Source organism: Klebsiella sp. WP8-S18-ESBL-06 (genome assembly GCF_014169755.1).
GTDB lineage: Bacteria > Pseudomonadota > Gammaproteobacteria > Enterobacterales > Enterobacteriaceae > Kluyvera > Kluyvera ascorbata_B.
Genome location: NZ_AP022256.1, coordinates 3,328,062 through 3,440,737, shown reverse-complemented (window position 1 = coordinate 3,440,737; position 112,676 = coordinate 3,328,062). Strand labels below are relative to the sequence as shown.

Annotated in this window: 109 protein-coding genes and 1 pseudogene (2 of these 110 cut by a window edge); 51 read left to right on the top strand and 59 right to left on the bottom strand. The window is 56.6% G+C overall.

The window, feature by feature from the left end; all coding sequences use genetic code 11:
* From moaA to H7R76_RS16430, 7 genes are all read left to right on the top strand, one after another.
* Positions 1 to 135, top strand: the end of a protein-coding gene (moaA, locus tag H7R76_RS16460) for a GTP 3',8-cyclase MoaA (RefSeq protein WP_106924585.1). The gene continues 855 nt to the left of window position 1, outside the view; 135 of the gene's 990 nt are visible here — the last part of the coding sequence; its start codon lies beyond the left edge, outside the window; it ends in the stop codon at positions 133 to 135.
* Between the two features lie 22 nt (positions 136 to 157).
* A complete protein-coding gene (moaB, locus tag H7R76_RS16455; RefSeq protein ID WP_065355567.1) occupies positions 158 to 670 on the top strand; it encodes a molybdenum cofactor biosynthesis protein B in 513 nt (170 codons plus the stop codon).
* A gap of 3 nt (positions 671 to 673) precedes the next feature.
* Positions 674 to 1,159 (top strand): cyclic pyranopterin monophosphate synthase MoaC, encoded by a 486-nt coding sequence (moaC, locus tag H7R76_RS16450; RefSeq protein ID WP_182929253.1) that lies wholly within the window; start codon positions 674 to 676, stop codon positions 1,157 to 1,159.
* Positions 1,152 to 1,397, top strand: coding sequence for a molybdopterin synthase sulfur carrier subunit (gene moaD, locus H7R76_RS16445; protein WP_106924583.1), 246 nt, complete (start codon positions 1,152 to 1,154; stop codon positions 1,395 to 1,397). Before moaC ends, moaD begins: the two co-directional genes overlap by 8 nt.
* Before the next feature lies 1 nt (position 1,398).
* Positions 1,399 to 1,851 (top strand): molybdopterin synthase catalytic subunit MoaE, encoded by a 453-nt coding sequence (gene moaE, locus H7R76_RS16440; protein WP_106924582.1) that lies wholly within the window; start codon positions 1,399 to 1,401, stop codon positions 1,849 to 1,851.
* A 41-nt stretch (positions 1,852 to 1,892) separates the two neighbouring features.
* Complete coding sequence (locus tag H7R76_RS16435) at positions 1,893 to 2,597, top strand: Bax inhibitor-1/YccA family protein (RefSeq protein WP_106924581.1); 705 nt, start codon at positions 1,893 to 1,895, stop codon at positions 2,595 to 2,597.
* A 202-nt stretch (positions 2,598 to 2,799) separates the two neighbouring features.
* Entirely contained in the window at positions 2,800 to 3,210 is a 411-nt protein-coding gene (locus tag H7R76_RS16430) for a YbhQ family protein (protein WP_106924580.1), read from the top strand.
* Here H7R76_RS16430 and H7R76_RS16425 read toward each other — a convergent pair.
* From H7R76_RS16425 to cecR, 5 genes are all read right to left on the bottom strand, one after another.
* On the bottom strand, positions 3,172 to 4,278 hold the full coding sequence (locus H7R76_RS16425; RefSeq protein ID WP_106924579.1) for an ABC transporter permease: 1,107 nt from the start codon (positions 4,276 to 4,278) through the stop codon (positions 3,172 to 3,174). The two genes, H7R76_RS16430 and H7R76_RS16425, sit on opposite strands and share 39 nt — an antisense overlap.
* Positions 4,279 to 4,375: 97 nt before the next feature.
* Positions 4,376 to 5,509, bottom strand: a complete 1,134-nt coding sequence (locus H7R76_RS16420; RefSeq protein ID WP_106924578.1) for an ABC transporter permease — start codon at positions 5,507 to 5,509, stop codon at positions 4,376 to 4,378.
* The gene (locus H7R76_RS16415) at positions 5,499 to 7,238 is read right to left on the bottom strand and encodes an ATP-binding cassette domain-containing protein (protein WP_106924577.1); all 1,740 of its coding nucleotides are present in this window, start codon (positions 7,236 to 7,238) and stop codon (positions 5,499 to 5,501) included. The genes H7R76_RS16420 and H7R76_RS16415 overlap by 11 nt, the downstream gene beginning before the upstream one ends.
* Positions 7,231 to 8,226, bottom strand: a complete 996-nt coding sequence (gene hlyD, locus H7R76_RS16410; RefSeq protein WP_182968015.1) for a secretion protein HlyD — start codon at positions 8,224 to 8,226, stop codon at positions 7,231 to 7,233. The genes H7R76_RS16415 and hlyD overlap by 8 nt, the downstream gene beginning before the upstream one ends.
* On the bottom strand, positions 8,226 to 8,900 hold the full coding sequence (gene cecR, locus H7R76_RS16405; protein WP_182965842.1) for a transcriptional regulator CecR: 675 nt from the start codon (positions 8,898 to 8,900) through the stop codon (positions 8,226 to 8,228). The genes hlyD and cecR overlap by 1 nt, the downstream gene beginning before the upstream one ends.
* Positions 8,901 to 9,129: 229 nt before the next feature.
* Between cecR and rhlE the strand changes: the two genes are divergently transcribed.
* From rhlE to ybiB, 3 genes are all read left to right on the top strand, one after another.
* On the top strand, positions 9,130 to 10,512 hold the full coding sequence (gene rhlE, locus H7R76_RS16400; protein ID WP_106924574.1) for an ATP-dependent RNA helicase RhlE: 1,383 nt from the start codon (positions 9,130 to 9,132) through the stop codon (positions 10,510 to 10,512).
* A gap of 96 nt (positions 10,513 to 10,608) precedes the next feature.
* Positions 10,609 to 12,762 carry an ATP-dependent DNA helicase DinG gene (gene dinG / locus H7R76_RS16395; protein WP_182928308.1) on the top strand — a complete coding sequence of 718 codons (2,154 nt, stop codon included), beginning with the start codon at positions 10,609 to 10,611 and terminating at the stop codon, positions 12,760 to 12,762.
* 100 nt (positions 12,763 to 12,862) lie between these two features.
* Complete coding sequence (gene ybiB, locus H7R76_RS16390) at positions 12,863 to 13,831, top strand: DNA-binding protein YbiB (protein ID WP_182929249.1); 969 nt, start codon at positions 12,863 to 12,865, stop codon at positions 13,829 to 13,831.
* Between the two features lie 189 nt (positions 13,832 to 14,020).
* On the opposite strand, the gene ybiJ is transcribed toward ybiB, so the two are convergent.
* From ybiJ to H7R76_RS16365, 5 genes are all read right to left on the bottom strand, one after another.
* Positions 14,021 to 14,281 carry a DUF1471 family protein YbiJ gene (ybiJ, locus tag H7R76_RS16385; protein WP_106924571.1) on the bottom strand — a complete coding sequence of 87 codons (261 nt, stop codon included), beginning with the start codon at positions 14,279 to 14,281 and terminating at the stop codon, positions 14,021 to 14,023.
* Positions 14,282 to 14,738: 457 nt separating this feature from the next.
* Positions 14,739 to 15,416, bottom strand: coding sequence for a PKHD-type hydroxylase YbiX (ybiX, locus tag H7R76_RS16380; protein WP_106924570.1), 678 nt, complete (start codon positions 15,414 to 15,416; stop codon positions 14,739 to 14,741).
* Between the two features lie 206 nt (positions 15,417 to 15,622).
* A complete protein-coding gene (locus tag H7R76_RS16375; RefSeq protein ID WP_182965840.1) occupies positions 15,623 to 17,905 on the bottom strand; it encodes a catecholate siderophore receptor Fiu in 2,283 nt (760 codons plus the stop codon).
* 272 nt (positions 17,906 to 18,177) lie between these two features.
* The gene (locus tag H7R76_RS16370; RefSeq protein ID WP_106924569.1) at positions 18,178 to 18,426 is read right to left on the bottom strand and encodes a YdgH/BhsA/McbA family protein; all 249 of its coding nucleotides are present in this window, start codon (positions 18,424 to 18,426) and stop codon (positions 18,178 to 18,180) included.
* A gap of 83 nt (positions 18,427 to 18,509) precedes the next feature.
* On the bottom strand, positions 18,510 to 19,133 hold the full coding sequence (locus tag H7R76_RS16365; RefSeq protein WP_182965838.1) for a flavin reductase family protein: 624 nt from the start codon (positions 19,131 to 19,133) through the stop codon (positions 18,510 to 18,512).
* Positions 19,134 to 19,229: 96 nt separating this feature from the next.
* Between H7R76_RS16365 and rlmF the strand changes: the two genes are divergently transcribed.
* Positions 19,230 to 20,156 (top strand): 23S rRNA (adenine(1618)-N(6))-methyltransferase RlmF, encoded by a 927-nt coding sequence (gene rlmF, locus H7R76_RS16360; protein WP_106924567.1) that lies wholly within the window; start codon positions 19,230 to 19,232, stop codon positions 20,154 to 20,156.
* 42 nt (positions 20,157 to 20,198) lie between these two features.
* Here rlmF and glnQ read toward each other — a convergent pair whose 3' ends face one another.
* The 5 genes from glnQ to rhtA form a co-directional block, all read right to left on the bottom strand.
* Complete coding sequence (gene glnQ, locus H7R76_RS16355) at positions 20,199 to 20,921, bottom strand: glutamine ABC transporter ATP-binding protein GlnQ (protein ID WP_106924566.1); 723 nt, start codon at positions 20,919 to 20,921, stop codon at positions 20,199 to 20,201.
* Complete coding sequence (glnP, locus tag H7R76_RS16350; protein WP_106924565.1) at positions 20,918 to 21,577, bottom strand: glutamine ABC transporter permease GlnP; 660 nt, start codon at positions 21,575 to 21,577, stop codon at positions 20,918 to 20,920. The genes glnQ and glnP overlap by 4 nt, the downstream gene beginning before the upstream one ends.
* Before the next feature lie 79 nt (positions 21,578 to 21,656).
* Entirely contained in the window at positions 21,657 to 22,403 is a 747-nt protein-coding gene (glnH, locus tag H7R76_RS16345) for a glutamine ABC transporter substrate-binding protein GlnH (RefSeq protein WP_106924564.1), read from the bottom strand.
* A 362-nt stretch (positions 22,404 to 22,765) separates the two neighbouring features.
* Entirely contained in the window at positions 22,766 to 23,269 is a 504-nt protein-coding gene (gene dps / locus H7R76_RS16340; RefSeq protein WP_106924563.1) for a DNA starvation/stationary phase protection protein Dps, read from the bottom strand.
* A gap of 292 nt (positions 23,270 to 23,561) precedes the next feature.
* Complete coding sequence (gene rhtA, locus H7R76_RS16335) at positions 23,562 to 24,449, bottom strand: threonine/homoserine exporter RhtA (protein ID WP_106924562.1); 888 nt, start codon at positions 24,447 to 24,449, stop codon at positions 23,562 to 23,564.
* Positions 24,450 to 24,803: 354 nt separating this feature from the next.
* Here rhtA and ompX point away from each other — a divergent pair, with 354 nt between their 5' ends.
* Entirely contained in the window at positions 24,804 to 25,313 is a 510-nt protein-coding gene (ompX, locus tag H7R76_RS16330; RefSeq protein WP_052284753.1) for an outer membrane protein OmpX, read from the top strand.
* Between the two features lie 74 nt (positions 25,314 to 25,387).
* Here the strand turns inward: ompX and H7R76_RS16325 are convergent, their stop codons facing one another.
* The 3 genes from H7R76_RS16325 to mntS form a co-directional block, all read right to left on the bottom strand.
* Entirely contained in the window at positions 25,388 to 26,344 is a 957-nt protein-coding gene (locus H7R76_RS16325; RefSeq protein WP_182929245.1) for a nickel/cobalt transporter, read from the bottom strand.
* A 115-nt stretch (positions 26,345 to 26,459) separates the two neighbouring features.
* The gene (locus H7R76_RS16320; protein WP_182965836.1) at positions 26,460 to 28,040 is read right to left on the bottom strand and encodes a phosphoethanolamine transferase; all 1,581 of its coding nucleotides are present in this window, start codon (positions 28,038 to 28,040) and stop codon (positions 26,460 to 26,462) included.
* A 256-nt stretch (positions 28,041 to 28,296) separates the two neighbouring features.
* Complete coding sequence (gene mntS / locus H7R76_RS16315; protein ID WP_106924559.1) at positions 28,297 to 28,422, bottom strand: manganase accumulation protein MntS; 126 nt, start codon at positions 28,420 to 28,422, stop codon at positions 28,297 to 28,299.
* Between the two features lie 181 nt (positions 28,423 to 28,603).
* Between mntS and mntR the strand changes: the two genes are divergently transcribed.
* The 4 genes from mntR (at position 28,604) to H7R76_RS16295 (ending at position 32,502) form a co-directional block, all read left to right on the top strand.
* Complete coding sequence (gene mntR, locus H7R76_RS16310) at positions 28,604 to 29,077, top strand: manganese-binding transcriptional regulator MntR (RefSeq protein WP_106924558.1); 474 nt, start codon at positions 28,604 to 28,606, stop codon at positions 29,075 to 29,077.
* Complete coding sequence (locus H7R76_RS16305; RefSeq protein ID WP_106924557.1) at positions 29,074 to 30,183, top strand: anion transporter; 1,110 nt, start codon at positions 29,074 to 29,076, stop codon at positions 30,181 to 30,183. The genes mntR and H7R76_RS16305 overlap by 4 nt, the downstream gene beginning before the upstream one ends.
* Before the next feature lie 210 nt (positions 30,184 to 30,393).
* Positions 30,394 to 31,770 carry a glycoside hydrolase family 1 protein gene (locus H7R76_RS16300; protein ID WP_106924556.1) on the top strand — a complete coding sequence of 459 codons (1,377 nt, stop codon included), beginning with the start codon at positions 30,394 to 30,396 and terminating at the stop codon, positions 31,768 to 31,770.
* A 15-nt stretch (positions 31,771 to 31,785) separates the two neighbouring features.
* A complete protein-coding gene (locus H7R76_RS16295) occupies positions 31,786 to 32,502 on the top strand; it encodes a GntR family transcriptional regulator (protein WP_106924555.1) in 717 nt (238 codons plus the stop codon).
* An 88-nt stretch (positions 32,503 to 32,590) separates the two neighbouring features.
* On the opposite strand, the gene ldtB is transcribed toward H7R76_RS16295, so the two are convergent.
* Positions 32,591 to 33,511: a L,D-transpeptidase gene (gene ldtB, locus H7R76_RS16290; RefSeq protein WP_146145694.1), complete on the bottom strand. Its 921-nt coding sequence runs from the start codon at positions 33,509 to 33,511 to the stop codon at positions 32,591 to 32,593.
* 219 nt (positions 33,512 to 33,730) lie between these two features.
* Between ldtB and H7R76_RS16285 the strand changes: the two genes are divergently transcribed.
* Complete coding sequence (locus H7R76_RS16285; protein WP_182965834.1) at positions 33,731 to 35,326, top strand: ABC-F family ATPase; 1,596 nt, start codon at positions 33,731 to 33,733, stop codon at positions 35,324 to 35,326.
* 164 nt (positions 35,327 to 35,490) lie between these two features.
* Complete coding sequence (locus H7R76_RS16280) at positions 35,491 to 35,805, top strand: hypothetical protein (protein WP_146145688.1); 315 nt, start codon at positions 35,491 to 35,493, stop codon at positions 35,803 to 35,805.
* A 174-nt stretch (positions 35,806 to 35,979) separates the two neighbouring features.
* Here the strand turns inward: H7R76_RS16280 and H7R76_RS16275 are convergent, their stop codons facing one another.
* Both H7R76_RS16275 and H7R76_RS16270 read right to left on the bottom strand, forming a co-directional pair.
* Entirely contained in the window at positions 35,980 to 38,346 is a 2,367-nt protein-coding gene (locus H7R76_RS16275; protein WP_182965832.1) for a glycoside hydrolase family 31 protein, read from the bottom strand.
* A 14-nt stretch (positions 38,347 to 38,360) separates the two neighbouring features.
* Positions 38,361 to 39,662 carry an MFS transporter gene (locus H7R76_RS16270; protein WP_106924551.1) on the bottom strand — a complete coding sequence of 434 codons (1,302 nt, stop codon included), beginning with the start codon at positions 39,660 to 39,662 and terminating at the stop codon, positions 38,361 to 38,363.
* 298 nt (positions 39,663 to 39,960) lie between these two features.
* Here H7R76_RS16270 and H7R76_RS16265 point away from each other — a divergent pair, with 298 nt between their 5' ends.
* The gene (locus tag H7R76_RS16265) at positions 39,961 to 41,064 is read left to right on the top strand and encodes a LacI family DNA-binding transcriptional regulator (RefSeq protein WP_106924550.1); all 1,104 of its coding nucleotides are present in this window, start codon (positions 39,961 to 39,963) and stop codon (positions 41,062 to 41,064) included.
* Here H7R76_RS16265 and H7R76_RS16260 read toward each other — a convergent pair.
* The 12 genes from H7R76_RS16260 to deoC form a co-directional block, all read right to left on the bottom strand.
* The gene (locus tag H7R76_RS16260; protein WP_182965830.1) at positions 41,031 to 42,296 is read right to left on the bottom strand and encodes a DUF1479 domain-containing protein; all 1,266 of its coding nucleotides are present in this window, start codon (positions 42,294 to 42,296) and stop codon (positions 41,031 to 41,033) included. The genes H7R76_RS16265 and H7R76_RS16260 overlap by 34 nt on opposite strands.
* A 154-nt stretch (positions 42,297 to 42,450) precedes the next feature.
* Complete coding sequence (locus H7R76_RS16255; protein WP_106924548.1) at positions 42,451 to 43,260, bottom strand: Cof-type HAD-IIB family hydrolase; 810 nt, start codon at positions 43,258 to 43,260, stop codon at positions 42,451 to 42,453.
* A gap of 37 nt (positions 43,261 to 43,297) precedes the next feature.
* Positions 43,298 to 43,690 carry an integrase core domain-containing protein gene (locus H7R76_RS16250; RefSeq protein ID WP_106924547.1) on the bottom strand — a complete coding sequence of 131 codons (393 nt, stop codon included), beginning with the start codon at positions 43,688 to 43,690 and terminating at the stop codon, positions 43,298 to 43,300.
* A 118-nt stretch (positions 43,691 to 43,808) separates the two neighbouring features.
* Positions 43,809 to 45,182: a carbohydrate porin gene (locus H7R76_RS16245; protein ID WP_182965828.1), complete on the bottom strand. Its 1,374-nt coding sequence runs from the start codon at positions 45,180 to 45,182 to the stop codon at positions 43,809 to 43,811.
* A gap of 122 nt (positions 45,183 to 45,304) precedes the next feature.
* Entirely contained in the window at positions 45,305 to 46,285 is a 981-nt protein-coding gene (locus H7R76_RS16240) for an IS5-like element ISKpn26 family transposase (protein WP_068815383.1), read from the bottom strand.
* The gene (locus H7R76_RS16235) at positions 46,282 to 46,821 is read right to left on the bottom strand and encodes an amidohydrolase family protein (RefSeq protein ID WP_182965826.1); all 540 of its coding nucleotides are present in this window, start codon (positions 46,819 to 46,821) and stop codon (positions 46,282 to 46,284) included. The genes H7R76_RS16240 and H7R76_RS16235 overlap by 4 nt, the downstream gene beginning before the upstream one ends.
* Entirely contained in the window at positions 46,818 to 47,768 is a 951-nt protein-coding gene (locus H7R76_RS16230) for an aldo/keto reductase (protein WP_182965824.1), read from the bottom strand. The genes H7R76_RS16235 and H7R76_RS16230 overlap by 4 nt, the downstream gene beginning before the upstream one ends.
* Positions 47,765 to 48,943, bottom strand: a complete 1,179-nt coding sequence (locus tag H7R76_RS16225) for a mandelate racemase/muconate lactonizing enzyme family protein (protein ID WP_182965822.1) — start codon at positions 48,941 to 48,943, stop codon at positions 47,765 to 47,767. Before H7R76_RS16225 ends, H7R76_RS16230 begins: the two co-directional genes overlap by 4 nt.
* A complete protein-coding gene (adhP, locus tag H7R76_RS16220; protein WP_106924538.1) occupies positions 48,940 to 50,001 on the bottom strand; it encodes an alcohol dehydrogenase AdhP in 1,062 nt (353 codons plus the stop codon). Before adhP ends, H7R76_RS16225 begins: the two co-directional genes overlap by 4 nt.
* Positions 50,002 to 50,012: 11 nt before the next feature.
* Positions 50,013 to 50,513, bottom strand: a complete 501-nt coding sequence (gene rbsD, locus H7R76_RS16215; protein ID WP_182965820.1) for a D-ribose pyranase — start codon at positions 50,511 to 50,513, stop codon at positions 50,013 to 50,015.
* Entirely contained in the window at positions 50,510 to 51,448 is a 939-nt protein-coding gene (locus H7R76_RS16210; protein ID WP_182929236.1) for a ribokinase, read from the bottom strand. The genes rbsD and H7R76_RS16210 overlap by 4 nt, the downstream gene beginning before the upstream one ends.
* Before the next feature lie 66 nt (positions 51,449 to 51,514).
* Positions 51,515 to 52,216 (bottom strand): deoxyribose-phosphate aldolase, encoded by a 702-nt coding sequence (gene deoC / locus H7R76_RS16205; RefSeq protein ID WP_106924536.1) that lies wholly within the window; start codon positions 52,214 to 52,216, stop codon positions 51,515 to 51,517.
* A gap of 246 nt (positions 52,217 to 52,462) precedes the next feature.
* Here deoC and H7R76_RS16200 point away from each other — a divergent pair, with 246 nt between their 5' ends.
* A complete protein-coding gene (locus H7R76_RS16200) occupies positions 52,463 to 53,359 on the top strand; it encodes a helix-turn-helix transcriptional regulator (RefSeq protein WP_106924535.1) in 897 nt (298 codons plus the stop codon).
* A 193-nt stretch (positions 53,360 to 53,552) separates the two neighbouring features.
* Here the strand turns inward: H7R76_RS16200 and H7R76_RS16195 are convergent, their stop codons facing one another.
* Both H7R76_RS16195 and H7R76_RS16190 read right to left on the bottom strand, forming a co-directional pair.
* On the bottom strand, positions 53,553 to 55,985 hold the full coding sequence (locus H7R76_RS16195; RefSeq protein ID WP_182965818.1) for a formate C-acetyltransferase/glycerol dehydratase family glycyl radical enzyme: 2,433 nt from the start codon (positions 55,983 to 55,985) through the stop codon (positions 53,553 to 53,555).
* Positions 55,986 to 55,990: 5 nt separating this feature from the next.
* On the bottom strand, positions 55,991 to 56,893 hold the full coding sequence (locus tag H7R76_RS16190) for a glycyl-radical enzyme activating protein (protein ID WP_182965816.1): 903 nt from the start codon (positions 56,891 to 56,893) through the stop codon (positions 55,991 to 55,993).
* 133 nt (positions 56,894 to 57,026) lie between these two features.
* Here H7R76_RS16190 and fsa point away from each other — a divergent pair, with 133 nt between their 5' ends.
* Entirely contained in the window at positions 57,027 to 57,689 is a 663-nt protein-coding gene (fsa, locus tag H7R76_RS16185) for a fructose-6-phosphate aldolase (protein ID WP_182965814.1), read from the top strand.
* A 74-nt stretch (positions 57,690 to 57,763) separates the two neighbouring features.
* Here fsa and moeB read toward each other — a convergent pair whose 3' ends face one another.
* Positions 57,764 to 58,525 carry a molybdopterin-synthase adenylyltransferase MoeB gene (gene moeB, locus H7R76_RS16180; protein ID WP_106924531.1) on the bottom strand — a complete coding sequence of 254 codons (762 nt, stop codon included), beginning with the start codon at positions 58,523 to 58,525 and terminating at the stop codon, positions 57,764 to 57,766.
* On the bottom strand, positions 58,525 to 59,760 hold the full coding sequence (moeA, locus tag H7R76_RS16175) for a molybdopterin molybdotransferase MoeA (protein ID WP_182965812.1): 1,236 nt from the start codon (positions 59,758 to 59,760) through the stop codon (positions 58,525 to 58,527). Before moeA ends, moeB begins: the two co-directional genes overlap by 1 nt.
* A gap of 179 nt (positions 59,761 to 59,939) precedes the next feature.
* On the opposite strand from moeA, the gene iaaA reads away from it, so the two are divergent.
* From iaaA to H7R76_RS16125, 10 genes are all read left to right on the top strand, one after another.
* A complete protein-coding gene (gene iaaA / locus H7R76_RS16170; RefSeq protein WP_182965810.1) occupies positions 59,940 to 60,881 on the top strand; it encodes a beta-aspartyl-peptidase in 942 nt (313 codons plus the stop codon).
* Between the two features lie 11 nt (positions 60,882 to 60,892).
* Entirely contained in the window at positions 60,893 to 62,752 is a 1,860-nt protein-coding gene (gsiA, locus tag H7R76_RS16165; RefSeq protein WP_182965808.1) for a glutathione ABC transporter ATP-binding protein GsiA, read from the top strand.
* A 23-nt stretch (positions 62,753 to 62,775) separates the two neighbouring features.
* On the top strand, positions 62,776 to 64,314 hold the full coding sequence (gsiB, locus tag H7R76_RS16160; RefSeq protein WP_182965806.1) for a glutathione ABC transporter substrate-binding protein GsiB: 1,539 nt from the start codon (positions 62,776 to 62,778) through the stop codon (positions 64,312 to 64,314).
* Positions 64,315 to 64,366: 52 nt separating this feature from the next.
* Positions 64,367 to 65,287 carry a glutathione ABC transporter permease GsiC gene (gene gsiC, locus H7R76_RS16155; RefSeq protein ID WP_106924526.1) on the top strand — a complete coding sequence of 307 codons (921 nt, stop codon included), beginning with the start codon at positions 64,367 to 64,369 and terminating at the stop codon, positions 65,285 to 65,287.
* 1 nt (position 65,288) lies between these two features.
* Positions 65,289 to 66,200 (top strand): glutathione ABC transporter permease GsiD, encoded by a 912-nt coding sequence (gene gsiD, locus H7R76_RS16150; protein WP_106924525.1) that lies wholly within the window; start codon positions 65,289 to 65,291, stop codon positions 66,198 to 66,200.
* 238 nt (positions 66,201 to 66,438) lie between these two features.
* Positions 66,439 to 66,900 (top strand): PTS sugar transporter subunit IIA, encoded by a 462-nt coding sequence (locus H7R76_RS16145; RefSeq protein ID WP_106924524.1) that lies wholly within the window; start codon positions 66,439 to 66,441, stop codon positions 66,898 to 66,900.
* A complete protein-coding gene (locus H7R76_RS16140; protein WP_106924523.1) occupies positions 66,897 to 67,220 on the top strand; it encodes a PTS fructose transporter subunit IIB in 324 nt (107 codons plus the stop codon). The genes H7R76_RS16145 and H7R76_RS16140 overlap by 4 nt, the downstream gene beginning before the upstream one ends.
* 30 nt (positions 67,221 to 67,250) lie before the next feature.
* Positions 67,251 to 68,345 (top strand): PTS fructose transporter subunit IIC, encoded by a 1,095-nt coding sequence (locus H7R76_RS16135; RefSeq protein WP_223878901.1) that lies wholly within the window; start codon positions 67,251 to 67,253, stop codon positions 68,343 to 68,345.
* A 29-nt stretch (positions 68,346 to 68,374) separates the two neighbouring features.
* Complete coding sequence (mngB, locus tag H7R76_RS16130; RefSeq protein ID WP_182965804.1) at positions 68,375 to 71,008, top strand: mannosylglycerate hydrolase; 2,634 nt, start codon at positions 68,375 to 68,377, stop codon at positions 71,006 to 71,008.
* 10 nt (positions 71,009 to 71,018) lie between these two features.
* Complete coding sequence (locus tag H7R76_RS16125; RefSeq protein ID WP_182965802.1) at positions 71,019 to 72,929, top strand: BglG family transcription antiterminator; 1,911 nt, start codon at positions 71,019 to 71,021, stop codon at positions 72,927 to 72,929.
* Positions 72,930 to 72,978: 49 nt separating this feature from the next.
* Here the strand turns inward: H7R76_RS16125 and rimO are convergent, their stop codons facing one another.
* Complete coding sequence (gene rimO, locus H7R76_RS16120; RefSeq protein ID WP_106924519.1) at positions 72,979 to 74,310, bottom strand: 30S ribosomal protein S12 methylthiotransferase RimO; 1,332 nt, start codon at positions 74,308 to 74,310, stop codon at positions 72,979 to 72,981.
* Between the two features lie 155 nt (positions 74,311 to 74,465).
* The gene (locus tag H7R76_RS16115; RefSeq protein WP_182965800.1) at positions 74,466 to 75,614 is read right to left on the bottom strand and encodes a lipase family protein; all 1,149 of its coding nucleotides are present in this window, start codon (positions 75,612 to 75,614) and stop codon (positions 74,466 to 74,468) included.
* A gap of 243 nt (positions 75,615 to 75,857) precedes the next feature.
* Here H7R76_RS16115 and H7R76_RS16110 point away from each other — a divergent pair, with 243 nt between their 5' ends.
* Entirely contained in the window at positions 75,858 to 76,241 is a 384-nt protein-coding gene (locus H7R76_RS16110) for a biofilm formation regulator BssR (RefSeq protein ID WP_106924517.1), read from the top strand.
* Between the two features lie 36 nt (positions 76,242 to 76,277).
* Here H7R76_RS16110 and H7R76_RS16105 read toward each other — a convergent pair whose 3' ends face one another.
* The 4 genes from H7R76_RS16105 to H7R76_RS16090 all read right to left on the bottom strand — a co-directional run bounded on the left by H7R76_RS16105 (position 76,278) and on the right by H7R76_RS16090 (position 81,693).
* Positions 76,278 to 77,780, bottom strand: a complete 1,503-nt coding sequence (locus tag H7R76_RS16105) for a sulfatase-like hydrolase/transferase (protein ID WP_182965798.1) — start codon at positions 77,778 to 77,780, stop codon at positions 76,278 to 76,280.
* Positions 77,770 to 79,092, bottom strand: coding sequence for an MFS transporter (locus H7R76_RS16100; RefSeq protein WP_182965797.1), 1,323 nt, complete (start codon positions 79,090 to 79,092; stop codon positions 77,770 to 77,772). Before H7R76_RS16100 ends, H7R76_RS16105 begins: the two co-directional genes overlap by 11 nt.
* A gap of 209 nt (positions 79,093 to 79,301) precedes the next feature.
* Complete coding sequence (locus H7R76_RS16095) at positions 79,302 to 80,588, bottom strand: ABC transporter substrate-binding protein (RefSeq protein WP_106924514.1); 1,287 nt, start codon at positions 80,586 to 80,588, stop codon at positions 79,302 to 79,304.
* A gap of 25 nt (positions 80,589 to 80,613) precedes the next feature.
* The gene (locus H7R76_RS16090; protein ID WP_182965795.1) at positions 80,614 to 81,693 is read right to left on the bottom strand and encodes a cellulase family glycosylhydrolase; all 1,080 of its coding nucleotides are present in this window, start codon (positions 81,691 to 81,693) and stop codon (positions 80,614 to 80,616) included.
* Positions 81,694 to 81,838: 145 nt separating this feature from the next.
* Between H7R76_RS16090 and H7R76_RS16085 the strand changes: the two genes are divergently transcribed.
* Positions 81,839 to 82,849: a LacI family DNA-binding transcriptional regulator gene (locus H7R76_RS16085; RefSeq protein ID WP_106924512.1), complete on the top strand. Its 1,011-nt coding sequence runs from the start codon at positions 81,839 to 81,841 to the stop codon at positions 82,847 to 82,849.
* A gap of 4 nt (positions 82,850 to 82,853) precedes the next feature.
* On the opposite strand, the gene H7R76_RS16080 is transcribed toward H7R76_RS16085, so the two are convergent.
* Positions 82,854 to 83,474, bottom strand: coding sequence for a glutathione S-transferase family protein (locus H7R76_RS16080; protein WP_106924511.1), 621 nt, complete (start codon positions 83,472 to 83,474; stop codon positions 82,854 to 82,856).
* Between the two features lie 232 nt (positions 83,475 to 83,706).
* Between H7R76_RS16080 and dacC the strand changes: the two genes are divergently transcribed.
* On the top strand, positions 83,707 to 84,909 hold the full coding sequence (gene dacC / locus H7R76_RS16075) for a serine-type D-Ala-D-Ala carboxypeptidase (protein WP_106924510.1): 1,203 nt from the start codon (positions 83,707 to 83,709) through the stop codon (positions 84,907 to 84,909).
* Between the two features lie 7 nt (positions 84,910 to 84,916).
* Here dacC and deoR read toward each other — a convergent pair whose 3' ends face one another.
* Both deoR and ybjG read right to left on the bottom strand, forming a co-directional pair.
* Complete coding sequence (gene deoR / locus H7R76_RS16070) at positions 84,917 to 85,675, bottom strand: DNA-binding transcriptional repressor DeoR (RefSeq protein WP_182965793.1); 759 nt, start codon at positions 85,673 to 85,675, stop codon at positions 84,917 to 84,919.
* Between the two features lie 71 nt (positions 85,676 to 85,746).
* On the bottom strand, positions 85,747 to 86,355 hold the full coding sequence (ybjG, locus tag H7R76_RS16065; RefSeq protein WP_182965791.1) for an undecaprenyl-diphosphate phosphatase: 609 nt from the start codon (positions 86,353 to 86,355) through the stop codon (positions 85,747 to 85,749).
* A gap of 273 nt (positions 86,356 to 86,628) precedes the next feature.
* Between ybjG and H7R76_RS16060 the strand changes: the two genes are divergently transcribed.
* Positions 86,629 to 87,864: an MFS transporter gene (locus tag H7R76_RS16060; RefSeq protein ID WP_182965789.1), complete on the top strand. Its 1,236-nt coding sequence runs from the start codon at positions 86,629 to 86,631 to the stop codon at positions 87,862 to 87,864.
* Positions 87,865 to 87,951: 87 nt separating this feature from the next.
* Here the strand turns inward: H7R76_RS16060 and H7R76_RS16055 are convergent, their stop codons facing one another.
* Together H7R76_RS16055 and H7R76_RS16050 are read right to left on the bottom strand one after the other, a co-directional pair.
* Positions 87,952 to 88,764 carry a Cof-type HAD-IIB family hydrolase gene (locus tag H7R76_RS16055; RefSeq protein ID WP_182934691.1) on the bottom strand — a complete coding sequence of 271 codons (813 nt, stop codon included), beginning with the start codon at positions 88,762 to 88,764 and terminating at the stop codon, positions 87,952 to 87,954.
* The gene (locus H7R76_RS16050) at positions 88,764 to 89,966 is read right to left on the bottom strand and encodes an MFS transporter (protein WP_182965786.1); all 1,203 of its coding nucleotides are present in this window, start codon (positions 89,964 to 89,966) and stop codon (positions 88,764 to 88,766) included. The genes H7R76_RS16055 and H7R76_RS16050 overlap by 1 nt, the downstream gene beginning before the upstream one ends.
* An 81-nt stretch (positions 89,967 to 90,047) precedes the next feature.
* Here H7R76_RS16050 and H7R76_RS16045 point away from each other — a divergent pair, with 81 nt between their 5' ends.
* The gene (locus tag H7R76_RS16045; protein WP_106924505.1) at positions 90,048 to 90,593 is read left to right on the top strand and encodes a TetR/AcrR family transcriptional regulator; all 546 of its coding nucleotides are present in this window, start codon (positions 90,048 to 90,050) and stop codon (positions 90,591 to 90,593) included.
* A 342-nt stretch (positions 90,594 to 90,935) separates the two neighbouring features.
* On the opposite strand, the gene H7R76_RS16040 is transcribed toward H7R76_RS16045, so the two are convergent.
* Positions 90,936 to 92,624 (bottom strand): aspartate:alanine antiporter, encoded by a 1,689-nt coding sequence (locus H7R76_RS16040; protein WP_106924504.1) that lies wholly within the window; start codon positions 92,622 to 92,624, stop codon positions 90,936 to 90,938.
* Positions 92,625 to 92,899: 275 nt separating this feature from the next.
* Between H7R76_RS16040 and H7R76_RS16035 the strand changes: the two genes are divergently transcribed.
* Complete coding sequence (locus tag H7R76_RS16035) at positions 92,900 to 93,286, top strand: inner membrane protein YbjM (protein WP_106924503.1); 387 nt, start codon at positions 92,900 to 92,902, stop codon at positions 93,284 to 93,286.
* Positions 93,287 to 93,319: 33 nt separating this feature from the next.
* On the opposite strand, the gene H7R76_RS16030 is transcribed toward H7R76_RS16035, so the two are convergent.
* Positions 93,320 to 93,583 (bottom strand): GrxA family glutaredoxin, encoded by a 264-nt coding sequence (locus H7R76_RS16030; RefSeq protein WP_035894505.1) that lies wholly within the window; start codon positions 93,581 to 93,583, stop codon positions 93,320 to 93,322.
* Between the two features lie 210 nt (positions 93,584 to 93,793).
* Here H7R76_RS16030 and H7R76_RS16025 point away from each other — a divergent pair, with 210 nt between their 5' ends.
* The 10 genes from H7R76_RS16025 (at position 93,794) to rlmC (ending at position 102,778) form a co-directional block, all read left to right on the top strand.
* Entirely contained in the window at positions 93,794 to 94,072 is a 279-nt protein-coding gene (locus H7R76_RS16025; protein WP_106924502.1) for a DUF1418 family protein, read from the top strand.
* Positions 94,056 to 94,778, top strand: coding sequence for an oxygen-insensitive NADPH nitroreductase (gene nfsA / locus H7R76_RS16020; RefSeq protein WP_106924501.1), 723 nt, complete (start codon positions 94,056 to 94,058; stop codon positions 94,776 to 94,778). Before H7R76_RS16025 ends, nfsA begins: the two co-directional genes overlap by 17 nt.
* 176 nt (positions 94,779 to 94,954) lie before the next feature.
* Entirely contained in the window at positions 94,955 to 95,857 is a 903-nt protein-coding gene (gene rimK / locus H7R76_RS16015) for a 30S ribosomal protein S6--L-glutamate ligase (RefSeq protein ID WP_106924500.1), read from the top strand.
* Positions 95,858 to 95,982: 125 nt separating this feature from the next.
* Positions 95,983 to 96,462: a type III secretion system chaperone family protein gene (locus H7R76_RS16010; RefSeq protein ID WP_182929219.1), complete on the top strand. Its 480-nt coding sequence runs from the start codon at positions 95,983 to 95,985 to the stop codon at positions 96,460 to 96,462.
* Positions 96,463 to 96,868: 406 nt separating this feature from the next.
* Positions 96,869 to 97,981 (top strand): spermidine/putrescine ABC transporter substrate-binding protein PotF, encoded by a 1,113-nt coding sequence (gene potF / locus H7R76_RS16005; protein ID WP_106924498.1) that lies wholly within the window; start codon positions 96,869 to 96,871, stop codon positions 97,979 to 97,981.
* Positions 97,982 to 98,121: 140 nt separating this feature from the next.
* Positions 98,122 to 99,255, top strand: coding sequence for a putrescine ABC transporter ATP-binding subunit PotG (gene potG, locus H7R76_RS16000; protein ID WP_106924497.1), 1,134 nt, complete (start codon positions 98,122 to 98,124; stop codon positions 99,253 to 99,255).
* 8 nt (positions 99,256 to 99,263) lie between these two features.
* Positions 99,264 to 100,217 (top strand): putrescine ABC transporter permease PotH, encoded by a 954-nt coding sequence (potH, locus tag H7R76_RS15995; RefSeq protein ID WP_182965784.1) that lies wholly within the window; start codon positions 99,264 to 99,266, stop codon positions 100,215 to 100,217.
* Positions 100,214 to 101,059: a putrescine ABC transporter permease PotI gene (potI, locus tag H7R76_RS15990; RefSeq protein ID WP_106924495.1), complete on the top strand. Its 846-nt coding sequence runs from the start codon at positions 100,214 to 100,216 to the stop codon at positions 101,057 to 101,059. Before potH ends, potI begins: the two co-directional genes overlap by 4 nt.
* Before the next feature lie 60 nt (positions 101,060 to 101,119).
* On the top strand, positions 101,120 to 101,608 hold the full coding sequence (locus H7R76_RS15985; RefSeq protein ID WP_106924494.1) for a YbjO family protein: 489 nt from the start codon (positions 101,120 to 101,122) through the stop codon (positions 101,606 to 101,608).
* Between the two features lie 42 nt (positions 101,609 to 101,650).
* Entirely contained in the window at positions 101,651 to 102,778 is a 1,128-nt protein-coding gene (gene rlmC, locus H7R76_RS15980) for a 23S rRNA (uracil(747)-C(5))-methyltransferase RlmC (RefSeq protein ID WP_106924493.1), read from the top strand.
* A 46-nt stretch (positions 102,779 to 102,824) separates the two neighbouring features.
* Here rlmC and H7R76_RS15975 read toward each other — a convergent pair whose 3' ends face one another.
* Entirely contained in the window at positions 102,825 to 103,061 is a 237-nt protein-coding gene (locus H7R76_RS15975; protein WP_182965782.1) for a pentapeptide MXKDX repeat protein, read from the bottom strand.
* Between the two features lie 141 nt (positions 103,062 to 103,202).
* On the opposite strand from H7R76_RS15975, the gene H7R76_RS15970 reads away from it, so the two are divergent.
* Both H7R76_RS15970 and H7R76_RS15965 read left to right on the top strand, forming a co-directional pair.
* Entirely contained in the window at positions 103,203 to 103,925 is a 723-nt protein-coding gene (locus H7R76_RS15970) for a response regulator (RefSeq protein ID WP_182929215.1), read from the top strand.
* Complete coding sequence (locus tag H7R76_RS15965) at positions 103,922 to 105,394, top strand: sensor histidine kinase (RefSeq protein ID WP_106924490.1); 1,473 nt, start codon at positions 103,922 to 103,924, stop codon at positions 105,392 to 105,394. The genes H7R76_RS15970 and H7R76_RS15965 overlap by 4 nt, the downstream gene beginning before the upstream one ends.
* Before the next feature lie 43 nt (positions 105,395 to 105,437).
* Here H7R76_RS15965 and artJ read toward each other — a convergent pair whose 3' ends face one another.
* The 6 genes and pseudogenes from artJ to H7R76_RS15935 form a co-directional block, all read right to left on the bottom strand.
* Positions 105,438 to 106,169 (bottom strand): arginine ABC transporter substrate-binding protein ArtJ, encoded by a 732-nt coding sequence (gene artJ, locus H7R76_RS15960; protein WP_106924489.1) that lies wholly within the window; start codon positions 106,167 to 106,169, stop codon positions 105,438 to 105,440.
* 173 nt (positions 106,170 to 106,342) lie between these two features.
* Positions 106,343 to 107,011: an arginine ABC transporter permease ArtM gene (gene artM / locus H7R76_RS15955; protein ID WP_106924488.1), complete on the bottom strand. Its 669-nt coding sequence runs from the start codon at positions 107,009 to 107,011 to the stop codon at positions 106,343 to 106,345.
* Entirely contained in the window at positions 107,011 to 107,727 is a 717-nt protein-coding gene (gene artQ / locus H7R76_RS15950; protein ID WP_106924487.1) for an arginine ABC transporter permease ArtQ, read from the bottom strand. Before artQ ends, artM begins: the two co-directional genes overlap by 1 nt.
* Before the next feature lie 6 nt (positions 107,728 to 107,733).
* Positions 107,734 to 108,465, bottom strand: a pseudogene (gene artI / locus H7R76_RS15945) (arginine ABC transporter substrate-binding protein ArtI).
* 16 nt (positions 108,466 to 108,481) lie between these two features.
* The gene (artP, locus tag H7R76_RS15940) at positions 108,482 to 109,210 is read right to left on the bottom strand and encodes an arginine ABC transporter ATP-binding protein ArtP (RefSeq protein ID WP_106924485.1); all 729 of its coding nucleotides are present in this window, start codon (positions 109,208 to 109,210) and stop codon (positions 108,482 to 108,484) included.
* A 311-nt stretch (positions 109,211 to 109,521) separates the two neighbouring features.
* Positions 109,522 to 110,037, bottom strand: coding sequence for a lipoprotein (locus H7R76_RS15935; RefSeq protein WP_106924484.1), 516 nt, complete (start codon positions 110,035 to 110,037; stop codon positions 109,522 to 109,524).
* Positions 110,038 to 110,229: 192 nt separating this feature from the next.
* Here H7R76_RS15935 and H7R76_RS15930 point away from each other — a divergent pair, with 192 nt between their 5' ends.
* Both H7R76_RS15930 and H7R76_RS15925 read left to right on the top strand, forming a co-directional pair.
* Positions 110,230 to 110,553: a heavy metal-binding domain-containing protein gene (locus H7R76_RS15930; protein ID WP_106924483.1), complete on the top strand. Its 324-nt coding sequence runs from the start codon at positions 110,230 to 110,232 to the stop codon at positions 110,551 to 110,553.
* Positions 110,550 to 111,386: an N-acetylmuramoyl-L-alanine amidase gene (locus H7R76_RS15925; RefSeq protein ID WP_106924482.1), complete on the top strand. Its 837-nt coding sequence runs from the start codon at positions 110,550 to 110,552 to the stop codon at positions 111,384 to 111,386. Before H7R76_RS15930 ends, H7R76_RS15925 begins: the two co-directional genes overlap by 4 nt.
* 3 nt (positions 111,387 to 111,389) lie before the next feature.
* Here the strand turns inward: H7R76_RS15925 and H7R76_RS15920 are convergent, their stop codons facing one another.
* On the bottom strand, positions 111,390 to 112,403 hold the full coding sequence (locus H7R76_RS15920) for a 3-beta-hydroxysteroid dehydrogenase (RefSeq protein ID WP_106924797.1): 1,014 nt from the start codon (positions 112,401 to 112,403) through the stop codon (positions 111,390 to 111,392).
* A gap of 87 nt (positions 112,404 to 112,490) precedes the next feature.
* Positions 112,491 to 112,676, bottom strand: the 3' end of a protein-coding gene (locus H7R76_RS15915; RefSeq protein WP_182965780.1) for an SDR family oxidoreductase. It continues 1,257 nt past the right edge of the window; 186 of the gene's 1,443 nt are visible here — the last part of the coding sequence; the start codon falls outside the window, past its right edge — the gene reads right to left on this strand; it ends in the stop codon at positions 112,491 to 112,493.

The following is a 112,676-nucleotide window of genomic DNA, read 5'->3' as shown; positions in this document are numbered from 1 at the left end:
CTGCTGGCCGAAGACGCCCAGCAGCAGGCGCTGGAAGCGCGCATTGCCGAAGCCTTAACGCACAAAAAACAGACCCACTTCCTGCATGAGGGCAATACCGGGATTACCCAGAATTTGTCCTATATTGGTGGATAATTCGTTATCAAGGAGCTATCAAATGAGTCAGGTGAGCGCTGAATTTATCCCGACCCGCATTGCTATTCTTACCGTTTCCAACCGTCGTGGCGAAGAGGATGACACCTCCGGCCATTTCCTGCGTGACGCCGCGCACGAGGCGGGGCATCAAATCGTCGACAAGGCGATTGTTAAAGAAAACCGCTACCAGATCCGCGCTCAGGTTTCCGCCTGGATTGCTCGCGATGATGTACAGGTGGTTCTCATCACCGGCGGTACCGGCCTGACCGACGGCGATCAGGCGCCGGAAGCACTGCTGCCGCTGTTCGATCGCGAAATTGAAGGCTTCGGCGAAGTGTTCCGCATGCTCTCGTTTGAAGAAATCGGCACGGCCACGCTTCAGTCTCGCGCCGTGGCCGGCATGGCCAACCGGACGCTGATTTTTGCGATGCCGGGTTCCACCAAAGCCTGCCGCACCGCGTGGGATAACATCATCGCGCCGCAGCTGGATGCCCGTACGCGTCCGTGTAATTTTCACCCTCATCTGAAGAAATAAACGATGTCGCAACTGACCCATATCAACGCGGCGGGCGAAGCCCATATGGTGGATGTATCCGCCAAGGCGGAAACCGTTCGTGAAGCGCGCGCGGAAGCGTTCGTTACCATGCTGCCGGAAACGCTGGCGATGATCATCGACGGCAGCCACCATAAGGGGGATGTCTTCGCAACCGCGCGTATCGCCGGTATTCAGGCCGCCAAGCGCACCTGGGATCTCATTCCGCTGTGCCACCCGCTGATGCTCAGTAAAGTGGAGGTGAATCTCCAGGCTCAGCCGGAGCATAACCGCGTGCGCATCGAGTCTTTATGCCGACTGACCGGCAAAACCGGCGTGGAGATGGAAGCGCTGACCGCCGCCTCGGTGGCCGCATTGACCATTTACGATATGTGTAAAGCGGTGCAAAAAGATATGGTTATCGGCCCGGTTCGTCTGCTGGCGAAAAGCGGCGGTAAATCAGGTGATTTTAAGGCGGAACATCATGATTAATGTGCTTTTTTTTGCGCAGGTGCGTGAGCTGGTGGGGACCGACTCGCTGGCATTAGCGCCGGAATTCGCCACCGTTGAAGCCATACGTCAGCACCTGGCTGCGCAGGAAGGGCGCTGGTCGTTGGCCCTGGAGGAGGGCAAACTCCTCGCGGCGGTCAACCAGACGCTGGTCAGCTTCGACCATCCGGTGACCGATGGCGATGAAGTGGCGTTTTTCCCGCCGGTAACAGGAGGTTAAAATGAGCGAAACGCGTATTTGCGTTGGGCATGAACCGTTTAGCGTCGGGGAGGAGTATCCCTGGCTTGCCGAGCGCGATGAAGACGGCGCGGTAGTGACGTTTACCGGCAAGGTTCGTAACCACAACCTCGGTGACAGCGTGAAGGCGCTGACGCTCGAACATTATCCGGGCATGACCGAGAAAGCGCTCGCCGAAATCGTAGAGGCGGCGCGTGAACGCTGGCCGCTGGGGCGTGTGACCGTGATTCACCGCATTGGCGAGATGTGGCCCGGTGACGAAATTGTGTTTGTCGGTGTGACCAGCGCGCATCGTAGCAGCGCCTTTGACGCCGGTGAATTTATCATGGACTATCTCAAGACCCGCGCGCCTTTCTGGAAGCGTGAAGCGACGCCGGAAGGCGATCGCTGGGTGGAAGCGCGCGACAGCGATAAACAGGCAGCCGAGCGCTGGTAGAGTACACTTACTGTTGATACCTATTGATTCAGGAGACTGTCATGGAACGATTCCCTCGGTCCGATTCTATCGTCCAGGCCCGTAGCGGCCTGCAAACTTACATGGCACAGGTCTACGGCTGGATGACCTGTGGGCTGCTGTTAACCGCGTTTATTGCGTGGTACGCGGCGAATACCCCTGCGGTGATGATGTTTGTCTTCTCCAGCAAAATCACCTTTTTCGGCCTGATTATCGCCCAGCTGGCGCTGGTGTTTGTGCTCTCCGGTATGGTGCAGCGTCTGAGTGCGGGCATGGCGACGACGCTGTTTATGCTCTATTCGGCGTTAACCGGGCTGACGTTATCCAGCATTTTTATCGTTTATACCTATTCTTCTATTGCCAGCACCTTCGTGGTGACGGGCGGGATGTTCGGCATCATGAGCCTGTATGGTTACACCACCAAGCGTGACCTGAGCGGGCTCGGCAGCATGCTGTTTATGGGGCTGATTGGTATCGTGCTGGCTTCATTGGTTAACTTCTGGCTGAAAAGCGACGCGCTGATGTGGGCGATTACCTATATCGGGGTGATTATCTTCGTCGGGCTGACCGCCTACGACACCCAGAAGCTGAAAAACATCGGCGAGCAGATTGACGTGCGCGACACCTCAAATCTGCGTAAATACGCGATTCTTGGTGCACTGACGCTGTATCTCGACTTTATCAACCTGTTCCTGATGCTGCTGCGGATTTTCGGCAACCGCCGCTAAGCGCAAAGAGAAAAGCACAATCCCGGACGAGTTCCGGGATTTTTTTGCTTACAACCTGGATGGGTAGCCTGAAAAATGCACAAGCTGCTCTCTTCCTGAGCGAAATAGTGACACGGATGTCACAAAAAGAGGCACATTTACGGAATTTTCCGTAGACTCGGGTACTCTGAATAAGCAAATAAAATTCTTCAGGAGAGAAGCCATGAAGTGGCAACAACGAGTTCGTGTCGCAACGGGGCTAAGTTGCTGGCAGATTATGTTGCATTTGCTGGTCATCGCCGTGCTGGTGATGGGCTGGATGAGCGGCGCGCTGGTGCGCGTGGGTTTGGGCCTCTGCGTTGTGTATGCCGTCACCGTTTTACTGATGCTGGCCTTACAGCGTCACCCTGAGCAGCGCTGGCGCGACGTCGCCGATGTGCTCGAAGAATTGACCACGACCTGGTATTTTGGCGCCGCAGTTATTGTCGTCTGGCTGCTGTCGCGCGTGCTGCAAAATAACTACCTGCTGGCGGTGGCCGGGCTGGCTATCCTTGCCGGGCCCGCGGTGTTCTCGCTGCTGGTGAAAGAAAAAGCCTCAGGCGATCTTGCGGCGAAACATCGCGTACGCCACTGATCCCGTCGTGGCCGCTATAAACAGTAGCGGCCACAGGCTCCCCCAGACAATCGACAGACTCGCATCCTTCAAATAAATCTGCTTGGTAATATCGGTAAAATGCCGAATCGGGTTAATCCACGTCAAATGCTGGAGCCATACCGGCATGTTTTCGACCGGTGATACATAGCCCGACAGCAGGATCGCCGGCATCATAAAGACGAACACGCCGATAAACGCCTGCTGCTGGGTCGAGCACAGCGCAGAGATTAGCAGCCCAAACCCGACCAACGACAGCCCATAAATCACCATCGTGAAGTAGAACAGCGCCAGCGAACCGGCGAAGGGAATCTGATAGGCCCAGATACCGACGGCCAGCACGATAGTGGCCTGGAAGGTGGCGACGATCAGCGCAGGCACCGCCTTGCCGACGAAAATTTGCCAGGTGGCCAGCGGCGAAACCAGTAGCTGATCCAGCGTGCCCTGTTCGCGTTCGCGGGCGACCGACAGTGAAGTGACGATCATCACACCGATGGTGGTGATCATGGCGATCAGCGACGGTACCACAAACCACTTGTAGTCGAGGTTCGGGTTGTACCAGTTACGCACCACCAGCTCGCTGTTATTGGGTTTGGCCTTGCCTTCCATGAGCTCCTGCTGGTAGTTCTTCACAATCTGCTGGAGGTAGTTAGCGGCAATCTGCGCGCTGTTAGAGTTGCGTCCGTCGAGCAGCAGCTGCATTGGCGCGGTCTGGAAGGTGTCGAGGTTACGCGAGAAGTCGGCCGGGAAGCGTACCAGCAGCAGGGCCTTTTGGGTGTCGAGGGTCGGCTGAATGTCCTGCGGGCTTTTTAGCACCAGCACATGGGTAAAGGCTTTCGCGCGCGCAAAGCGTTGGGTCAGCTCGATAGCGTGTTGACCGTTGTCTTCGTTATAGACGGCGATGGTGGCGTTAGTGACCTCCAGCGTGGCGGCAAATGGGAACAGCAGCACCTGAATCAGCACCGGCATAATCAATATGGCGCGGGTCTGCGGTTCGCGCAGCAGCGACTGTAGCTCTTTGCGGATAAGCGTCCATAAACGATAAAACATAGTACCGTCCTCATGTCGGGTGGCGCTGCGCTTACCCGACCTATAAGGCCCGTAGGCCCGGTAAGCGCAGCGTCACCGGGCAAAAAACGCGCCAGAGTTAATCCAACCGACGTTTGGTTTTCATCCACGTCAGGCCAATAAACATCACCGCCGAAGCGATTAAAAACAGCGTATTGATAATCAGCACGACCGGAATATTTCCCGCCAGGAACAGGCTTTGCAGCGTGCTGACGAAATAACGCGCCGGGATGATATAGGTCACCACGCGGATCGCGGCCGGCATACTGTCTATCTGGAAAATAAACCCGGACAGCATAATCGACGGCAGAAACGCCGCGTTCAGCGCCACCTGCGCGGCGTTAAACTGATTGCGGGTAATCGTCGAGATCAGCAGGCCCATGCCGAGGGTGCTGAGTAAAAACAGGCTGGTGATAAAAAACAACACCACCAGCGAACCGCGATACGGCACGCCGAGAATAAACACCGACACCAGCATGCACAGCAGCATGGCCAGCATACCGAGGAAATAGTAAGGAATGAGCTTGCACAGCAGCAGCTCGACGCGGGTGACTTCGGTTGAAAGCAGCGCCTCCATGGTGCCGCGTTCCCACTCGCGGGCAATCACCAGCGAGGTCAGAATTGCGCCGATCACCGTCATAATGATGGTAATGGCGCCGGGGATAATAAAGTGCTGGCTGATGGCCGCCGGGTTAAACCAGTAGCGGGTTTGTACATCGATGAGCGGTTCAAATTCCTGGCCGCGGTCTTCGGCGCGCTGTTTCTGCCAGATTTGCCAGATGCCTTCGACGTATCCCTGCACAAAGTTAGCCGTATTGGGCTCGCTGCCGTCGGTGATCACCTGAATGGGGGCGTTGTCACCCGCACGCGCCATGTGCTTATCAAAATCAACCGGAACCACGATCAGGCCGCGGATGCGTCCGGCCTGCATCATCTCAATCAACTGATGACGATTATCGCTCACGGTGGCATCAATATAGGGCGAACCGGTTAAGGTGTGGGTGAAGTCGAGCGCTTCTTTGCTCTGTTGTTCAAGCAGTACGCCGACGCGCAGCTTGCTGGAATCGAGGTTGATGCCGTAACCGAAAATAAACAGCAGCAGCAGCGGGATCACCACGGCAATCAGCCAACTGCTGGGATCGCGGACGATTTGCCGCGTCTCTTTGACGCACAGCGCGCGCACGCGCCGCCACGACAGCCCTCTAGCGCTCATTGGCGTGCTCCTTATCCCAGTCGTTGATAAGCGTAATAAAGGCCTGCTCCATGGTCGGGTCCGGCTGCTGCGCGTCGGCGGCCTGGGCTTTTAAATCGTCCGGCGTGCCGCTGGCGATAAGCTTACCGCGATACACCAGGCCAATGCGGTCACAGTACTCGGCCTCATCCATAAAGTGGGTGGTGACCATCACCGTCACCCCTTTTTCCACCATGCTGTTGATGTGCAGCCAGAACTCACGACGGGTGAGGGGGTCAACCCCTGAGGTTGGCTCATCGAGAAACAGAATGTCCGGTTCGTGCATCAGCGAGCAGGCCAGCGCCAGGCGTTGCTTAAAGCCTAACGGCAGTGAGTCGGTGGTGTGGCGAGCGATCGCTTTGAGGCCAAAGGCGTTGCTCATGCTGTCGATTTTGTCATTCTGCGCGCGGCCGCGCAGGCCGTACACGCCGGAGAAGAAACGGAGGTTTTGTTCGACCGTGAGGTTGCCGTACAGCGAAAACTTCTGCGCCATATAACCCAGATGCTGGCGCGCCTTACCCGAGCTGACCTTCAAATCCATATTCAGCACCAGCGCGTTGCCGGAGGTTGGCACCAGCAGACCGCACATCATTTTGAAGGTGGTGGATTTCCCCGCGCCGTTCGGACCCAGCAGGCCGAAGATTTCCCCGCGCTTGACCGCAAAATTGACGTGGTCCGTTGCGGCAAAGTCGCCGAATTTTTTGGTCAGCTGTTTGGCTTCGATGACCGTTTCGTCCGGCGAACCGTCAACGGTATGCAGAATGGCTCCCAGCGGCGATTCTGAGGTCCCCGCGCCGCCGAGCAGATCGATAAATGCATCTTCAAAGCGCGGCGTGGTCTCTTCTATTTCCAGCGTTGGCATGCCGGGTGCCCGGCGCAAATCATCGGCACTGGCCGATTTTTTGAGGATCACGCGCACCGAACGCCCCTGAATCATCCCGTCGCTGACCGCGCTTTGCTTCAACGCGCGCTGCAGCAGCCTGCGGTTATTTTCCTGCGGGCTGTGCATTAAAAAGCTGCGTCCGGCCATGGTACGGGTGAGGGCAGTAGGTTCGCCCTGATACAGGAGTTCGCCTTCGTTCATCAGCAGCACGTCCTGACACTGCTCGGCTTCATCAAGATAAGAGGTGCTCCAGAGGATCAGCATTCCATCACCCGCCAGCTCGTGCACCATTTCCCACAGCTCGCGGCGCGAAATGGGGTCGACGCCAACGCCGGGTTCATCCAGCAGCAGCACCTTTGGCTCGCCGACTAACGTACAGGCCAGTCCCAGCTTTTGTTTCATCCCTCCGGAGAGTTTACCCGCCAGGCGTTCGGTAAAAGGCCCCAGCGCGGTGAACTCCAGCAGCCGCGCGAAGGTCTTTTCCCGCGTTTCGCCGGTCACGCTTCGCAGGTCGGCATAGAGGTTAAGGTTCTCCATGACCGTTAAATCTTCATACAGGCCGAATTTTTGCGGCATATAGCCGAGCACCGCGTGCAGGGCGCTATCGTTGGCAATCGGGTCCAGCCCCAGCACCGTCGCGCTGCCCTCATCCGGCTTCAGCAGCCCGGCGAGCATGCGCATCAGCGTGGTTTTTCCCGCGCCGTCCGGCCCGACCAGACCGGTCACGTAGCCGGCGTTGATCGTGCAGTCCAGCCGGGCGACCGCTGGCTTATCCATGCCGGCAAACCGTTTGACCAGCCCGCGCAGCTGAATCTGGCTATCACTCATGGCGCGACTCATCGCTAAAGCGCAGCGTGACCGGCATCCCCTGGCGCAGGCTGTCGTCGGCGTCGGTGACGATAATGCGCAGGCGGTAAACCAGATCGGTACGCAGGTCCGGGGTCTCTACCGTTTTGGGCGTAAACTCGGCGGTCGGGGAAACAAAACCGATTTTACCGTGGTACGGTTTGTCCGGGCGGCCGTCGGTATAGAGCAAAATTTCGCGCCCCGGCTGGGCCTGATTGAGGTTCTTCTCGTCCACATAGGCGCGTACCCACACCGGGCGGGTCAGCGACAGCGTCAGCACGGTGCTGCCCGCGCTGAGCATACTGCCTGGCTCAACCGCGCGGGTGAGCAGGGTACCGTCGGACGGTGCGGTGAGCGTCGTGTCATGTAAATCGAGCATTGCCTGCGCCAGCTGGGCTTGGGCCTGTTCGAGGTTGGCTTTTGCCTGAGCGATCTCCTGCGGCCGGTTACCCGCTCGGTATTGGCTGAGCTTGTCCTGTGCCGATTTCAGCGACGCCAGCGCCTGGTCACGGGAAGAACGCGCGTTGGCCAGATCGTTAGCCGACAACAGACGGCTGTTCCACAGCCCCTGCTGACGCTGGAGGAAGCTTTGCGCATAATCGTAGGCAGCCTGCGCCTGTTTTACCGCCGCGGCGGCTTGGGCTATTTCTTCTGCCCGGTAGCCGGCCATCATCAGATCGTATTGCGCTTCGGCGGTAGCGACGTTCGCCTTCGCCTGCTGCAGCGCGTTTTCATACGGCGCTTTATCCAGTTGGCCAAGCGTCTGGCCCTGCTTAATCGCATCGCCCTCGTCGACCGTCAGCGATTGCAGACGCCCGCCAACGCGGAAGCTCATGTTGACGGTACGAATATCGACGTTGCCATACAGGGTCAGGCCGTTATTCTGCCGACTCTGATACCACCACGTCCCACCGCCAATCAGCGCGACGATGAGCGCTATGGCCAGAATAAGGACCACCGGTTTTTTCATCACTTCAGGCTCCTTTGCGTTAATCCTTGCAGAATGAAATCGATATGACAGGTAACGACCGCGAAAATTTGCTCGGCTTTGTCGGCGTCAAATTGTGTCCAGCCGGTGCGCATCAGAATCGTTTCCCGCCCCAGGCGAAACGCCAGCACTTCCCCCAGCAGGGCGTGGGTGTGGAGGATCATTTGCGTGCTGCTGGCATCGCAGCCGGTATAGGCGGCAATCAGTCGGGTCAGATGCGCATGCAGCGGGGCAATCACCTGATCGTGAATCCGCTGGTAGGCGGCGGTCGGCGACAGCTGCTCGCGTGAGATAAATTTGCTCAGGTTCAGCGTGTCATCCTGAGTCAGCAGTAAAATCATGTTGCGGCAGGCGTGGAGGATCAGCGCGCGTATGGCTTCTCGGTCCGGCTGCGGTTGGGCGAATAGCTGTTCAGCGGCTTCGGCGTGAGCCCGGAAGTTTTCGCCGATAAAATCAGCAATCCATTGGGCGCAGGCCTGGTATAAATCTTCTTTTGAGCCAAAATAATAGGTGATGGCGGCAATATTCTGCCCGGCCAGCGCGGCGATATCGCGGGTGGTCGCATGCAGGCCGTACTCGTCAAACTGGGCGAGTCCGGCGGCAATCAGCTGGCTTTTCGCCTGTTCGCCTTTGCTGGTAATCGGAGTGGGATTCATGATGCCACCAGAATTAATCAAACGATTGATTAAGGTTATGCCGGGTTTTCCATCTTGTCCAGCGTGGTGAATAATCTTGTTTTACCGCGTGAAGGGGATAATTTATGCGGTGCATCACAAAAACTGCTACACTCCGCCCCTTCATGACATTGTGGTTTTTGTCATTCCCCTGTTTTTCTCTCCCCTCGAAAACTACACCGCATGCGGTCGGGGTGGGTGTGGAGTACTTATGTCTTTTGATTCTCTCGGGCTGAACCCCGACATTCTGCGTGCCGTTGCTGAGCAAGGTTACCGCGAACCCACCCCCATCCAGCAGCAGGCGATTCCTGCGGTACTGCAGGGCCGCGACCTGATGGCCAGCGCCCAAACCGGCACCGGTAAAACCGCAGGCTTTACCCTGCCGCTGCTGCAGTTGCTGGTTTCCCGTGAGCCGCACGTCAAGGGCCGTCGCCCGGTGCGCGCGCTGATCCTCACGCCAACCCGTGAGCTGGCGGCGCAGATTGGTGAAAACGTGCGTGAATACAGCCGTTACCTGAACATCCGTTCGCTGGTCGTGTTCGGCGGCGTCAGCATCAACCCGCAGATGATGAAGCTGCGCGGCGGCGTTGACGTGCTGGTGGCTACGCCGGGGCGTCTGTTGGATCTCGAACATCAGAACGCCGTGAAGCTCGATCAGATAGAAATCCTGGTGCTGGACGAAGCTGACCGTATGCTCGACATGGGCTTCATCCACGACATCCGTCGTGTGTTGACCAAGCTGCCGGCGAAGCGCCAGAACCTGCTGTTCTCCGCTACCTTCTCCGACGACATTAAAGCCCTGGCAGAAAAACTGCTGACCAACCCGCTCGAGATTGAAGTGGCGCGTCGTAACACGGCTTCTGAGCAGGTAACGCAGCACGTTCACATGGTTGATAAAAAACGTAAGCGCGAGCTGCTGTCGCAGATGATCGGCGAAGGCAACTGGCAGCAGGTGCTGGTATTTACTCGTACCAAGCACGGCGCAAACCACCTGGCGGAACAGCTGAATAAAGACGGTATCCGCAGCGCGGCGATTCACGGTAACAAATCGCAGGGTGCGCGTACGCGCGCGCTGGCCGATTTTAAATCCGGCGATATCCGCGTGCTGGTGGCGACAGATATCGCCGCGCGTGGCCTAGATATTGAAGAGCTGCCGCACGTCGTGAACTACGAGCTGCCGAACGTGCCGGAAGATTACGTGCACCGTATCGGCCGTACCGGCCGCGCGGCCGCGACCGGTGAAGCGCTGTCGCTGGTGTGCGTTGATGAGCACAAACTGCTGCGCGACATCGAACGTCTGCTGAAGAAAGAAATTCCGCGCATTGCGCTGCCGGGCTACGAGCCGGATCCGTCTATCAAAGCGGAGCCGATTCAGAACGGTCGCCAGCAGCGTGGCGGCAATGGCAACGGTAACGGCGGCGGCCGTGGTCGCGGCCAGGGTGGTCAGGGGCAGGGCGCAGGGCGTAGCCAACAGCAGCCGCGTCGTAACGACGGCGGCGCGCCGAAAGCCAAACCGCGCAGCGCGGAGGGTAAACCAGCAGGCGATAAGCCGCGTCCACCTCGCCGCCCGCGTAAACCTGCAGCAGCGCAGTAAACTGCGAGCCCGGCCGAAAGCCGGGCTTTCTTTTTTGCGGCGGCGTACAGAAAGTGCCACAATAGTGGCTGTTTATACAGTATCTCAGGTTTTCTCATGGCTTTGACCGCTGCGCTGAAAGCGCAAATCGCCGCCTGGTACAAGGCGCTTCAGGAACAGATCCCCGACTTTATCCCCCGTGCGCCGCAGCGGCAGATGATTGCGGACGTCGCTAAAACGCTTGCCGGAGAAGACGGGCGACATCTGGCGATTGAAGCGCCTACCGGCGTCGGGAAAACCTTGTCCTACCTGATTCCCGGTATTGCTATCGCCCGCGAAGAACAGAAAACGCTGGTGGTCAGCACCGCCAACGTGGCGTTACAGGATCAAATCTACAGTAAAGATTTACCGCTGCTGCGCAAAATTATCCCCGATTTGCGCTTCACTGCCGCCTTTGGTCGCGGCCGCTACGTATGCCCGCGTAACCTGACGGCGCTCGCCAGCAGCGAGCCAAACCAGCAGGATCTGCTGGCCTTTCTCGACGATGAGCTGACGCCCAATAACCAGGAAGAGCAGAAGCGCTGCGCGAAGCTGAAGGGCGATCTCGACAGCTACAAGTGGGACGGCCTGCGCGACCATACCGACATCGCGATTGACGATGATTTATGGCGTCGCCTGAGCACCGACAAAGCCAGCTGTTTGAACCGTAACTGCCAGTATTATCGCGAGTGCCCGTTCTTCGTCGCGCGCCGCGAGATTCAGGAGGCTGAAGTCGTGGTCGCAAACCATGCGCTGGTCATGGCGGCAATGGAGAGCGAAGCGGTGCTGCCGGAGCCGAAAAACCTGCTGCTGGTGCTGGATGAAGGCCACCATCTGCCGGACGTCGCCCGCGACGCGCTGGAGATGAGCGCCGAGATTACCGCACCGTGGTATCGCCTACAGCTCGACCTGTTCAGTAAGCTGGTGGCCACCTGCATGGAGCAGTTCCGCCCGAAAACCACGCCGCCGCTGGCGCTGCCGGAGCGACTTACCGCGCATTGTGAAGAGCTGTACGAGCTTATCGCGTCGCTGAATAACATTCTTAATCTGTATCTACCCGCAGCCCAGGAAGCCGAGCACCGATTCCCGATGGGCGAGCTGCCCGACGAAGTGATGGAAATTTGCCAGCGTTTGGCCAAGCTCACCGAAATGCTGCGCGGGCTGGCGGAGCTGTTCTTAAACGATCTCAGCGAGAAAACCGGCAGTCACGATATTGTGCGCCTGCATCGGGTGATTTTGCAGATGAACCGCGCGCTGGGGATGTTTGAATCCCAGAGCAAGCTGTGGCGTCTGGCGTCGCTTTCCCAGGCATCGGGGGCGCCGGTCACCAAGTGGGCTACCCGCGATCTGCGCGATGGGCAGATGCACGTCTGGTTCCACTGCGTAGGTATCCGCGTCAGCGAACAGCTTGAGCGCCTGCTGTGGCGCAGCGTGCCGCATATTGTTGTCACCTCGGCAACGCTGCGTTCGCTTAATAGCTTCTCACGCCTGCAGGAGATGAGCGGGCTGAGAGAAAAAGCAGGCGATCGTTTCGTGGCGCTGGATTCGCCGTTTAACCACGTCGAGCAGGGTAAAATCGTCATTCCACAGATGCAGTTTGAGCCGCTGATCGATAACGAAGAGCAGCATATTGCCGAAATGGCGGCCTATTTTCGCCAGCAGGTCGAGAGCAAAAAGCATCACGGTATGCTGGTGCTGTTTGCCAGCGGCCGCGCGATGCAGCGTTTCCTTGAGCACGTGACCGATCTACGTCTGATGCTGCTGGTGCAGGGCGATCAGCCGCGCTATCGGCTGGTAGAACTCCATCGCAAGCGAGTTGAGAGCGGCGAGCGCAGCGTGCTGGTTGGGCTACAATCTTTTGCGGAGGGGCTGGATCTGAAAGGTGAGCTGCTAAGCCAGGTGCATATTCATAAAATCGCCTTCCCGCCGATCGACAGCCCGGTGGTGATCACCGAAGGCGAATGGCTGAAAAGTCTCAATCGCTACCCCTTTGAAGTGCAAAGTCTGCCCAGCGCATCGTTTAATCTGATTCAGCAGGTGGGGCGACTGATTCGTAGCCACGGTTGCTGGGGCGAAGTGATCATCTACGATAAGCGGCTGTTGACCAAAAACTACGGTAAGCGTTTACTGGATGCGTTGCCGGTTTTCCCGATTGAACGTCCGGAAGTGCCGGAAGTTAAACAGAAAGCTATCACGGCTAAGCCAAAATCACCGCGCCGTAAAAAACGCTAGCCCGGTGTGTAGGCCTGAAACGCATAGCGCCATCAGGCGGCCGCCGCACATTGCCGGATGCGCTGCGCTTATCTGGCGACGACGAGCAAAGGAGCAGTAAATGGATTATCGCAAAATCATCAAAGAAATCGGTCGTGGAAAAAATCATGCGCGTGACCTGGACCAGGACATCGCGCGCGGCCTGTACACCCAAATGCTTGATGGTGATGTTCCGGATCTGGAAATGGGCGCGATTTTGCTCTCCATGCGCATTAAGGGGGAGGGCGAAGCGGAGATGCTTGGTTTTTATGAGGCCGTGCAGCAGAAAACCATGCGCCTGACGCCGCCGGCGGGTAAACCGATGCCGATTGTCATTCCCAGCTATAACGGCGCGCGCAAGCAGGCCAACCTGACGCCGCTGCTGGCGATGCTGCTGCATAAGCTCGGTTTTCCGGTCGTGGTGCACGGGGTCAGCGAAGATCCGACGCGGGTCATCAGTGAGACCATCTTTGAGCTGCTGGGCATTGAGCCGACGCGTCATGCCGGGCAGGCGCAGGCAAAGCTGGATGGCCACCAGCCGGTCTATATTCCGGTTGGCGCGCTGTGCCCGCCGCTGGAACGGCAGCTGAATCTGCGCTGGCAGCTTGGCGTGCGCAACAGTGCGCATACGCTGGCCAAGCTGGCGACGCCGTTTGCCGAAGACGCGGCGCTGCGCTTGTCCAGCGTCTCGCATCCGGAGTACGTGGGCAAAGTCGCAAAATTCTTTGCCGATATCGGCGGGCGCAGCCTGCTGATGCATGGCACCGAGGGCGAAGTTTATGCTAATCCGCAGCGCTGCCCGCAAATCACATTGATTGATGCGCAGGGCGCACGGGTCATTAACGCGCGTCAGAGTGAGCAGTGCGAAGAGATTGTGGCGCTGCCAGCGGCGAAAGATCCGCAAACCACGGCGCAGTGGATCGAACGCTGCGTGGCGGGCGTCGAGCCGGTGCCGCAGTCGTTGAAAATTCAGCTGGCCTGTTGCCTGCTGGCGGCCGGAGAGGTCAGTTCGCTTGAAGACGGCCTTGACCGCGTCGCGCTCGCCTATTAAACCCGCTGGCTGTCCTCCCGAGCCGGGCATAGCCCGGCTCGTCTTATACCGCGCAAGCGGCCTTCCTGCGTAAATTCCACGCAAAAAAAAGCCCGGCGTGGCGGCCGGGCAAAAAAGGGTATCAACAAGTCAATGAGGGTTGGAGCACCCGCGAGAGGTCAGCTCACGGGGTATAACAGAGGGTGGCGATTATTTATAGATAACCGCAGTACCGCTAACTTTGTTGTTGGTGTTAGCAGACGTGATGGAGTAGCCGGTTGCGCCAGCAGCGGCAGCTTTCTGCGCCAACTGAGCTTCCATACCATCCAGAGTCGTCGCGCCGTCAACGGACACGGTACCCATTGCGTTCATTTTTTGTGCCTGAGCCTGGGTAACAGGCTGGGCAGCGAAAGCGCCAAAGGACAGGGCAGACAGGGCGATGGCAGCAACAGCATATTTAATGGTTTTCATAATTAATCTCTCGCAGGTTATGTCGTACAGGGGACGATGTTTTCGTCGATGTGATAAGTATCACGTTTTTATTTGGCGGAATAAATCGAAGAGAATTGATTACCATGCTCAAAAAAATTGAATGATTATTAATTTATTGATTATTAATAAAATATTCACATCATGAATGTGTTTGCGTTGAATCCAGCGGAAGCGGGGGGATCGAAGGCACAATTTGCTACTTTTTTTGCCAAAAAGCGTGCTCGTAAAGATAATCGATTGCTCTGTATGTTGCGGTATGGATTTGTAATAAAAGCTGGGTTGTTGGGCCTGTTCTGGAATTATATTCTCATACAGGCGGTGAATGTAAACTTTTATCTGTCGTTTATCAAGTTGTCTGGCGCGGCCTTTTTCATGGCCGCCGGCGGTATTTTTTGCGGCGCGTCTTCTTCATATATTTTGAGAAATACTCGCCTGTTTAGATCTCAGACCACTCGCGCAGCAGGTTGTGATAGAGATTAAGCAGGGAAAGTGCCTCCTCCGACTCACCGTGACGGCTGTTCAGCGATTGAATATTTCGGTCCAGTTCGAACAGCATGGCGCGGCGTTTATCGTCGCGGATCATCGACTGAATCCACATAAACGATGCTACCCTCACGCCGCGCGTGACCGGCGTGACGCAGTGCAGGCTGCTGGAGGGATAAAGTACCAGGTCGCCTGCCGGAAGCTTCACCGAATGCTGCCCGAAGGTGTCGTTGATGATCAGTTCTCCACCGTCATAGCTCTCCGGATCGGATAAAAACAGGGTGGCGGACAGGTCGGTACGCATCCAGCCGCTTTCGGGGTGTTGGCGCACCGCGCCATCGACGTGAAAACCGTAGGTTTCCTGTTGCTGATAGCGGTTGAATAGCGGGCTGGAAAGGGTTTTCGGCAGCGCGGCGGCAAAGAACAGCGAATGGCGGTTTACCGCTTCTTGCACCAGGGCCTGCAGTGCCCGATAGCGCTCGCTGCGGGTATCGACCTGCTGATTATGCTTCACCTGCGCCCCCTGTGCGCCCACGGTCGCCCGGCCATCAATCCACTGTGCCTGGTTAAGTTCGGCAACAAGATGACGAACTTCATCGGTGCTCAATACGCCGGGAATACGGTACATCATGGGAGTCTCTCCTGAAAAAAGTGGGGCCTGTGCCTCAATGCCTGTCAGTTAAGCGAGATTCGTAGGCCGGATAAGCAAAGCGCCATCCGGCACACTGCGCGCTGATTGCCGGATGGCGGCGTAAACGCCTTATCCGGCCTACCGTTCCTGCTCCTGAATTCAACGCCTTAACTGACCAGCATTAGGCCAGCGCCCCACATGATGCCTTAGAAATGAACGTTCGCCGTCAGTACGAAGGTGCGTGGTTCGCCCGGATGGTAGCGATAGCCGCTCTTGTTGATGGAAGCCACATAGTCGGTATCGAACAGGTTATAGACGTTCAGCTGCAGATCGAGATTGCTGTTGACGCGATAGCCCAGTCTGGCGTCGGCCACCCAGTAGCTTTCGGTGAACGACGGCGTGCCCACCGCACCATCGGAGCCGCGGTGCATGCTGCCAATATAGCGAGCGCCTGCGCCCACGGAGAGGGCATCGGTCGCCTGATACTGGTTCCACAGCGTGAAGGCGTGCTCCGGCGTGTACGGCAGAGAAGTGCTGCCATCCTGCGCGACGTTCGCGCCTGCACGTACCGTCGCACGCTGTTGAGTAAAGCCGCCAATCACCTGCCATTCTGGAGTGATATTGCCGGCAACGGACAGCTCGTAGCCTTCTACGCGCTTAGTGCCGTACTGTGAGTAGGTGCCGTCGTCGTTAGCTTCGACATCGTTTTCAATGTCGGTACGGAACAGGGCGGCCGACAGCAGCAGGCGTTTATCCAGCACTTCCCACTTGGTGCCAATTTCGCTGGTTTTCGCCTTCTGCGGTTTAAAGTCGGTGCGGTTGGCGCTGTTGCCCGTACCGCCAGCGGCCAGGGCAAAGTTGCTGCCGCCCGGAGGCTGCTGGGAGATAGCGTAGTTAACGTAAACGTTGCCGTTCTGCGTCAGGTGATAGAGCGCACCGGCCTTCCAGTTCACGAGGTTGCCCGATTTGCTGGCGTCAACGGTGGTGACCGGTGAATTTTTCGCGACGCCCGCGGGGCAAGCTACCGCGCCGCGGGCAGTGCCGCCGCACAGCGATGCGCTGTCGTACTCGGTGCGATAGCTATCCAGACGGATACCGCCGTTCAACTCAAAATCACGGGTAATTTGCAGCGTGTCAAAGGCGTAGATACCGAAGGTATCGGTCTGACCATTCGCATTGGCGCCGCTGCGCTGGAGGCTGCCCAGAGAAATGCTGCTATCAGGGTGATAGAGGTTCACTGCCGGAGCGGTAAACGGATACACACCGTAGTTGGTCTGCTGTTCGCGGGTAAACTCTACCCCGGTACTGATATCGTGGCCGATTGCGCCGGTAGAGAACTTCGAGGTCAGGTTGGTCTGGTTAGTGAGAATTTTGTTGCTCACATCCTTGGTATTGATGTTACGTGTCCAGGTCCAGGTGTCGACGTTATTTGGATTTGGGCGAGTAATGTTCGTGGCCCCCCCCATCATCGCCGTCATCATATAGTCCTGCTTGATCTGCGACCAGCGGGTAGTGTTGCGAAGGGTGGTGGTGTCGTTGAAGTCGTGCTCAAAACGCATCGTCGCCGTATCGGTGGTCGAGTCGTCGTAGTCGGAGCGAGTGCCGTAGAAGTTATGGGTGTCCACTTTACCTGAGTGATTCAGCGCCGAAGTGGCGGCATTGGGTGCGGAGTAGCCCGGCAGCCCAACGGTTGGCACGCCGCCGTCCGGGGTGTTGTTCTGCGTCACGTGCAGGTAGTTGAGGTACAGACGGTTTTGCGTGCCGAGGCCGAACGCAATGGACGGTGCAATACCGTAGCGCTCGTTTTTAACGTTATCGCGCCCGGCATCGTGGGTTTTTTCACCCATCAGATTTAAACGCACCGCGGCGGTTTCGCCGATCGCTTCATTCAGGTCCAGCGTGCCACGACGATACCATGCGCTGCCGACGCTGGCGGAGGCATCGATCCCGGAGTCCAGGCGCGGCTGTTTGCTGATCATGTTGATCGAACCGGTCGGCGCGCTGCGCCCGTAGTCGGACCCTGAGGGGCCTTTGATCACTTCCACCTGCTGGGTGTTAAATGTGTCGCGCGTCACGCTGCCAATATCACGAATACCGTCAATATAGATACTGTTAGACGTATCGGCTCCGCGCATGTAGATGGTGTCGCCCGTTGACGAGCTGCCGTTTTCACCGGCAAAGAAAGCCCCGACGCCCGGTACGTTTTTCAGCGCATCGGTCAGGTTTGTCGCCCCTTGATCCTTCAACACCTGCTCAGAAATCACCGTGACGGTGCGGGTGGTATCCGCAATTGGACGGCTGAATTTCGGGTCGGCCGATTGAGTGGGGGCATACAGGGACGGAGTTTGGGCTTCAACAACCAGCGTATCACCCGCGTTTTTCTCTTTCCCCTCATCGGCCTGGGCGGCGGGGGTCAGGCCGATACAGAGCCCGGTAAAGAAGGTGAGAGAACGAAAGCTGCCAAACGGAGTAGTGCGATTTTTTTCCATATCAATGAGCATCTTATAATTTAAAAAGCCATTAAAAAAATGACAGTAGGGATCGTCTCGTCCCCTTTGCCACTGCAGGTTGCTTAAAATTTATTAAATGAATTTGATAATGATTTTGATAAGCATTATCAAGTCTTGTGACTTTTTATCACTCATTGGCAGAAAAATAAATATATTGATTTACAGTTTCTTCATTTTTTATACATAAAGTTTACACGATTCAGTCGAATGGCCCTGAGGGAGGTGTCAAGCCATCCGCTCACGATGGCCGTTTACCGGTACAACGTCGCAGAACCGAACAGCTTGTTTTTTCCGCCGGCTACGTCAACGACAAAGGCTATCGCGCCAGCTTCGTGCGCCTTTTTGGCCAACTGCTGCTGAAGATCGTCAAGGTTGCTGGCGCCGCTGGCCGTTACGGTACCCACCGGGCGAAACGGAACGCCTGGAGCAGGAGCGGATTGGGCGCAGACGGTGGTTGTAGCGAGGAACGCGGCGGCGAAAAGCAGGTGAAAGGTGTGCATTTGTATCCCCTCCTGAAAGCAACAGGGAATACCTTAATTGTAGGCGGCGGGCAGGAAAAAGCAGCCACCGACGTGGCTGTTTTTTATTTATCGCGACGGGCATCCGGGCGAATTAAATCGAAGCGATGGCGCTCATCGATGGTGTAGTAGGCGGAGGGCCCACCCGCGCGCAGGACCGGCTGTGCGCGGGCGGTCTGATAGATGCCGTCCTCAAGCAGCGATTCATCGATATGAATACCGACCACTTCACCCAGCACCAGCCAGGTATCGACGGCGGTACCGTCGGCGCCCGTTAGCTGAATGCACTGCGAGAGGCGACACTCGAAGTTGACCGGGCTCTGCGCTACGCGCGGCGCGCTGACCAGACGGCTCGGTGCGGCGGTCAGCCCGGCGCGGGCAAATTCATCCTCGCCGTGGGGCAGGGTAGCGGAGGTTTCATTCATCGCCACCGCCAAATCACGGGTCGTCAGATTCCAGACGAACGCTTTGGTTTCCATAATATTCTGCACGCTATCTTTCCAGCCGCTGCTGGCAAAGCCGATAATCGGCGGGCGATAGTTAAAGCAGTTAAAGAAGCTGTAGGGGGCAAGGTTGCGCCGCCCTTCGACGTCAACGGAAGAGATCCAGCCAATAGGCCGTGGCCCGACGATGGCGTTTAGCGGGTCATGAGGCAGCCCGTGGTCGTGAGAAGGCTGATAAAAGTACATGACGTACCCATAATTAAGAAGCGGTAATCCAGACTCCCTTATTTACCGCGCCGCCGTCAACGGGTATCTTACGGCGCATTACGACAGGAGAAAGTCATGAGTAGCCAAAAACCGGGGTTGCACCCGCGCAACCGCCATCACAGCCGCTACGACCTGGACGCGCTGCGTCAGGCCTGCCCCGCGCTGAGCGATTTTATTATCCTCAACCCGGCCGGGGAGCAAACCGTGAATTTTGCCGACCCGCAGGCGGTGAAAACGCTGAATAAAGCGCTGCTGGCCCATTTCTACGGGGTGAAAGAGTGGGATATTCCAGACGGGTTCCTCTGCCCGCCGGTGCCGGGGCGCGCCGACTATATCCATCATCTGGGCGATCTGCTCAGCGATGAGAGCGGCAATGTGGTCAAGGGAGCCAGTATTCTGGATATCGGCGTGGGTGCGAACTGTATTTATCCGCTGATTGGTGCGCACGAGTATGGCTGGCGCTTTACCGGCAGTGAAACCCATCCTCAGGCGTTTGCCAGCGCGCAGGCTATCCTGAGCGCAAACCCGTCGCTGAACCGCATGATTCGCCTGCGTCGTCAGAAAGACGGTGCCGCGATGTTTAACGGTATCATCCACAAAAACGAACAGTACGACGCGACTCTGTGTAATCCGCCGTTCCACGATTCTGCCGCTGCCGCCCGCGCGGGTAGCGAGCGTAAGCGCCGTAATCTGGGGCAGGAGCGTGACGATGCGCTGAACTTTGGCGGCCAGCAGCAGGAACTGTGGTGCGAAGGCGGTGAGGTGGCTTTTATTAAGCAAATGATTGCTGAGAGTAAAGGCTTTGCCCGCCAGGTCATGTGGTTCACATCGCTGGTGTCAAAAGGTGAAAACCTGCCGCCGCTGTACCGGGCGTTAACCGACGTCGGTGCGGTGAAGGTGGTGAAAAAAGAGATGTCGCAGGGGCAGAAGCAGAGCCGCTTTATTGCGTGGTCGTTTATGGATGACGAACAGCGCCGCCGTTTTCTGGCGCGTAAACGCTAAAAGAAAAACGCCGTTTATCCCGGCGGGATAAACGGCGTGCTATCAGGAAACGTGCTGCAGGAACTCTTGCAGACGCTGGCTCGGTGGGTTCTTCACCAGCTCCTGCGGGTTGCCGTCTTCGGCAATCCGGCCTTTATCTATAAAGATCAGGCGCGATGCCACTTTCTCAGCAAAGCCGATTTCGTGGGTAACGATAACCATCGTCATCCCTTCCTCCGCCAGATCCTGCATGACCTTCAGCACTTCATGACGCAGCTCCGGGTCCAGCGCTGAGGTCGGCTCATCAAACAGCATCATTTTCGGCTTCACCGCCAGCGCACGGGCAATAGCCACGCGCTGCTGCTGGCCGCCGGACAGCTCGGAAGGGTAGTGGTGCGCGCGTTCCGCCAGCCCCACTTTCGCCAGCAGATCTTTCGCCAGTTTCTCCGCTTCATCTTTGTTCAGACCGCGTACGCGGGTGGGGCCAAACATCACGTTTTCCAGCGCCGTCAGGTGTGGGAACAGATAGAACTGCTGGAACACCATCCCGGCTTCCTGACGAATCAGGCGCTCGTCAACTTTGGGATCGTTGACTTTCAAACCATCAACGAACAGATCGCCGCTGGTGATTTCTTCGAGTTTGTTAATGCAGCGCAGCAGGGTGGATTTACCGGAACCGGATGGTCCGATAATGACCACCACTTCACCCTGTTTGATGTTCAGGTCAATGTTGTGCAGCACCTGGGTTTGGCCGAAGTGCTTAGAAACGTTTTTAAATTCAATCACAGGATTTTCATCCTTCTTTCAAGAATGCGGAGCACGATGTTGAGTACCTGGGTGATGATCAGGTAGATAACGCCGACGGCGGTCCAGATTTCCAGCGCGCGGAAGTTTCCGGCGATAATTTCCTGGCCGCTGCGGGTCAGCTCGGCTGCACCGATAACGATAAACAGCGACGTATCTTTGATACTGATGATCAGCTGGTTGCCTAATGCAGGCAGCATACGACGAACGGCCAGCGGCATAATCACATGGCGAATGGTTTCGCGACGCGACAGGCCGAGTGCCAGGCCTGCTTCGCTGAAGCCTTTATGGATGGACAGCACCGAGCCGCGAGTAATTTCAGCAATATACGCACCGGAGTTGATCATGATGGTGATCACTGCCGCGGTGAAGGTATCGATACGAATGTCCGGGAAGGCCATCGGCAGCGCGAAGTAGATGTACATGACCTGTACAACGATAGGCGTACCGCGGATCACTTCGATAAATACGAGGGCGATGTGGTTTGAAATCCAGCCGCCGTAAGTGCGGGCTAGACCGGCCACCAGACCGATGATGATACCGCCCGCGAGGCCGAGGATCGAAATCCACAGAGTCATTTTGGCGCCGTCCAGAAGAATTGGAATGGCAGGCCAGATGACGCTCCAGTCAAACTGCATGATGATAATCCTGTTACCGTGGTTCAAAAATAGCAGGGGCGAAAGGCCGCCCCTGAGTTTGCATCAGATTTTGGAATAATTATTTAGGTTCGGTACCGAACCATTTTTTGTAGATTTCGTTGTAGGTGCCGTTCTCTTTGAGCGTTTTCAGCGCGCCGTTCACTTTCTCACGCAGCTCGTCGCTGCCTTTAGGGAAGGCGATACCGTACTGCTGTGCTTCCAGAGACTCGCCGACCGCTTTGAACTGACCGTTACCGGCAGTTTTGATGAAGTACAGGATGTTCGGCGTATCGTGCAGCACGGCGTCAGCACGGTTTGTACCTAACTCCATATAGGCGTTATCGATGTTCGGGAACTGGCGCAGATCTTTGGTTTTGATGTTGGCTTTCGCATAATCAACGGAGCCTGTGCCGCTTTTCACTGCGACCACTTTGCCATCGAGATCTTTCACGCTCTTGATGTCGTTATTATTGCTTTTCACCATCACCAGCAGGCCGCTTTTGTAGTAGCCGTCGGAGAAGTCGATCGCTTTTTTGCGTTCTTCGGTAATGGTGATACCGGCCAGCGCCAGATCGATGTTTTTCGTTTGCAATGCAGGGATGATACCGCTGAAGTCCATCGGCTTCAGGGTGTAATTCAGCTTCAGTTCTTTCGCAATAGCCGCCCACAGGTCAACATCAAAGCCGACATATTGATTACCCTGTTTGAATTCAAACGGGACGAATGCAGTATCGGTTGCGACGACCAGTTGTTTCTCCGCGGCCTGAGATGAAACCGCAAAAGCCAGGGTGAGTGCTGCCAGTGAAACTTTAAACATTGACTTCATAGCATTTCCTTTTATATCCACGGGGCGATCCCCTGCGAGAACAATCGTCTTATGAAAAAATCGTGCCAACTTGGCAATTAGTTGTTTCTTAACAAATAATGCTTTTCGGTCTGCACAAAAGCGGCAGGAAAAAAGTGCATTTGCACCAAAGGTGGGCACCAAAGTGGTGCGCAAAAAGTCTGTTGTTAAGTATGGCGTTTTTTAGCGCAAACGCTGGGGGGAAAACAATCTTTTATTAACGATTGTGTGAGGTGATTATTACAATTTATTTACTTCGGCGGGGATTATGCACGAACGCCTGCACTTTTATGGTGCAAGCCCTTCCGGCGGGGGAGCCGGAAGGTCATAAGATTTTTCTATGGTTATTCGATATTCGCTTCAATGAACCACAGGAATTTATCCAGATCGCGGGACGCGGCGGTAAAGATATCAGCGGTATCTTCATCTTTCGCTTCGCTAATGGCTTTACGCACGTCGTTCGCGACGATGGCATAGCGTTCGGCCAGCGCTTTCAGGTGATCCTGAACGCTGGAGATATCCAGCGGATAGCTTTTCAGCGGCGTCTGCGCATTAATGACCTGGGTTGTGCCGAGCGCCACGCCACCAAGCTGTACGGCGCGCTCTGCCATGGTATCCAGATGATCGGTCAGCGCAGTGCGGAAGCCATCCAGCATTTCGTGCACGGCAATAAAGTTCGCGCCGCGCATGTTCCAGTGGGCCTGTTTGGTAATCAGCGACAGATCGATAAACTGAAGAACCTGACGGTTGAGTAACGCAACGGTCGCCTGTTTTTCGCCGTCCGGAACGTCGTTACGCGTATAGAGCAGTTGGGCGTTTTTTGCTTTAACCAGTTTTGCAGTACTCATAATCATATATCCTCTTGATCCGATACACATATAAAGACGGGTGTATCTGCGTCCTCATGAATTAACGAAAACAAGTATAGCACCGTGAGCGAGACGGTATTTTCTGATTCTGCCTATAGGTATGATAGTGAGCGTGATTGGATTGATTAACTTATTTAAAAACAGTTGGTTAATTGGTGTTACTGGTGCGCTATATATTTAGGAATTTATTTTAATTGATATAAAATAAGAATCCATGCAGTTTCTCTGGGATATTATGCATAGTGGCTTGCACTATGCATAATAAAAGAATTTAGCTGACGTCAACCTGTTTGATTTTACTTTCCTGTCGCATTGTCAGCGTTGATCCCATCGAAGCAATAATGATAGCGCCCAGCGCCATCGACTGGCTTAACGTCAGCGTCTCGCCGAGGAAAATCATCCCCGACAGCGCCGCGAGCGCGGGTTCCATGCTCATCAGGGTGCCAAAGGTTCGCGTCGGCAGGCGGGTCAGCGCAATCATTTCCAGCGAGTAGGGCAGCGCGGTAGACAGGACGGCAATGGCTAACCCCAGCGGCAGCAGCGACCAGTGCCACAGCGCGTCGGCGGCCTGTAGTGCACCTAACGGTACAAAGACCACGGCGGCAATCAGTGACCCCATCGCGACGGTCGCCGGGCCATGTTCTTCACCCGCGCGGCGGCCGGTCAAAATGTAAACCGCCCAGCCAGCGCCTGCGCCCAGCGCCAGCAGCGCGCCGGTCAGGTCGACGTGCGCCACGTCCTGGCCGAGCGGCAGCAGGAACCACAGGCCCATCACCGCCAGGATCACCCAGATAAAGTCTACCGGGCGGCGCGATGAGAATAACGCCACCGCCAGCGGCCCGGTAAACTCCAGCGCCACGGCAATGCCTAGTGGAATGCGCTGCAGCGACAGATAGAAGAGGTAGTTCATCGCGCCAAGCGACAGCCCGTAAAACAACAGCGGCAGGCGCTGTTCGCGGGCAAAACGTAGACGCCAGGGTTTAAACACGACCACCAGAATCAGGGTGCCAAGGGCCAGACGCAGGGCGGTGACGCCCGGTGCGCCAATTAAAGGAAACAATGACTTAGCCAGCGATGCGCCGCTCTGAATAGAGATCATTGAGATCAGGAGAACGAGGATGGGTAACCATGACGGTAGCTTGCGAGGCGTGCTGGACATCTTTTTCCTGTCAGTATTTGTCAAAAGAGGTAAAAGCGGCAGTGTAATTGAAATAGTCGGCTACGGTTGAGGAATTGTTGAAAAAAAAACGCCCCGGAACGAGTAGAATTTGCATAGTCGATGATTATTTCGTCTGTCAAATTAGGAATTGTCTGGAAAAATGAGCGCAGTTTTTACCGAAGTAAACCGAAGATTTAACGTAAAAACGTGTGTTAAATGAAGGTGATAGGCGGTGATGGAAAATTTTTGTTACATCAAAGCTGCCCTTAGACATCATCAGGACCAAAGAGTTTCTTAACAATTTTTGATATATTTAAAACTTACGGACTTATTAGAAGCACATTTGAGGTGGTTATGAAAAAAATTGCATGTCTTTCAGCACTGGCCGCTGTTCTGGCTGTTTCCGCAGGTACTGCCGTAGCTGCAACCTCCACTGTTACCGGTGGTTACGCACAGAGTGATATGCAGGGCGTCGCTAACAAAGCTGGCGGCTTCAACCTGAAATATCGCTACGAAGCTGACAACAGCCCGCTGGGTGTGATCAGCTCCTTCACCTACACTGAAAAAAGTGACACCCAGAACGGCGTGTACACCAAAGGTCAGTACTACGGCATCACTGCGGGTCCTGCTTACCGTCTGAACGACTGGGCAAGCATCTACGGCGTAATCGGCCTGGGCTACGGTAAAGCACAGGGCAACCAGTTCCCGGATAACAACAGCACCAGCGACTACGGTTTCTCCTACGGCGCAGGTCTGCAGTTCAACCCGATCGAAAACGTTGCTCTGGACTTCTCCTACGAGCAGTCTCGCATTCGTAGCGTTGACGTTGGTACCTGGATCGTTGGTGCAGGTTACCGCTTCTAATCACTTCGGTGATACAAAAAGGGGTCTCAGGACCCCTTTTTTAATGCCTTTTTTACACCCCGTTCCCGTCACATTCAACAGCCCGCCGCAATATAGTCTCCGTTTGCGCTAATCGGTATCACCGTCAGAAACAGCACCGTGGCAAACAAAATCAACATGATCCCGCCGGCTATTTTCACCGCAGGAATAACCCATTGCCCGCCGAACGCGCCGCCAAACAGGGCCACCGTGCGCTCTCTGGCATAGCGCACTGCCAGCGATAGGCCGAGAATTGATAGTGCGGTCCCCAGCGCCATCGTCATCACCGCAGCGATTCCCCACGTCACAATCCCCAGCGCGTTGGCAAACATCAAAATCATGATTGCACCGCTACACGGCCGTGCGCCAATCGCCAGAATGACGCCAAGGCGCGTTTTCCAGTCGCTCTGGGTTAGCGCCGAACCCACGCCGTGGTGATGCCCACAGCCGCAGTTTTCATCATGCTGATGCTGTGGCCTGAGCGCCGTAATGGACATTTTACGGGGGCGAAGACCTTTCAGAGACTGATAGATGACGAACAGCCCGAACGCGCCAATCATCAGCGCGCTGATTTTTTCAACGTACCAGCGGCTAGTGCTGAGATCGCCTGACGCAAGGTTGAAACCGACCGCCAGAATAAAGACAAAAAGAATCGCGCTGATGCCCTGCATCAGGCTACCGAGAAACGGCACCACACGCGCGGCGAGCAGGCTCTCTTTGTTGGTGCTGAGGTAGGTTGTGACAATAAACTTACCGTGGCCCGGGCCAACGGCGTGCAGCACGCCGTAAAAAAATGCGCCAAGCAGCAGCCACAGGCCGCCGCTGTATTCATGGTTATTGAGCTGCAGCAGGTACATGACCAGGTAGCGGTGCAGGGTAATTTGCGTGGCGAGACACCACTGGATAAAGGCGTTCCAGTGCGCGTGCAGAGCGAACGTCGCGCTGAGCAACAACAGTATCATTAGCCCGGCAATAGGAAAGCGCCAGTCGCGCGTGAGGCGTTGTGCGATCATGATGAGGCCTGCTTCAGGTGGTCGTAAAGCAAGTATAGTAAGGCGATAGCGGGGGCGTTTGCTACCCGTTTACCGGGATAAAAGGTAAACGGGAAGTCAAAGAAACGTCGTGGAATTAGCTCTTTGGATCAAACAGATCGGTCTTGAGCGTGTCGTAATCCACTTTTTGTAACTGGAAGTTAGTGATGTAGACCTTCCCGGCTTTTTGCGACGAAATAAAACGATACTTCGGCGCGATCTCTTTGGTCTGGATCCCGGTCCACTGCGTGAAGAAGCTCAGAAAATCATTGGCTGAACGTCGCGCTTTGATGAGCTTGTGCGCTTTATCATCGCTGGAAAGTACCATAAACGGCACCTGGAAGTTCTGCTGGTATTTATCGTCGTGGGCCAGGTACTGCACCGCTTTGCCGCGTTCTTTAAAGGCCAGACCGTGGTCAGAGAAATAAACCATCGAGAAGCTGTCCGTCGTGCGGCGCAGCTGATCGTAGAGCTGATTCAGCAGGCTGTCGGTTTGCGTCATGCTGTGAAGGTAGCATGAGGTCTCCTTTGACTGTACGAACTGCGCGTACTTGCCCTGGGTGCGGTCACAGGCCTGCGGATGGGAGCCCATAATATGCAGCACAATCAGCTGCGGCTGACTGCGCGGAGTGGAGAGTACCTGTTCGGTCATCTTCAGCAGATCTTCATCGCGGGTATTTTTATCCGCCTCAAAGTCACCGCTTTTCAGGAAGTGCACTTCATCGGCACGCTTGGCGATACTGGCGATCGCCGTATCGTACTCGCCAATCTGCCCTTGGTTCGAGAACCACCAGGTCTGGAAACCGGCACGGTTGGCGAGGGTGACGAAGTTATCCTGATACTGCGGCTTGCCGTCGACGACGCGGTTCAGCGTCAGGCCCAGCGACTTCTGCGTCGAACCGCTGGCTGCGACGTAGTTGGTAAACAGATAGCCGTTCACCGAACTGGCGAACGGCGTGTTGTCCCAATGGCCGCCAAAGGCACCCAGCGCATCGCGGCGCGCGCTCTCGCCAATGACCACCACGTAGGTGTGATATTTCGGCTTCACCGCCAGCACGTTCCAGGTGTCTTTCATCCCAGACAGCTCGGCCATGCGGCGCTGTTCGTCAAGCACTTCGTTATTGTTGACGATAATGTCTTTCACGAAACGGAAGGCCGGATAGCCGCTGTCTTTTAGCTTGAAGACGCCGCCGTAGGCTTTGTTTTGTATCGGCTGCACAAAAAACACGCCAATACAGAAGATGAGGCACAGGGTGTCCATCAGGTGCCAGCGCGTTTTATCGACCGCTTTACGCCGTACGGCAATGACCCCAAGCGTAAAAATAAACACCGCGACCAGATAGCTGTACCACGGGAAGATGGTAAAAATTTCCGTCGACTCTTCTACGTTAGTGGCGTGCAGCGCCAGCAGGGTGTTGAAGTTCGGCGCACCGTAGGCCTGGCTGAACGGAAAGTAGAGCGCGGCGACGAGTGAATAAAGCCCCAGTATCACCTTTTGCACGTTGGGCGATGTGCGCCACAGGAGATGCAGTACGCCGGTAAACGCGACGGCATACAGCAGGCTAAAGGGATACCCCAGCGCCAGGTTTATCAGGATTGATTGTAAAAAGTACAATCCTGTCCACGGGCTAACGGCGAGCCCACGTGCAGCAAGGGTTTCTTTCAGGGTTAGATTCATAGATTACAACTATCAAAACGCCATGTGCGGCCCCTGGCGTCAAGGGGTCTTTATTGGCCAGGCCATGCGCAAAGAGGGGACGCAAAGGACAGGGCTGCAAGAAGATAAAGCGAGCTTATTATTGGGTCAACTACTGATAACGAATTGTTTTGGGAGGGCGCTTACAAAACCAGAAAATAACCGGGGTTTTTGGGCGCAAACGGGTAGATTGCCAGCCAAATATGACAACGAGATGAAGCGGCGTTTCGCACGCCGCTTAGTGGGACGGCTTGTCTTGCTGCGGCTTGTTGTTAATCAGATCGCACAGCATACCGATCAACATTAACCGTACTTTAAAAGGAGAGTGGCTAAACACGCTGATACACCTCTTGAATTCGTTCATGGTTCCTCCTGCTTTCTGGCCCATCATTCCGTGATGAGCGTTTGCATTACATACAGATATAGCACAGGCTATATTTTATAGCTATGGCTAAAACGTTAAATTTTTGTGCTTGAGTCACAATCCATTACAATGGGCGCACTTTTGATGACGCGTTCCGGCGTCGCACAGATGAGGAAGCTTTATGGGCCGTCGCGCAGGTACGCCAATAACAAAAAAAGTGACGCAGCTGGTGAATGTTGAAGAGCACGTTGAGGGGTTTCGCCAGGTACGCGAAGCGCATCGCCGCGAACTGATTGACGATTACGTTGAGCTGATTTCCGATCTAATTCGCGAAGTGGGCGAGGCGCGACAGGTGGATATGGCAGCGCGTCTGGGCGTCTCGCAGCCCACGGTGGCGAAAATGCTGAAGCGTCTGGCGGGCGTAGGGCTGATTGAGCAGATCCCGTGGCGCGGCGTGTTTTTAACGCCAGAGGGCGAAAAACTGGCTCAGGAGAGCCGTGAGCGCCATCAGGTCGTGGAGACTTTCCTGCTGGCCCTCGGCGTTAGCGCCGATACCGCGCGCCGCGATGCGGAAGGTATTGAACATCATGTCAGCGAGGAAACGCTCGACATGTTCCGTCAGTTCACCCTGAAGCACGGGCAATTCGTGGAATGAACCTCCCTTTTCTTCGGTCGCTGGCGGGCGACCGTTTTCTGCACCTGCTGATTCTCGTCGGCGTCCTGCTGAGTTTTTTTGTTCCCTTCGCCCCCGCGCGCTGGCCGGCGGCCATCGACTGGCACACCATTATTACCCTCAGCGGGCTGATGCTGCTGACCAAAGGCGTAGAGCAAAGCGGCTATTTTGATGTCCTGGGGCGCAAAATGGCGCGCCGTTTTGCCACCGAGCGTCAGCTGGCGGTGTTTATGGTTCTGGCGGCGGCGCTGCTGTCGACCTTTCTGACCAATGACGTGGCGCTGTTTATCGTGGTGCCGTTGACCCTGACGCTAAAAAAATGGTGCGCGCTGCCGATTAACCGGCTGATTATTTTTGAGGCGCTGGCGGTGAACGCCGGTTCGCTGCTGACGCCGATTGGCAACCCGCAGAACATCCTGCTGTGGGGGCGATCGGGTCTCTCTTTCCCGGCCTTTACCCTGCAAATGCTGCCGCTGGCGGTGGCAATGTTAGCCACGCTGCTGGTGCTATGCTGGTGCTGTTTCCCGGCGAAAAAGCTGGCGTTTCAAAGCAGTGAACGCACGCCTGACTGGCAGCCGCTGTTGGTATGGAGCTGCCTGGCCTTCTACCTGATTTTTCTTGCCGCGCTGGAAATGAAGCAGGAACTGTGGGGGCTTATCGTCATCGCCGTGGGTTTCCTGCTGTTGGCTCGGCGAGTGGTGCTGAGCGTGGACTGGACGCTGCTGCTGGTGTTTATGGCGATGTTCATCGATGTTCATCTGCTGACCCAACTACCGGTGCTACAGCAGGCGTTTGGCGGGGCCAGCGCGCTTTCCGGCATGTCGCTGTGGCTGACGGCGATTGGCCTATCGCAGGTGATTAGCAACGTACCGTCGACTATTTTGCTGCTGAACTATGTGCCGCCATCGACGCTGCTGGCGTGGGCGGTCAACGTTGGTGGCTTCGGGCTGCTGCCCGGCTCGCTGGCAAACCTGATAGCGCTGCGTATGGCGGCAGACCGACGCATCTGGTGGCGTTTCCACCTGTACTCTATTCCGATGCTGCTGTGGGCGGCTGTGGTGGGGTACGGCCTGCTTTTGCTTTTCTAACGCAGGCCTGACAAGCGAAGCACCTTCAGGCATTGTACGGCACGCTGCCGGATGGCGGCGTTGCCTTATCCGGCCTGCCTATCTTCTCATCCTGTGGGAAAATTCTCTTCGATCTCACATAAAACGATCTTCCCGGTTGCGTGTTTTTTCGGCTTTACGGTATATGACTAGTCATTAAATTTAAATGACTAGTCATATAGGAGCCGAACCATGAAACCATCACTGCCCGCCCATTTCCTGTGGGGGAACTCCGTTTCCAGTATGCAGACCGAAGGCGCCTGGAATGAGGGCGGAAAAGGGATGTCGGTATACGATATTCGCGAGCCAAAAGAGTTTGCTTCTGACTGGAAGGTGGCAACCGACGCCTACCACCGCTATGAAGAAGATTTCGATCTGATGAAAGATCTGGGCATGAACTGCTACCGTTTCCAGATTGCCTGGAGCCGCGTCTGTCCGAGCGGCGATGGTGAGTTCAATGAAGAGGGCATTGCCTTCTATGAGCGTTTCATCACCGGCCTTATCGAGCGCGGTATTGAGCCGATGATCTGCCTGTACCACTTCGATATGCCGCTGGCGCTGGCCGAAAAATACAACGGTTTTACCGATCGCCGCGTGATGGAAGCGTTTATCCGCTACGGCAAAAAGATGATCGATTGCTTCGGCGATCGGGTGACCTGGTGGCTGACCTTCAACGAGCAGAATCTTTACCATATGCCGGAAACGTTCCTGATCTCCGGCTATATGCGCGGTGACAAAACGCTGCGCGAGCTGTATGAAATCCAGCATCACGTGATGATGGCGCATGCGCACCTGACGCATTACCTGCACGACACCAAACCCGGCAAACTGATGGGGGGCATGCTGGCGCACGCCCAGGTATACCCGGCCACCTGCAAGCCGCGCGACGTATTCTGCGCCCAGCAGCTCGACGAATTCTTCAATCAGAATCTCCTGCGCGCCTTTGCCGGTGAAGGCTATAGCCCGGAAGTGCTGCACTTTGTTAAGCAAGCGGGGTTCAGCGACATCTATCGCGAGGACGATCTGGCGGTGCTGGCGACCATGAAGAACGACTATATGGCGTTCAGCTACTACGCCAGCCGCACGCTGGACAGCGATCCGATCCCGGAAGGTACGCCGGTCAATAACTACATGCTGTTTGGCGACAAGCCGAACCCGCACCTGAAGGCCACCGAGTGGAACTGGCAGATAGATCCGCTCGGTTTTCGCAGTATTATTACCCGCTATTACAATGACTGGCGCCTGCCGGTGTTTCCGATTGAGAACGGCATTGGGGTGATTGAGCAGTGGGACGGCGAAAATCCGATCGCCGATGATTATCGTATCGCCTATCATCGCGACCATATCAACGCCATGAAAGCGGCGATTTTTGAGGATGGCGCCCAGGTTATTGGCTATCTGGGCTGGGGGCTGATTGATATTCTTAGCTCGCAGGGCGATATGCGTAAGCGCTACGGCGTGGTCTACGTCAATCGCGAAAACCACGATTTAAAAGACCTTAAGCGCGTGCCGAAGAAAAGCTACGACTGGCTGAAGCGGGCGATTCATAGCAACGGCGAAGAGATGTAATCACAGGAGCGGGGCATGGCAGCGAAGTACATCGCGATAGCGCGGGAAATTAAAAAACGGATCATCAGTCGGCAGTACGCTGCCGCCGATCCCTTACCTGACCAGTTTGCGCTGGCGGCGGAGTTTGGCACCAGCCGCATGACCATTCAGCAGGCGATGCGCCAGCTGATCGTGGAAGGGCTGGTCTACACCCGTCAGGGGCAGGGGACGTTTATCCGCAAAAATTTCCTCCAGCTTTCTCAGTGGGATATTCACGGCAGCGACTACGCCGGAGCGACCGAAACCTGGGGCCATCTGGGTAAAGTTGAAAGCCAGGTAATCCGCTTTGAGCTGCGTTTTCCTACCGATAAAGAGCAGGCTTCGCTGCTGATTAACGCCGATGCGCCGGTGTACGATTTTGTGCGCCTGCGCTTGCTTAACGGAGAACCGCTGTCGCTGGACACCACGGTGATGCCGGTGTCGCTGGTGCCGGGGCTGAGCAAGGCGCATCTGGAAAGCTCGGTGTTTCGCTACGTGCAGGACAACCTGGGGCTGAAGATGATGGGGTCTTATCGCGTGGTGCGCGCGCTGAAGCCGAGCGAGCTTGACCAGCAGCATCTTCACTGCGAAGCCAGCGATCCGATTCTGGAAGTTGAGCAGGTGATCTACCTGGATGACGGGACGCCGCTGGAGTATGCGCACTGCCACTATCGTTACGATCACGGCGGGATTGTAATTGTGAATAACGGATAAAAAAATGGCGGGTTTATCTCCCGCCATTTTATCTTTGCATTTATCCGGCCTACGGACATGTAGGCCGTCACCGGGCAATCCGGATGGATTAGTTCAGACGAACCGGCATACCGGAACGGTTTTTCACTGCCTGGTCAACGATGCTCTGGTCAACGTCGGACTGGCTGGTTACTGCCTGTACGGCTTTGGTCAGCGTCACAGGTACCGTTTCACCGCCTTCGAACTGTGCTTCGGTGGTGGACAGCGGGTTGTGAACTTCGATGTAGCGGCTGCCATCGGGTTCGGTCGTGGCTTTCACCGGCTCATCAATAAACTCTACGCGAGTGCCAACCGGCACGTTTTCGAACAGGAATTTGATGTCTTCGTTACGCAGACGCACACAGCCGTGGCTTACGCGCAGGCCGATACCGAAGTTGGCATTGGTACCGTGAATCGCATACAGACGGCCGATGTACAGCGCGTACAGGCCCATCGGGTTATCCGGACCGGCCGGAACCACTGCCGGCAGCGGGTTGCCTGCCGCAGCATATTCTGCGTGCATTTTCGCCGTCGGGGTCCAGGTCGGGCCCGCTTTCTTACGTTCAACCTTAGTTGTCCAGTTGATCGGGGTATCTTTACCCAACTGGCCGATACCGATTGGCAGCACGATCACGGTGTTGGTGCCTTTCGGATAGTAGTACAGACGCATTTCCGCGCTGTTAATGACGATACCTTCATGCACGGTATCCGGCAGGATCAGCTGCTGAGGAATATTCAGCACGCTGCCGCCTTTAGGCAGGTAGGTATCCACGCCCGGGTTAGCTTCCAGCATGTTGGACAGACCCATCTGGTACTGGGCGGCGAAGTACTCCAGCGGCTGCTTGTTGTCCTCAGGGATCGTGATGACCTGATTCTGACCGACAATACGGCTGCCATCGGTCGGCAGCGGGTACGTTACCGCTGAAGCCGAATTGCAGAAACCTACGACAGCGAGCGCCGCAGCGAAAAGCGTTGTTAATTTCATGTTCATGTTGTGCGAGGTATCAGTGCCATTACGGCGGTTGTTTGGGAATTCAGACTGTTGGTAGGAGCGCATTATATGTGCATTCGCCGTCACAGGGAATTCGGATGTGTACGAAATCACATTTTTTTCACTTACCTTACAGTTTAGCCTTCTCGCGAAGGCGGGCGCTTTTTATTCGTAACTGTGGCATAATAGGGAGTTTGTCACATTCTTCAGGATACTCCCGTGTTAGTTACCAGCAACGTCACCATGCAGTTTGGCAGTAAGCCGCTGTTCGAAAATATCTCCGTCAAATTTGGCGGCGGCAACCGTTACGGCCTGATTGGCGCCAACGGGAGCGGCAAATCTACCTTCATGAAAATCCTCGGCGGCGACTTAGAGCCGACGCTGGGCAACGTTTCCCTCGATCCGAACGAACGCATCGGTAAGTTGCGTCAGGATCAGTTCGCCTTCGAAGAGTACTCCGTACTCGACACCGTTATTATGGGTCACGGCGAACTGTGGGAAGTAAAACAAGAGCGCGACCGCATCTACGGTCTGGCGGAAATGAGCGAAGAAGACGGCTATAAAGTGGCCGATCTCGAAGTACTCTACGGTGAAATGGACGGCTACTCTGCGGAATCACGCGCGGGCGAACTGCTGCTGGGCGTGGGGATCCCGCTGGAGCAGCACTACGGTCCGATGAGCGAAGTGGCGCCCGGCTGGAAGCTGCGTGTGCTGTTGGCGCAGGCGCTGTTCTCTAACCCGGATATTTTGTTGCTCGACGAACCAACGAACAACCTGGACATCGACACCATTCGCTGGCTGGAGCAGACGCTGAACGAGCGTGACAGCACCATGATCATCATTTCGCACGACCGTCACTTCCTGAACATGGTCTGCACCCACATGGCGGATATGGATTACGGCGAACTGCGCGTTTACCCGGGCAACTACGACGAATACATGACGGCGGCAACCCAGGCGCGTGAACGTCTGCTGGCCGACAACGCCAAGAAGAAAGCGCAGATTGCCGATCTGCAGTCCTTCGTCAGCCGCTTTAGCGCTAACGCATCAAAATCGCGTCAGGCAACCTCCCGCGCGCGTCAGATTGATAAAATCAAGCTGGAAGAAGTCAAAGCCTCCAGCCGTCAGAACCCGTTCATCCGCTTTGAACAGGATAAGAAACTGTTCCGTAACGCGCTGGAAGTGGAAGGTCTCACCAAAGGCTTTGAAGACGGCCCGCTGTTCAAAAACTTCAACCTGCTGCTGGAAGTGGGCGAGAAGATTGCCATTCTGGGCGCCAACGGCGTGGGTAAATCCACCCTGCTGAAGACGCTGGTTGGCGACATGCAGCCGGATAGCGGCACCGTGAAATGGTCCGAGAACGCGAGCATTGGCTACTACGCGCAGGATCACGAGTACGAGTTCGAAAACGATCTGACCGTCTTTGAGTGGATGAGCCAGTGGAAGCAGGAAGGCGACGATGAGCAGGTGGTTCGCAGCTTCCTGGGGCGTCTGCTGTTCAGCCAGGACGACATCAAGAAGCCGGCGAAGGTCCTGTCCGGTGGTGAAAAAGGCCGTATGCTGTTCGGCAAACTGATGATGCAGAAACCCAATATTCTGGTGATGGATGAACCGACTAACCACCTGGATATGGAATCGATTGAATCACTGAACATGGCGCTGGAAATGTATCAGGGCACGCTGATTTTCGTTTCTCACGACCGTGAGTTCGTCAGTTCCCTGGCGACCCGCGTGATCGAGATTACGCCGGAGCGCGTGGTCGACTTCACCGGCAACTACGAAGATTACCTGCGCAGCAAAGGTATCGACGGTTAATGCCAGATCGCTTCCCGATGGCGCTCGCGTCATCGGGAATTGTTACCACATCATTTATCACAAACAATTCATCAACAACGTTCCGAAACCCCCGCCACACCATAATTCCTGCACAATTTTATGAAGAAATGGCTCCTGCACATTCATTGATGGCGGAAGAGACGATGCAAGAATTCATGCTCTACACCAGCACGGACGACAGAACCCTTTATCGTTACCTGATACGGCAGCGCGGCCCCGTTTTCTACATAACAATGAGTCGGATGGAAAACGACGTTGAAGCGGAACAGCTTGGTACCCGGGTCGTCAGCAACATCACCCGCCAGGACGCGATTGAAGAGTGTCTGGCGCACTGTCGACGACGAAGCCATACTGAGGTCTGGAGACGGCGAAAAGCGTTGCTGGCCGGGGTGCGAAACTGGCTAGTGTGCAGCGTGGCGATGCTGACTTTTATTCGTCTGGCCATTGTCAAAAGTTAACCCTACCGCTCAACCTTTGAACGGGGCCGATGCTGATGATCATTATGCTGCTGGTGGTCAATGTCGTTTTGTACGGTGTGCTGATTGGTTTTTTGATTGCGGCGGCGTGAGAGACGCAAAAAAATGCCATGAGCGGTTACACTCATGGCGTGCTTTGTTACCAATGGAAAACAATCAGCGGTTTATCCACTCTGTCGCGGCGACGCCGTTAATCAGTAGCTGACGTTTTTCATTGGCAGGCAGCGTCACCTTCAGCGCCTTCCACGCCGGACGATAATCGCCGCGCGCGTTGACCTTCAGGTCAATGGTACTGCCGGTGCAGACCATTTCCCATTCCAGCCACAGCGCGTTGCCCTGCTGGTATCCCCACGACTCACCGTCATCTTCAAACAGCAGGCCCGTTGAAGAACCCACGCCTTTCACCGGAAATAGCTTCAGCTCGCGCAACGTATCTTCCTCCGCCTTCACGTAGGTAATGCGTTCGCTCAGCGGTAAACCGGCACCGGCGCGAACCAGCAGCGGCAGTTTTTCCAGCGGTGCGTCGAGGGTGAGCCACTGGCCGCCGCTGAACCAGGCACCGGTGTAGAAATCATACCAGCCTGCCTCGTTGTCCGGCAGCCAGACGCGGCGCTCGCGTTCACCGGCTTCCACTACGCTGGCCACCAAAATGTCGCGGCCGAGCAGGAAGTCGTCACACTCTTCAAAGGTCTGCGCGTCGTGCTCGTGGTCGAGGAACGTCGGGCGCAGCATCGGTTCATCGTCGGCGTGCGCCTGCCACATCAGGGTGTAGAAATACGGCAGCAGACGATAGCGCAGCTCAATGGCGCTGCGAATCGCCGGGGTGACGGCTGGGTACATCCACGGCTCGTTAACCGTATGGTCATCGTTCCATGAGTGGATGGTGAAACGCGGATGCATCACGCCGTTCTGCACCCAGCGTACAAACAGCTCCGGGTCCGGTTTATCGCCGGAGAAACCGCCGACATCGTGGCCAAGGTTGTACAGCCCGGACAGGCTCATGCCCAGCCCCATACGGGTGTTGTAGCGCAGGGTGTCCCAGTTGGTGCGGTTATCGCCGCTCCAGGTCTGCACGTAGCGCTGCATCCCGGCGCAGCCGGAACGGGAGATCAGATACGGGCGCTTGTTCGGCGCAAAGCGCTGTTGGGCTTCCATTGAAGCGCGAATCATCAGCAGCGGCATCACCGGGCGAATATGTTTAATGGCAATCTCTTTGCCAAAGCCGTGGCAGCGCGCTTCGCCGTCCCAGACTTCAAACTCGTTGTTATCGTTCCAGGTCGAATCTATACCCATCTCCAGCAGTTGGCTGGTCACGCCGTTCTGCCACCAGGCCACGGTCTGCGGGTTGGTGAAATCGAGGTGTGAGCCTTCGTCGTCCCAGAAGCTGGAGCGTTCCGGACCGTCGCTTTCGGAATCGCGAATAAACAGCGCCTGTTCCGCTACTTCGCCGTAGCGCGGGTGATCCTGTAACAGACACGGCTTAATGTTCGCCGCCAGATGCAGACCGGCATCGTGGAACGCCTGGCTCATCACCTTCGGCTGCGGCACTTTGTCGTCGTTCCAGTTGAACACATAGCGCTTGCCGTTAATCGAGGTATAGCCAGAAGAGAGCTGGAACGAGTCGCACGGAATGGCATGCTCGTCGCACAGGCGAATAAAGTTCATCAGCTGATTCTGCGCGTCCGGCGCATCGGTGTAATGCATGGTGGAACCGCTGTAGCCGAGGCTCCATTTTGGTCCGAACAGCGTTTTACCGGTCAGGCGAACGAAGGCTTTGGTCACGTCGAGCACGCGCTCGCCGGTAAACAGGTAGTAATCGATATCCCCGGCCTCTGCCTGCCAGCGGCGGTAGGCGGTGTGATAGTTATCAATTTCGTTACCGAGATCCAGCCAGCAGCTGCTGAGGTTGTCGTAAAACAGCCCGAAACTCACGTCGTCGCGGCGGGTGATGGTAAACGGAATATGTTTGTACAGCGGGTCGGTGCTGACCGCGTTGTAGCCCATCGCGTCGAGGTTGCGCATTTCGTAGCGCTTGCCGCCACGCTGTAAATCTCCGGCTTTATCGCCGAGGCCATAAAAACGTTCGTCTTTGCGGCGGCTCTGATAGTGCGCCACGCCGTCGCCGTGGGCGTTCACCAGATAGGCGCTGGTGGGACGGTCGTTGACCAGCGGCTGCCACTCGCCCTCGGCGTTGCGGTAATGCCATTCAATCCATAGCGGCTGGTGGACGGTAGCACGTAAGGATTCGGTCGCCACCGTTACGGTGTCGTCCTGCTGGCTCAGCGTCCAGGTCGGCAGGGTAAAGCCGCTGAGATCCTCACGGTCACGCCCTTCCCACGGCACATCCTGCGATGGGGCGATACTCCAGGTGCGATCCAGCGCCAGCTCGCCTTTGCGTTTTAACAGTACGCGGAACAGATTCTCTTCCAGCACGTACAGGCACAGGGTGTGCTGGCCGTCGACCCGCAGCTCGACGTGATGGGTTGACTGTTTTTGCAGGGTCCAGTTTTTCAGCGTTTTCATGTCTACATCCACTCTCAGGCGCGTTTTGCGCGACGTTCAGCAATAAAAGAAACCAGGAAGATGGCGCCAATCAGGTCGAAGAAACCCATGGCGATAAACAGCGGGTTGAAGCCGATTTTGTCGGCGGTCACCCCGATAATCAGGGAAAAGATGAAGCTCGCGATCCACGCGGCGGAGCCACGCATACCGTTCACGGTGGCCATCTGGCCTTTATCGAAAGACTCCACCACCAGCGCGCTCAGCATGCAGGAGATAATCTGGTGGCCGAAACCGCCAATCGACATCAGCACCACGGCGACGATAGGATCTTTAGTGAGCGCGACCACGGCGAGCGAGACCATCAGGAACGCGCCGGTCACGGAGCTTGCCACGGTGGAGTTAACGCGTGAGAAGCCAAACAGACGCACATACAGGCGGGTTAAGTAACCGCTGGCGACGCTACCGAGATCGGCGGCGAGGAAAGGCAGCCAGGCGAACAGGGCGATCTGCTTGAGATCCATGTTGTACTGCTTGGCGAAGTAGAGCGGCATCCAGAAGCTGAATACGGCCCAGGCCGGTTCCGCCATAAAGGCCGGGATCGCGATGCCGTAGAAGCGTTTGTTTTTGCCGACGGTTTTCAGCGCGGTAAGGAACGGCAGCTTGACCGGCGGCGCTTCGTTATCCTGGCGGATATAGTCCAGCTCGGCCTTGCCCAGGTTCGGGTGTTTGTCCGGGTTATGGTAAAACGCCCACCACAGCACGACCCAGGCAAGTGCCAGCAGACCGGTAAACATAAATGCGCCCTGCCAGCCGAAGGAGGCGTGGGCAAAGTAGATGATCGGCGGCGCCAGCATTGCGCCGATAGAAAAGCCTACGCCCGCCCATCCTGCCGCGACCGGGCGCTCGGATTTTGGGAACCACTCGCCAATCGTTTTGGCGTTTGCCGGGGTCGCCGCTGCTTCCGCGCCGCCCATAAAGAAGCGCAGCAGCGCCAGATGTATCCAGTTACCGGCCCCCGCATGCAGCAGACAGGCCAGCGCCCACAGGCTGGCGCAAATCATAAAGCCCAGCTTGAGGCCAATCACATCAATCAGCCAGCCGCACAGCGGCTGGAACAGGGTGTAGGCGATCTGGAAGGCACCGACGATCCAGGAATACTGCTCGGTGGTGATGCCGAGGCTGTCTTTCAGCTCTGGCGCGAGGATCCCCAGCGAGTTACGAGTGATGTAGTTGACGGTAACGCCGAGTAAAAAAAGCACCAGCATCCACCAGCGCAGGTTTTTGACGACGCGGCGGGTTTTACTGGTGGCCATTTCATTATTGATACCCTGACTCATAGGGATCTCCACAGGATGATGTAGGGAACGGTGCGGCAACTATGTGGGAAGCTGTTACACCACTTTTTTAAGGTTTTGATCGTTATTGCTTTTGTTGTTTTTGACTTCCACCGTTCTTGTATGGAAGTTGTTCTACCAATTCACCTTAAGAGACAAAAAAATCCGGGGAAAGCGGGTTTTGTGCACGTTTTTTCATAACAGGCTGATATACATTGCACATACGTATTTCAGCCCATGCAGCATCAGGATTTTCAGTCATGAAAATTCTTTCATTTGCGAATTAGAGGCGGATCACAAAATGGAAAAGAAGCTGAAAATTGCCGAAATCGCCGCGCGAACGGGGCTGTCGGCCAGTACCGTGTCGCGGGTGCTGGCCGGTAAAGCCAACACCAGCGCCCGCGCCCGTGAGCAGGTGCTGGCCTGCGCACGGGATCTGGGGGTAATGGACGGGATGGCGGCAGGCAGAATGCTGCTAAATAGCCTGATTGTGTTCGCGCCGCCGCGTGCGTTTGACGAGCGGTCCGACATCTTTTACTACCGTGTGATCCAGAGCATCAGCAAGGCGCTGTCGCCGCATGAGGTTCGCCTGCGTTACTGTCCGCTGGATGAGAACGATAGCGATCCGGCGCTGTTTCTTTCGCGCATGAACGAACCGGAAACGCAGGCGGCGATCCTGCTTGGTATCGACTCCCCGCATATTCACGATCTGGCCGCCGATCTCGCCAAGCCCTGCGTGCTGATCAACTGTCGCGACGAACGTATGCGCTTGCCCGCCGTCGCCCCGGATCACCGGATGATCGGCGCTTTTGCCGCCCGATACCTGTTTGAGATGGGCCACCGTGAGGTCATGAACGTGATGTGCCTGCGCCGCTACACCATGGAGCAGCGGCTGGCGGGGATTAAAGAGTCGTGGCGGGCGCATAATCTGACGTTTCAGCATGAGCGCGACCTGCTGAATATCAGCAGCTTCAGCGCCAAAGGCGCCGAGGAAAAGGTGGGGGCGTGGCTGGATGCCCGGGGTAACCGTCCGCTACCGACGGCGTTTCTGGTCGGCGGCGATTTTATGGCGGCGGGGACCATCAACGCGCTGCGCCAGCGCGGACTGCGGGTGCCGCAGGATGTTTCGGTCATGAGCATTGACGGTTTTAACCTGGCGGCGATTGAAGATGTCCCGCTGACGGCGGTGCATGTGCCGCGCGATGAGCTGGGCGTTGAAGCGGTGCAGATGCTTCAGCAGCGGCTGATTCGCCCGGACGCGCCGATGGGCTCGTTACTGCTGCACGGCCGTCTGGCGGTGCGCGAGTCGGTACGGCGGGTGCGCCCCGGTAAAGGACACACCGCTGTAGAACGGGAAGGGTTGTACGACAATCAGACGTCGATGCCGAGCGCGCGTTTACCGTAAACATTGAGATCGGCGAGGGTAAAGCGTCCCTGCCACCCGGCCTCGTAGTCTTCGCGCGGGAAGTCGCCCGGCGAGGCACCACGCTCCAGCGCTGCCTTCACCTTGTGGGCGTAGGCGAGGTTTTTCGCGCACATCGGTGCTGCCGGAATATACATCACGTTACCCCAGCCTTGCTGGTTGTCGACCGGTGCCACCGAGTGAATCACGTCGCAGTGCCACCATACTGAATCCCCGGCCTCAATGGCGGGAATGGCGGTCAGCGCGCTGATTAACAGCGGGTGCCACTTCTCCGAGATTGGCAGTACTTTCCCCGGCGCAACGCCGCACAGTTCATCTTCCGGAACGTCATCAAGCAGCGGGCGCAGTAGCACATAAGCCATCGCTTCGGGAATCGGCACCACGTGCAGCAGACCCTGGTCAGGAATCATATCCGACAGCGCCGTCCAGCCCTGGAAGGTGCGGAACACCGAGCATTTGGTGGTGTTATCAACGGTATACTCTTCTACATCGGTACGGTACGCCGCGTTCCACGGATCGTACTGCTCGACGTTGCCGTTAAACACGTTAGCAAACACCTGCTGATAGGCTGGCAGCAGCCAGCGCTCCAGCGCGCCGGAGTCGGTGTGCGCGCCCAAACCTTTCGACGTGGTGCCCGGCGGGCGGCGGCGAATACGGTCCGGGTAGATAACGCTGATATCCGGGTTAAACCACTGCTTACCCTCGCTTTCTACCTGCCACAGGCGGTTAAGGAACGACTGTGCCAGCGCCATCTCTTCGCTCTGGCGCGCCTGCATTTGCGCCTGTGACCAGTAGATCGGGTAGATTTCCGGGCGTGAAGCATCGAGCGAGCCGAAGAAGGTGTCACCAGGCCCTTTGTAGACGTCGTCAAAACGGTTGAGGTCGAGATAGTCGAGCATCGAACGATCCCAGGCCAGCGCCCGTTCGCGCGGGAAATGACCTTTTATCACCGTACAGCCGCGGCGTTTCACCTCGGCGCGCGTGGCTTCGCTGATTTTCCCGGCCGCCAGCGTCTCAAAGGGGATTATTGGCCACACCGGCTGTCCCTGCGCCTTCAATGCGTTAATTTCCGCTACCCGGGCCTCAATTGTGGCACTCAGGCGGTCGAAGACGGCCTGCACGTCGCCAATCTGCGCGCGCAGCGTCTGCTTCATCTGACGAATGGCCGACGTGGGATCGGCAGGGAGCGTTTCGTGGGTAAAGGTAACCGTCATATCAACCTCGCAATCTTTCGTTCGAAAGCAAAATGCATTACAGGTGATACTTTAAGTTAAAAATAAGTTAATGCAAGTTTAAATTTTAGAGGGTGTGACCGGACGAGTAGGCCTGATGGCGGCTTCGCCTTATCAGGCCTACAAAGGGAGAAAATCAGAAGGGGGCATTGCCGTCCAGCACGGCCTGGATCACGTTCAGCGCGCCGTCGTGGTTATTGTCATCGGTACGATAGCCAGCAATCGCTTTTATGCTATCGACGGCGTTATCCATCGCAAAGGCATATTTTACCAGCTTGAGCATTTCCGCATCGTTACCGCTGTCGCCGATGGCCACGCATTGCTGCGGGGAGCACTGCCAGCGCTTCAGCAGGCGGCTGATGCCGTTGGCTTTATGCAGCCCCGGAATAATCAGATCGACGAAGCCAAAGCCGCTGGTAACCGGCTTCATAATACCGTCGAGAGAGACGTGCAGCTTATCGACCAGCTCGGGAATATCGCTGTCCGGTAGATTGAGCGAGAACTTAAAAATTTTGTCGTCAACGGCGTGGAAGTCGGCCACGCGCTGGAGGCGATAGTAGTGTTTTGACATGAGCTCAACCAGCGCTTGCGGCGCACGGTCGCTGATATAGGCGCTTTCCAGGCCGCAGGCGACAAAGTGCATCTGCGGGTCTTTTAACAGTTCGCCAAGCACCGCCTGGTACTCATGACGCGTCAGCTCGCCGTGGAAAAGCTGCTGCCCGTGCTCGTATACCAGCGCGCCGTTTTCGGCGACATAGGAGATGCAGTCGCGAATTTCCGGGAAAAAGGTAATTAATTGATAGTACTGGTTGCCGCTGGCGACAACGAATTCAATGCCACGCTGTTGAAGCTGTTCAAACTGCGCCAGAAACCGCGAACGGTCGTAGGTCTTGGCGTCATTAAGAAAAGTTCCGTCCATATCAGTGACGATAACTTTAACGGTCATGCGGGATGCTCCTGGGGTAACTTCGGCCAGAAACAATTTAATTACAATGTGAGCTAAAGCACAAATTTATTTCATTTGAAAGTGGGGATGGTGCGCGGTGAACTCTGAATCCTGAACCCGTCCATCTCCCTGAAAGGGAATTTCCTAGCGGTATACGGCGTCGATGACGCTCAGCTCCTGATAACACTTCAACCATCTTATTATTCTGATTGGAGTTAAACATTGGTCTAAGGTTACCTCTTATTTTAAGAGAGACGACGTGTCTGGTGATCCATGAGACGAGTCTACGATGATATTCGCTGCGCCACTTGTCGAGATTGTCCTGCACATTTTCCAGTGACAGGAACCAGTGAATGTTCAGGCATGCATCTTGCCAACTGCTGTTACATGACTCAATAAATGACGGCTTTCCGTGGAGTGAGAAGTCCATCGTGACACCGTGCTCATGCCCCCTTTTATCCAGACTTTTTGAGATAAACTTGCCGCCGTTACCCGTCTGGATATGTACCGGCAGACGCTTATCCAGCGCCTGGGCTCCGGTCTCTTAGTTAAAAGAAAGTCTCCATTTGTATCCCAAAGCTCCATTCACCGCCGGCGGTGAAATCTTTCTGGCCTAAGGTGTCGTGCTTGCTGTAGTTATCCAGCGCTTTATCCCAGTCCATCCAGGTGGCAAAAAGGCGTATCTCAGGACGACTGAAGAACGGCGAAATATTATCGGCGCGGAAGGTTGGCGCAAACGTCAGCTTGTAAAAATTGCCGCGAACCTTCTGGTAGTCCTGATAACCATTGGGATCCAGATCCATATACTGCCAGGTGGCTTCATACGCCAGTACGAAGTTGGTGGTGAGGTTCTGCATCAACCGCCCATTAAGTGTCAGCCAGCGATAGTCATCGTTTTTGACGTAACGGTTGCGGCTGGATTGCGCCAGGATTGAGGGCGCAAAGTCCCAGTCAGGCGCCAGATTTACGATGCCATAGCTGGCGAAACGCGCAGTGGTCGCCTCGGCAAGCAACGCCGGATCCGTACCGATATTCTTGACCTCCGCGCCCAGCCCATGTCCCACGGAAAGTGCGCTTCTGGATTCCCCGGCGGCGAGGCCGTAAAAGCTGTCTGTCTTATAACCTAGCAGCCCCATATAGCCTCTGCTGGCCGCATTGAAGACCTTAATGCCATTCAGCGTTTCGCGGTCGTTGTTATCTTTTGCCTCCATACCGCTGAGAAGTATCTGGACCGGGCCAATGTAGTTGTTGGCGGTCAGAATATAGTTCTGGACGTCGTTATTGATGACGTCTACGTCGCCGAAACTACGGCCAATAAAGGAGAAGTTACTCCGCGCATTGTCGCTCCAGCGAATGTCATAAATGCCGCCGCCGGTACCATTGAGTGCCATGATTTTCGAGTCCAGCCAGGGAATTTCGTAGTTATCGCGGTCAACGCGTTTCCCGGCCCAGAGCGTGGTGTCTTTAAACGCGCCGGTAAAGCTCGGCAGCGAGGCGATCTCCGCAAACGCCTGGCTCACGTTGAGCGTGCTGGACTCGGCGGTCCAGTCGTTATAGCTCTTTTGCTGGTCCGCAATCATGGTCATAAAGCGCGTGGTGGCACCGTTATCCAGACGCTGTTTTTTCTCCAGGTAGACTTCAACATAGGTGTCTGGCTCATTGCCCAGGCGTCCGACGGCCCCGCCGGTCTGTCCCGCGGGGGTCAGGTATGGCCCCCCCTGCGCATGGCGGGCGTTTTGCGAGGTCATCAACCCGGAACGGGCGTAGCCGTGCAGCTCAAAATAGCCGTTATCGTCCGGCGTATTTTTCTCAATTTTTTGGGTTCGTTGATCGAGATCTTTGGCTATTTTTTGCGTTTTCTCCATGTCCTGAATATTCTGCCGCAGCTGCTGGCGTAGGGAAGGTGCGAATAAGCAGGTCATTTCTTCCCAAGCTGACTCGCTGATTAAAATTTCGCGGATCTGGGCCGATTTTTTTCCCGCAAACAATCGAATCAGCCTATTTAGGCTATTTTTTCCACCATTTCTGGCGTTATTTCCGGTTTTTACTGAGATCTCTCCCACTGACGTATCATTTGGTCCACCCGAAACAGGTTGGCCAGGGTGAATAACATCGCCAGTTGGTTATCGTTTTTCAGCAGCCCCTTGTATCTGGCTTTCACGAAGCCGAACTGCCGCTTGATGATGCGAAACGGGTGCTCCACCTTGGCACGGATGCTGGCTTTCATGTATTCGATGTTGATGGCCGTTTTGTTCTTGCGCGGATGCTGCTTCAAGGTTTTTACCCTGCCGGGACGCTCGGCGATCAGCCAGTCCACATCCACCTCGGCCAGCTCCTCGCGCTGTGGCGCTCCTTGGTAGCCGGCATCGGCTGAGACAAATTGCTCCTCTCCATGAAGCAGATTACCCAGCTGATTGAGGTCATGCTCGTTGGCCGCGGTGGTGACTAGGCTGTGGGTCAGGCCACTCTTGGCATCGACACCAATGTGGGCCTTCATGCCAAAGTGCCACTGATTGCCTTTCTTGGTCTGATGCATCTCCGGATCGCGTTGCTGCTCTTTGTTCTTGGTAGAGCTGGGTGCCTCAATGATGGTGGCATCCACCAAAGTGCCTTGGGTCATCATGACGCCTGCTTCGGCCAGCCAGCGATTGATGGTCTTGAACAATTGACGGGCCAGTTGATGCTGCTCGAGCAGGTGGCGGAAATTCATGATGGTGGTGCGATCCGGCAGGGCGCTATCCAGGGATAATCGGGCAAACAGGCGCATGGAGGCGATTTCGTACAGGGCATCTTCCATGGCACCGTCGCTCAGGTTGTACCAATGCTGCATGCAGTGAATACGCAGCATGGTCTCCAGCGGATAGGGCCGTCGGCCATTGCCCGCCTTGGGATAAAACGGCTCGATGACAGCGGTCATATTCTGCCATGGCAGAATATGCTCCATGCGGGAGAGGAAAATCTCTTTTCGGGTCTGACGGCGCTTAGTGCTGAATTCACTATCGGCGAAGGTGAGTTGATGGCTCATGATGTCCCTCTGGGATGCGCTCCGGATGAATATGATGATCTCATATCAGGAACTTGTTCGCACCTTCCCCAGTTCAGCAGGTTGTCAGCGGCAAGGAGCTGATCTGCGCGGATACACAGATCGATGACCCATCCCTCCTGCGCGGCGGCCAACAGTCCGGCCCGATAGTCTGCATCGTAAAAGCGCTCAAGCGGCTCATTTTGTAGCGAACGGCGAATGCCAACGACTAATGGCCATTCCCGGAGCTGGCGTAGAAAAGGGCGTACTGCCTCGCCGTGTTCCAGCGGTGCGCAGGCGACAATCCCGGCCAGGACGATAGGGCTGTGTTCCGCTATCCGGTGAAGCCAGATAACCTCTTCGAGAGCCTGGTCGATAAGGCAATCCGCCTGAACAACAATCGCCATGTCCGGCGCGCCGTCAACGTTGGCCAGCTGTTCGGGAAGATACGGCTGGTTTAGCGCCGGCAGATCGTTGAGCCACGGGTAAGATAAACACTGTGGGTTCCACAGATGGAGGTGGCTATCTATCAGCGTCATTTTTGGGCTTTGCCTCCGTTTCCTGGCAGCATGTCCCAGCCAATATTCAGCACTGGTGCCATCAGCGCATCAATTTTGCCCATTAATTCCGGGTCGAGCGGCTGCGTGCTCCAGCGAATATTGTCCAGCATATTTTCTGCACTGGCGGTGCCAATCACGGTGGTGGCAATACCGTTTTGCGCTGCGGTAGTTAAGGCAAACTGCAGGGCTGCCTGGGCAATATTGACGCCATTGCGGTCACACAGTGCCGTGACCGCGCGGCACACTCGCTGCACATCGGTGTGCGCTGGGTGCCACTGCGGCGCGCCGTCACGGGTCAGTAATCCCATTGCCAGCGGGGACGCGTTCAACACCCCGATTCCCGCCTGATTAAGCCGACGAGCGACGTCGCCTAAACGACGATCCTGCAACGTCCAGGTGCAATAGGCCATCACCGTGTCGACCTGCTGCTCAGTGGCGATACGCTCGAGCAAATCCAGCGTATACCCGGTGATCCCAATGTGGCCCACCACGCCGTCTTGTTGCAAAGCACGCAGCGTCGGCAGCGCTTCATCAATCAGCTGTGACAGGTCGCCATATTCAATATCGTGGCATTGGATTACGTCGATATGGTCAGTTCCCAGGCGAGAGAGACTCTCATCAATACTGCGCAGGGTGGCTTCGCGGGAAAAATTCCACTGGCTATCACCGTAGCGGCCCACTTTGGTTGCCAGCGTATAGTGCTTTCTTGGTACACCTTTTAACGCTGCGCCAAGCGCCGTTTCTGCTTTTGTTAGCCCGTAGTAGGGCGCAACATCGAAATAGTTCACCCCGTGGGCCAGCGCGGTTTCGACGGTTTCATTGGCCTGCTGCTGTGAGACCGGGTGATAGATGCTGCCGAGTGACGCTGCCCCCATGGACAGTACCGGAACCTGAATACCGGTTTTGCCTAACATGACTGTTTTCATTTTTTGTCTGCTCCCGAACGTAATGTGTCGTTCTCGGTGGTGCGCAGAGATAGCCGTAATCCGGCCCGCTCTGGGCGGACGTGTGGGCCCTGTGCGACAGTCCAGCTCCCTTCCGCATGCGGTTTTGCCAGCGCTGCTTCATCCAGTGAAATCCCCAGCCCCGGGGCATTGCCCAGCACAATGCCGCCATTTTCAATGCGCTGGTCGACGCTCACCCCGGTGGGGAAAGTGAGATCCTGAACTTCGCAACTCAGATGGTTGGCAATGGCCGCTGCGGCGTGTGCGACCGGGTTGGTGTTGTAACCGACCGGGCTGACGGGCAGGCTAAAGGCCTGCGCCAGATTTGCGACGCGCAGAAAGTGGGTTATTCCCCAGCACATACCGGCCTGTAAAACGTCCACGGCGCGTTCGCGTATCAGCGGTTCAAATTGTTCAATGCCGGTCAGGTTCTCCCCAGTGGCAACCGCGCAGTGAACCTGCTGACGGACGGCGGCGTGGCCTGCGGCATCCCAGCGTCTTACCGGCTCTTCTATCCAGCTCAGATCGAGCGCTCGCTCAAGACGCGAGACGTAGCGCACCGCCTGTTTGGCGCTCATGGATTCGTTGACGTCAATCATCACCGAAGGGGCGGCGGTGTTACGGCGATACACGTCGCGCACCGCCAGTAAACGCTCCAGATCCTGCTCGACGTCCAGGCCGCCTTTCAGTTTGAACGCGGTAAACCCGCGCTCGGCGAAACGTTGGTGTAGCGCGACCAGTTCGTCAAGGGAGAGCGGATAATCGAGCCCGGAAGCATAGCCCGGTACAAAAGCCTGTCTGGCCCCCAGATGCCGCCACAGCGGTTCATTGGCGATCTTTGCTTTTAAATCCCACAGCGCCATATCGACGACGCCGATGGCCCCAAAGACGCTACCTGCATGGCCGCTTTTAAATACCCAGGACAGCATGCGGTCATAGAGCGCGGTAACCGCGCGGGGATCTTCGCCTTCAATGGCCGGGAAGATACGCTCGATATCGGCATGGCCTCCCGGCGCGATACCACAGATGCCTTCGTCAGTTTCCAGCACCAGAAAACGGATTTCGGTGACGCCGGAGATCAGGCTACCGTTGATATCGCCGATCGGCCTACCCCAGTTATGCAGCGCTTTGAGCGTGCGCCAGCCGGTGATTTTCATGCTTCAGACTCCTGGTATTGGGTACTGGCCGTTTTGGCCGTCTGGCGCATATCGATCACCATTCTCCCTTGGATTGCGCCGCGTTCCATCTCGTTAAAAATATCGTTGATTTCATCCAGACGACGGGCCTGAACGACCGGATGTACGCGTCCTGCCAGCGCATGATCGAAAGCTTCCGCCAGATCCTGACGTGTACCGACCAGGCTGCCGACGATTTCGATGCCGTCCAGCACGGTTTTGACAATGTTCAGGTCGAGATCGCCCGCCGGGACGGCAACGCAGACCACGCGGCCTCCGGCTCGTACGCTGTTGACCGCCTGGTTGAAGGCCGAGCGTGCGACGGCCACCACCACTGCGGCATGCGCGCCGCCTGCGGTCAGCTCGTTGATGCGAGCTGGGACGTCTTCCTCCCGCGCATTGATGGTGTACTCCGCACCGGATTCGCGCGCGAGCTGGAGTTTGTCGTCCTGGATATCAATGGCAATCACGCGGGCATTAAAAACGTTGCGTGCAAACTGAATGGCCATGTTGCCGAGCCCGCCAGCGCCCCAGACCGCGACCCATTGCCCAGGACGTACCGTGGAGACTTTTATCGCTTTATAGGTTGTCACCCCGGCGCAGGTAATGCTGCTGGCAATGAGCGAGTCGAGCCCCTCTGGCACCTTCACGGCGTAATCGGCTTTCACGATGCACTGCTCTGCCATCGCGCCATCGACGCTGTAACCAGCATTTTTGACCTTGCGGCAAAACGTTTCACGACCGCTGACGCAGTACTCGCAAACGCCGCATCCTTCATAAAACCACGCGACGCTGACGCGATCGCCAATGCGCAGGCTGGTCACATCGCCAGCGATCGCGCGCACGATGCCAATCCCTTCGTGCCCCGGAATACGACCGGGAACGGGGCCGAAATCGCCCTGCACGACGTGCAAATCGGTGTGACAAACGCCGCAGCATTCCACTTCGACCAGCGCTTCACCGGCTTTGAGATCCCGGAGCGCTATCTTTTTGATCTCGACTTTTCCGGGGTGGCGCTGGCTAACAACGGCTGCTTTCATAATGATTCCTGTTAGTTGAGTTCCGGAACGACGTTGTCCAGAATGCGCTGGCGTCGGGCAACGTAGGCCGGCAGCGGGGCAACACCGGAGGCGTCGGTAAACCAGGCAAACGGATCGGTGCTGGCGACGAGCGCAAAATTAGCCCACGGGTTAAACGAACCCGAGCGAATGATGACTTTGGCCTGCTGCGCTAGCTGCTGGCACAGCGTTTCATGGCTGGCTTCGCGGAATTCGGCGCCGGAGCCGGTATAAACCGCCTGAAGGTCGCGGTAGAGCTGCGGGTTGCAATCACGCACTTCGCTGGCGAAGTGGACTTCTTCGACGAAGATCTCTTCGCGCAGCACCTGCAGGATGGTCATGACGTCGATGTTTCCCGGCCAGAAGCCCAGGTCGATGCGGTGGGCATTCGCCGGGATTGGAAAGCCCGCGTCGGTTACCAGAACAATGTCGGTGTGGCCCAGGGTCGCCAGCGCGCCCGCCAGCTCAGGATGCTGAATTCGTCCGGTTCTCATCGTGCGTGCTCCTCGGTTGTTGCCTGTGTCTGTAGGAAGGCTTCAACGTCGGCACGCGTGTGGTATGACGGCACGGTTTCCCAGGCGGTGCAGCACAATGCGGCGGTGGCGTTGGCAAATAAAACGGCATCGTGAAGCGACTGATTTTCATCAAGAGCGGTCGCCAGCGCCGCATTAAAGCTGTCACCTGCGCCGTTGCTGTCGACCACCTCAACCCGACAAGGGGCAACCTCGAGGGTTTCGTCGCGGGAGTAGACCGCCGACCCTGCATCGCCCAGTGTCATTACGACGTAGCGGCAGCCGGTATCTAACAGCAGATCGGCGATTTCCCGGTTACTACGCGGATCGTCCGGCGGCAGCCCCAGGGCGACGCGGGCTTCGGTTTCATTCGGGGTTAGGTAGTCGATGGCGCTTAAATCAAGCTGACGCAGATCCTGGGCGGGCGCCGGATTCAGGATGGTGGTTTTCCCCAGACTATGGGCGCGACGCAAGCCGTACAGCGCGGTTTCCAGCGGAATTTCCAGTTGGGCCAGGGCAACATTGCACTCAGCTAAGGAGGCAATGGCTTCATCAACGCGAGCTGGGGTAAAGAGTTTGTTGGCCCCCATATCCACCACGATGATATTTCGCGCCTCGCGATCTTTGACGATCAACCCGGCGCCGGTCGGCAACTCTTGGGTGATGCTCAGCGCCTGGATATCAATGCCTTCATCCTGCATTAAACCGACGAACTCATAGCCAAATGCATCATCACCGACAACGCCCGCATAGGCGACATCTGCACCTAAGCGTGCGGCCTGCACCGCCATGTCCGAGCCTTTTCCGCCCCAGGTCTGGCGAAAATCGCGGCCAATCAGCGTTTCGCCTGCCAGTGGGATACGATCGGTGGTCATCACTAACGCTTTTGCATAACTACCGAGAATAAATACACTCATCACATACTCCATTCTCTGTACTGCTTTTGAACGGGACGCCGCGTTGCCACGGTGTCCCGGAATAAATCAATAGCCGTTGATATCGCCTACCAGGCCTTTCACCAGCTCTGGCCCGGAGCTGGTACCCACCAGTTCCGCCCCGGCAATAAACATCTCTTTCATTTTTTCTATCGTGTTGACTTTACCGGAAACTTTCACGCGGCACGGGGCCTGGATATTCGCTTTGAGAAGTTGAACATCTTCTACCGTGGCTGCGCAGCCGCCTTTGCCCCAGCCGCTGGATTGTTTCACCCAGTCAATACCGGCTTCGTATGCATAACGAGTGGCTTTGATTTTCATTGCTTCTTCAGTGATGAAGCCGAACTCCAGCATGGCTTTTACTTTCATACCCAGATCGTGAGCAACGTGGGTGACTTCTTTCAACTCGCGGAAATAGAGCTCGTCCAGACCACCGAGCAAAAAGCCTGGGTTCGGCGGGAAATCAAATTCGTCAGCGCCTTCTTTCGCCAGTTCACGCACCAGGGCGACTTTCATGGCGGTGGTGTCGTTGGCCTGCGGGAAGTTCACGGTGGTGGCAACGCGGATCCCGCTGCCTTTCAGCACATCTTTCGCCAGAGACACCCAGCATGGCGCGATCATCGCAGCATCGAATTGATACTGCTGACAAATTTCCAGGTGCTTTAATAACCCTTCACGCGTCAAATCCGGGTTTACATTGGTGAACTGAATTGCCTTCGCAACCTGACGGGGATCGTTAAAATCAATCATCTACAACTACTCCTGTTTGCTAGGTCACCGCACAACACTATGCGGTTGGGATAACGCTACTTTAGGCAGGTCGGCGATGAGGCGTGATAGGTAGAATTCTCTGCAACATGGACAAAATTTTCATGTCAATGAAGTTGTGAAGTGGTTCAAAATTTTGTCTGGAATTCGGGCGTGTTACGGGCGTTTTGATATTGACCGTGCCACGCTGTACGCCCTTATACAGGGTGTTCAGGTAGGCAGGAGCTAATGGGAAGAGAAACGCAGAAAACCCGCATCGTGGCAAACTGGTATCGTGAGTCGGATGAGTTTTCGACGCTGGTGAACTATCGTATTTTGCGCGCCGGGCATATTCAGACGGCTGAAAACTTTCATGTCAGACGCCAGTCAGTTGTGGGGCATGAGCTGATTTTTTGCCTCAACGGCAGTGGGTTTATCCGGATGGAAAATACCCTTCATCCCGTGAAAAAAGGCGGGCTAGCCTGGCTGCCAGTACGCTGGCCGCATGAACATTTCCCCAATAAAGAGGAACCATGGGAAATTCTGTGGGTGCGAATTGAGGGGGGGAAGCTCAATAACCTGATGCAAATCCTCGAGGTGTCGCGCAACCCGGTTTTTCAGTTTGAACAGCCAGACAAAGTGACTGAAATTTATAACCATATCTTTAGCATGATGCATACACATACGCTGGTGGCGGACGCGCGCTGCGATCTTCTTTGTGCGCAGCTCATTTTTATGCTGCTGGAAAACCGCAGTTTTGAAGCGGAAAGAACGCCTATTATTTTACACCGCGGATTAGGCAAGCTGATTTATCAGATCCACAGTCACTACAGTGATGAATGGGATATTGAAAAATTTATGCATTACTGTCAGGTGAGTAAGCCCCAACTTTTTCGTTTATTTCAGGCCACATTCAATCAAAGCCCGCTAAAGTGGCTAAAAAACTATCGGTTGTCGCAGGCGCGACGGCTTCTGGTTGAAACCAACGATTCAATTAGCCGTATTGCTGCTCTTGTGGGGTATAACGATCCGCTGCATTTTTCCCGTGATTTTCACCGTGTGTCCGGTTTTTCCCCTAGTGAGTTTCGTCGTAAGGAACAGCATCTCGATGTTTTAGTTGAAAATCAGCACCGTACCGGTCCATAGGTCAGTAAACGATAAATGGTCTTCTGATCTTATCCCGCAATAGTGGACACGCAACTAAGTGAGTAAACTGTCAACCATTGGTGACTCACATAACAACACCAGCATCAACCACCAAAAAAGGTGAGAAAAATGGCTCCGTGCGGTTCCCTCTCCCCATTGGGGAGAGGGTTAGGGTGAGGGGGAAAACACCGAACTACAGTGTGTGCTCCGTACGGGCAATAATATCATCCTGCGCATCCGGCGACAGCGCGGTAAAGAACGCCGAATACCCCGCCACGCGCACCACTAAATCACGGTACTGATCCGGATGTTTCTTCGCTTCCAGCAGCGTTTCGCGCGACACGATGTTGTACTGAATGTGCCAGCCTTTGTGTACTTCAAAGAAGGTGCGCAGCAGCGCCATCAGTTTCTGCTTATCGCTCTCGTTTTCCAGCGTTGCCGGGTTCAGCTTCTGGTTAAGCAGCACGCCGCCAAGAATGGATGCCGTCGGTAACTTACCAATAGAGCTGATCACCGCGGTTGGCCCCAGATGGTCGGTACCGGAAGCCGGGCTGGCGCCTTCGGCGAGCGGCGTTTTCGCCTTACGGCCATCCGGTGTAGCCATAGTCTGGGCACCAAACGGCACGTTGGCCGAAATAGACGAGGTGCCGGCGTAGTAGTTTCCGCCAATCGGGCCGCGGCCGTAGCGCGGGTTATGGTACTGCTTCAGTTCGTCGATATAGGTCTGATAGGCGCGCGCCAGCAGGATATCAACGCTGTCATCGTCGTTGCCGTACTTCGGCGCGCCGTTGATCAGGCGCTGACGCAGCTGTTCGTGGGTCAGACCCTCGTAATCGTCCGCCAGCGCTTGTGCCAGCTGCTGCTGACCTATCGCCCCCTGATCGAATACCAGCTTTTTGACCGCCGCCAGGCTGTTGCCGAGGTTGGCGATGCCCACCTGCAGGCCGGAAACCCAGTCATACTTTGCGCCGCCCTGTTTGATGCTTTTCGCCCGCTCGATACAGTCGTCAACCAGCGCCGAGCATAGAATATCGTGCACGTTTTCTTCCAGCATGGTGTCGACCACGTACTCAATCTCAATCGATTTACGCGTGTAGTAGCGGATCTGATTATCCCAGTCGGCCAGCATCTGGTCGAAGTTGGCGAAGTTGCCCTGCGACAGCGCGTGCTCCTGTGGCAGGAACACCTTACCGCTGGTGGCATCGCGGCCGCCCTCCATCGCCGCCAGCATCACGCGGGCAAAGTTGATAAAGCTCATGCCGGTACAGCGATAGCCCCATTTACCGCCGACGGCGGTTTCGATGCAGCCGATTGCCGCGTAGTCGTAGGCATCTTCCGGTTCGACGCCGAGCTTAATAAATTCCGGGATGACGATTTCATCGTTATTGAACGCTGGCATGCCGAAGCCGCAGCGAATCACCTGCACGCAGGCGTCGAGGAAATCGTTGCTCATGCCAGCGTGGTAGCGCACGCTCAGGTTTGGCTGGGTGGAGCGCAGGCGGCCGCAGGATTCGAGAATTGCGTAAGAGAGCGGGTTGACCGCGTCCTGCGCCTCGCCGTTTACCCATTTTTGGCCGCCGATGGTGACGTTCTGATACAGCGGGCTACCGGCAGAGGCTTTGGAGTGCGAGCCAGAGCGAATTTTGTTCACCTCCAGCAGCTTCAGCCAGCAGCTGTGCAGCAGTTCAATGGCGTGCTCGCGATCCAATGACTGTTCCAGCTCAACGTCGCGGCGATAGTAAGGGTACAGATACTGGTCCATACGGGCGAACGACACGGAGTGTCCATTCGACTCAATTTGTAAAATCAGCTGAATGAAATAGCACAGCTGCAGCGCCTGCCAGAAGGTTTTTGGCGGCTGGTGGGCAATCACGTCGCAGTTTTCCGCTATCGCCAGCAGCTCATCGCGGCGGCTGGCCCGCGTTTCTTCGGCGGCCATGTTACGCGCCAGCTCGGCGAAACGGGCAATGTGCAGGCTTACGGCTTCAAGAACGATATCGATAGCTTTGAGGAACTGCTCACCGTGCAGGTCTTCCAGCACGGTCAGGTTAATGCGGGTACGGCGTTCGGCCACTTTCGCGCGCATGCCGTCGAGGCCCTTTTCCAGCAGCAACGGGTAGTTTACCGCCAGGTGAGCGTCGCCCGAGGTCATATTGCCTTCAGCTTTGATGATACCGGTCGCCAGCAGCGCTTTTTGCTCATCGGTGAACATACCGTAGCAGCGGTCTTGTACGGTCTGGCCGCGCCACCATGGGCACACTTCGTGCAGCACGCGTTTGTTCTCTTCGCTGACGGCGAAGCCCGCGCCCGGACGGTCGGCGAGATCGTCGATCTCTTTTTCAATCCAGCTGACGGTATATTCCGGGAAGATCGGCGCGGCGCGCACTTCACTGGCTTGGTTGCCGATGATCAGCTCGTCGTGTTTGATCCAGATAGTCCGCTCTGCCAGGTGGTGGGCCAGCGCCAACGCGCGGCGGACCGGAATCGGCTTGTCCAGGTGCTGCTGGTACGCTTCGGTATAGTGGCGTGCGCGTTCGGTGCACACCGGCGGCTTAACAATATGCACCAGCGCGTTTTTGTGGGCCTGGATGCGGTCGGTCAGTTTATCGAGCGTCAGAGTGGTCATGGTTTTTATCCTCGTAGTGTCGCCGTTAACCCTTTTTCGTGCGCGTACTGTTGGGCAAAGTCCAGCAGCGCTGGGTCATTCAGCGGCTTGTCGGGTGCAAAGTAGGGAAGACCGAGCAGGGAATATTTGTCGATCCCCAGCGTGTGGTACGGCAGAAAATGAATGTCGCGCACGCCGGGCATTTCATCGGCGGCAAAATCGGTAATCGCTTTAATGGAGGCGGTATCAGCGTTGAAGCCCTGAATCAGCGGCACGCGCAGGGTGACTTTTTTGCCGGCTGCCGACAGGCGTTTCAGGTTATCGAGTACGCGCCTGGCCGAGCCGTCGGTCCACTGTTTAAAGCGCGCCTCGTCAACGTGCTTGAGGTCGGCGAGGAACAGGTCGATATACGGCAGCGCCGGTTCGAGATAGCGCCACGGCACATGCAGGCAGGTTTCGACCGCCGTGTGGATGCCTTGTTCATGCGCGCTTTTCAGCAGCGTCAGCGCCAGTTCAGGATTCATAAACGGCTCGCCGCCGGAGAGCGTCATGCCGCCGCCGCTGCGATCGTAAAAGGGCTTATCGCGTAGAACGGTCGCCATGATGTCTTCGGCGCTTTTCGCTTCGCCGCAGACGGTCAGCGCCTGCGTTGGGCAACAGTGTGCCAGCGCGTCGAGATGCGTTTGATTCAGCTTTTCGCGATGAATAACCAGGCCGTTAAGGGCACGGGTAATGACCGCAGGCGCCGCCTGTTGACACAGATCGCAGCCCTCAAGGCACAGGCGCGGGTCAAACAGCAGATCCTGTTCACGGGCGCGGCTTTCCGGGTTTTGACACCAGCGACAGCCGAGCGAGCATCCTTTCAGGAAAACCACGGTGCGGATGCCTGGACCATCGTGGGTGGAATAGCGCTGAATGTTGAAAATCATAGCGTGCCCTCATCTTTCGTATAAAGATTAAAATACTTTCGAATGAAAGTTATCTTGACATGCGTCAACTTAAGAAGAGGTTTTGCTGTGGTAGGGTTATTCCATGCTCAATATCACGCTTTAAGGAATCATCATGGAACTCTATCTCGACACCTCTGACGTTGCGGCAGTTAAAAAGCTGGCGCGCGTATTTCCGCTGGCGGGCATTACCACCAATCCAAGCATCGTGGCGGCGGGCAAAAAGCCGCTGGATGCGCTGCTGCCGGAACTGCTTGACGCCATGGGCGGTAAAGGCCGTCTGTTTGCCCAGGTCATGGCGACTACCGCCGATGGCATGGTTGCAGATGCGCATACGCTGCGGGCGATTATTCCGGATCTGGTGGTCAAAGTGCCGGTAACGGCAGAAGGGCTGGCGGCGATTAAAATGCTGAAAGAAGAGGGGATCCCGACCTTAGGCACCGCCGTATACGGCGCCGCGCAGGGGCTGCTGTCGGCGCTGGCGGGTGCAGAATATGTCGCGCCTTATGTCAACCGCGTGGATGCACAAGGCGGCAACGGGATTCAGACGGTGTGCGAATTACAGGATTTGCTGACTCTGCATGCACCGCAGTCGAAAGTGCTGGCGGCCAGTTTCAAAACGCCACGCCAGGCGCTGGATTGCCTGCTGGCGGGCTGTCAATCGATTACTCTGCCGCTGGACGTGGCGCAGCAGCTGATTAGCTACCCGGCGGTAGACGCGGCGGTGGCGAAGTTTGAGCAGGACTGGCAAACGGCATTCGGACGGACGTCGCTGTAAAAGAAAATACCGGATGGTGGGAAAGCGATTATCGGTTCCCTCTCCCCATTGGGGAGAGGGTTAGGGTGAGGGGGTTATGCCGAAGCCTGCCCGCACACCTCACACGCTGGGTCACGCATTAGCTTCATCTCTCTGAACTGACAGCGCATCGCGTCATACATCACGATTTTCCCCGCCGCTGGCGTACCGTAATGGGCCAGCACCTTAATGGCTTCCATGGCCTGCATTGCACCGATGACCCCGACCAACGGCGACATTACGCCCGCTTCGACGCAGGTGAGGGCATTGTCGCCGAACAGGCGGCTCAGGCAGCGGTAGCATGGCTCGCCTTCCTGATACGTAAATACCGAAATCTGCCCTTCCATCCGAATCGCCGCGCCGGAAACCAGCGGGACCTTATGGCGGAAGCAGCCCGCGTTGAGCTGGTTGCGAATGGTGACGTTGTCGGTACAGTCGAGCACCAGATCGTGTTCGGCAATCAGCGCCCACAGCTCGTCTTCTTCCAGCAGTGCGTTACGGGCCGCCAGCGTGACGTGCGGGTTAATCCGCGCCAGCGCCGCGCGGGCGGAGTCCACTTTCGGCAGGCCAATCGTGGCATCGCTGTGCAGCGTCTGGCGCTGGAGGTTGGAGAGCGCGACGGTATCGAAATCCAGCAGCGTCAGTTGGCCAATGCCCGCGGCGGCCAGATACTGGGCTGCGGCGCAGCCCAGACCGCCGAGGCCAACGACCAATACGCGCGACGCTTTTAGCTGCTCCTGACCGTCAAAATCAAAGTCGCGCAAAATGATTTGCCGGTTGTAGCGCAGCATTTCGGCATCGCTGAGTTCGACGGCCATTACAGGCCTCCCAGCAGATGGTTAAACGGCTCAACCTCGACCCATTCACCCGCTTCAACGGTGCCGCGTTCGCGCTCCAGCACGATGAAACAGTTGCCCTGGCTGAAGGAGCTGAAAATATGCGAACCCTGGTGGCCGGTGGTGGTAACGGTAAGCTCACCGTTGGCGTCGCGGCTTAGCACGCCGCGCTGGAAGTCGAGACGACCTGGCGATTTCTTCAGTCGACCGGCGGCGCGCACGCGCAGGCGGGGAGCCTGGGTGGCGTGCGTGCTGGCGCTCAGCTTCGCCAGCAGCGGTTGGACCAGCTGATAGAAGGTTAACGCGGCGGAGACCGGGTTACCCGGCAGACCGCAAAACCAGCTGTGGCTCAGCTTACCGAAGGCGAACGGTTTACCCGGCTTGATGGCCAGCTTCCAGAAACCAATTTCGCCGAGCTCGTCGAGGATGGTTTTGGTGTAATCCGCTTCACCCACCGATACGCCGCCGGAGCTGATGACGACGTCGGCCTGTCGATCGGCCTGGATAAAGGTTTCGCGAAGCTGTTCCGGGCTGTCACGGATGATGCCCAGGTTAATGACCTCACAGCCGAGCTGTTCGAGCATCAGGTGTACCGCCAGGCGGTTAGTGTCGTAGATTTGCCCGTCACCCAGCGGCTGGCCCGGCAGCTGCAGTTCATCGCCGGTAGAAAACAGCGCGACGCGGACCTTCCGCACCACGTCGACGTCGGCGATGCCGAGCGACGCCAGCACCGGTAATTCGGCAACGGTAAGGCGCGTCCCTGCGGGGAAGACGACCGCGTCGCGGGCAATATCTTCACCGCGGCGGCGAATGTTTTGCCCCGGCTTCACGTTGGCGATGAAGCGAATACCGGCGTCGGTCTGCTCGGTTTCCTCCTGCATCACGACGGCATCGCAGCCGGCGGGAACGGGGGCACCGGTCATAATGCGTACGCAGCTGCCGGCAGGCCATTCGCCGTGGAACGGCTGCCCAGCAAAGGCTTTGCCAGCAACGGTCAGCGGCGCCTGTGCGCTAAGATCGGCCAGGCGGACGGCGTAACCGTCCATTGCCGAGTTATCAAAACCGGGTACGTCCAGCGGGGAGATGATATCGCGTGCGGTAATGCGCCCAAACGCCTGCAACAGCGGTACCGTTTCACTTTCCTGAAGTGGGGTAATCCGATCAAGCATCTGTGTGAGCGCCGCATCAAGCGGTATCAGTCCGGCGGTAAAATCCATGGGTAAACTCCTGCGGGAAACGTTCGAATCCGCACATTATGGCAGAAAACCCCCGCAGACTGTATGCCACCTGCGGTGTAGCTTTACATGACGGAAGGCTATTTCTATATTCAAAATTCATATAGGCGCAATGCCACTATAATGATATTTATAAAGAAAATGACGGAAGGGATGGCGTAATGGGCAAGGCAGTCATTGCAATTCACGGCGGTGCGGGGGCCATCAGCCGCCAGCAGATGTCGGCGGAAAAAGAGCGCGAATATGTGACCGCGCTGTCCAGCATTGTGGAACATGCACAAGGGATGCTTGAGTCCGGTGCCAGCGCCCTTGATACGGTGACGGAAGCGGTACGACAGCTCGAAGAGTGCCCGCTGTTTAACGCGGGAATCGGCTCGGTGTTTACCGCCGAGGAAACCCATGAGCTTGACGCCTGCGTGATGGACGGCAACGCGCTGCAGGCGGGGGCCGTGGCGGGCGTGAAACATCTGCGAAACCCCATTCTGGCTGCCAGACTGGTGCTGGAAAAGAGCCCGCACGTGATGCTGATTGGCGAAGGTGCGGAAGCCTTTGCTCAGGCGCAGGGCATGGAGTGGGTGGAGAATTCGCTGTTCTCTACCGACGCGCGCTTTCAACAGCTTGTCGAAGCGCGCAGCAACGGCGCATTTATTCTCGATCACGACGGTGCGCCGCTCGATGAGCGTCATAAGATGGGGACCGTCGGTGCCGTCGCGCGGGATATCAACGGCAACCTTGCCGCCGCCACCTCGACCGGCGGAATGACCAATAAGCTTCCAGGGCGGGTGGGCGACAGCCCGCTGGTGGGGGCGGGCTGCTATGCCAACAATGCCAGCGTTGCCGTTTCTTGTACCGGCACCGGTGAGGTGTTTATCCGCACGCTGGCGGCGTACGATATTGCGGCATTAATGGAGTACGGCAACCTGAGTCTGCTGGAGGCCTGCGAGCGGGTTGTGATGGAAAAACTGCCGGCGCTCGGCGGCAGCGGCGGGTTGATTGCTATCGACCGCGAAGGCAACGTCGTGCTGCCGTTCAACAGTGAAGGGATGTATCGTGCCTGGGCCTACGCCGGCGATACGCCTACGATTGGTATTTACCGGGAATAAAAGGAGCAACCGTGCCGCATGCCGATGAGCTTGATGTAACCCAGGTGCTGAGCGTTCAGAACCTGAACGTGGCGTTTCGCCAGGATAAGCAGCCCGTGCGTGCCGTACATCAGCTCTCTTTTCATCTCAATCGGGGCGAAACGCTGGCGATTGTCGGCGAGTCCGGCTCGGGGAAATCCGTGACGGCGCTGGCGCTGATGCGGCTGCTGGAGCAATCCAACAGCGACGTCCACTGTGACCAGATGCTGCTGCGTCGGCGTAACCGTGAGGTCATTGCGCTTGCGGAGCAAACGCCCGCGCAGATGCGCCGCGTGCGTGGCGCCGATATGGCGATGATTTTTCAGGAGCCGATGACTTCACTCAATCCGGTATTTACCATCGGTGAGCAGATCGCCGAATCTATTCGGCTGCATCAGGGACTAGGGCGCGAAGAGGCGCTGGCCGAGGCGAAAAAAACGCTCGATAACGTGCGCATCCCCGAAGCGCAGACCATGCTGTCGCGCTACCCGCATCAGCTTTCCGGCGGTATGCGCCAGCGGGTGATGATTGCCATGGCGCTGTCGTGTCGCCCGGCGGTGCTGATTGCCGATGAACCGACCACCGCGCTCGATGTGACCATTCAGGCGCAAATTCTTCAGCTTATCGACGTGCTGCAAAAAGAGATGTCGATGGGGGTTATTTTTATCACCCATGATATGGGGGTGGTGGCTGAAATCGCCGATCGGGTGCTGGTGATGCATCAGGGCGAGGCGGTTGAGACCGGCCGCGTTGAAGATATCTTTAACGCGCCGCAGCATCCCTACACGCGTCGTCTGCTCGCCGCGGTGCCTCGGCTGGGCGCAATGCGCGGCAGCGCGTTGCCGAAAAGCTTTCCGGATCTGAACGCGTCGGCACCTCCGCCGCCGCCGCAAAATACGGTAGTGAGCGGTGACCCGATACTCAAGGTTCGTAACCTGGTCGCACGTTTCCCGCTGCGCGGCGGCCTGCTAAACCGTATTACCCGCGAAGTGCATGCGGTGGAAAACGTCAGTTTTGATTTATGGCCCGGCGAGACGCTGGCGCTGGTCGGCGAGTCCGGTAGCGGCAAGTCGACCACCGGACGGGCGCTGCTGCGGCTGGTGGAATCACAACAGGGCGCTATTACATTTAACGGCGAGCGAATTGACGGCCTTTCCGCCAGCCAGCTTCAGCCGCTGCGGCGCGATATTCAGATTATCTTCCAGGACCCCTATGCTTCTCTGGACCCACGTCATACCGTCGGTTTTTCGATTATGGAGCCGCTGCGGGTGCACGGTGTGCTGCAGGGGGAGGCGTTGCAGCAGCGCGTGGCGTGGCTGCTGGAGCGGGTGGGGCTGCTCCCGGAACATGCCTGGCGCTATCCGCACGAGTTTTCCGGCGGCCAACGTCAGCGTATCTGCATTGCGCGCGCGCTGGCGCTGGAGCCGAAGGTGGTGATTGCCGATGAGTCCGTGTCGGCGCTGGACGTCTCTATCCGCGCGCAGATTATTAATCTGCTGATGTCGCTCCAGCGCGAAATGGGTATCGCCTTCTTGTTTATTTCTCATGACATGGCGGTCGTGGAGCGTATTAGCCATCGCGTGGCGGTGATGTACCGCGGCCGCATTGTGGAAATTGGCCCGCGGCGCGCTATTTTTGAGAATCCGCAGCATCCGTATACCCGTAAGCTGCTGGCCGCCGTGCCGGTCGCTGATCCGGCGCACCGGCGACCGCAGCGCGTACTGCTGTCCGACGAGCTGCCGGGCAATATCTATAAGCGGGGCGAAGAGGTAGAAACGACCGGTTTGCAACAGGTTTCACCTGGGCACTACGTGGCCCGCGAACCGGTAAGCAGTGCGCTGATAAACCGATAATAAAACCATAGGCAGGGGACAATATGACACAACGCATTTCAGGTAAATGGCTGGTTGCTCTGGGGATAGCCTCGGCGCTGGCCGCCGCTCCCGCGTTCGCGGCAAAAGATGTTGTGGTCGCGGTTGGTTCTAATTTCACCACTCTCGACCCGTATGATGCTAACGACACGCTGTCGCAGGCGGTAGCAAAATCCTTCTACCAGGGGCTGTTTGGCCTGGATAAAGAAATGAAGCTGAAAAACGTGCTGGCCGAAAGCTACAGCGTGTCTGATGATGGCAAGGTCTACACCGTGAAGCTGCGTCAGGGGGTGAAGTTCCAGGATGGCACCGATTTCAACGCCGAGGCGGTGAAGGTTAACCTCGATCGCGCCAGCAATCCGCAAAGCCATCTCAAGCGCTACAACCTGTACAAGAATATTGATAAGACCGAAGTCGTCGACCCGCAGACGGTGAAAATCACCCTCAAGCAGCCATTCTCGGCGTTTATCAATATTCTCGCCCACCCGGCGACGGCGATGATTTCGCCTGCGGCGCTGAAAAAATACGGCAACGAGATTGGCTTCCACCCGGTAGGTACCGGGCCGTATCAGCTGGATACCTGGAACCAGACCGATTTTGTGAAGGTCAGCAAATTTGCCCACTACTGGCAAAAAGGGCTGCCGAAGCTGGACTCGATTACCTGGCGTCCGGTTGTCGACAACAATACGCGCGCCGCGATGCTGCAAACCGGCGAAGCGCAGTTCGCCTTCCCGATCCCCTACGAGCAGGCCGCGCTGTTGGCGAAAAACAGCCAGCTTGAGCTGGTGGCCAGCCCGTCAATCATGCAGCGCTACATCAGCATGAACGTGACGCAAAAACCGTTTGATAATCCGAAAGTGCGCGAGGCCATCAACTACGCGATCAACCGCCAGGCGCTGGTGAAGGTCGCTTTTGCGGGATACGCAACGCCGGCGACCGGCGTGGTGCCACCGTCGATTGCCTACTCAACGCAATATCAGCCGTGGCCGTATGACCCGGCGAAAGCGCGCGAGCTGTTAAAAGAGGCGGGTTACCCGAACGGTTTTAGCACCACGCTGTGGTCATCGCATAACCACAGTACCGCGCAGAAGGTGCTGCAGTTCACCCAGCAGCAGCTGGCACAGATTGGTATCAAGGCGCAGGTGACGGCGATGGACGCCGGTCAGCGTGCGGCGGAAGTGGAAGGTAAGGGCCAGAAAGAGAGCGGCGTGCGCATGTTCTACACCGGCTGGTCGGCATCGACCGGCGAAGCTGACTGGTCGCTGTCGCCGCTGTTTGCCTCATCAAACTGGCCGCCAACCCAGTTCAACACTGCATTCTACAACAACCCGCAGGTTGATAAAGACCTGGCCGCTGCGCTGCAAACCACCGACGGCAGCGAAAAAGCGCGGCTGTATAAAGACGCCCAGGATATCATCTGGAAAGAGTCGCCGTGGGTGCCGCTGGTAGTGGAAAAACTGGTTTCAGCGCACAGTAAGTCATTGTCTGGGTTCTATATTATGCCGGATACTGGATTTAGCTTTGACGATGCGGATTTGAAGTAAGCGACCTTACCCTGCGTCATGATGGCGCAGGGGATGCGCGGCAAGGAGAGTCATGCTCAACTATGTGATGAAACGCCTGCTCGGCCTGATCCCCACGCTGTTTATCGTAGCCGTGCTGGTGTTTTTGTTTGTCCATATGCTGCCCGGCGACCCGGCGAGGCTGATTGCCGGGCCCGAGGCGGATGCGCAGGTGATTGCCATGGTGCGCCAGCAGCTGGGGCTGGATCAACCGCTGTATGTGCAGTTCTGGCACTACATTAGCCACGCCGTGCAGGGGGATTTCGGCACGTCGATGGTGTCACGTCGCCCGGTATCAGAAGAGATTGCCAGCCGTTTTCTGCCGACGCTATGGCTCACGCTTGCCAGCATGAGCTGGGCGGTAATATTTGGCATGGGGGCGGGAATTGCCGCCGCCGTCTGGCGTAACCGCTGGCCGGATAGGCTCGGGATGGCGCTGGCGGTGACCGGCATCTCGTTCCCGGCCTTTGCGCTGGGTATGCTGCTGATGCAAATTTTCTCCGTCGAGCTGGGCTGGCTGCCGACGGTGGGGGCTGACAGCTGGCGGCACTACATATTACCGTCGTTGACGCTGGGGGCCGCTGTGGCCTCGGTGATGGCGCGATTTACCCGCGCCTCGTTTGTTGATGTGCTGAATGAAGACTATATGCGCACCGCGCGCGCCAAAGGGGTGAGCGAGAAATCGGTAGTGCTCAAGCACGGGCTGCGTAACGCTATGATCCCGGTGGTGACAATGATGGGCCTCCAGTTTGGCTTTTTGCTCGGTGGCTCGATTGTGGTCGAGAAAGTGTTTAACTGGCCGGGGCTCGGGCGCCTGCTGGTGGACTCCGTCGAGATGCGCGACTACCCGGTGATTCAGGCCGAGGTGCTGCTGTTTTCGCTGGAGTTTATTCTTATTAACTTAGTGGTCGATGTGCTTTACGCCGCCATTAACCCGGCTATCAGGTATAAATAACGTGCGATTATTCAACTGGCGCCGACAAGCCGTTCTTAACGCCATGCCGATCGTGCAAGCAGACGCTCGCCGCACGCCGTGGCGCGAGTTCTGGCGGCGTTTTCGTCAGCAGCCGGTGGCGATGGCTGCGGGCATTTTTGTCCTGCTATTGATCGTTGTGGCGATCATCGCCCCGTGGATTGCACCGTTCGATGCGGAAAACTACTTTGACTATGACAGGCTTAACGACGGACCGTCGTTGATCCACTGGTTCGGCGTCGACTCGCTGGGGCGCGATATTTTCAGCCGCGTCCTGGTCGGGGCGCAAATATCCCTCACCGCAGGCGTATTTGCGGTGCTGATGGGTTCGCTGATAGGCACCGTTCTTGGCCTGCTGGCGGGCTATTATGAAGGCTGGTGGGACCGCATCATCATGCGCATTTGCGACGTGCTGTTTGCCTTTCCCGGCATTCTGCTGGCGATTGCGGTGGTGGCGATTATGGGCAGCGGGATGACCAACGTCATTATTGCCGTGGCCATATTTTCCGTTCCCGCCTTTGCCCGCCTGGTGCGTGGCAATACGCTGGTGCTCAAGCAGCAAACCTTTATTGAATCGGCGCGCAGCATTGGCGCCAGCGACAGCGTGATTATCTTCCAGCATATTCTGCCAGGCACCGTGTCATCCATTGTGGTGTATTTCACGATGCGTATCGGGGTGTCGATTATCTCCGCCGCCAGCCTGTCATTCCTGGGCCTCGGCGCTCAGCCGCCGACGCCGGAGTGGGGCGCAATGCTCAACGAAGCGCGCGCAGATATGGTGATTGCGCCACACGTCGCGATATTCCCGGCACTGGCGATTTTCCTGACGGTGCTGGCGTTTAACCTCCTGGGCGATGGGCTGCGCGACGCGCTCGATCCGAAGCTGAAAGGGTAGTCCCTGCGACAGGTTGCTGGCGTCACGGGCAGCCTGTTCCTTCTCCTTATGTTCTGGAAGAGCGACTTTGTCGCTCATCACAATCCGCTCTCTTTTTTTGACGCTTCTCGCTTTTTTCCCTGCCTCCGGAAGAAGGCATTTCCTCCTGTGGGCGGAAAACGCCGCTCAGACTGCGAGGGCAGGAAGTCTTAGTATCGACCTAACCTAATCGGGACTAAACGCATGGAGAGGTAGGTCAATGCTCATTGCTCGGGACAACATTTTTCTCAACCAGACTTTTACCGATAAGCAGTCGGTCTTTCGCTTTCTCGCTCACCACGCTGTGGCGCAGGGGTGGGCCGACAGCGCGCAGAACATTGAGGCCGATTTGTGGACGCGCGAGAACCAATATTCCACCGGCTTTGAAAGCCAGATTGCTATCCCTCATGCGAAAACCGCCAACGTCTCGCAGGCCGGGGTGATCTTTATTCGCCTGCAGCAGCCGATTGCCTGGGAAAGCCTCGACGATCAGCCTGTACAGATTATTTTCGGCCTGCTGGTGCCTGAAGAGGGGGCACCGCTTTTGCATTTACAGATCATCAATAGCCTTGCCTGCCAAATCGTTGAGGACGATTTCAGAGCGTTTTTATTTTCTGCCAAAGATGAAGACGAATTGTTTCACTTTATGCAGTCACGTATCGAAATAAAGGAGCAGAGATGAACATAGTTGGAGTGACCTCCTGTATCGCTGGTCTGGCCCATACGCCGATGGCCGCAAAATCGCTGGAAAAAGAGGGTGCCCGCCTTGGCCACAAGGTCAGTATTGAGCAGCAGGGCGCAATGGGAATCCTGGATCGCCTGCCGGAACAGGCGATTGCCGAGGCCGATTTTGTGCTGATTGCTGCCGACCGGACCATTGAAGAAGAGGCTCGTTTCGCCGGGAAAACGGTGATTCGGGTAAAAATTGGCCAATGCGTCACTCATGCCGCTGATGTGATTAGCAAATGCGTCGCGGCGGTTGAGGCGCGCCGCAACGCATAAAACTGCCGGGGTAATGTCATGAAAAAGATAATGATAGACATAAAAAACCACGTAATGACCGGCATTTCTTTTGCGCTGCCGGTCATTATTGCCGGTTCGCTGATGGTCGCGGTGGCCAAAATACTCGGCCTGATTGTTGGCGAATCCAATCTTGATGCCTTCGCCAAAAGTGACGGACTCATGAACTGGCTGTATCTGACCCAGGATGTCGGTTTCAAAATCATTGGTCTGATGAACTACGTACTGGGCGCATATGTCGCTTATTCGGTAGCGGGTAAGAAAGGACTGGCGGCCGGTTTTACTGCCGGGCTGATTGCCTCCATAACCGGCTCAGGGTTTCTGGGGGCGGTACTTGGCGGTCTGCTGGCGGGCTATTCGGCGGAGTGGGTAGGACGCAAAATTCGCATTACCGGCTCAGCTTCTAGCTCGGTACCGCTGATTATTTTGCCGTTTATCACCGTTGGCCTGCAGGTTGTGGTGATGCTGCTGTTGCTCGGCGATGCGCTTAGCTGGATTAACGCTGCGCTGATGGGCTGGGTACAGCAGATGACGGAAGACGGTACCAGTACCGTGATGCTGGCGGCGGTGCTGGGCGGGATGATCTGCTTCGATCTCGGCGGCCCGGTCAACAAAGCCGCTTGGGGTACCGCCAACGTGCTGTTTCTGAGCGGCGTTTATCTGCCTGCTATCCTGGTGAATGTGGCGATTATTATTCCACCGCTGGGCTACGCTGTCGCACGTTTCCTGCGGCCCAACAACTTCAACCAGACCCTGAAAGAGGCGGGCAACGGTGCGGTCATTATGGGTATCCTCGGCATTTCTGAAGGCGCAATTCCGTTTACGTTGCGTAACCCCGCGCGGCTCATTCCCGTTAACGTGTTAGCCGGGGCGCTGGGCGCGATGACAGTCGCGTTGTTCAAGGCTTATCCGATCATGCCACCGCTCGGTGGGCTGTACGGTGGTTTCACCGTTGGTCATCCGTGGGCCTATTTTCTCGGCGCGCTGGTTGGCACCCTGGTGATAGCCTTTGGCGCCAATTTACTGGTGAATTTTAACGATGAAGAACGGGTAGAAACCGGCGATATATCGACGGTCAGCGATGAAATAGACATTAAATTTGATTGATTTGGGCCTGTGACGGAAGGGAGAGCGGGATGAAAGAGAAAGTGGTACATATTTACAGCCATACGCACTGGGATCAGGAGTGGTATTTCACTTCATCGCGCTCGCGGATTTACCTCTTGCATCACGTGAAGAATGTACTGCGCGTGCTGGAGGAGAATCCCGATTTTTCATGTTATCTACTGGATGCGCAAAGTGCTCTTATCGAAAGTTATCTGCAGTGGGCGCCGGAAGATAAAGCGCGACTGAGCGCCTTGGTAGCGGCAAAACGCCTGCTGACCGGACCCTGGTATACGCAAACCGATCAATTGGTGGTTCACCAGGAATCGGTGGTACGCAACCTGTGGTATGGAATGCGCGTAGCCGATGAATCCGGCGGGAGCATGAAGCTAGGCTACGTACCGGACTGCTTCGGTCAGGGCGGTAATATGCCGCAAATTTACCGGCAGTTCGGTATTCGCCACGCCTTGTTCTGGCGGGGCATCGCCGACAACACACTTCATGAGACCGAATTTTGCTGGCAGGGGGATAACGGCGATACGGTATTTGCCGTGCAGATGCCGTGGGGGTATCACTATGGCGGTTTGCTGGATGAAACACCGGATACCATGGCGGCGTTCCTGCAGGCAAAGATGGCACCGATAGAAGCGCGCAGCGCCCGGACGAATCTGCTGTATCCGCACGGTTTCGATCAAGCGCCGATTCGTGAGAATCTGCCGGATCTGGTGCGTCAGTTCAACGCCTGCGACGACGAGCGCCGTTATCAAATTAGTAGCCCGCTCGATTTTATCACCGTGTTGGAGAAAGAGGCCGCTGGTGATGTCCGTACGCTTCATGGGGAACTGACGGAAGGTAAACACTCCAGGGTACATAAGACGATCTTTTCCTGCCGGGCCGACCTGAAGCGGCTTAACAACGACATTGAGGCTCTGCTGGTCAATACTCTGGAGCCGGTTTTGGCCATCAGCCGTAGCCTGGGACACGACTACCCCGCCCGCGCGGTAGCGGATATCTGGAAGCTGATGTTTTTCAATGCTGCCCACGACAGTATTGGTGGCTGCAACAGCGACGAAACGAACCGTGATATTGCCGCTCGCTATAAGCAGGCGCACGATCTCGCCAGTAATCTGCTCGAGCTGCATACCCGGCAAATCGCCATTCGTACCCCGCGTGAGCACGATTATACTTTTAGCGTATTTAACCCATTGACCGCACCCGCTGCGCCACAGATTACCTTTGAAGCGTGGCTACCGGGCACGCCGTTTATTTTACGCGATGCCGCAGGCCACGCGCTGCCGTATGTGATTGAAGCGCAGACGGATCTGACCGACTATGTGCTGAATCAGACTATTCGCCTTAACCCCAGTCAGCCTTACCATAAGCCAGAGCGAGTGTACCGCAGCAAAGTGACGGTGAGCAGCAGCGCGCTGCCCGCACTGGGCTATATCCGCTGGTACGCAGACTTCAGTGCCGACGGTGCAAGCCAGACTCAGAGTGATACGCGGTCATGGATTGAAAATGACTATTATCGTATTGATGTAGAGGAAAATGGTCTGCTGACCGTGACCGACAAAGCCAGCGGGAAACGCTACGCCCGGCAGATGTTGCTGGTAGAAAACGGCGATGACGGCGACGCCTACAACTATTCGCCGCCACGCCACGACAGGCAGGTCACGTCGGAAGGTTGTCTCAACGGCCTGGACCGCGAGCGCAACGCGCTGCGACAAACGCTGCGTCTGCGCTATCGGATGCCAGTGCCGATTGACCTGGAAGCGCGAGCACGCGGCGTTTTCGATGGCGTCATGCCGGTCACCGTCGAGGTTATGTTGCAGCAGGATGCCCTAATCCGCTTCACCGCCGAGGTCGATAATCAGGTGCTGAGCCATCGGCTGTGCGTGCATTTTGCAACGGATATTCTGGCAAATGTCTCCTGCGCCGATCGGCTGTTTGGCGCTGCCACGCGGCCGGTGCAGCTAAGCAACTCGCTGCGGGTGTGGGAACAAGAGGAATGGCATGAGAAGCCGATAGCGATAGAACCGATGCAAAGTTACGTTAACCTGCACGACGAGAACCACGGTTTTACGCTGCATACCAACGGCGTGCGCGAGTATGAAATTGTCGGCGACCGTTTTGACACGATCGCCGTCACCTTGTTCCGCTCGTTTGGCTACATGGGTAAAGCCAATCTCCTTTATCGTCCTGGTCGGGCGTCGGGAGAGACGGTTGTTGCCACGCCGGATGCCCAGCTATTGGGGACGCTCTCGTTCAGCTTCAGCTGGCGCATCTACCGCGGGGCATTTGATGACGCGCAGCACGCGCGGCTGTCGAAGACCTTAATGACCACGTTCCCCGTCTATCAGGACAGCGATTTTCTGAACGGCCGTCTGCGGTTTTGCCTTAGTGATGAAATACGTTGTTACCCGCATGAGTACAGCCTGCTGACACTGCCTGATGGGCCACAGGATGCACTGCTGAGCGTGGTGAAGTGCGCCGAGCGGGGGAGCGGCTTAGTATGCCGCTTCTATAACCCGCACCTTGAAACGCCGGTGTTGATTCCGCCGCTGAAAAATGCGCACTGTGTGCTACTGGACGAGCAGACGCCGGCGCAGGAGAGAGCGACGCTTAAGCCGAACGATGTGCAGACGCTGTATGTAGCAATCGCCTGAAGAGGGAAAGATGAGACTGTTCACCAATAAGCGAGTCAGAGATATTTTTATCCAGATCGCGCAGGGTACGGCGACGCAGGTGTCGCTCGCTAAAGCCATGAATGTCTCAACGCGGACGATTCGCAGCGATCTCAAAACGCTTAGTGACATCGTTGGCGAAGCGGGCAACCGTCTCATCTACGATCGTAAAACGGGCTTTTCGATTCAGGTTGATAACCCGGCTGGCCACCACACGCTGCTTGAACAATCGCAAAAACCGTGGAAAGAATCACGGGCGACCGGAGAGCGGCGCCGTGCGCTGCTTACGGCGTTGCTGCGGCAAGAGGCGGAGGTGTCGTTGGAGATTCTGGAGTCGACATGGTTTATTAGTCTGTACACCTTGCGTAACGACATCACCCTGCTGAAACGTCACTTTGCGCTCTACGACATTGTCATTCACAGTGAAGGCGCCGATTGCTATAAACTTCAAGGCAGCGAGATGGCGCTGCGCCGCTGTATTTATGACCATTTGCTGCGGGCGAAAGAGGCGGATGATGAATATGCTGCGCTGTTTGATACGCTTGCCCCAATATCGGAGATTAAGCAGGCGTTGGGTGGGTATGTGGTTGAGCGTGGGCTGCAACTGAGCGATGTTAATCTGCGCTTCTTTACCCTGATTTGCGCTATTAGCGCGGGGCGGATACGGCAAGAGCACTGGTTGTTGGAGGCGTCTTTCGACGCCGGGGATCGGCTATTTAACTCCGCCGCTGAAGATATTTTCCGCCTGCTGAATGGTGCAACCTCAGCCGTGCTCAGCAGTGAAGTCAGTTACCTGGCGATGCACCTTGCGGCGTTTTGTACACACGCGGCTTCCGTATCGGCGGCGAATCCTGATGACGACGTCGCCGAACTGACGATCATGAACCATTTTCTCAGCTACGTCAGCGCATCCTGGTTTTGCGATGTTTTCTACGACGATGTATCCCGCGCCAGCCTGCTGAGCCATATTAAAGCGATGCGCATTCGGGTAAACCACGGAATTACGATTATCAACCCGCTCATCGAGCAGATAAAGCGCCACTACCCGCTGATGTACGAAATGACCCTGGCGGTTTTCAGCGAGCTGGAACATTTTTTCTCTGGCCCCATAAGCGATGATGAAATTGGGTATCTGGTCATGCACATTGGCGCCATTCTGGAAGAGACACATCTCAAGAACGCCGATTGTACTCTGAGCGCGCTGGTGGTCAGTGAGCAGGGCGGTGCACCGGCCAGGTTGGTATGCCAGAAAATAATCCGCATGTATCCACAGTTGGCGATTGCGCGCTGTATCTCGGTGGAGCAGTACAATGCCGCCGAGTATATTGACGAAAATCTGGTCATTAGCCTGGTGGCGGTGACGGAGAAAAACCGGCGGGTGATTCATCTGCCGCCTTTACCCGAACGCTGGCAGTTGGAAAATATGAAGTATTTTCTGAACGCACAATCGCCGCCGCCGCCGACCATGGCGAACTATTTCTCTGCCGAACACTTTTTTATATTTACCGACTGCCCCCATGATAAAGCGTCGCTGATGCAGTTTCTCTGCGCCGGGCTCGTGCGTCAGGGGCGGGTGGATGAACACTATCTGCCATCCGTGCTGGAGCGGGAGAGCCGGGCTTCAACGCTGCTGGATGACAAAATGGCTATCCCGCATCCGCTGGGGCTAGTGGCGTTGAGCACCATGGTGACCGTTGCGGTATTTCCGCAGGGGATTGAGTGGGATGAGGGAAAAACGGTGAAGCTGGTATTTATGCTGGCCATCAGCGAGGGTGCCTTCGTCGATAGTATGCTGATATATGACTATCTGACCAACATTCTTGATGATGATGTGATTGACGCGTTGAGCCAGTGCACAAGCTATGCGGCGTTTATGGCGCTGTCGCAGAAGTATTTTTTGTAGTATTTATCCTGAATCATGCCTTTCCCCTGCGGGGAAAGGCATGCTGAAATTACACCCGGCAGCCCCACAGGTCGTATTCGTCGGCGTTTTCTACCTTCACACGCACGACGTCGCCCGGCTTCACGTTGCTTTCGCCGTTCAGGTATACCGCGCCATCGATTTCCGGAGCGTCGGCCATGCTGCGGCCAATCGCGCCTTCTTCGTCGACTTCGTCAATCATAACCAGAATTTCGCGGCCGACTTTCTCCTGCAAACGCTCAGCAGAGATCTGCTGCTGCAGCTGCATGAAGCGGTTCCAGCGTTCTTCCTTAATGTCATCCGGTACCTGGTCCGGCAGATCGTTGGCGGAGGCGCCGTCAACCGGGCTGTACTGGAAGCAGCCGACGCGGTCGAGACGGGCTTCCTTCAGGAAGTCGAGCAGCATCTGGAAATCTTCTTCCGTCTCGCCCGGGAAGCCGACGATAAAGGTCGAACGCAGGGTCAGCTCTGGGCAAACTTCGCGCCACTGCTTAATACGTGCCAGCTGGCGGTCAACGGCACCCGGGCGTTTCATCAGCTTCAGGATACGCGGGCTGGCGTGCTGCAGCGGGATGTCGAGATACGGCAGGATTTTGCCTTCTGCCATCAGCGGGATGACATCATCAACGTGCGGATACGGATAAACGTAGTGCAGACGGACCCAAACGCCCAGTTTAGCCAGCTGTTCGCACAGGCTGGCCATGCTGGTTTTCACCGGTTCACCGTTGTGGAAGCCGGTGCGGTGCTTCACGTCAACGCCATAGGCGGAGGTATCCTGAGAAATCACCAGCAGCTCTTTCACGCCGGCATCAACCAGACGTTTCGCTTCGGCAAGCACTTCACCAATGGGACGGCTTACCAGATCGCCGCGCATAGATGGGATGATGCAGAATGCGCAGCGGTGGTTACAGCCTTCAGAAATTTTCAGATAGGCGTAATGGCGCGGCGTCAGCTTAACGCCCTGTTCTGGCACCAGGCTCAGGAACGGGTTGTGCTGAGGCTTCGGTGCGTAGTGGTGTACGTGTTCCAGCACCTGCTCGTAGCTGTGCGGACCGGTAATTTCCAGTACCTTCGGGTGCACTTCGCGAATTTGATCTTCTTTAGCACCGAGGCAGCCGGTCACAATCACCTTGCCGTTTTCTTTCAGCGCTTCGCCGATAGCTTCCAGGGATTCCTGGACTGCGCTGTCGATAAAGCCGCAGGTGTTGACGATAACCATGTCGGCGTCATCGTAGCTGGGCACGACGTCATAGCCTTCAGTACGCAGTTCGGTCAGGATGCGTTCGGAATCCACGAGGTTTTTCGGGCAGCCTAAAGATACAAAGCCAATTGTGGGCTGGCGATGAGGTGATTTGTCTGACATATGTACATTGCTCAAAAGTTGGGGCCAGGAAAAGCGGGGATTCTACCATGATGGTAGGAAAACTATACGTCAATAATACGCGATGAACGCTGATGATGCAGGCGAAGAAAATCGCCAGCAGCATCAGCGGAGAAGGGCCGCCGACCTGGATAGGACTACGGTTTTGTCACCGTGTCTCCCCGGACAATAAAGGGGACGGAGTCGCGAAGCGACGGGTTGACGGTACCGCTGTGATCAAGCCCTTCATAAATATGCACTTCCGTTTGGGTACCTGCGGCTTTAACGGCGTCGGAGAAGCGCATCTGCATGGCGGTGGGGACATTGATATCGACGCTGCCAATGCCAATAAATACCGGATGCTGAATATGCATCGTTGGATACAGCATGGTGTTGATACCCGCACTCAGCAGGGATTCAATGGCCGGTTTCAGCGTATTGCCGGCGTTAAGACCGGCCTGCATGGTTTTTTCCGTCAGCGGCGTAATACACAGATTTTTCGCCTGTTCCAGCAGGGGGAGCGCGCTGTCCTGGAAATAATCTGACGGCTTCAGCGACGGGTCTGCGTCGGCGGCCGCAAGGTAGATATAGAAAATATAGGGGATTTTAGGATCACCGGCCTGCGCATTGCCTGCACTCGCAGGTGGCAGAATATCCGCTGCGGTGGTGTTGGCGGCAAAATACGGCGTGCCGGTCAGCACCGTTGAACGGATGTTCACCTCAGGTGCGTACTGCGGCTGAAAACCTGCGCTTGAAAATGCCGCATGTGCGCCCTGCGATTGGCCTACAAGAATGAGTTCATTTTTCAGTGGAAACTGGTGCAGCGCGGCCCGAACGCCGTCCAGTATGCTCCACGCTTCCCCACGGGCATTCAGATAATGGTGCACGCCCTCCGAGCCGAGCCCGGCGTAGTCCGGCGCCACGATGGCGTAGCCCAGAGAAAGCCAGGTGTTGAGATACTGCTTGTCTCTTGCCGTGCGTTCATTGAGCGAGGGGGCGCACTGATTGGCGACGCCAACGGTACCATGCGCCCAAACAACCACCGGCCATCCGCCTTCTGGCGTTTTCCCTTTGGGAAGAAATACCGCCGCAGAGTCGATGCGTGACGAATGCCCGTCCACGCCGCTGCGCGAAGGGTAGTGCATCAGATATTGCTGGGCGGCTTCGCTCAGCCCGTGATTGGCGCTCAGCGTGGTAATACTTTCACGGCTTTTGGTGTCCGTCGGCGCCGCAATGGCGGGAGCGACGCTAACCGACAAGAGCAGTAATGCGGACGCGCCAGCCCGCAGTTTTTCCTGAAATAACATTCATTACATCCTTTTCTGTAGCCTGAATAGTCACAGTGTAGTCGGCGATGCGTGAACGCAGGGTCAATCAAATCAGGATAGTACGGGAAGGCGCAGGGGCCGCTTTTCTGCTGTCAGTCGCGTCGTGAAGTTGTTTCATTGTTAAATATGTTGCAAATAATGAATTGTTGATGTCGCGCAGTATTTTGTACGTTAAGTAATCACATAATGAAAATGCCAATGGGTGGCAAGGGAGGTAAATGCATGACGGAAAGCAAACTGAAACGCAAGCTGGTGAGGCGGCTCATTAGCGCGCGGATTGACCTTGATGCCTATTTGCAGCTGCGGAAGGCTAAAGGGTATATGTCAGTCGGTGAAAACGATCATCTGCGTACTAACCTGCTCGAACTGTGTGGCGAACTGCGCGAAAACGCGGTGGCTTTGAAATTGTGCACTTCGCTAAATGAACTTGAAACAATGCGGCAGGCGGGCGAGGCAATGGCTTCCGCTGCGGTCTGTCTGATGAGCGGGCGCTATGACTGCCCCGCCTATATTGCGGTTAACGTCGAAACGCTGGAACGCTGCCTGACTGCGTTGACAAAAAGTATCCATAAACTGGAGGCCGAGTCTCACGCAGTGCAGGTCTGAAATCAGGGGGAGGTGACTCCCCCTGTATTGTGATGGTTAGCACGGGAATTCGGCATAGGGCGCGAGATAACCGTGTGGATCCGTTTTCCGGCAGTAGGCCTTAATGGGTAATGGATCTTCGGCACGCATCTGCCAGATAGCGAGCCATTGCAGCATTGTTGAGCGCACGTCGCTCAGCGTCGGGTCGTTCCAACGGTTATGTAGCTCAAAGGGATCGTCAGCAATGTTAAACAGGCGAAACTCGCCGGTCATGCTGGCGAACAGTGACCAGTCGCCGCTGCGAATTTTGCGATGTCGACCGCTTTGCGTGATGGCATTCAGTTCATCAAGCCGCGGTATGTTCTCGCCATCATCCCACATAATGCCCGGATGCGAGTGCATTGGAATATCGTCGGCGGTGTAGGGCAGCCCGCCAAATCCCTGCTCGATATAGACGCTGGCAAACTCGGCTTCCGGCCATGACTCACCGCGCAGCATCGGCAGCAGGCTGCGTCCCTGCACGCTCAGCGGCAGCGGCTGGGCCATAGCTTCGCAGAAGGTGGGCATCATATCCGCTAATGAGACAAAAGCGTGTTGTCGCTGCTGTACGATGCCGTCACCGCTCACGATCAGCGGAATGCGGGCAAGCATCTCCGGTATCTCCGCGCCTTTACGCAACAGACCAAATGCGCCGACATAATCGCCGTGATCGGCGGTTATGACCAATAAGCGCGCACGTTGCTGGTGGCGGTGAGCCAATCCTTCATGCAGCCGTTTTACCTGATCGTCAATCAGTCGCAGCATACCGCAGTAGTTAGCGCGCGCCCGTGCGATGTGATGATCGTAATTTGGGTCCGACTCAACGCCAATGTCGTGCAGGTAGTGCCAGGCAAAAGATTGGTTGGCCCGATCGTTGGCGTCTGGGAAAAGCGGCGGCAGGCTGTCGGGGGGAAACAGCGAAAACCACGGTTCCGGCACCTGGTAAGGGTTGTGCGGTTCGGGGAAGGAGACAACCAGCAGCAGCGGTTTATCCGCCGGTTGCTGGTTGGCCCACGCCAGCGCCCGTGACACGATACGGAATTGGTTTTGCTCTTCGACCGGGAACGGCGTGGCCTGGATGGCAGTGCGGTGGCGCAGGTCGTGCAGCCACTGTTCAAAAGCGGTCCATTCACTCTCGGGCACCACGCGGCCTTCGTGTGAAAACTCATCCCAATAGTCGACGTCGCTGGTCGACAGCCAGGTATGGTTTTTCCCGACCATCGCGGTGGCGTAGCCCGCGCGACGCGCGACGGCAAACAGGTTTTCACCCGGCACCGCCAGCTCCGCCGCCGAGTTTTCTACCACCCGATGCGCCGATGGATAGCGGCCAGTAAACAGGCTGGTGCGCGCCGGGCAGCACAGCGGGGCGGTAGTGTAGGCGCGGTCAAAACAGGCACCGTCCTGCGCCAGCGCATCCATAAACGGGGTGGTGTCGAGGGGGAAACCTTCTCGCGCGCAGTGATCGGCACGCTGCTGATCGGTGATGACCAGCACAATATCAGGACGTTCATTATGCGCCATGGTGGCTCCTTTGGTAGTCGGTGGCGGTATCGCGACGCACGCTGGGACGCATGGCAATGCCGCACAGTGCGGAAAGTGCGCAGACAACGGTGAGTACCAGCGCCAGCACGTAAGCATTACCGTCGGCCCAGATAAGAAGGGTCAGGCAGGCGGCTGGGGTCAGGCCGCCGATAATGGCAGACACCTGATACACCAGCGAGACGCCGGTGTAGCGCACCTCCACCGGGAAAATATCAGCGAGGAACGCCGACTGAACGGCAAACGGCATCATGTTGCAGATACGCATGATGATGACACCCAGCACCATCACCGGCACGATTTGGGTGTTGAGCATGGCGAACATAGGCAGCATCGACAGCGCAACCAGCACCATGCCCAGAACGAAAATACGTTTGCGCCCCACGCGGTCAGAAATTTTGCCCGTAATCAGCATGAGCGGGATGGCAATCAACGTGGGGACCAGCGTGGCGACAAGGCCAATGGAGTTACTCATGTGCAAATAGGTGGCGACGTAGGCGATGACTACTGAACCGGCCACGTTGCCGGAAATGGCATCGGAGGCGCGGGCGCCAAGCCCTAGCAGCAGCGCTTTCCAGTGATGGCGTAGCACCGCCATGACCGGGCTTTTTTCGACCTTATTTTCTTTAACCAGCCGGGAAAAATCACCGGTTTCCTCCATGCGGACGCGGACAACCATCGCGTACACCAGCAGGATAGCGGACAGCAAAAACGGCACGCGCCACAGCCAGGCGGCGAACAGCCCATCACCGGCGAAGTAGGTGCAGCAGAGCACCAGAATGGTCCCTAACGCGCCGCCCACCGGGTTGCCGAGCTGGGGAATCGCACCATAGAAGCCGCGCTGGGATTCCGGAACCGATTCGATGGTGGCCAGCGCCGCGCCAGCGTATTCACCGCCGAGGCCAACACCCTGCAGGATTCGGCAGATAATCAGGATAACCGGCGCGGCGGTGCCGATTTGCGCGTAGCTCGGCAGGCAGCCGATAATCAGCGTCGGAATGCCCATAATCAGCATGGTGGCGACCAACAGCTTTTTACGCCCGACGCGGTCGCCGAAATGGCCGAAGATTACCGCGCCCAGCGGGCGCGCAACGTAGCCCATCGCCACCGTTACCAGCGAGGAGAGCGTGCTGACGGCGGCGCTTTGTTCCGGGAAAAACACCTGATTAAAGACCAGCGTCGAAACGGTGGTATACAGCACGAAGTCATACCATTCGAAGGTTGAACCAAGAAAGCTCGCTAGCACGGTGCGTTTTGCGGCAGCGGACAGGCGGCCTGAAGCAGCGGAATTCATAATCAATCCTTTCGTCCCCGATGGGGGCGCGGTGAGAAAAGCAAAATGAATGAAGCGGTGATTCAGATGTTGGGAAGGATGTTGTGTAGGCCCGATAAGGCGCAGTGCCCCCGGTAAATCGGCGCAAGATTCGCGGATGGCGGTTTTGCCTTACCAGGCCTACGACAACAAGGGTTTTGGGCGGATGACGTGCATCCGCCCCGTCGCGCTTAACGCATAATGCGGCGCAAAATGCGGTTAGCCTGTTCCTCAAAGTTGCTGGCGGCCTGATCGATCGTCGCCTTACCGTAGTCGATGCTTTGCAGCGCGGCGCTGAACTGCGCGCCAAACTGCGGATCTTCCAGATAAGGCAGCGCTTTCGATTTGTTTGGCAACGATGCGGACTGAAGCAGGCCCGAAATCACTGGGTCGTCGTCGGTCAGCAGGCCCGCTTCACGCAGAATCGTTTCGCCAGCCTTGCTCAGCGGCACGCCACGCTCCAGCGCCACGGGGATGACGCCGTCTTTTTCGCTCATCAGGAAGTTAATCAACATGGCCGCTTCCTGGGGATGGCGGGTGTTTTTGCTCACCGAGAACATCAGCGCCGTTTTATGGAACTGACCGGCATCTTTGGCGCCTTCACGCATTGGGTAGGGCCCCATCACCAGATCCGACGGATTCGGCAAATTCTGCGACTCGGCGGTATACAGCACGTTCCAGTTGTAGACGCCGCCCCACTCTCCGTTAATCCACGGTTTCATCTCGTAGGCTACGCCTTTACCAAACGAGGCCATGGTGCGGGCATCCGGCACCGCGTGGGCGTCAACCAGCTTACGGTAGAAGGTGAACGCTTCTACCAGATCGGCGTGGCTCCAGCCGAGCTTGCGGGTTTTTTCATCCACCATCGGTTTCTGATTACCCTGATAAACGTAGGAGTTCAGCAGCAGCAGCGCGTCCTGTTCGGTCAGAATGAGCGGGAAGTAGTTATCGCCCAGCTTCTCTTTGAATACCGGACCGGCTTTCAGCAGCTCGTCCCAGGTTTGCGGGAGCGCAACGCCGGCTTTTTTCCAGGTGGCGGCGTTGTAGTAAAAGAGCATCACGTTAGCGGAAATCGGAATCGCGTTTACCTTGCCGTCGACCGTGGTGCTGGCCAGTGACTCGGGGGAAAACTGGTCAAGGCCGATGGGTTTACTGAGCTTATTCAGATCGTAAAAGCCGTCGCCGGTTTTCGACAGCAGCGTCAGCCAGTTCCAGTTGGTCTGGATAACGTCGGCTTCGGTATTGCTGTTGATCTGCGTTGTCAGACGCGAGTAGAAACCGTCCCAGCCGGTGTATTCCGCCTTCACTTTGATGTTGGGATATTGGGCTTCAAAGGCTTCCAGCGCTTTTAAGGTTGCCTGGTTACGGGCTTTGCCGCCCCACCAGGCAAAACGGAGTTCCACCTGATCGGCGCTGTGCGCAATCGGCATCGCGGCGAAACTGCAGCAGGCAAGCAGGAACAAAACAGACTTTTTCATGGATGAATCCTCCGTGTTCAACGAGTTAGTGTTGCTGCCGACGCCAGGTTGTTAAGCCTTTTACCAGCCGCATCTCCTGTTCGCACCACGGCTTACCTTCTGGCGTCAGCACGTCGTGGAACCAGAGCGACTGCGGGTCCGGGTGGTTTTTATTGACGCTGGTCCACGGGATCCAGGTCTGGGTGCGGCCCTGTACCAGACCCCACTGATAGCAGCCAGCAGCAAAGGCGCAAAACAGCGGTAGCTGTTCGCTGAAGACGCAGTCCATATGGCGAGCCAGCCACTCTGTGCACAGGATGGGACGATTGCGCGCCGTCAGGCTTTCCAGCACGCTGAGCTGACGAGCGGCGGTGTTGTAGTTGTGGTAGGTGATGATGTCTGACAAATCCATGGCGGCCGCGTCGATCGGGTGTTCCAGCGTGCCGTATTTTTCATGGTCGATGTGCCATGCGCCGACGGTCAGCGGCTGAGTCGGGCCGACTTCACGCGCCCAGCCGAAAGTCGCGGTCATTAGCTCCAGCGCGAAGGTTTCCAGCGCTTCGTCATACTCCATCGATTCCGTCGGCGACAGGTTGATGCCGCGGTTGCCCGGTTCGTTGTAAAGATCCCAAATGGTGATGCGGTCATCGTCTTTGAAGCGGGTCAGGACGTCGCGCACGTAGGCTTCTACGCGCGGCCACTGGGCGGGGTCCATCACAATAGCGCGCCCCGGGCTGGCGGCCGCCTGGCTGTTATGTACGCCGTCACGCGGCGGTTTTTGCGGCCCGAGGTACGGCTCGTCACCGGAAAAACCACAGTCGTCCATCAGCGTTAGCATCACCTGAATATTGTGCTTTGCCGCCACGCTGAGGAAGGTGTCGATGCGCGCCAGCAGGCCGTCGCGATCGGCCTCCCAGACGATAAACGGCAGGTTGGTGCGTAGCGCGTTGTAGCCATAGTCATGCGCCCAGCCCAGTTCCTGGTCGATCGTGGCAATATCAAAGGTCTCCGCCTGCCACATTTCGGTCCAGTTTACCGCGCTGCGCGGGAGGTAGTTGAAGCCACAGGCCCAGCCATGCTGTTGAAACCATGCTTGCGCCTGAGATTCGGTCCATTGCGAATGCATTTCTGTATCTCCATCACTAATAATTATTAGCTAATATTTATTAACTGACGAGAGATACGCAATCCCAAAGCTGCCAATATGCTGGGGCGTTCACAAAAAAACCGTTGGGTAACTGTGCTATAGTCGGCGACGTCAAGGAGTAATCATGCAGAAAAAAAATAAGATAACGATGAGTGATATCGCCAGGGAAGCCGGTGTCTCGCAGGCGACCGTTTCGCTGGTGCTCAACAATAGCCGCGCCATTCGCCTGAGCGACGCCACGCGCGAGCGGGTATATGCCGCCGCGCAGGCGCTGGGCTATCAGAAGATTATCGTGCCGCACCGTCAGGACGGGCAGGAAGAGATAGCCATGCTGCTGTGCGGGATGCCGAACTATGACCCGTTCGTTGACGCCATTAGCGAAGCCAGCAGCACCGCCTGGCAGCGGGATACGCTGCTGAGCGTGTACGACTATGGCGACGATATGGAGCTGGCTGCGCAGATTCTGCGCCAGCTTGATCGACGCAACTGCGCAGGTGTGATTCTGGCCAGCTCCGTGACGCGCGCGTTTGATTTTTCACCCTTTGAACCGTTGCTGAATAAGCCGGTGGTGCTGCTGAATCAGTACGATCCTCATCGTCCGCTGCTGCCGACCTTTTTGCCGGACGATCGGGCTAACGCCTGCCAGACGGTCAACCATCTGCTGGCGCAGGGTGTGACGCGTATCGCCCACATCATGGGCGATGAGTGGATGGACGCCAGCGTGCTGCGTCTGGAAGGCTATCGTCAAACGCTGGAACAGGCGGGGATCGCGGTCGATGAGGCGCTCATCAAACAAACCGACTGGTCGCTGGACGCGACCTTTAAAGCCACGCTGGAGCTGATGCGTCTGCCGCAGCCGCCGCAGGCGATTTTCTGTGCCAGCGACTGGATGACGCTGGGCTGCTACCAGGCGCTGGCCACCTTAAACGTGTCGATTCCGGGAGACGTGCTGGTGTGCGGTTATGACGATCAGCGCATTGCGCACCAGCTGACGCCAGCGTTAACCAGCGTGCAGCTGGCTTATAATGAACTGGGCAGAATGGCGGTGAGTTACCTGTGCGAGGGCGACGATACCGCCGCGCACATCCGGCTGGTGGGGAAATTACAGGTGCGTGGCAGCAGCCAGCGCACCTGAGGGGCTAGCTGACCGGAATCATCACCACCTCGCGGAACGCCGGGCGCTCGGCGAGCTGCTGATACCAGCGGGTGAGATGCGGGCGCGGCTGCCAGGTGTTGACCGTTTCCAGCAGGTTATAGACGAACGGCGCGACGGCAATATCGCCCACGCCAAAGCGGTCGCCAGACAGCCAGCGCTGCCCGGCTAGCGTGTTGTCGAGTATCGCTAGCAGCGGCTCGCAGGCGACGATCGCGCCCTCAATCTCCGCCATGTTGCGCTGCTCGGCGGGGGTTCTCACCAGCCCGATGAGAATCTTACGGTGCACCGGCGACAGCGTCTCGTTGGCCCAGTCCATCCATTTTTCGCTTTTGGCGCGCGCGATCGGTTTGCTCTGCCACAGCCTGTCCGCGCCATACTGTGCCGCCAGATAACGCACGATGGAATTGGACTCCCACAGCACGTCTTCGCCGTCCTTTAGCATCGGCACCAGGCCGTTCGGGTTGAGCGCCAGGTAGGCCGCGTCGCGGTTCACGCCAAAGCCCTGGCCCGCCATAATCTGCTCGTAGGGCAGGTCGAGCTCGGCCAGCGTCCAGCGTACTTTCTTCACGTTTGTTGAATTATTTCTTCCCCACAGCGTAACCATAGTCACTCCCGTTTTTTTCGCGAAAGTTCAATGTGAGCCAAAGTTAACGCTTACGCAATCTTGATCAAAAAAAATGTCAGGTTTTAAGCACAAGCCGGGGATCTTGCGTAAACTTAAAAAACTTTACCAACTCACTGTTTCTTTGAGAGAGTTTCTACGCTATTACTCACGGCCTGGTGCAACACGGTACTGTCGTGGCGTGTTTTTGGGAATGGATACTTGGGTGGCTTCTATGATGTGTAACGCTAACGCCTTTCGCAGCCTGATGGCAGGCTCTGTGCTTTTACTTTTGGTCGCGCCGATAGCGCAGGCGGCAGAGCAGCTTCCTGATGCTCCGGCCATCGATGCCAGGGCGTGGATTTTAATGGATTACGCCAGCGGTAAGGTGCTGACGGAAGGCAATGCCGATGAAAAACTGGATCCGGCCAGTCTGACAAAAATCATGACCAGCTACGTCGTCGGCCAGGCGCTGAAGGCGAATAAAATCAAGCTGACCGATATGGTGACCGTGGGCCGCGACGCATGGGCCACCGGCAACCCGGCGCTGCGCGGGTCATCGGTGATGTTCCTCAAGCCCGGTGAACAGGTTTCCGTTGAGAACCTGAATAAAGGGGTGATCATTCAGTCGGGTAACGATGCCAGTATTGCCATCGCTGACTACGTCGCCGGCAGTCAGGACTCTTTCGTTAGCCTGATGAACGGCTATGCGCAAAAAATCGGCCTGACCAATACCACCTTTAAAACCGTGCATGGCCTGGATGCCCCGGGGCAGTACAGTACGGCGCGTGATATGGCATTGCTGACCAAAGCGATGATTCACGATGTGCCGGAAGAGTACGCGGTACACAAAGAGAAAGAGTTCACCTTTAACAATATCCGCCAGCCGAACCGCAACCGCCTGTTGTGGAGCAGCAACCTTAACGTCGACGGGGTGAAAACCGGCACGACGGCCGGGGCAGGGTATAACCTGGTCTCGTCGGCTACTCAGGGCGATATGCGGCTGATTGCCGTGGTGCTGGGCACCAAGAGCGATCGCGTGCGCTTTAACGAATCGGAAAAACTGCTGACCTGGGGCTTCCGCTTCTATGAAACCGTCACCCCAATTAAACCAGATGCCACGTTCGTCAGCCAGCGCGTGTGGTTTGGCGATAAGAGCGAAGTGAATCTGGGCGCCGGTGAAGGCGGTTCAGTGACCATTCCGAAAGGCCAGTTGAAAAACCTGAAGGCCAGCTTTGCGTTGACCCAGCCTCAGTTGACGGCGCCGTTAACCAAAGGTCAGGTGGTCGGGACCATTGACTTTAAACTCAACGACAAAACCATCGAGCAGCGCCCGCTGATCGTGATGGAAGCGGTCGAAGAGGGTGGTTTCTTCAGTCGTATGGTGGATTTCGTGTTGATGAAATTCCACGACTGGTTTGGCAGCTGGTTCGCTTAATTGCCGACTAATACAGCAGCGAGATTTGCTGCTGTTTCGCCAGCGTCACCAGCTCGTCGTCCGGGCAGATGTCGCTGGCAATCACATCAAAGCGCGTTAGGTCGCCCATGCGGGCGGGGCGTACTTTGCCAAATTTGCTGTGATCCGCCACCAGCACGTGATAGCGCGACTGGCGCATCGCCCAGTGCTTCACCGGCAGCTCTTCAAGGTTAAAACAGGTTGCCCCCATCTCAATGTCGATACCCGCCGCAGAGTAGTAGGCGATGTCCGGACACAGGTGCGACAGCGTATCTTGCTCGCTGATCGGTTTGAAAATGGCGTTGCTGGCGTGAAACTCACCGCCGCAGAGAATCGGCCGGCAGTGAGGTTTATCCTGTAGCGCAAGGAACGTGTTCAGCGAGTAGCACACGGCGGTAAAGGGCAGGTCATTATCAATGGCGTCGATGATCCACGGCGTGGTTGTACCGCAGTCAAAAAACGCCATCTGGTGCGCTTTTAACAGCTTTGCCGCATGACGCGCCGCCAGCTTCTTTTCTTCGACCAACCGCGTTTTCTGGTCGCTGAGCAGGTAGTGCGGCACGCTGCGTGGTTCCAGCACCACGTAACCACCCAGCAGAACCACCGGGCCGCTCTCGCTGTTCAGATCGCGACGAATGGTCATTTCCGACACGCCAAGCAGTGCCGCCGCTTCTTTAAGATGCAGCTTGTCGCTACGTTTCAGTGCCTGAATCAGTTGACCAATTCGCTCGTCGCGTCGTGTTTCCATAGTGCCTCTGATGGACGTGTCCCGGCAAAAAGGCCGGGGTTCAGCGCGCTATTTTACCTGCGTGCGCGGTGCTAGTCACGTACCCAGCCTTTACGAATTGGCAGGGAGAACACCAGACGATAAATCTGCTGCAAACGCGGGTAAACCGCCGCGCCGATGTACTGCCAGAGCATTTGTGCCACCAGGCAGCCAACGAGGCCGCTGAGGAAACCGCCCAGCATATCCATTGGCCAGTGCACGCCGAGGTAGACGCGAGACCAGGCAATGGCCATGCCAATGGCCATCAGCACCAGGCCAGACCACAGTCGATGCCAGAACAGGAACGCCAGCGCGAAGGTGAAAATGACCGTGCCGTGATCGCTGGGGAAAGAGTTGTCGGGCGCATGATGCAGGAACGTGTGGCCGACGTTCGCCACAAAAGGACGGGCGTGCGGGAACAGCTGCCCCATTGTCCAGGACAGCGTCAGGCTGACGGCGATAGCCAGTGCTACCTTGACCACCAGGTGCCGCTGGGCGTGGACCTGCTTACGTTCTCCCCACAGCCACATGGCGGCGGCGAGCAGCGGGACAATCAGAATCAGATCCTGTGCGATAAAGGTCGCTAATGCTATCTCCCAAGCCGCAGAGGCGGGCGTGGCGTTGATCAGCAAAAACAGCGTGTTATTCAGGTTTTCCAGCATAACGTTCCGGCTTTATAGATGACGGTTTGATGACAGCTACCTTAAAAATCCTTTTCCGGACGGTAAAGCGGCATTGTCTGAATCGCGCTACCGTCGTGCAAGTGACTGATATTAAGGTGGCGTATGGCGTGGGTACAGTATAGCGTGCGCTACCTTAAGCCAATCTTAACAACATCAATTTGTGCGAAATCGTTAATTGACGTGATAATTAACTATCACCACTACTGTGCATTGATTAAACTTGCGCGTTTTTATAATGGTTACGAGTCATCTATGGATACTTCCTCTCCTTCCCGGAAACGCTTAGGGCGCAAGGCGATTCTGTTTCCGCTTTGCCTCGTGCTCTATGAATTTTCCACTTATATCGCTAACGATATGATTCAGCCCGGAATGCTGGCGGTGGTGAAAGAATTCAACGCCGGCGACGAGTGGGTGCCGACGTCCATGACCGCCTATCTCGCGGGCGGCATGTTTCTGCAATGGCTGCTGGGGCCGCTGTCCGACAGGATTGGCCGCCGCCCGGTGATGTTGGCCGGGGTCATCTGGTTTATCGTGACTTGCCTGGCCACCCTGATGGTGCAAAATATTGAACAGTTCACCTTCCTGCGTTTTTTACAGGGCGTCAGCCTGTGCTTTATTGGCGCGGTAGGGTATGCAGCGATTCAGGAATCTTTTGACGAAGCCACCTGTATAAAAATCACCGCGCTGATGGCTAACGTTGCGCTGATTGCGCCTCTGCTGGGGCCGCTGGTGGGGGCCGCGTGGATTCACGTAGCGCGCTGGGAGAGCATGTTTGTGCTCTTCGCGGTACTGGCGGTCATCGCCTATGTGGGGTTGCATAAAGAGATGCCGGAAACGGCGACCCGCATTGGTGAGAAGCTGTCGATTAAAGAACTGGGGCGCGACTATCGCGAAGTGCTCAAAAACGGCCGCTTCGTGGCCGGAGCGCTGGCAACGGGGTTTGTCAGCCTGCCGCTGCTGGCGTGGATTGCGCAATCTCCGGTTATTATTATCAGTGGCGAACAGGCCAGCAGCTATGAATACGGGCTGCTGCAGGTGCCGATTTTTGGCGCGTTGATCCTGGGCAATCTGGTGCTGGCACGGTTGACCTCACGCCGTACGGTACGTGCGTTGATCATCGCCGGCGGCTACCCGATTATGTTTGGCCTGCTGCTGGCCTCCGTTGCGACGGCGGCGTCGTCCCACGCTTACCTGTGGATGACCGCTGGGCTGAGCTTCTACGCCTTCGGGATTGGCCTCGCGAACGCCGGGCTAGTGCGTCTGACGCTATTTGCCAGTGAGATGAGTAAAGGAACGGTGTCGGCGGCAATGGGCATGCTGCAAATGCTGATCTTTACCGTAGGGATTGAGCTGAGTAAGCATTGCTATCTGCTGGGCGGCATTGGCTTATTCAGCCTGTTTAATCTGGCGGGTGGCATACTGTGGCTAGTGTTGATGGTGATGTTCCTGCGGGATAAAACCGTCGGCAGCGGCTTACAGCCAGGATAATAGTCCGGCCGGATAAAGTAACGCCGCCATCCGGCAGCCGGAATGAAATGGCCCGATAGCGCTTTGCTTATCGGGCCTGGCGTTGGGTCAGGCAAACGGCGCTTCGCCTTTCAGTACCTTATCGATAATGGCCAGTACGCCTTCCTCGTTATTGTGCGGTGCAGCATAACCGGCAACGGCCTTCACCGCGTCGGCCGCGTTGGCCATCGCGAACCCGAAGCCGGCCTGGCTTACCATCTCGATATCGTTGCAGCTGTCGCCAAACGCCACGACTTCATCGTCGCGGATCCCCCAGCGCGCCTGCAGCAGGCTCAGGCCGTGGGCTTTATGTACGCCCGGCATGATCAGATCGATACTGCCGTGACCGGTGGTGACCGCGGTGAGCATATGGCCGAGCTGGTTATCAAGCAGCACCTGCATTTGCGGCACCTTGTCGTCCGGAATATTGAGGGCGAACTTGAGGATGGTGTCATTAAGGCTATCGAAATTCTCCACCCGTTCCAGACGGTGATAGTAGTGGGCCGCGATATCATGGAAGCGCGCATCATACTGTTTCAGTGTGTAGGCACTCTGTTTTCCGCAGGCGATAATCTCGATTTCCGGACGCGTTTGCAGGAACGCTACGATCTGCTGGAAACGATCGCGCGGCATGTCGCAGTTAAAGATATCTTCACCGGCATCCCGTACCCAGCCGCCGTTCTCAGCGACGAACGCGATTTCACCGGCGATCTCCGGGAAGAACGACGCTAATTGATAGTACTGGTTGCCGCTCGCGACCACGAAGCGAATCTGCTGCGCTTTCATCTGCGCATACTGCTGAAGAAAACGCGCGCGGTTATAGGTTTTTTTGTCGCTTAAAAACGTGCCATCCATGTCGACAGCGATCAGTTTAACGCTCATCAATGACTCTCCATTACAACGCGGGGCTCGGGTTTGGCCACCGCTTTCGCCACCAGAGCGGCAATCAGAACCAGCGACAGTACGGCCAGCATGGCGCTACGCAGGCCGTAATGTTCGCCAAGGAAGCCGAGCAGCGGCGGCCCGACCAGGAACGCCAGATAGCCGGTGGTGGCGACCACGCTGACGCGGGTAGGCGCATCCGGGCCGGTATCGCTGGCGGCGGAAATGGTTAGCGGGAAGCCAAGCGAGGCGCCCAGCCCCCAGAGGATCACCGAGACGCCGGCAACCCAGGCGCTGTCGATAAAGATAATCAGCGCGATGCCCAGCGCTCCCATCAGCGCGCTGGCGCGCACGACGGTGACGCGGCTGTAGCGGTCGATAAACCAGCCGCCGGTAAAGCGTCCCACGGTCATCCCCAGCGTGAAGCCCGCGTAAATCAGCGAGCCGGAGGCAGGGCTAAAGCCGTGACCGTCAACCATCAGCAGCGGCAGCCAGTCGTTGGCCGAACCTTCGGCGAAGGCCATTGCCAGCACCACCACGCCAATCAACATCAGCTGCATATCGCGCCAGAAGGGCACGCCTTTTTCCTGATGCTGCGCGTCTTCAGCGACGTTTTTGCCGGTGCCGTCGGGAATGGCCTTGATGGCAATAGCGATGGGGGCGATTCCCACCAGCGCCGCCAGCAATATATGCCACATTGCCGGCAACCCGAAGGCGGTAACCGCCATACCGACGCCCGCGCCGACCAGCGTACCGAAGCTGTAAAAGCCGTGCATCATGGGGAGCACGGTTTTTTTCATCTCGCGCTCGACGGCCGCGCCTTCCACGTTGATGGCCACCTCCGCCGAACCGAAGCTGGCGCCAAAAATGGCGAGCCCCACGGCGAAGATCCACGCTGAAGCTTCATGTAGCGCCAGGCTTAAAATCATCATTCCGAAGATAGCGCATGACATGGTGGTACGAATAACCGCCCGGGTCCCGAATCGTTTCACTAAAAACGCCGAACAAAGGATGCCGCTCATTGAACCAATCGACAGGCCAAACAGCACGATGCCCATTTCGGCGGTAGAAACGGACAAAATATCGCGGATCGCCGGCGTACGCGTGGCCCACGATGCCATTAATAAACCGGGTAAAAAGAAGAACATAAACAGCGCCCACATGCGCAGCTGCAGGGTTTTACGGGAGGTTAAGGTTGTCATCCATTCGCATCGGGTCGGAAAGTGTGCAGACAACACTAACAAGGTTGTGTACATTTGTACATAATCAGAAAGAGGAGAATTATGGCTCGCCGACCGAACGACCCGCAGCGCCGGGAGCGCATCCTTGACGCCACGCTTGAGACCATCGCAACCCATGGGATCAGTGCGGTTACGCACCGAAAAATCGCGACCTGTGCCGACGTGCCGCTGGGCTCGATGACCTATTATTTTGACGGCATCGATGCGCTGCTGGGTGAAGCATTCCGCACGTTTACCGAGCGAATGTCAGAAGAGTACAGCGCCTTTTTTGCCCGCGTAGAGACGCCCGCCGATGCCTGTGATGCCGTGGCCGAGCTGATTTTCACCAGCCAGGTGACCACCCCCAGAAATATGACCCTGATGTACCAGCTTTACGCGCTGGCAAGCAGTACGCCATCGATGAAAGCGATTATGCAAAATTGGATGCAGCGCAGCCAGCAGACGCTGGCGCAGTGGTTCGATCCGGTAACCGCCCGCGCGCTGGACGCATTTATTGAAGGGATGACGCTGCATCTGGTCACCGACCGCCAGCCGCTGGCGCGCGAGGATATTCGCAAAATGGTCGGGCGTATTGCCGGAGAGAGTTAAGGCGCGCCGTCGGCAACAAAATGTGAGCATCGTGCCCTGTGCGGCATCAACCTGCAACATAAGACAACGCGTGATTGTGACGTTCTTAATCCGTATGAATTAAGGGAAAGAGGATCCGCGCGATGGGCGAAGGGGTGTTTTTAACTTATTGATAGTTAGATTGTTGGTGAAATTCAGGCAACAAAAAACCCATCAACCTTGAACCAAAGATGGCGGGGTTGATGGGCTCCACAAAATGGGGACATCAAAGAAAAGCAGTGGCACTAATTAAGACTCGCACCCTGATAAAAAGTTCTGCATTGCGCAAAAATATTTTTCTTTTCTTTGTTTTTGTGGTCAGGGCTAGCCCCCAAGCCCTGGCCAGATAATGATGATAAGCGTACCGGCAAGCGTTAATAACACGTTGGCTATCGCGTAAGTGCCCGCGTAGCCGAGCGCCGGGATGTTGCTGCGCGCGGTGTCGCTGATGATTTCCATCGCCGGGGCGCAGGTGCGCGCGCCCATGATGGCACCGAACAGCAGCGCGCGGTTCATGCGCAGCACGTAGGCGCCAAACAGGAAGCAGATAACGACCGGGATCAGGCTGACAAACAGACCCGCCACCAGCATCTGGCCGCCAACGACGCCGAGACTTTTGCCGATGCCGCCGCCTGCGCTCAGGCCAACGCCCGCCATAAAGACCATCAGGCCGAACTCTTTGACCATGTTCAGCGCGCCCTGCGGAATGTAGCCGAAGGTCGGGTGGTTGGCGCGCAGGAAGCCGAGCATGATACCTGCGAACAGCAGCCCGGCGGCGTTACCGATGCCGAAGTTAAAGTTGCTGAACTGGAAGGTGATCATGCCGATCATCAGGCCGACGATAAAGAAGGCACAGAAGGCCAGCAGATCGGTCACCTGGCTGTGGATGGACACAAAGCCGATGCGATCGGCAACGGTTTTCACGCGGCGCGCGTCGCCGCTCACCTGCAGCACGTCACCTTTGTTGAGCACGATGTTGTCGTCGATCGGCATTTCAATCTGGCTGCGAATCACGCGGTTAAGGAAGCAGCCGTGGTCGGTCAGCTTCAGCTGCGCCAGGCGACGGCCCACCACATTGTGGTTTTTCACCACGATCTCTTCGGTAACGATGCGCATATCCAGCAGGTCGCGGTCGAAGACCTCTTTACCGTTACGGAAGCTGGGGTCCAGGCGCGCGTGCGCGTCAGGGTAGCCCACCAGCGAAATTTCATCGCCCATTTGCAGCACCGCATCGCCGTCGGGGTTGGCGAGAATGCCGTTGCGGCGGATACGTTCGATATAGCAGCCGGTCTGGCGATAGATGCCCAGCTCGCGCAGATTTTTACCGTCAGCCCACGCCACCAGCTCCGGCCCCACGCGGTAGGCGCGGATGACCGGCAGATACACTTTACGATTGGTGTCGGTGTCCAGGCCGCGCTCGCGGGCGATTTGCTGGGCGCTGGTCTGCAGATCCTGATGCTGGAACTTCGGCATATAGCGGGCGGCAACGATCAGGCTGACGAGGCCAATCAGGTAGGTCAGCGCATAACCAAGGCTCAGGTGATCCTGTGCCTGGGCCAGCAGAGTACCTTCCATGCCGGAGTGGCGTAGGGTATCGCCCGCGCCCACCAGTACCGGGGTTGAGGTCATTGAACCAGCGAGCAGACCCGCCGTCAGGCCGATATCCCAGCCGAAGAGTTTACCCAGCCCCAGCGCAATCAGCAGCGCGCTGCCGACCATCACCAGGCCCAGCATCAGATAATTTTTGCCGTCGCGGAAGAAAATAGAAAAAAAGTTCGGTCCGGCTTCGACGCCGACGCAGAAAATAAACAGCATAAAGCCCAGATTCAGCGCGTCGGTGTTAATACTGAAATGCTGCTGCCCTAATAACAGCGAGACCACTAAAACGCCAATGGAATTACCAAGTTGGATGGAGCCAAGACGTAATTTGCCAAGACAAAGCCCCAGCGCTAATACCACGAATAATAACAGGATGTAATTCCCGTTTAACAAATCTGCGACGTTTATATTCACGGAATCTAACTTATCGTTTACCAGTAACGTGTTGAAAGAAATGGCTATTTGGTCTACCTTTGGACCAAGGGCGGTGGTAGGCTTGCTGCTATCCTGTACCCAAAAAATAACCAGAAAATAGCGTTCAGTAGTTTAATCGTTCCTGATCGTTACGGCTAGCAACAATCGCTTTTAGCACCGAAGTGTTTTGGCAAGGAAAGCCAGAAACTTTATCTGACTGGGCGTCCGTAAGGGCGATAAATGGAGTTTGATAGAGAATTTTTCAGGAGATGCGTGTGAGGAATGAACGCGGTTGGGCAGGTATAATCTGCTGCTTTTTACTCTTTATAGTGGTTTTCTTTTCACTGGTTCTGCACGTGAAGGGTGCCTTTCGCGCATCCGGAAATCCTGAACTGGGCCTGCTGTTTTTTATTATTCCTGGCGCCGTGTCGAGCTTTATCTCTCCGCGTCAGCGGGTAATGCTGCCGCTGGTGGGGGCCATTCTGGCAGCACCCATTTGTCTGGTGTTGACGCGACTGTTTTTCGATAACGGCGGGTCGTTCTGGCAGGAGCTGGCGTGGCTTTTCAGCGCTGTTTTCTGGTGTGCGCTTGGCGCGCTGTGCTATCTGTTTGTCAGCTCAATGCTGCACGACAAGCGACGGGAAAACAAACGCCCGCTGTAGGCGCGGGCGTCGTGGTGTTATCGGCAGAGCGAATCAGGCAAACAGGCCGAGATTCTCTTTCGCCCAGGCTTCAAAATCCGTGCAGCCGCCGATGTGTTTCTGGTCGACGAAAATCTGTGGCACGGTTTCCACCGGTTTACCCACGGTTTTTTCCAGATCGGCTTTGGTGATGCCTTCCGCGTGAATGTCTACGTAACGGTAGTTAAAATCGTCGCGTTCCTGGGTCAATTTCTCCGCCAGCTCTTTTGCACGAACGCAGTAAGGGCAGCCCGGACGACCAAAAATTACGGTAAACATAGTGTCTCTCCTCAAACGAGCGGAATAATCAACGTGCCTGTCGGCGAATGGCGCTTATGATGCCGCGCTCAGCAGCGGAGGGAAAGAAGGTTCTGCCTGTTACTCTGATTCATTCAGGCTATGTTTGGCTAATTATTTTTCCCCGGCTTGCCGTTATACTCGACGTAAATTGGCAAGATAAAAACGCGAAAGGTTCACAGGAGAAGAGGCATGCGTACGCTGGGAGCACTACCGAAAAGCGTATTGATACTGGAGGCCATCGGGATGGTGGTACTGGCGGTGGCCTGGCTATCGCTCAATCAGTACATTACGCTGCCGACGCCGTTGGCCAGCCCGCTGGCGGCGGTGATCATGATCTTCATTGGCATTGCGCTGATGCTGCCCGCCGCTGGCGTTCTGTTTTTGGGGATTGCCCGTGCCGCAGCGCCGCAGCTGATGAATCCTGGTTCCGCGCGAAAAAAGGAAAAAAATGATGACACCGACGATTGAAGTTCTGCTCAACCACCGCTCTATCCGTCAGTTTACCGACGAGCCCATCAGCGATGAACAGCGTGCGGCGATTATCGACAGCGCGCGGGCAACGTCCAGCTCCAGCTTTTTGCAGTGCACTTCTATTATCCGCATTACGGATAAAGCGATGCGCGAGCAACTGGTTGGCCTAACCGGCGGGCAGGCGCACGTGGCGCAGGCGGCCGAGTTTTGGGTGTTCTGCGCCGACTTTAACCGCCATTTGCAGATTTTACCTGACGCACAGCTGGGCCTGGCTGAGCAACTGCTGCTGGGCGTTGTTGATACCGCGCTGATGGCGCAAAACGCGCTTACTGCGGCGGAGTCCCTGGGGCTGGGCGGCGTGTACATCGGCGGCCTGCGCAACAATATTGAAACGGTTACCGCGCTGCTTAAGCTGCCAAAACATGTGCTGCCGCTGTTTGGTCTGTGCCTGGGCTGGCCGGCCAGCAACCCGGATCTCAAGCCGCGCCTGCCTGCCGCGCTGCTGGTGCATGAAAATCACTATCAGCCGATGGACCGTGAGGTGTTGGCGCAGTACGACGAAGATCTTGCCCGGTACTATTTGTCCCGCAGCACCAATGCCCGCCGCGACACCTGGAGCGACCATATTCGCCGTACGCTTATCAAAGAGAGCCGCCCGTTTATTCTGGATTATCTGCACCAGCAGGGGTTTGCTACGCGCTGATTTATCCTGCCCGATGGCGCTTCGTTTTTCGGGCCTGCAAGAGAAGGCACGGCCGGGTATGCACTGTGCTACCCGGTGGCGCAAATGCCAGAATCTGTGTCTGGACGCAAGCATTCATCGATGTGAAAGCGGTATGATACGCTGATTTTTAAGCGGCTTTTTTGGAGAGGTAAAGGGTGAAAATCGCCATTTTGTCCCGGGATGGAACGCTCTACTCGTGCAAGCGTTTGCGTGAGGCCGCCCAACGTCGCGGCCATATTGTTGACATCCTCGACCCGCTGTCGTGCTACATGAACATCAACCCGTCGGCGTCATCGATTCATTACAAAGGCCGCCAGCTGCCGCATTACGACGCGGTGATTCCCCGTATTGGCTCGGCGATTACCTACTACGGTATGGCGGCGCTACGGCAGTTTGAAATGCTGGGCAGCTATCCGCTCAACGAATCGGTGGCGATTACCCGCGCCCGCGATAAGCTGCGATCGTTGCAGCTGCTGGCGCGCCAGGGGATCGATCTTCCCGTCACCGGCATCGCCCATTCGCCGGACGACACCAGCGATCTGATCGACATGGTCGGCGGCGCGCCGCTGGTGGTGAAGCTGGTCGAGGGGACGCAGGGCATCGGCGTCGTGCTGGCCGAAACCCGTCAGGCGGCGGAGAGCGTGATCGACGCCTTTCGCGGTCTGAATGCGCATATCCTGGTGCAGGAGTACATCAAAGAAGCCAAAGGGCGTGATATCCGCTGCCTGGTGGTGGGCGATCGGGTCGTTGCCGCGATTGAGCGCCGGGCGAAGGAGGGCGATTTCCGCTCTAACCTGCACCGCGGCGGCGTGGCGACGGTCGCCGACATTACGCCTGCCGAGCGCGAGGTGGCCATTAAAGCCGCTCAGACGCTTGGCCTCGACGTGGCTGGGGTGGATATCCTGCGGGCGAAACGCGGGCCGCTGGTGATGGAGGTTAACGCGTCGCCGGGGCTGGAAGGGGTGGAAACCACGACCGGTATTGATGTCGCCGGTAAGATGATCGACTGGATCGAGCGTCAGGCCCACCCCGGTTTTTGCCTGAAAATCGGCGGCTAGTGCGGCTTTCGTAGTATGTAACGCTTTTTTTGCGTAAGCTATACATCATCTCGTCTGATACCGGGCGCTGCCCGGTAGCATGTTTTTTCTGGAATGTTACTTTACCGCATGAGGTCATAGGCAATATGGATTCTCTCGTCGTCCCGAGTCTGGATACGTTACGTCAGTGGCTCGACGAAATGGGCATGAGCTTTTTTGAGTGCGACACCTGCCAGGCGCTGCACCTGCCGCATATGCAAAATTTTGATGGTGTCTTTGATGCCAAAATTGACCTCATTGATAACGTCGTGCTTTTCTCGGCGCTGGCCGAGGTCAAACCGTCGGCGCTGCTGGCGCTGGGGGCCGATCTCTCTGCCATCAATGCCAGCTCGCTGACCGTCAAAGCGTTTCTGGATATGCAGGATGATAATCTGCCGAAGCTGGTCGTTTGCCAGTCGTTGTCCGCCTCGGTGGGCGTGAGCTTTGAGCAGTTTGCGGCCTTTGTGCAGCAAAGCGAAGAGCAGGTTTCGATGGTGATTCTTGAGGCTTCCGCCCAGCAGCTGCTGTATAAGCCGGAAGAGGAAGAGCTGCCGCCGGAAGATATCCAATACCATTTTCTTCACTAATCCTCCCCGCTAAATAGCGCAGTCACTGCCACGGTGGCTGCGTATTACATGCATTTATTCTACTCTTAACCTCTTTTTAAAGATTCTTTCACTACCTGATTGGCGCTTTTGGCTTATCGGATAGAGTGATCTTGCATAAAAAATTGATAAAAGGCGTTTTTTACACTGACCTATAGCCTCCGGACCGGGCTACAGTTATTCTTGCGACATATCGGTGCACCCCCTAATTATTGCCAGTAATAATCATAGTTGGCGAGAATTTTGCATCGATAGCGCGAGCAATGACTGCAGGGGAGCCCGGTCTCTTCTCTTTCATGCAGTACGAAAAAATATGCATGATTTCTGCATACTCTAAATTGCGTATATTTAGTCCGTTTGTTAACGGGCGCTGAGAAGGATAAGAGATATGGCCGCCTTAAATAAAAAATGGTTAACAGGTCTGGTGACGGGTGCGCTGATGGCTGCCTCGGCAAGCGTGCTCGCTGCAGAACAAAAAACGCTGCATGTCTATAACTGGTCCGACTATATTGCGCCGGATACCGTGGCGAATTTTGAAAAAGAGACCGGGATTAAAGTCGTATACGACGTCTTCGACTCCAACGAAGTACTGGAAGGTAAACTGATGGCGGGTAGCACCGGTTTTGATCTGGTGGTGCCGTCGGCAAGCTTCCTGGAACGCCAGCTCACCGCCGGCGTGTTCCAGCCGCTGGATAAGAGCAAGCTGCCAAACTGGAAAAACCTCGATCCGGACGTGCTGAAGCTGGTGGCGAAGCATGACCCGGACAACAAATATGCGATGCCTTACCTGTGGGCGACCACCGGTATTGGCTACAACGTCGATAAAGTCAAAGCCGTGCTCGGCAAAGACGCGCCGCTGAATAGCTGGGATCTGGTGATGAAGCCGGAAAACCTGGAAAAACTGAAGAGCTGCGGCGTCTCCTTCCTCGATGCGCCGGAAGAAATTTTTGCCACCGTGCTGAACTACCTGGGCAAAGATCCTAACAGCATGAAGGCCGATGATTACACCGGCCCGGCGACCGACCTGCTGCTGAAGCTGCGCCCGAACATTCGCTACTTCCACTCCTCACAGTACATTAACGATCTGGCCAACGGTGATATTTGCGTGGCGATCGGCTGGGCGGGCGACGTCTGGCAAGCAGCGAACCGCGCGAAAGAAGCGAAGAACGGCGTCAACGTTTCTTACTTCATTCCAAAAGAAGGGGCGCTGGCGTTCTTCGATGTCTTCGCGATGCCTGCTGATGCGAAAAACAAAGACGAAGCCTATCAGTTCCTCAACTATCTGATGCGTCCGGACGTGATTGCCCACATCAGCGACCATGTGTTCTATGCCAACGGCAACAAAGCATCAACGCCGCTGGTCAGCGCCGAAATTCGCGATAATCCGGCGATTTATCCGCCGGCTGACGTCTTCGCCAAGCTGTTCACGCTGAAAGTCCAGGATCCTAAAATCGACCGCGTCAGAACGCGTGCGTGGACCAAAGTGAAAAGCGGGAAATAATCCTTCACCTTGCTGGTGAGGGTATTGCACCGGGGCAGTGCAGCTGCCCCAATCTGGACGCCTGCCGGACGGCGGGTGTCCAGGGGTTGATATGACAACCGGGTCATATTGATATTCGTATTTTGCCGGAGAGCACCAGATTGAACGACGCTATTCCCCGCCCACAGGCGAAAACCCGCAAAGCGCTGACCCCGCTGCTGGAAATCCGTAATCTGACCAAATCCTTCGACGGCCAGCACGCCGTAGACGACGTTAACCTCACGATTTATAAAGGCGAAATTTTTGCGCTGCTGGGCGCATCTGGCTGCGGCAAGTCAACCCTGCTGCGCATGCTGGCGGGTTTTGAGCAGCCGACCGCCGGGCAGATTATGCTCGATGGCGTCGATCTGGCGCAGGTGCCGCCGTATCTGCGGCCAATTAACATGATGTTCCAGTCCTACGCGCTGTTTCCGCACATGACCGTTGAGCAGAACATTGCCTTTGGCCTGAAGCAGGATAAGCTGCCGAAAGCGGAAATTAACGCCCGCGTCGCCGAAATGCTGGCGCTGGTGCATATGCAGGAATTTGCGAAGCGCAAGCCGCATCAGCTTTCCGGCGGCCAGCGTCAGCGCGTGGCGCTGGCGCGAAGCCTCGCTAAGCGTCCGAAGCTGCTGCTGCTGGATGAACCGATGGGCGCGTTGGACAAAAAGCTGCGCGACCGGATGCAGCTGGAAGTGGTGGATATTCTTGAACGCGTGGGCGTGACCTGCGTGATGGTGACCCACGACCAGGAAGAAGCCATGACCATGGCCGGACGTATCGCCATTATGAACCGCGGCAAGTTTGTCCAGATTGGTGAACCGGAAGAGATTTACGAACACCCGACGACCCGCTACAGCGCGGAGTTTATCGGCTCGGTCAACGTCTTTGAAGGGCTGCTTAAACGGCGCGACGAAGATGGTCTGATCATTGAGTCGCCGGGGCTGGTGCATCCGCTGAAGGTTGACCCTGACGCTTCCGTAGTGGACAACGTACCGGTGTACGTCGCCCTGCGCCCGGAAAAAATCATGCTCTGCGAAGACCCACCGGCGGACGGCTACAACTTTGCCGTCGGGGAAGTTGAGCACATTGCCTACCTCGGCGATCTCTCCATTTATCATGTCCGCCTGAAAAGCGGCCAGATGATCAGCGCGCAGCTGCAAAACGCCCACCGTTACCAGAAAGGCTTACCGACCTGGGGCGATGAGGTACGTTTGTGCTGGGATGCTGACAGCTGCGTGGTGTTGACGGTTTAGGAGGGGCTATGAGTATATATGAACCACCGGCCCGCCCGCATAAACCGGGCGGCTTCGCCCTGTGGCTGGCGCGGGTCAATATGAAACACGGGCGCAAATTTGTCATTGCGATGCCGTATCTATGGCTGATCCTGCTGTTTTTACTGCCGTTCCTGATCGTCTTCAAAATCAGCCTTGCGGAGATGGCGCGCGCGATCCCGCCGTATACCAACCTGATGGAATGGGCCGACGGCCAGCTGACGGTTGCGCTCAACTTTGGCAACTTCCTGCAGCTGACCGACGATCCACTCTATTTTGAGGCTTATTTGCAGTCGCTGCAGGTGGCGGCAATCTCGACGATTTGCTGTCTGCTGCTGGGCTATCCGCTGGCCTGGGCGGTGGCGCACAGTAAACCATCAACGCGCAACATCCTGCTGCTGCTGGTGATCCTGCCATCGTGGACGTCGTTTCTGATTCGTGTCTACGCATGGATGGGGATCCTGAAAAATAACGGCGTGCTGAACAACTTTCTGATGTGGCTGGGGGTGATTGACCAGCCGCTGACGATTCTGCATACCAACCTCGCGGTCTATATCGGGATTGTGTACGCCTATCTGCCGTTTATGGTGCTGCCTATCTACACTGCGCTGACCCGCATTGACTACTCGCTGGTTGAGGCGTCGCTGGATCTCGGCGCACGTCCGCTGAAGACCTTTTTCAGCGTCATCGTACCGTTAACCAAAGGCGGGATTATCGCGGGCTCCATGCTGGTCTTTATCCCGGCGGTAGGGGAGTTTGTGATCCCGGAACTGCTCGGTGGCCCGGACAGCATCATGATTGGGCGCGTGCTGTGGCAGGAGTTCTTTAACAACCGCGACTGGCCGGTAGCCTCGGCGGTGGCGATCGTCATGCTGCTGCTGCTGATCGTGCCGATCATGTGGTTCCATAAATATCAGCAAAAACAGATGGGGGAACACGGATGAACAACCTACCGGTCGTACGATCGCCGTGGCGAATCCTGATTCTGGTGATTGGCTTTACGTTCCTGTATGCGCCAATGCTGATGCTGGTGGTCTATTCGTTTAACAGCTCAAAGCTGGTGACCGTCTGGGCGGGCTGGTCAACGCGCTGGTACGGCGAACTGTTCCGCGACGATGCGATGATGAGCGCGGTGGGGCTAAGCCTGACCATCGCGGCGGCGGCGGCCACGATGGCGGCCATTCTTGGCACCATTGCCGCGGTGGTGATGGTGCGCTTTGGCCGCTTCCGCGGTGCCAACGGCTTTGCCTTTATGATCACCGCGCCGCTGGTTATGCCGGACGTCATTACCGGGCTGTCTCTGCTGCTGCTGTTCGTCGCTTTGGCACACGCCATCGGCTGGCCGGCGGATCGCGGTATGCTGACCATCTGGTTGGCGCACGTCACCTTCTGTACTGCCTACGTGGCGGTGGTTATCTCCTCGCGTCTGCGCGAGCTGGACCGCTCGATCGAAGAGGCGGCGATGGATCTGGGCGCGACGCCGCTGAAGGTCTTCTTCGTGATTACGCTGCCGATGATTATGCCGGCGGTCATTTCCGGCTGGCTGCTGGGCTTTACGCTGTCGCTGGATGACCTGGTCATCGCCAGCTTCGTATCCGGCCCGGGCGCGACGACGCTACCGATGCTGGTCTTCTCCAGCGTGCGCATGGGGGTGAACCCGGAGATTAACGCGCTGGCGTCTCTGATCCTTGGCGTAGTCGGAATTGTCGGATTTATCGCCTGGTATTTGATGGCGCGCGCGGAAAAACAGCGGGTGCGCGATATCCAACGTGCAAGACGCGGATAATCCTCTTAAAATCGATACGGATGTGCAGTCGATGCCGCGAATGTTCGCGGCATCGTTTTCATGGAAGGCAACACATTGGAACTGTTTACTCGAAGCCGTCGGTCGCATGCCCGTCTGAACGTTCCTGCTTTGGTGCAGGTGGCGGCGCTCGCCATTATTTTAATCCGCTGTCTCGACCTGTTGATGATTATCAATCTGCTCGGGCTGAATGGGATTGGCGAATTTATTCATCGCAGCGTTCAGACCTGGACGCTGACGCTGGTGTTTCTCTCCAGCCTGGTGCTGGTGTTCGTTGAAATCGCCTGCGCCTTTTCGTTGGTCAAAGGGCGTAACTGGGCGCGCTGGGTGTACCTGCTGACGCAGGTGATTGCCGCCAGCTACCTGTGGGCTGCATCGCTTGGCTACGGTTACCCGGAGCTGTTCAGCATCGCCGGCGAGTCGAAGCGGGAGATATTCCGTTCGTTGGTGATGCAAAAAATGCCGGATCTGCTGGTGTTATGCCTGCTTTTTGTACCCGCAGCCTCCCGGCGATTTTTCCGCTTACAATAACGGTGATACAATCCACGCCCCTCTTTGTCTCAAGGTTTTTCTATGCAGTGCGCACTCTATGATGCCGATCGTTGCCGTTCATGTCAGTGGATTGAGCAGCCCGTCGCCGAACAGCTGGCCGCCAAAATGGCCGACCTCCAGACGCTGCTGGCGGCGTTCCCCGTGGCGGGATGGTGCGCACCCGTGTCTGGCCCCGAGCAGGGGTTTCGCAATAAAGCCAAAATGGTGGTCAGCGGTAGCGTAGAACGTCCGCTGCTGGGCATGCTGCATCGCGACGGGACGCCGGAAGATCTGACCGACTGTCCACTTTATCCGGCCTCGTTTGCCCCGGTATTTGCTGCGCTCAAACCGTTTATCGCCCGCGCCGGGCTGACGCCCTACAACGTGGCGCGCAGGCGCGGCGAGCTGAAGTACCTGCTGCTGACGGAAAGCCAGCTCGACGGCGGCATGATGCTGCGCTTTGTGCTGCGTTCGGACAGTAAGCTCGCGCAGCTGCGCGCCGCATTACCCTGGCTTCAGGCCCAGCTGCCGCAGCTTAAGGTGATCACCGCCAACATTCAGCCGGTACACATGGCGATTATGGAAGGCGAGCAGGAGATTTTCTTTACCGAGCAGCAGGCGCTGGCGGAGCGGTTTAATGACGTTCCGCTGTGGATTCGCCCGCAGAGCTTCTTCCAGACCAACCCCGCTGTCGCCAGCGCCCTGTACGCCACGGCGCGCGACTGGGTGCGGGCGCTGCCGGTCGATCATATGTGGGATCTGTTTTGCGGCGTCGGCGGCTTTGGGCTGCACTGCGCGACACCGGACATGACCCTGACCGGCATTGAGATTGCCCCGGAGGCTATTGCCTGTGCGAAGCAGTCGGCGGCAGAGCTGGGGCTGGGCAAGCTGCATTTCCAGGCGCTGGATTCGACCCAGTTTGCCACCGCCCAGGCCGCTACTCCGCAACTGGTGCTGGTCAACCCGCCGCGCCGCGGCATTGGCAAAGCGCTGTGCGACTACCTCAGCGCGATGGCGCCGCAGTACCTCGTCTACTCCAGCTGTAATGCGCAGACCATGGCCAAAGATTTTGCCCATCTGCCGGGGTACCGTATCGAGAAAGTACAGCTGTTTGATATGTTCCCGCACACCGCCCATTACGAGGTGTTGACGCTGCTGGTTCGCTGCTAGCGTGCCCAAGCCCGGCAGGTGCAGCGCTGCCGGGCGGTTACAATGGCTAGTGGCTCATGGTCTGAGGCGACATATTGCCTTGCTTCATCTTCTCTCCTTTCATGACCTCTTTTTTCATGCCGTCTTTTTGCATACCGTCTTTGGCCATCTTCTCTTTGCACATCGTGTCCTGGCACATTTTATCGTGGGGTTTGGCCATGCCGTCATGCATTGGCTCGGCGGCGTGCACGCTCGCCATCAGCAGGGCGCCGAGCGCGGCGGTAGCAATCATTATCTTTTTCATCGTCTGTCCTCATGGTTGATGTTGTGCACCGACAGCATCGCGCGCAGCTCATCACCATGTCCTCACGGAAGTTTAAATAAAATGTGATAACTCACGGCGCCCGGCTGGGTTAAGCTTGAAAAAAAGCGTGGGTGGAATGTTATGAATAGCGCAAAGAAAATCTTGCTGGTGGAAGACGACCAGGACATCGCAACTCTGCTGCGGCTCAATTTGCAGGATGAAGGATACCAAATCGTTCACGAGGCGGACGGCACGCGCGCGCTGGCGCAGCTTGAGGCATCGGTCTGGGACGCGGTGATCCTTGATTTAATGCTGCCCGGCGTCGACGGGTTGGAGATCTGCCGCCGCATCCGGCAAATGACGCGCTATTTACCGGTGATCATTATCAGCGCCCGCACCAGTGAAACGCACCGTGTCCTGGGGCTGGAGATGGGGGCCGACGACTACCTGCCGAAACCTTTTTCGGTGCTGGAGTTGATTGCCCGCGTTAAAGCGCTGTTTCGCCGTCAGGAAGCGATGGGGCAGAGCATCCGCCTGGAGAGCGGGGCGATTGCCTGCCACGGTCTGACCATCGATCCGCTCTCCCGTGAAGTGCGGCTGCACGGCGAGTCCGTTGAGCTAACCCCGCGTGAATTTGATCTGCTGTACTGGTTTGCTCGCCATCCGGGAGAGGTCTTTTCGCGTCTGTCGTTGCTCGATAGCGTGTGGGGCTATCAGCATGAAGGGTATGAACACACGGTCAATACCCATATCAACCGCCTGCGGGTGAAAATAGAGAAAGACCCCGCCGAGCCGGAAATCATTCTCACCGTCTGGGGAAAAGGCTATAAGTTTGCCACCGACAAAAGGAAACCTGCACCATGAGCCGACGGTTGAGCCTGAGCCAGCGGCTGACGCTGGTGTTTACCGCCATTTTGCTGCTGTGCGCGATTGCGGCGTGCAGCGTGCAGCTTTACAACAGCAGCCAGTTCGGTAATGCGATGGTTCAGCGGCTGTCGGCGGGCCTGGCGCAGCAAATCGTCAATCGCGAGCCGCTGCTGGATGCGCAGGGTGGCGTTAATCGCCAGACCCTGAAAACGTTGTTTGACCGCCTGATGACGCTTAACCCGAGCGTAGAGCTGTACCTTATCTCGCACGACGGTACGATTGTCGCCGATGCTGCACCGCCTGGCCACATCAAGCGCCAGCAGATTGACCTCGCGCCGCTGCGGGCCTTCCTCGACGGCGCGGCGTGGCCGGTGTACGGCGACGACCCGCGCAGCCAGGATAAACAGAAAGTCTTCAGCGTGGCGCCGGTTTTGCTCAACGGCAACCTGCACGGTTATCTCTACATCATTCTTGAGGGGGAAAACCTCAATGCGCTGGCGGAGAGCGCGTGGCACAAGGCGCTGTGGAGCACCTTCCTTTGGTCGCTGCTGCTGGTGGCGCTGTTTGGCCTGCTGGCGGGAACGCTGGTGTGGTACTGGGTCGCCCGTCCGGTGCGCCAGCTTACCGCCCATGTGCAAGGGGTGGATCAGGACAGCATCAGCGCAATCAGGCAGCTGGCGCAGCAGCCGCTGCAGGCCGATGGCTCTAATGAAGTGGCAATATTGCGTAATACCTATATTGAGCTGGCGCGCAAAATTGCCAGCCAGTGGGATCAGCTTTCCGATAGCGATCGTCAGCGCCGCGAGTTTATTGCCAATATTTCCCATGATTTGCGCACTCCGCTAACCTCACTGCTGGGCTATCTGGAGACGCTATCGATGAAAGCCGACACGCTCTCACCGGAGGATAACCGGCAGTACTTGGCCGTGGCGCTACGCCAGGGGCACAAGGTTCGTCATCTCTCACAGCAGCTGTTTGAGCTGGCGAAGCTGGAGCACGGCGGGATCAAGCCACAGCTCGAACCGTTTGCGATAGGTGAATTAATTCAGGATGTGGCACAGAAATTCGATCTGGCGATTGAGACCCGGCGCTTAACCCTCAAGGTCGAGATCCCGCGCGCGCTGCCGCTGCTGAACGCAGATGTTTCGATGATTGAGCGGGTGGTCACTAACCTGCTGGATAACGCCGTGCGTCACACGCCGCCCGGTGGCACGGTGATGCTGCGCGTCTGGCAGGAAAATGAACGTCTTCAGGTGGAGGTTGCTGACAGCGGGCCTGGCGTCGATGAAGCGCTGCGTGAGGCGTTATTCCAGCGTCCTTCCGCGCTGAGTGCGCAAAGCGTGAGAGAAAATCGCGGTGGCCTGGGGCTGCTGATTGTGCGGCGTATGCTGGAACTGCACGGCGGCAGTATTCGCCTGATGGAGGCCTCTGCGGGCGCTTGCTTCCGCTTTTTCGTGCCGTTATAGATGAGAAAACCCGGTAAGCAGGGCGCTTACCGGGTGAGGGCACTTACTCAGCGAACCATTTGTCGCTGATTTTCTGATAGGTACCGTCTGCTTTAATCGCTTTGAGTGCACCGTTCAGCTGCTCCAGCAGCGCTTTGTTGTCCGGGCGTACCGCGATGCCAAGGCCAATGCCGAAGTACTGCGGATCGGTGACTTTCTCAGTGGCCGCACCCAGCTGCGGGTTCGTTTTCAGCCATTCGTTGACCACGGCGGTATCGCCGAAGACGCCGTCGATACGGCCATTTTTCAGGTCGATAATCGCATTCTGGTAGCTGTCATAGGCGACGGTTTTCACTTCCGGATGCTTGTCCATCAGGTATTTCTGGTGGGTCGTCCCGTTTTCCATACCGATACGTTTGCCTTTCAGGTCATCAAAGGTTTTGAATTCGCCTTTTTTAGCAATCACCAGCGCCGAGTTAGCATAGTAGGCATCGGTAAACGCGACCTGTTTGCTACGCTCAGGCGTGATGTCCATACCGGAGATCACCGCATCGTATTTCTTAAATTTCAGCGCCGGGATCAGGCTGTCAAACGCGTGGTTGGTAAAGGTACATTCGGCCTGAATTTGTTTACACAGCGCGTTAGCAAGGTCGATATCAAAGCCGACGATCTGGTTGTTCGCATCCATGGACTCAAACGGCGGATAGGTAGCGGACACGCCGAAGCTGATTTTTTCTGCGGCTTGGGCGCCTGCGGCAACGGTGGCCAGTAAGGCGGCCAATACTAATTTTTTCATGGATGAGCTCCTGTCTGTCTCGCTTATGGTTGCTGCCCTGCGTGTGGCATGGAGCTACAATGCCACTTAGTGAATTTATATGCAATATAGTTGAGTAAATATTTTCATTGTTGCAAAAAAAAACGGATAGGCCAGCGGCTTATCCGTTTCGGAATTTAATGGTTATGCAAAAACTAGTCGCGGCGCTCGAAGGCCAGCGCTTTGCGCTCAATCAGGCGCATCAGCAGCGTCAGCAGGCCGTTGACGACGAGATACACCAGCCCGGCGGCACCAAAGACCATCACGTCATAGGTGCGTCCGTACAGCAGCTGCCCGTGGCCCATTACCTCCATCAGCGTGATGGTATAGGCCAGCGACGTACTCTTGAACACCAGCACCACTTCGTTGGAGTAGGAAGAGAGCGCACGTTTAAAGGCGTACGGCAGCAGGATCGCCAGCGTATCTTTCTTACTCATCCCCAGCGCGTTACAGGACTGCCACTGGCCTTCCGGAATGGCGCGGATCGCACCAAAGAACAGCTGCGTGGTATAGGCGGCGCTGTTGAGCGACAGGGCAATCAGCGCGCATAGCCACGGCTCGGAGAGCAGATGCCACAGCACCGGATAGTTTTGCAACGTCGGGAACTGACCCGGGCCGTAGTAAATCAGGAAGATCTGCACCAGCAGCGGCGTGCCGGTAAACAGCGTGATGTAGCCGCGTACCAGCCACACCAGCACCGGCGTTTTCAGCGTCAGGATGATGGTGAAGATCAGCGCCAGTACCAGCGCCACCACAATGGAGGCGACGGTCAGCGTCAGGCTGGTATGCAGCCCTTTCATCAGTTCCGGTAAATACTCGAGCATCAGCCTGGTCTCCGTTCGAAGCGAGTGGTACGCAGGTCAATGCGTTTGAGGATGTACTGGCTCAGCAGCGTGATCACCAGATAGATAGCCGCCGCCACGATGTACCAGGTAAACGGCTCCTGGGTACGCGTCGCGATGCTTTTGGTTTGCAGCATCAGGTCGTTCACGCTAATCAGCGATACCAGCGCGGTATCTTTCAGCAATACCAGCCACTGGTTGCCGAGGCCCGGCAGCGCGTGTCGCCACATCTGCGGCATCACCAGACGGAAGAAGATAGCACTTTTCGACATCCCCAGCGCCTGTCCGGATTCCCACTGGCCCGCCGGTACCGCTTTCAGTGCGCCGCGCAGGGTCTGCGAGGCGTAAGCGGCATAGAGCAGGGAGAGGGCAATCACGCCGCACAGGAACGGGCTGACGTCGAAGTTTTCGATCTGCATCTGAACCGGAATCTGCACGATGCCGAGGTTAATCGTAAAACCGTCGGACAGCGTCAACAGCAGCTGTGAAGAGCCGAAGTAGATAAACAGCACCACCAGGATTTCCGGTAGACCGCGCAGCACGGTGACCAGCGCGGAGCCGAGCCATGCGATAGGGCGCCATTTAACCGACTCCCACACCGCAAAGAACATCGCCAGCGCGAGCCCGATAACCAGTGCACAAACGGCAAGGCCGACGGTCATACCGGCGGCGCTTGCTAAAGGAAACATTTCGTTCATCAAGTCTTACTTCTGGAACCATTTAGCGTAGATGGTTTGGTAAGTGCCATCTTTTTTCACTTTTTCCAGCGCAGCGTTAAATTTCTGCTGCAGCTCGGTGTTGCCCTGACGTACGGCAATGCCCAGACCGGTGCCGAAGTAACCTTTGTCGGTCACTTTGTCGCCAACGGCGGCCAGCTTGTCGTTATCTTTCAGCTATTCGGTAACCACGGCGGTGTCGCCGAAGACGGCATCAATACGGCCGTTTTGCAGGTCCAGCTTCGCGTTCTGATAGCTGTCGTAAGGCACGGTGGTAATTTCCGGATGTTTATCCATGATAAATTTCTGGTGCGTGGTGCCGTTCTGTACGCCGACTTTTTTGCCTTTCAGCTGATCGATGCCGGTGAACTTGCCCTTCACGCCGACAAACAGCGCGGAGTTATCATAGTACGGAGTGGTGAACAGAACCTGTTTTTCACGCTCAGGGGTGATATCCATACCGGCCATCACCGCGTCAATACGGCGGAACTTCAGGCTAGGGATCAGGCTATCGAAAGATTGGTTGCTGAAGGTACAGGTCGCGTCGATCTCTTTACACAGCGCGTTGGCCAGATCCACGTCGAAGCCGACGATCTGGTTGTTGGCATCCATCGACTCAAACGGAGGGTAGGATGCTTCGGTCGCAAAACGGATAGTTTGAGCAGCGGCAGCGGAGAGGCTGACGCTAGCGAGCAGCGCGGCAATCAGTACTTTTTTCATGATCATTGTCCTGTTCTCAGTGAGAAAGATAATTTCTAAAAGCCTCGGTCTGTGGGCTGTTAAAGCAGCTTGCATCGCCTTGTTCGACGATATAACCGTTTTCCATGTACACCACGCGGCTGGCGGTCTTGCGTGCCACTTCCACTTCGTGGGTGACGATGACCTGGGTAATGTTGGTTTCAGCCAGTTCATGAATGATGCTGACGATTTGGGCGGTGATTTCCGGATCAAGGGCAGCGGTGGGCTCATCAAACAGCAGCACCTGCGGCTCCATCATCAGCGCGCGGGCGATCGCCACACGCTGCTGCTGACCGCCGGACAGGTGCAGCGGATAGCGGTCGCTGAACGGTTTGAGGCGTAAACGCTCGAGCAGTTTTTCCGCGCGCGCCATCGCCTGATCTTTACTCAGCCCCAGCACGCGGCACGGCGCTTCGATCAGATTCTGAACCACGGTCAGGTGCGGCCAGAGGTTGTACTGCTGGAAGACCATGCCGACGTTTTGACGCAGTTCGCGAATCGCTTTATCTGACGGCGTTTTGGCAAAATCGAAATGATTACCCGCAATCGCCAGAGTACCGGACTTCGGCATCTCCAGCAGATTCAGCACGCGCAGCAGGGAGCTTTTACCCGCGCCGCTTGGGCCAAGCAGTACCAGCGTTTCGCCCTCCGGGCACTGCAGCGTGATGTCGAACAGCGCCTGATGCGCGCCATAAAAGCAGTTAATGCCGTCTAATTTAATGCTCATTGATACCCGTCACGAAAGAGTTGTCCTCGCCCTGGAAACGCCAGGTGCTTACTCTGCTGCCGCTCTTACATTTCCCCGCTGAAGGTATCAGCCGTAGAGGAATTATCAGCAATTGAGGCCGCAAATAGTACCTTTGACAGAATAGTTATGCAATATTTGTGCGTTAAAACTTAAATATAAACCAACTTTTCTTTTAAAGTTAGCACAAAATAACGGTCGGGGTGGGCGCGGGGTATAAATGTCGGCATTCCACGGAGAATGCCAGACATTTTGCCGGGATAAAGGATATAGCAGAATTTGTTTACACTTTATTAACGTTTTTCGAGAGATTGGCGCAGCGTGCCCGCTGGCGCGTGGCTATTGTTGCCGAGATAACGCACGTCATCCACCGCCCAGCACTGACCTTCGCGAATCATCAGCACTTCGTCTTTCCAGCTTTGGGTTCCCTGTTTCAAGTCGACGCGTAACGGAATATTGCGCGCGTCGGTGTTAGGAATGGTCGAGGCGCTGGCGACGTCGGCGCTATCCGGTACGGCGGTGCTGCTGGAGAACAGCCCCGACTGCATCAGCGTGCGCGTGCTGGCGTCCTGGCTGCTGTCGCTCAGCAGTTTGGCCAGCCCATCGCTCAGATACGGCCGCAGCGCGGTGTAGTCGCTGGTCCGACGCTGGATCTGGCTGTCATAAAATTTTTGTGCCACGGTGTCCGGGCCGCCTTCCACGCATTGCCCGACGCGCGCGCCGGTATCTTTGTAAGCAGGGGTGACGGTGGTACAGGCGCTCAGCAGCAGCGCGGCAGGGAGGATAAATGCAAGGTTGGAGTAACGCATAGTGATTCCTTGTTAGCCGTCTCAACATTAGTCGCTTCTACGCCGGGGGCCGGCGTATCAACCGCCGCCATGCGGCGGGCGAGATTTACGTATACGATAATGGAGTAATCCCTTTTCAAGCATAGCGTATCGGTCCGATAATGTGTTTAGCACTAAGCGCTAAGGCATTGAACGTTAACGAAGGAGCTGTCCATGCAATTTTCAACTACCCCCACCCTCGAAGGGCAACCAATTGTCGAATACTGCGGCGTGGTGACCGGCGAGGCGATTCTGGGCGCGAATATTTTTCGCGATTTTTTCGCCGGCATTCGCGATATTGTTGGCGGACGTTCGGGCGCGTATGAAAAAGAGCTGCGCAAAGCGCGTGAGATTGCCTTTAAAGAACTCGGCGAGCAGGCCGCAGCGCTGGGCGCTGATGCGGTTGTCGGGATTGATATCGATTATGAAACCGTGGGCAAAGACAGCAGCATGCTGATGGTGAGCGTGAGCGGTACGGCGGTCAAAACGCGCAAATGAAACGTTTTCTGACCGTAATGATGCTGGCGATGCTGCTGGCGGGGTGTGCCGGGGAAGAAAAAAAAGCGGTCATTGAAAAGCCTGGATACGTGCTGGATACCAGCCGTTCCGCGCCTGCCGCTTATCCACGCGTTAAGGTACTGGTTATTCACTATACGGCGGATGATTTCGACGGTTCGCTGACCACGCTAACCGGTCAGCAGGTCAGCGTGCACTATCTCATTCCCGCGGTGCCGCCGCTAACGCGCGGCAAGCCGCGAATCTGGCGGCTGGTGCCGGAGTCAGAGCTTGCCTGGCATGCCGGTGTGAGCTTCTGGCGCGGCGCGACGCGCATCAACGACACGTCAATCGGTATCGAGCTGGAAAACCTCGGCTGGCAGAAGTCGGGGGGGACGAAGTCCTTCACGCCGTTTGAACCGACGCAAATCCAGGCGTTAATACCGCTGGCGAAAGACATCATCAAGCGCTACAACATTGAGCCGCAAAACGTGGTGGCGCATTCGGATATCGCGCCGCAGCGTAAGGATGATCCGGGCCCGCTGTTCCCGTGGCAGGCGCTGGCGCAGCAGGGGATCGGCGCGTGGCCGGATGCCAGCCGCGTGGCCTTCTATTTGAACGGCCGCTCGCCAAATGCGCCAATTGCCTCATATACCCTGCTGGATTTGCTGGCGCGCTATGGCTACGACGTCAAACCGAATATGACGCGAATGCAGCAGATGCGGGTGATTGCCGCCTTCCAGATGCATTTCCGCCCGGCGCGCTATGACGGCGTAGCGGATATGGAAAGCCTGGCGATTGCCGAGGCGCTGCTGGAAAAATACGGCCAGGGCTAAGCCCTAACGGTGCAGCTTGCCGTGATCCTCAAGCCAGGCGGCGGTACGAATAATACCGTCGTCCAGCGAAACGACCGGCTCGTAGCCTAGCTCTTCGCGGGCGCGGCTGATATCGAGCGTAAAGTCAAAGTTGAGCTTCGATACCCCGTAGTGGGTCAGCGACGGTTCTTTGGCAGATTTATTGCCAAACCGCTCCATGCTGCGGGCAATCATATCCAGCATGGGGTAAGGCACGGAGCGAATGCGGCAGGTGATATCCAGTTCGTCAATTAAGCGCTCAACGATGCTGCGCAGCGTGCGGGGTTCGCCGTTGGTAATGTTATAGGCGCGGCCTGAAGGCAGGTCGTCACAGCGCGGCTGGCTGGCGAGCCACATGGCGTGGGCGGCGTTCTCGTAGTAGGTCATGTCGACCATCGCGTGGCCGCCGCGCGGCAGCAGCACGCTGCCGTAATGGTGCATCATCTGCGCCAGGCGCGGAATAAACACTTTATCGTGCGGGCCAAAGACGCTCTGCGGACGCAGAATGGTGAAACGCGTGTTCGGGTTTGCCTGCGCCAGCATCTGAATGACCTCTTCGCTGGCGGCTTTGCTGCGGGCAAATTCGTTGGCAAAACGGTGAGGACGAAAATCTTCTTTGATGTCCCGATGATGGTGGTAGTCAAAGTAGAGCGACGGCGACGAGATATGGATAAAGTTGCGTACGCCCCAGGCGACAGCCCATTCTCCCAGACGGCGGGTGGCACGGACGTTGGCGAGGTCAAACGCGGCCTGGGTGCCCCACGGCGAGGTGAAGCTAGAGCAGTGCCACAGGGTGTCGACGCCGGCCAGCATCACTTTGGCCTGAGAGGAGACCAGCTCGGTCAGGTCAGCATGGACGAATTCGGCGCCCATTTTCTCCAGCAGTTTGCCCATCGCTTCATTGCGACCGCTCGCTCTGACGCTAATGCCCTTACGGCGCAGATACTCAACTGCGTTTCTGCCTAATCCGCTCGTGGCGCCGGTGACCAGTACCTTCATAATCATCCACAGTGTTAAAAAAGAGTTTCGTGCGCATTCTTCCGTTTATTTCACTCGTATGCAATGGGAAACTAAGACGAAAAAGGGTTAATGCGCATTTTTTCCTGTGACTTCTTCTGCCAGGCGGGCAATACGCCGTGCCATTCCGCGGAAGATGAACAGATGTGCTGGAATCATCAACAACCAGTAGAGTAATCCTGGCATACCGTGCGGATGCCACCAGGCGCGCACGTCAAGTTCCCGATGGCTGCCTTTGTCGACCATCGTGAAGCT

What these genes read in the sequence shown, in the direction of transcription:
- potI (WP_106924495.1), top strand. Translation starts at nt 100,214, where the DNA reads ATGAACAACCTACCGGTCGTACGATCGCCGTGGCGAATCCTGATTCTG.
- potF (WP_106924498.1), top strand. Translation starts at nt 96,869, where the DNA reads ATGGCCGCCTTAAATAAAAAATGGTTAACAGGTCTGGTGACGGGTGCG.
- rhtA (WP_106924562.1), bottom strand. Translation starts at nt 24,449, where the DNA reads ATGTCCAGCACGCCTCGCAAGCTACCGTCATGGTTACCCATCCTCGTT.
- ybiB (WP_182929249.1), top strand. Translation starts at nt 12,863, where the DNA reads ATGGATTATCGCAAAATCATCAAAGAAATCGGTCGTGGAAAAAATCAT.
- H7R76_RS16270 (WP_106924551.1), bottom strand. Translation starts at nt 39,662, where the DNA reads ATGAGTCAGGGTATCAATAATGAAATGGCCACCAGTAAAACCCGCCGC.
- fsa (WP_182965814.1), top strand. Translation starts at nt 57,027, where the DNA reads ATGGAACTCTATCTCGACACCTCTGACGTTGCGGCAGTTAAAAAGCTG.
- artJ (WP_106924489.1), bottom strand. Translation starts at nt 106,169, where the DNA reads ATGAAAAAATTAGTATTGGCCGCCTTACTGGCCACCGTTGCCGCAGGC.
- H7R76_RS16425 (WP_106924579.1), bottom strand. Translation starts at nt 4,278, where the DNA reads ATGTTTTATCGTTTATGGACGCTTATCCGCAAAGAGCTACAGTCGCTG.
- H7R76_RS16050 (WP_182965786.1), bottom strand. Translation starts at nt 89,966, where the DNA reads ATGACAACCTTAACCTCCCGTAAAACCCTGCAGCTGCGCATGTGGGCG.
- ybiX (WP_106924570.1), bottom strand. Translation starts at nt 15,416, where the DNA reads ATGATGTACCGTATTCCCGGCGTATTGAGCACCGATGAAGTTCGTCAT.
- dps (WP_106924563.1), bottom strand. Translation starts at nt 23,269, where the DNA reads ATGAGTACTGCAAAACTGGTTAAAGCAAAAAACGCCCAACTGCTCTAT.
- ompX (WP_052284753.1), top strand. Translation starts at nt 24,804, where the DNA reads ATGAAAAAAATTGCATGTCTTTCAGCACTGGCCGCTGTTCTGGCTGTT.
- H7R76_RS16145 (WP_106924524.1), top strand. Translation starts at nt 66,439, where the DNA reads ATGCTCATTGCTCGGGACAACATTTTTCTCAACCAGACTTTTACCGAT.
- ldtB (WP_146145694.1), bottom strand. Translation starts at nt 33,511, where the DNA reads ATGAACATGAAATTAACAACGCTTTTCGCTGCGGCGCTCGCTGTCGTA.
- H7R76_RS16305 (WP_106924557.1), top strand. Translation starts at nt 29,074, where the DNA reads ATGAACCTCCCTTTTCTTCGGTCGCTGGCGGGCGACCGTTTTCTGCAC.
- H7R76_RS16135 (WP_223878901.1), top strand. Translation starts at nt 67,251, where the DNA reads ATGATAGACATAAAAAACCACGTAATGACCGGCATTTCTTTTGCGCTG.
- rlmC (WP_106924493.1), top strand. Translation starts at nt 101,651, where the DNA reads ATGCAGTGCGCACTCTATGATGCCGATCGTTGCCGTTCATGTCAGTGG.
- H7R76_RS16200 (WP_106924535.1), top strand. Translation starts at nt 52,463, where the DNA reads ATGGGAAGAGAAACGCAGAAAACCCGCATCGTGGCAAACTGGTATCGT.
- rlmF (WP_106924567.1), top strand. Translation starts at nt 19,230, where the DNA reads ATGAGTAGCCAAAAACCGGGGTTGCACCCGCGCAACCGCCATCACAGC.
- H7R76_RS15975 (WP_182965782.1), bottom strand. Translation starts at nt 103,061, where the DNA reads ATGAAAAAGATAATGATTGCTACCGCCGCGCTCGGCGCCCTGCTGATG.
- H7R76_RS16365 (WP_182965838.1), bottom strand. Translation starts at nt 19,133, where the DNA reads ATGTACTTTTATCAGCCTTCTCACGACCACGGGCTGCCTCATGACCCG.
- H7R76_RS15935 (WP_106924484.1), bottom strand. Translation starts at nt 110,037, where the DNA reads ATGCGTTACTCCAACCTTGCATTTATCCTCCCTGCCGCGCTGCTGCTG.
- H7R76_RS16250 (WP_106924547.1), bottom strand. Translation starts at nt 43,690, where the DNA reads ATGGACTTCTCACTCCACGGAAAGCCGTCATTTATTGAGTCATGTAAC.
- H7R76_RS16105 (WP_182965798.1), bottom strand. Translation starts at nt 77,780, where the DNA reads ATGGCGCATAATGAACGTCCTGATATTGTGCTGGTCATCACCGATCAG.
- H7R76_RS16025 (WP_106924502.1), top strand. Translation starts at nt 93,794, where the DNA reads ATGCGTACGCTGGGAGCACTACCGAAAAGCGTATTGATACTGGAGGCC.
- mntR (WP_106924558.1), top strand. Translation starts at nt 28,604, where the DNA reads ATGGGCCGTCGCGCAGGTACGCCAATAACAAAAAAAGTGACGCAGCTG.
- H7R76_RS16095 (WP_106924514.1), bottom strand. Translation starts at nt 80,588, where the DNA reads ATGAAAAAGTCTGTTTTGTTCCTGCTTGCCTGCTGCAGTTTCGCCGCG.
- H7R76_RS16225 (WP_182965822.1), bottom strand. Translation starts at nt 48,943, where the DNA reads ATGAAAATCACCGGCTGGCGCACGCTCAAAGCGCTGCATAACTGGGGT.
- H7R76_RS15985 (WP_106924494.1), top strand. Translation starts at nt 101,120, where the DNA reads ATGGAAGGCAACACATTGGAACTGTTTACTCGAAGCCGTCGGTCGCAT.
- glnP (WP_106924565.1), bottom strand. Translation starts at nt 21,577, where the DNA reads ATGCAGTTTGACTGGAGCGTCATCTGGCCTGCCATTCCAATTCTTCTG.
- ybjG (WP_182965791.1), bottom strand. Translation starts at nt 86,355, where the DNA reads ATGCTGGAAAACCTGAATAACACGCTGTTTTTGCTGATCAACGCCACG.
- H7R76_RS16435 (WP_106924581.1), top strand. Translation starts at nt 1,893, where the DNA reads ATGGAACGATTCCCTCGGTCCGATTCTATCGTCCAGGCCCGTAGCGGC.
- H7R76_RS16245 (WP_182965828.1), bottom strand. Translation starts at nt 45,182, where the DNA reads ATGACCTGCTTATTCGCACCTTCCCTACGCCAGCAGCTGCGGCAGAAT.
- H7R76_RS16230 (WP_182965824.1), bottom strand. Translation starts at nt 47,768, where the DNA reads ATGAAAACAGTCATGTTAGGCAAAACCGGTATTCAGGTTCCGGTACTG.
- mntS (WP_106924559.1), bottom strand. Translation starts at nt 28,422, where the DNA reads ATGAACGAATTCAAGAGGTGTATCAGCGTGTTTAGCCACTCTCCTTTT.
- deoR (WP_182965793.1), bottom strand. Translation starts at nt 85,675, where the DNA reads ATGGAAACACGACGCGACGAGCGAATTGGTCAACTGATTCAGGCACTG.
- H7R76_RS16375 (WP_182965840.1), bottom strand. Translation starts at nt 17,905, where the DNA reads ATGGAAAAAAATCGCACTACTCCGTTTGGCAGCTTTCGTTCTCTCACC.
- nfsA (WP_106924501.1), top strand. Translation starts at nt 94,056, where the DNA reads ATGACACCGACGATTGAAGTTCTGCTCAACCACCGCTCTATCCGTCAG.
- H7R76_RS16090 (WP_182965795.1), bottom strand. Translation starts at nt 81,693, where the DNA reads ATGCATTCGCAATGGACCGAATCTCAGGCGCAAGCATGGTTTCAACAG.
- rbsD (WP_182965820.1), bottom strand. Translation starts at nt 50,513, where the DNA reads ATGAGAACCGGACGAATTCAGCATCCTGAGCTGGCGGGCGCGCTGGCG.
- H7R76_RS16085 (WP_106924512.1), top strand. Translation starts at nt 81,839, where the DNA reads ATGCAGAAAAAAAATAAGATAACGATGAGTGATATCGCCAGGGAAGCC.
- H7R76_RS16420 (WP_106924578.1), bottom strand. Translation starts at nt 5,509, where the DNA reads ATGAGCGCTAGAGGGCTGTCGTGGCGGCGCGTGCGCGCGCTGTGCGTC.
- moaB (WP_065355567.1), top strand. Translation starts at nt 158, where the DNA reads ATGAGTCAGGTGAGCGCTGAATTTATCCCGACCCGCATTGCTATTCTT.
- H7R76_RS16320 (WP_182965836.1), bottom strand. Translation starts at nt 28,040, where the DNA reads ATGAATCTAACCCTGAAAGAAACCCTTGCTGCACGTGGGCTCGCCGTT.
- H7R76_RS15965 (WP_106924490.1), top strand. Translation starts at nt 103,922, where the DNA reads ATGAGCCGACGGTTGAGCCTGAGCCAGCGGCTGACGCTGGTGTTTACC.
- H7R76_RS16055 (WP_182934691.1), bottom strand. Translation starts at nt 88,764, where the DNA reads ATGAGCGTTAAACTGATCGCTGTCGACATGGATGGCACGTTTTTAAGC.
- H7R76_RS16010 (WP_182929219.1), top strand. Translation starts at nt 95,983, where the DNA reads ATGGATTCTCTCGTCGTCCCGAGTCTGGATACGTTACGTCAGTGGCTC.
- moaE (WP_106924582.1), top strand. Translation starts at nt 1,399, where the DNA reads ATGAGCGAAACGCGTATTTGCGTTGGGCATGAACCGTTTAGCGTCGGG.
- H7R76_RS15920 (WP_106924797.1), bottom strand. Translation starts at nt 112,403, where the DNA reads ATGAAGGTACTGGTCACCGGCGCCACGAGCGGATTAGGCAGAAACGCA.
- H7R76_RS16190 (WP_182965816.1), bottom strand. Translation starts at nt 56,893, where the DNA reads ATGATTTTCAACATTCAGCGCTATTCCACCCACGATGGTCCAGGCATC.
- H7R76_RS15970 (WP_182929215.1), top strand. Translation starts at nt 103,203, where the DNA reads ATGAATAGCGCAAAGAAAATCTTGCTGGTGGAAGACGACCAGGACATC.
- H7R76_RS16265 (WP_106924550.1), top strand. Translation starts at nt 39,961, where the DNA reads ATGGAAAAGAAGCTGAAAATTGCCGAAATCGCCGCGCGAACGGGGCTG.
- cecR (WP_182965842.1), bottom strand. Translation starts at nt 8,900, where the DNA reads ATGAATCCCACTCCGATTACCAGCAAAGGCGAACAGGCGAAAAGCCAG.
- H7R76_RS16080 (WP_106924511.1), bottom strand. Translation starts at nt 83,474, where the DNA reads ATGGTTACGCTGTGGGGAAGAAATAATTCAACAAACGTGAAGAAAGTA.
- H7R76_RS16110 (WP_106924517.1), top strand. Translation starts at nt 75,858, where the DNA reads ATGACGGAAAGCAAACTGAAACGCAAGCTGGTGAGGCGGCTCATTAGC.
- iaaA (WP_182965810.1), top strand. Translation starts at nt 59,940, where the DNA reads ATGGGCAAGGCAGTCATTGCAATTCACGGCGGTGCGGGGGCCATCAGC.
- H7R76_RS16060 (WP_182965789.1), top strand. Translation starts at nt 86,629, where the DNA reads ATGGATACTTCCTCTCCTTCCCGGAAACGCTTAGGGCGCAAGGCGATT.
- H7R76_RS16370 (WP_106924569.1), bottom strand. Translation starts at nt 18,426, where the DNA reads ATGCACACCTTTCACCTGCTTTTCGCCGCCGCGTTCCTCGCTACAACC.
- H7R76_RS16210 (WP_182929236.1), bottom strand. Translation starts at nt 51,448, where the DNA reads ATGAGTGTATTTATTCTCGGTAGTTATGCAAAAGCGTTAGTGATGACC.
- adhP (WP_106924538.1), bottom strand. Translation starts at nt 50,001, where the DNA reads ATGAAAGCAGCCGTTGTTAGCCAGCGCCACCCCGGAAAAGTCGAGATC.
- H7R76_RS16115 (WP_182965800.1), bottom strand. Translation starts at nt 75,614, where the DNA reads ATGTTATTTCAGGAAAAACTGCGGGCTGGCGCGTCCGCATTACTGCTC.
- H7R76_RS16240 (WP_068815383.1), bottom strand. Translation starts at nt 46,285, where the DNA reads ATGAGCCATCAACTCACCTTCGCCGATAGTGAATTCAGCACTAAGCGC.
- H7R76_RS15930 (WP_106924483.1), top strand. Translation starts at nt 110,230, where the DNA reads ATGCAATTTTCAACTACCCCCACCCTCGAAGGGCAACCAATTGTCGAA.
- H7R76_RS16430 (WP_106924580.1), top strand. Translation starts at nt 2,800, where the DNA reads ATGAAGTGGCAACAACGAGTTCGTGTCGCAACGGGGCTAAGTTGCTGG.
- rimO (WP_106924519.1), bottom strand. Translation starts at nt 74,310, where the DNA reads ATGTCAGACAAATCACCTCATCGCCAGCCCACAATTGGCTTTGTATCT.
- H7R76_RS16280 (WP_146145688.1), top strand. Translation starts at nt 35,491, where the DNA reads ATGCAAGAATTCATGCTCTACACCAGCACGGACGACAGAACCCTTTAT.
- dacC (WP_106924510.1), top strand. Translation starts at nt 83,707, where the DNA reads ATGATGTGTAACGCTAACGCCTTTCGCAGCCTGATGGCAGGCTCTGTG.
- glnH (WP_106924564.1), bottom strand. Translation starts at nt 22,403, where the DNA reads ATGAAGTCAATGTTTAAAGTTTCACTGGCAGCACTCACCCTGGCTTTT.
- H7R76_RS16100 (WP_182965797.1), bottom strand. Translation starts at nt 79,092, where the DNA reads ATGAATTCCGCTGCTTCAGGCCGCCTGTCCGCTGCCGCAAAACGCACC.
- H7R76_RS16045 (WP_106924505.1), top strand. Translation starts at nt 90,048, where the DNA reads ATGGCTCGCCGACCGAACGACCCGCAGCGCCGGGAGCGCATCCTTGAC.
- moaD (WP_106924583.1), top strand. Translation starts at nt 1,152, where the DNA reads ATGATTAATGTGCTTTTTTTTGCGCAGGTGCGTGAGCTGGTGGGGACC.
- H7R76_RS15925 (WP_106924482.1), top strand. Translation starts at nt 110,550, where the DNA reads ATGAAACGTTTTCTGACCGTAATGATGCTGGCGATGCTGCTGGCGGGG.
- potH (WP_182965784.1), top strand. Translation starts at nt 99,264, where the DNA reads ATGAGTATATATGAACCACCGGCCCGCCCGCATAAACCGGGCGGCTTC.
- moeB (WP_106924531.1), bottom strand. Translation starts at nt 58,525, where the DNA reads ATGGCCGTCGAACTCAGCGATGCCGAAATGCTGCGCTACAACCGGCAA.
- H7R76_RS16415 (WP_106924577.1), bottom strand. Translation starts at nt 7,238, where the DNA reads ATGAGTGATAGCCAGATTCAGCTGCGCGGGCTGGTCAAACGGTTTGCC.
- H7R76_RS16325 (WP_182929245.1), bottom strand. Translation starts at nt 26,344, where the DNA reads ATGATCGCACAACGCCTCACGCGCGACTGGCGCTTTCCTATTGCCGGG.
- H7R76_RS16195 (WP_182965818.1), bottom strand. Translation starts at nt 55,985, where the DNA reads ATGACCACTCTGACGCTCGATAAACTGACCGACCGCATCCAGGCCCAC.
- H7R76_RS16140 (WP_106924523.1), top strand. Translation starts at nt 66,897, where the DNA reads ATGAACATAGTTGGAGTGACCTCCTGTATCGCTGGTCTGGCCCATACG.
- dinG (WP_182928308.1), top strand. Translation starts at nt 10,609, where the DNA reads ATGGCTTTGACCGCTGCGCTGAAAGCGCAAATCGCCGCCTGGTACAAG.
- gsiC (WP_106924526.1), top strand. Translation starts at nt 64,367, where the DNA reads ATGCTCAACTATGTGATGAAACGCCTGCTCGGCCTGATCCCCACGCTG.
- moaC (WP_182929253.1), top strand. Translation starts at nt 674, where the DNA reads ATGTCGCAACTGACCCATATCAACGCGGCGGGCGAAGCCCATATGGTG.
- H7R76_RS16275 (WP_182965832.1), bottom strand. Translation starts at nt 38,346, where the DNA reads ATGAAAACGCTGAAAAACTGGACCCTGCAAAAACAGTCAACCCATCAC.
- deoC (WP_106924536.1), bottom strand. Translation starts at nt 52,216, where the DNA reads ATGATTGATTTTAACGATCCCCGTCAGGTTGCGAAGGCAATTCAGTTC.
- mngB (WP_182965804.1), top strand. Translation starts at nt 68,375, where the DNA reads ATGAAAGAGAAAGTGGTACATATTTACAGCCATACGCACTGGGATCAG.
- H7R76_RS16125 (WP_182965802.1), top strand. Translation starts at nt 71,019, where the DNA reads ATGAGACTGTTCACCAATAAGCGAGTCAGAGATATTTTTATCCAGATC.
- rhlE (WP_106924574.1), top strand. Translation starts at nt 9,130, where the DNA reads ATGTCTTTTGATTCTCTCGGGCTGAACCCCGACATTCTGCGTGCCGTT.
- artQ (WP_106924487.1), bottom strand. Translation starts at nt 107,727, where the DNA reads ATGAACGAAATGTTTCCTTTAGCAAGCGCCGCCGGTATGACCGTCGGC.
- gsiB (WP_182965806.1), top strand. Translation starts at nt 62,776, where the DNA reads ATGACACAACGCATTTCAGGTAAATGGCTGGTTGCTCTGGGGATAGCC.
- moeA (WP_182965812.1), bottom strand. Translation starts at nt 59,760, where the DNA reads ATGGATTTTACCGCCGGACTGATACCGCTTGATGCGGCGCTCACACAG.
- H7R76_RS16300 (WP_106924556.1), top strand. Translation starts at nt 30,394, where the DNA reads ATGAAACCATCACTGCCCGCCCATTTCCTGTGGGGGAACTCCGTTTCC.
- hlyD (WP_182968015.1), bottom strand. Translation starts at nt 8,226, where the DNA reads ATGAAAAAACCGGTGGTCCTTATTCTGGCCATAGCGCTCATCGTCGCG.
- H7R76_RS16235 (WP_182965826.1), bottom strand. Translation starts at nt 46,821, where the DNA reads ATGACGCTGATAGATAGCCACCTCCATCTGTGGAACCCACAGTGTTTA.
- H7R76_RS16255 (WP_106924548.1), bottom strand. Translation starts at nt 43,260, where the DNA reads ATGACCGTTAAAGTTATCGTCACTGATATGGACGGAACTTTTCTTAAT.
- artM (WP_106924488.1), bottom strand. Translation starts at nt 107,011, where the DNA reads ATGCTCGAGTATTTACCGGAACTGATGAAAGGGCTGCATACCAGCCTG.
- artP (WP_106924485.1), bottom strand. Translation starts at nt 109,210, where the DNA reads ATGAGCATTAAATTAGACGGCATTAACTGCTTTTATGGCGCGCATCAG.
- ybiJ (WP_106924571.1), bottom strand. Translation starts at nt 14,281, where the DNA reads ATGAAAACCATTAAATATGCTGTTGCTGCCATCGCCCTGTCTGCCCTG.
- H7R76_RS16260 (WP_182965830.1), bottom strand. Translation starts at nt 42,296, where the DNA reads ATGACGGTTACCTTTACCCACGAAACGCTCCCTGCCGATCCCACGTCG.
- H7R76_RS16030 (WP_035894505.1), bottom strand. Translation starts at nt 93,583, where the DNA reads ATGTTTACCGTAATTTTTGGTCGTCCGGGCTGCCCTTACTGCGTTCGT.
- H7R76_RS16295 (WP_106924555.1), top strand. Translation starts at nt 31,786, where the DNA reads ATGGCAGCGAAGTACATCGCGATAGCGCGGGAAATTAAAAAACGGATC.